The 114,792-nt window shown below is 45.2% G+C and carries 132 protein-coding genes (2 of these 132 cut by a window edge); 16 read left to right on the forward strand and 116 right to left on the reverse strand.

The genetic code is table 11. From position 1 onward, the window contains the following. From OB236_RS37675 to OB236_RS37740, 14 genes are all read right to left on the reverse strand, one after another. Positions 1-722 carry the 5' portion of a hypothetical protein gene (locus tag OB236_RS37675; RefSeq protein ID WP_262688622.1) on the reverse strand. The gene continues 283 nt to the left of window position 1, outside the view, so only the first 722 of its 1,005 coding nucleotides appear in the window; its start codon is at positions 720-722; its stop codon lies off the left edge, out of view. Continuing rightward, positions 712-1,290 carry a sigma-70 family RNA polymerase sigma factor gene (locus tag OB236_RS37680; RefSeq protein ID WP_076228601.1) on the reverse strand — a complete coding sequence of 193 codons (579 nt, stop codon included), beginning with the start codon at positions 1,288-1,290 and terminating at the stop codon, positions 712-714. Before OB236_RS37680 ends, OB236_RS37675 begins: the two co-directional genes overlap by 11 nt. 173 nt (positions 1,291-1,463) lie before the next feature. Continuing rightward, positions 1,464-2,144, reverse strand: a complete 681-nt coding sequence (locus tag OB236_RS37685; RefSeq protein ID WP_262688623.1) for a class I SAM-dependent methyltransferase — start codon at positions 2,142-2,144, stop codon at positions 1,464-1,466. Positions 2,145-2,192: 48 nt separating this feature from the next. Continuing rightward, positions 2,193-2,384 (reverse strand): YqaE/Pmp3 family membrane protein, encoded by a 192-nt coding sequence (locus OB236_RS37690; protein ID WP_262688624.1) that lies wholly within the window; start codon positions 2,382-2,384, stop codon positions 2,193-2,195. A gap of 53 nt (positions 2,385-2,437) precedes the next feature. Beyond that, on the reverse strand, positions 2,438-3,649 hold the full coding sequence (locus OB236_RS37695; RefSeq protein ID WP_262688625.1) for an MFS transporter: 1,212 nt from the start codon (positions 3,647-3,649) through the stop codon (positions 2,438-2,440). Positions 3,650-3,670: 21 nt separating this feature from the next. Further along, positions 3,671-4,849: an FAD-dependent monooxygenase gene (locus OB236_RS37700; RefSeq protein ID WP_262688626.1), complete on the reverse strand. Its 1,179-nt coding sequence runs from the start codon at positions 4,847-4,849 to the stop codon at positions 3,671-3,673. 44 nt (positions 4,850-4,893) lie between these two features. Beyond that, positions 4,894-5,919, reverse strand: coding sequence for a LacI family DNA-binding transcriptional regulator (locus OB236_RS37705; RefSeq protein WP_262688627.1), 1,026 nt, complete (start codon positions 5,917-5,919; stop codon positions 4,894-4,896). Between the two features lie 19 nt (positions 5,920-5,938). After that, entirely contained in the window at positions 5,939-6,703 is a 765-nt protein-coding gene (locus OB236_RS37710; protein WP_262688628.1) for an SDR family NAD(P)-dependent oxidoreductase, read from the reverse strand. 17 nt (positions 6,704-6,720) lie between these two features. After that, positions 6,721-7,569, reverse strand: a complete 849-nt coding sequence (locus OB236_RS37715; RefSeq protein ID WP_262688629.1) for a phytanoyl-CoA dioxygenase family protein — start codon at positions 7,567-7,569, stop codon at positions 6,721-6,723. Between the two features lie 112 nt (positions 7,570-7,681). Then, the gene (locus OB236_RS37720; protein ID WP_262688630.1) at positions 7,682-9,247 is read right to left on the reverse strand and encodes a type 2 periplasmic-binding domain-containing protein; all 1,566 of its coding nucleotides are present in this window, start codon (positions 9,245-9,247) and stop codon (positions 7,682-7,684) included. Between the two features lie 109 nt (positions 9,248-9,356). Continuing rightward, positions 9,357-10,217, reverse strand: a complete 861-nt coding sequence (locus OB236_RS37725) for a carbohydrate ABC transporter permease (protein WP_076228592.1) — start codon at positions 10,215-10,217, stop codon at positions 9,357-9,359. After that, positions 10,211-11,173 (reverse strand): ABC transporter permease, encoded by a 963-nt coding sequence (locus tag OB236_RS37730; protein ID WP_262688631.1) that lies wholly within the window; start codon positions 11,171-11,173, stop codon positions 10,211-10,213. Before OB236_RS37730 ends, OB236_RS37725 begins: the two co-directional genes overlap by 7 nt. A 147-nt stretch (positions 11,174-11,320) precedes the next feature. Beyond that, positions 11,321-13,099, reverse strand: a complete 1,779-nt coding sequence (locus OB236_RS37735; protein WP_262688632.1) for a cache domain-containing sensor histidine kinase — start codon at positions 13,097-13,099, stop codon at positions 11,321-11,323. 35 nt (positions 13,100-13,134) lie between these two features. Further along, entirely contained in the window at positions 13,135-14,709 is a 1,575-nt protein-coding gene (locus OB236_RS37740) for a response regulator transcription factor (protein ID WP_262688633.1), read from the reverse strand. A 249-nt stretch (positions 14,710-14,958) separates the two neighbouring features. Between OB236_RS37740 and OB236_RS37745 the strand changes: the two genes are divergently transcribed. Continuing rightward, positions 14,959-15,459, forward strand: coding sequence for a GyrI-like domain-containing protein (locus OB236_RS37745; RefSeq protein ID WP_262688634.1), 501 nt, complete (start codon positions 14,959-14,961; stop codon positions 15,457-15,459). A gap of 12 nt (positions 15,460-15,471) precedes the next feature. On the opposite strand, the gene OB236_RS37750 is transcribed toward OB236_RS37745, so the two are convergent. The 3 genes from OB236_RS37750 to OB236_RS37760 form a co-directional block, all read right to left on the reverse strand. Then, entirely contained in the window at positions 15,472-16,440 is a 969-nt protein-coding gene (locus OB236_RS37750; RefSeq protein WP_262688635.1) for a helix-turn-helix transcriptional regulator, read from the reverse strand. A gap of 262 nt (positions 16,441-16,702) precedes the next feature. Continuing rightward, the gene (locus OB236_RS37755) at positions 16,703-17,629 is read right to left on the reverse strand and encodes an aldo/keto reductase (protein WP_076228587.1); all 927 of its coding nucleotides are present in this window, start codon (positions 17,627-17,629) and stop codon (positions 16,703-16,705) included. Positions 17,630-17,654: 25 nt separating this feature from the next. Beyond that, positions 17,655-18,656, reverse strand: coding sequence for a Gfo/Idh/MocA family protein (locus OB236_RS37760; protein ID WP_262688636.1), 1,002 nt, complete (start codon positions 18,654-18,656; stop codon positions 17,655-17,657). A 131-nt stretch (positions 18,657-18,787) separates the two neighbouring features. Here OB236_RS37760 and OB236_RS37765 point away from each other — a divergent pair, with 131 nt between their 5' ends. Next, entirely contained in the window at positions 18,788-19,627 is an 840-nt protein-coding gene (locus tag OB236_RS37765) for a helix-turn-helix domain-containing protein (RefSeq protein WP_240418668.1), read from the forward strand. A gap of 166 nt (positions 19,628-19,793) precedes the next feature. Then, positions 19,794-21,953, forward strand: coding sequence for a DNA topoisomerase III (locus OB236_RS37770; protein ID WP_262688637.1), 2,160 nt, complete (start codon positions 19,794-19,796; stop codon positions 21,951-21,953). Positions 21,954-22,035: 82 nt separating this feature from the next. Here the strand turns inward: OB236_RS37770 and OB236_RS37775 are convergent, their stop codons facing one another. From OB236_RS37775 to purT, 13 genes are all read right to left on the reverse strand, one after another. Then, positions 22,036-22,641, reverse strand: a complete 606-nt coding sequence (locus tag OB236_RS37775; protein WP_262688638.1) for an AAA family ATPase — start codon at positions 22,639-22,641, stop codon at positions 22,036-22,038. 24 nt (positions 22,642-22,665) lie between these two features. After that, positions 22,666-22,977 carry a hypothetical protein gene (locus tag OB236_RS37780; protein WP_076228582.1) on the reverse strand — a complete coding sequence of 104 codons (312 nt, stop codon included), beginning with the start codon at positions 22,975-22,977 and terminating at the stop codon, positions 22,666-22,668. Between the two features lie 22 nt (positions 22,978-22,999). After that, entirely contained in the window at positions 23,000-23,899 is a 900-nt protein-coding gene (locus tag OB236_RS37785) for a TIGR01777 family oxidoreductase (RefSeq protein ID WP_262688639.1), read from the reverse strand. Positions 23,900-24,102: 203 nt separating this feature from the next. Further along, on the reverse strand, positions 24,103-24,894 hold the full coding sequence (locus OB236_RS37790) for an alpha/beta hydrolase (RefSeq protein WP_262688640.1): 792 nt from the start codon (positions 24,892-24,894) through the stop codon (positions 24,103-24,105). A gap of 23 nt (positions 24,895-24,917) precedes the next feature. Then, positions 24,918-25,259, reverse strand: coding sequence for a bacillithiol system redox-active protein YtxJ (gene ytxJ, locus OB236_RS37795; protein ID WP_076228579.1), 342 nt, complete (start codon positions 25,257-25,259; stop codon positions 24,918-24,920). Positions 25,260-27,435: 2,176 nt separating this feature from the next. Continuing rightward, entirely contained in the window at positions 27,436-28,452 is a 1,017-nt protein-coding gene (locus tag OB236_RS37800; protein ID WP_262688641.1) for an ABC transporter ATP-binding protein, read from the reverse strand. 2 nt (positions 28,453-28,454) lie between these two features. Then, positions 28,455-31,370, reverse strand: a complete 2,916-nt coding sequence (locus tag OB236_RS37805; RefSeq protein ID WP_262688642.1) for an ABC transporter permease — start codon at positions 31,368-31,370, stop codon at positions 28,455-28,457. A gap of 11 nt (positions 31,371-31,381) precedes the next feature. Then, entirely contained in the window at positions 31,382-32,425 is a 1,044-nt protein-coding gene (locus OB236_RS37810) for an efflux RND transporter periplasmic adaptor subunit (protein WP_262688643.1), read from the reverse strand. After that, positions 32,409-33,119, reverse strand: coding sequence for an ABC transporter ATP-binding protein (locus OB236_RS37815; RefSeq protein ID WP_262688644.1), 711 nt, complete (start codon positions 33,117-33,119; stop codon positions 32,409-32,411). Before OB236_RS37815 ends, OB236_RS37810 begins: the two co-directional genes overlap by 17 nt. A 99-nt stretch (positions 33,120-33,218) precedes the next feature. Further along, positions 33,219-34,775 carry a response regulator gene (locus OB236_RS37820; protein WP_262688645.1) on the reverse strand — a complete coding sequence of 519 codons (1,557 nt, stop codon included), beginning with the start codon at positions 34,773-34,775 and terminating at the stop codon, positions 33,219-33,221. Positions 34,776-34,778: 3 nt separating this feature from the next. After that, entirely contained in the window at positions 34,779-36,485 is a 1,707-nt protein-coding gene (locus tag OB236_RS37825; RefSeq protein ID WP_262688646.1) for a sensor histidine kinase, read from the reverse strand. Between the two features lie 80 nt (positions 36,486-36,565). After that, complete coding sequence (locus tag OB236_RS37830; RefSeq protein ID WP_076228572.1) at positions 36,566-36,838, reverse strand: hypothetical protein; 273 nt, start codon at positions 36,836-36,838, stop codon at positions 36,566-36,568. A gap of 143 nt (positions 36,839-36,981) precedes the next feature. Further along, positions 36,982-38,163 (reverse strand): formate-dependent phosphoribosylglycinamide formyltransferase, encoded by a 1,182-nt coding sequence (purT, locus tag OB236_RS37835; protein ID WP_262688647.1) that lies wholly within the window; start codon positions 38,161-38,163, stop codon positions 36,982-36,984. 177 nt (positions 38,164-38,340) lie between these two features. Between purT and OB236_RS37840 the strand changes: the two genes are divergently transcribed. Further along, positions 38,341-38,652, forward strand: a complete 312-nt coding sequence (locus OB236_RS37840; RefSeq protein WP_076228570.1) for a winged helix-turn-helix transcriptional regulator — start codon at positions 38,341-38,343, stop codon at positions 38,650-38,652. Between the two features lie 142 nt (positions 38,653-38,794). Here OB236_RS37840 and OB236_RS37845 read toward each other — a convergent pair whose 3' ends face one another. Further along, positions 38,795-38,983 carry an aspartyl-phosphate phosphatase Spo0E family protein gene (locus OB236_RS37845; RefSeq protein ID WP_262688648.1) on the reverse strand — a complete coding sequence of 63 codons (189 nt, stop codon included), beginning with the start codon at positions 38,981-38,983 and terminating at the stop codon, positions 38,795-38,797. 218 nt (positions 38,984-39,201) lie between these two features. Here OB236_RS37845 and OB236_RS37850 point away from each other — a divergent pair, with 218 nt between their 5' ends. Beyond that, on the forward strand, positions 39,202-39,903 hold the full coding sequence (locus OB236_RS37850) for a response regulator transcription factor (protein ID WP_262688649.1): 702 nt from the start codon (positions 39,202-39,204) through the stop codon (positions 39,901-39,903). A gap of 100 nt (positions 39,904-40,003) precedes the next feature. On the opposite strand, the gene OB236_RS37855 is transcribed toward OB236_RS37850, so the two are convergent. The 7 genes from OB236_RS37855 to OB236_RS37885 all read right to left on the reverse strand — a co-directional run bounded on the left by OB236_RS37855 (position 40,004) and on the right by OB236_RS37885 (position 44,556). Then, entirely contained in the window at positions 40,004-40,507 is a 504-nt protein-coding gene (locus OB236_RS37855; protein ID WP_262688650.1) for a hypothetical protein, read from the reverse strand. 89 nt (positions 40,508-40,596) lie between these two features. Then, positions 40,597-41,217, reverse strand: a complete 621-nt coding sequence (locus tag OB236_RS37860; protein WP_076228566.1) for a trimeric intracellular cation channel family protein — start codon at positions 41,215-41,217, stop codon at positions 40,597-40,599. Between the two features lies 1 nt (position 41,218). Then, on the reverse strand, positions 41,219-41,872 hold the full coding sequence (locus tag OB236_RS37865) for a response regulator transcription factor (protein ID WP_076228565.1): 654 nt from the start codon (positions 41,870-41,872) through the stop codon (positions 41,219-41,221). Next, complete coding sequence (locus tag OB236_RS37870; protein WP_262688651.1) at positions 41,869-43,320, reverse strand: sensor histidine kinase; 1,452 nt, start codon at positions 43,318-43,320, stop codon at positions 41,869-41,871. Before OB236_RS37870 ends, OB236_RS37865 begins: the two co-directional genes overlap by 4 nt. Beyond that, entirely contained in the window at positions 43,263-43,646 is a 384-nt protein-coding gene (kapB, locus tag OB236_RS37875) for a sporulation phosphorelay system protein KapB (RefSeq protein WP_076228563.1), read from the reverse strand. Before kapB ends, OB236_RS37870 begins: the two co-directional genes overlap by 58 nt. A 14-nt stretch (positions 43,647-43,660) precedes the next feature. Further along, the gene (locus OB236_RS37880; protein WP_179097372.1) at positions 43,661-43,993 is read right to left on the reverse strand and encodes a thioredoxin family protein; all 333 of its coding nucleotides are present in this window, start codon (positions 43,991-43,993) and stop codon (positions 43,661-43,663) included. A gap of 41 nt (positions 43,994-44,034) precedes the next feature. Next, entirely contained in the window at positions 44,035-44,556 is a 522-nt protein-coding gene (locus OB236_RS37885) for a hypothetical protein (protein WP_262688652.1), read from the reverse strand. Between the two features lie 98 nt (positions 44,557-44,654). Between OB236_RS37885 and OB236_RS37890 the strand changes: the two genes are divergently transcribed. Further along, entirely contained in the window at positions 44,655-44,864 is a 210-nt protein-coding gene (locus OB236_RS37890) for a hypothetical protein (RefSeq protein WP_076228561.1), read from the forward strand. Between the two features lie 50 nt (positions 44,865-44,914). On the opposite strand, the gene OB236_RS37895 is transcribed toward OB236_RS37890, so the two are convergent. The 3 genes from OB236_RS37895 to OB236_RS37905 all read right to left on the reverse strand — a co-directional run bounded on the left by OB236_RS37895 (position 44,915) and on the right by OB236_RS37905 (position 49,627). After that, positions 44,915-46,528 (reverse strand): ABC-F family ATP-binding cassette domain-containing protein, encoded by a 1,614-nt coding sequence (locus OB236_RS37895; RefSeq protein ID WP_262688653.1) that lies wholly within the window; start codon positions 46,526-46,528, stop codon positions 44,915-44,917. 87 nt (positions 46,529-46,615) lie between these two features. Beyond that, positions 46,616-48,556, reverse strand: coding sequence for an ABC-F family ATP-binding cassette domain-containing protein (locus OB236_RS37900; protein WP_262688654.1), 1,941 nt, complete (start codon positions 48,554-48,556; stop codon positions 46,616-46,618). 21 nt (positions 48,557-48,577) lie between these two features. Then, positions 48,578-49,627, reverse strand: a complete 1,050-nt coding sequence (locus OB236_RS37905; RefSeq protein WP_262688655.1) for a M42 family metallopeptidase — start codon at positions 49,625-49,627, stop codon at positions 48,578-48,580. Positions 49,628-49,724: 97 nt separating this feature from the next. Between OB236_RS37905 and OB236_RS37910 the strand changes: the two genes are divergently transcribed. Both OB236_RS37910 and OB236_RS37915 read left to right on the forward strand, forming a co-directional pair. Beyond that, the gene (locus OB236_RS37910; protein ID WP_076228557.1) at positions 49,725-50,054 is read left to right on the forward strand and encodes an ASCH domain-containing protein; all 330 of its coding nucleotides are present in this window, start codon (positions 49,725-49,727) and stop codon (positions 50,052-50,054) included. Positions 50,055-50,138: 84 nt separating this feature from the next. Continuing rightward, a complete protein-coding gene (locus OB236_RS37915) occupies positions 50,139-50,573 on the forward strand; it encodes a DUF2269 domain-containing protein (protein WP_262688815.1) in 435 nt (144 codons plus the stop codon). 28 nt (positions 50,574-50,601) lie between these two features. Here the strand turns inward: OB236_RS37915 and OB236_RS37920 are convergent, their stop codons facing one another. The 8 genes from OB236_RS37920 to OB236_RS37955 all read right to left on the reverse strand — a co-directional run bounded on the left by OB236_RS37920 (position 50,602) and on the right by OB236_RS37955 (position 60,067). Continuing rightward, the gene (locus OB236_RS37920) at positions 50,602-50,892 is read right to left on the reverse strand and encodes a Dabb family protein (protein ID WP_262688656.1); all 291 of its coding nucleotides are present in this window, start codon (positions 50,890-50,892) and stop codon (positions 50,602-50,604) included. Positions 50,893-51,294: 402 nt separating this feature from the next. Beyond that, positions 51,295-52,854 carry an ABC-F family ATP-binding cassette domain-containing protein gene (locus OB236_RS37925; protein WP_262688657.1) on the reverse strand — a complete coding sequence of 520 codons (1,560 nt, stop codon included), beginning with the start codon at positions 52,852-52,854 and terminating at the stop codon, positions 51,295-51,297. Between the two features lie 52 nt (positions 52,855-52,906). After that, the gene (locus tag OB236_RS37930) at positions 52,907-53,779 is read right to left on the reverse strand and encodes a PP2C family protein-serine/threonine phosphatase (protein WP_262688658.1); all 873 of its coding nucleotides are present in this window, start codon (positions 53,777-53,779) and stop codon (positions 52,907-52,909) included. Between the two features lie 3 nt (positions 53,780-53,782). Further along, the gene (locus OB236_RS37935) at positions 53,783-55,477 is read right to left on the reverse strand and encodes an FHA domain-containing protein (RefSeq protein WP_262688659.1); all 1,695 of its coding nucleotides are present in this window, start codon (positions 55,475-55,477) and stop codon (positions 53,783-53,785) included. A gap of 19 nt (positions 55,478-55,496) precedes the next feature. Further along, complete coding sequence (locus tag OB236_RS37940; protein WP_083689025.1) at positions 55,497-56,009, reverse strand: A24 family peptidase; 513 nt, start codon at positions 56,007-56,009, stop codon at positions 55,497-55,499. Beyond that, positions 56,010-56,681 carry a hypothetical protein gene (locus OB236_RS37945; RefSeq protein ID WP_076228552.1) on the reverse strand — a complete coding sequence of 224 codons (672 nt, stop codon included), beginning with the start codon at positions 56,679-56,681 and terminating at the stop codon, positions 56,010-56,012. It lies immediately after the preceding gene. Between the two features lie 55 nt (positions 56,682-56,736). Continuing rightward, on the reverse strand, positions 56,737-59,019 hold the full coding sequence (locus OB236_RS37950; RefSeq protein WP_262688660.1) for a hypothetical protein: 2,283 nt from the start codon (positions 59,017-59,019) through the stop codon (positions 56,737-56,739). A gap of 16 nt (positions 59,020-59,035) precedes the next feature. Continuing rightward, positions 59,036-60,067 carry a hypothetical protein gene (locus tag OB236_RS37955; protein ID WP_262688661.1) on the reverse strand — a complete coding sequence of 344 codons (1,032 nt, stop codon included), beginning with the start codon at positions 60,065-60,067 and terminating at the stop codon, positions 59,036-59,038. Between the two features lie 229 nt (positions 60,068-60,296). Here OB236_RS37955 and OB236_RS37960 point away from each other — a divergent pair, with 229 nt between their 5' ends. Beyond that, on the forward strand, positions 60,297-60,491 hold the full coding sequence (locus tag OB236_RS37960; protein ID WP_262688662.1) for a hypothetical protein: 195 nt from the start codon (positions 60,297-60,299) through the stop codon (positions 60,489-60,491). Between the two features lie 73 nt (positions 60,492-60,564). Here the strand turns inward: OB236_RS37960 and OB236_RS37965 are convergent, their stop codons facing one another. The 4 genes from OB236_RS37965 to OB236_RS37975 form a co-directional block, all read right to left on the reverse strand. Then, on the reverse strand, positions 60,565-60,948 hold the full coding sequence (locus tag OB236_RS37965; protein WP_262688663.1) for a hypothetical protein: 384 nt from the start codon (positions 60,946-60,948) through the stop codon (positions 60,565-60,567). Continuing rightward, positions 60,945-61,154 (reverse strand): hypothetical protein, encoded by a 210-nt coding sequence (locus OB236_RS37970; protein WP_262688664.1) that lies wholly within the window; start codon positions 61,152-61,154, stop codon positions 60,945-60,947. Before OB236_RS37970 ends, OB236_RS37965 begins: the two co-directional genes overlap by 4 nt. A 508-nt stretch (positions 61,155-61,662) precedes the next feature. Next, positions 61,663-61,749 (reverse strand): topoisomerase DNA-binding C4 zinc finger domain-containing protein, encoded by an 87-nt coding sequence (locus OB236_RS39905; protein ID WP_317259428.1) that lies wholly within the window; start codon positions 61,747-61,749, stop codon positions 61,663-61,665. A 23-nt stretch (positions 61,750-61,772) separates the two neighbouring features. Continuing rightward, on the reverse strand, positions 61,773-62,396 hold the full coding sequence (locus tag OB236_RS37975; protein ID WP_317259420.1) for a restriction endonuclease: 624 nt from the start codon (positions 62,394-62,396) through the stop codon (positions 61,773-61,775). Between the two features lie 251 nt (positions 62,397-62,647). On the opposite strand from OB236_RS37975, the gene OB236_RS37980 reads away from it, so the two are divergent. Continuing rightward, positions 62,648-63,709, forward strand: a complete 1,062-nt coding sequence (locus OB236_RS37980; RefSeq protein WP_262688665.1) for a three-Cys-motif partner protein TcmP — start codon at positions 62,648-62,650, stop codon at positions 63,707-63,709. A gap of 56 nt (positions 63,710-63,765) precedes the next feature. Continuing rightward, positions 63,766-64,509 (forward strand): DUF5131 family protein, encoded by a 744-nt coding sequence (locus tag OB236_RS37985; RefSeq protein WP_262688666.1) that lies wholly within the window; start codon positions 63,766-63,768, stop codon positions 64,507-64,509. Between the two features lie 44 nt (positions 64,510-64,553). Here OB236_RS37985 and OB236_RS37990 read toward each other — a convergent pair whose 3' ends face one another. The 49 genes from OB236_RS37990 to OB236_RS38230 all read right to left on the reverse strand — a co-directional run bounded on the left by OB236_RS37990 (position 64,554) and on the right by OB236_RS38230 (position 99,557). Then, positions 64,554-65,216, reverse strand: a complete 663-nt coding sequence (locus OB236_RS37990) for a glycoside hydrolase family 73 protein (RefSeq protein WP_262688667.1) — start codon at positions 65,214-65,216, stop codon at positions 64,554-64,556. Beyond that, positions 65,213-65,491: a phage holin family protein gene (locus OB236_RS37995; RefSeq protein ID WP_262688668.1), complete on the reverse strand. Its 279-nt coding sequence runs from the start codon at positions 65,489-65,491 to the stop codon at positions 65,213-65,215. Before OB236_RS37995 ends, OB236_RS37990 begins: the two co-directional genes overlap by 4 nt. 13 nt (positions 65,492-65,504) lie before the next feature. Beyond that, the gene (locus OB236_RS38000) at positions 65,505-65,780 is read right to left on the reverse strand and encodes a hemolysin XhlA family protein (protein ID WP_262688669.1); all 276 of its coding nucleotides are present in this window, start codon (positions 65,778-65,780) and stop codon (positions 65,505-65,507) included. A gap of 59 nt (positions 65,781-65,839) precedes the next feature. Continuing rightward, entirely contained in the window at positions 65,840-66,031 is a 192-nt protein-coding gene (locus tag OB236_RS38005; protein WP_262688670.1) for a hypothetical protein, read from the reverse strand. A gap of 71 nt (positions 66,032-66,102) precedes the next feature. After that, positions 66,103-66,927 carry a copper amine oxidase N-terminal domain-containing protein gene (locus OB236_RS38010; RefSeq protein ID WP_262688671.1) on the reverse strand — a complete coding sequence of 275 codons (825 nt, stop codon included), beginning with the start codon at positions 66,925-66,927 and terminating at the stop codon, positions 66,103-66,105. Between the two features lie 70 nt (positions 66,928-66,997). After that, the gene (locus OB236_RS38015) at positions 66,998-69,433 is read right to left on the reverse strand and encodes a phage tail spike protein (protein WP_262688672.1); all 2,436 of its coding nucleotides are present in this window, start codon (positions 69,431-69,433) and stop codon (positions 66,998-67,000) included. A 1-nt stretch (position 69,434) separates the two neighbouring features. After that, a complete protein-coding gene (locus OB236_RS38020) occupies positions 69,435-69,578 on the reverse strand; it encodes an XkdX family protein (RefSeq protein WP_262688673.1) in 144 nt (47 codons plus the stop codon). A 1-nt stretch (position 69,579) separates the two neighbouring features. Then, entirely contained in the window at positions 69,580-69,984 is a 405-nt protein-coding gene (locus OB236_RS38025; protein WP_262688674.1) for a hypothetical protein, read from the reverse strand. Continuing rightward, the gene (locus tag OB236_RS38030) at positions 69,981-71,996 is read right to left on the reverse strand and encodes a hypothetical protein (RefSeq protein ID WP_262688675.1); all 2,016 of its coding nucleotides are present in this window, start codon (positions 71,994-71,996) and stop codon (positions 69,981-69,983) included. Before OB236_RS38030 ends, OB236_RS38025 begins: the two co-directional genes overlap by 4 nt. A gap of 15 nt (positions 71,997-72,011) precedes the next feature. Continuing rightward, positions 72,012-72,812, reverse strand: coding sequence for a phage tail family protein (locus tag OB236_RS38035; RefSeq protein ID WP_262688676.1), 801 nt, complete (start codon positions 72,810-72,812; stop codon positions 72,012-72,014). Next, positions 72,809-77,761: a transglycosylase gene (locus OB236_RS38040; protein ID WP_262688677.1), complete on the reverse strand. Its 4,953-nt coding sequence runs from the start codon at positions 77,759-77,761 to the stop codon at positions 72,809-72,811. The genes OB236_RS38035 and OB236_RS38040 overlap by 4 nt, the downstream gene beginning before the upstream one ends. Positions 77,762-77,812: 51 nt before the next feature. Further along, positions 77,813-78,142 (reverse strand): hypothetical protein, encoded by a 330-nt coding sequence (locus OB236_RS38045; RefSeq protein ID WP_262688822.1) that lies wholly within the window; start codon positions 78,140-78,142, stop codon positions 77,813-77,815. Beyond that, positions 78,093-78,425 (reverse strand): hypothetical protein, encoded by a 333-nt coding sequence (locus OB236_RS38050; protein WP_262688678.1) that lies wholly within the window; start codon positions 78,423-78,425, stop codon positions 78,093-78,095. The genes OB236_RS38045 and OB236_RS38050 overlap by 50 nt, the downstream gene beginning before the upstream one ends. Before the next feature lie 57 nt (positions 78,426-78,482). Continuing rightward, on the reverse strand, positions 78,483-79,268 hold the full coding sequence (locus OB236_RS38055) for a hypothetical protein (RefSeq protein ID WP_262688679.1): 786 nt from the start codon (positions 79,266-79,268) through the stop codon (positions 78,483-78,485). Positions 79,269-79,484: 216 nt separating this feature from the next. After that, positions 79,485-79,919, reverse strand: coding sequence for a hypothetical protein (locus OB236_RS38060; protein ID WP_262688680.1), 435 nt, complete (start codon positions 79,917-79,919; stop codon positions 79,485-79,487). A 4-nt stretch (positions 79,920-79,923) separates the two neighbouring features. Then, on the reverse strand, positions 79,924-80,508 hold the full coding sequence (locus tag OB236_RS38065) for a hypothetical protein (RefSeq protein ID WP_262688681.1): 585 nt from the start codon (positions 80,506-80,508) through the stop codon (positions 79,924-79,926). Beyond that, a complete protein-coding gene (locus OB236_RS38070) occupies positions 80,505-81,077 on the reverse strand; it encodes a hypothetical protein (RefSeq protein WP_262688682.1) in 573 nt (190 codons plus the stop codon). Before OB236_RS38070 ends, OB236_RS38065 begins: the two co-directional genes overlap by 4 nt. 9 nt (positions 81,078-81,086) lie before the next feature. Next, entirely contained in the window at positions 81,087-81,659 is a 573-nt protein-coding gene (locus OB236_RS38075; RefSeq protein ID WP_262688683.1) for a hypothetical protein, read from the reverse strand. Continuing rightward, the gene (locus OB236_RS38080; RefSeq protein ID WP_262688684.1) at positions 81,656-81,922 is read right to left on the reverse strand and encodes a hypothetical protein; all 267 of its coding nucleotides are present in this window, start codon (positions 81,920-81,922) and stop codon (positions 81,656-81,658) included. Before OB236_RS38080 ends, OB236_RS38075 begins: the two co-directional genes overlap by 4 nt. A gap of 58 nt (positions 81,923-81,980) precedes the next feature. Next, complete coding sequence (locus tag OB236_RS38085) at positions 81,981-82,979, reverse strand: hypothetical protein (RefSeq protein ID WP_262688685.1); 999 nt, start codon at positions 82,977-82,979, stop codon at positions 81,981-81,983. After that, positions 82,980-84,020: a 3-oxoacyl-ACP reductase gene (locus OB236_RS38090; protein WP_262688686.1), complete on the reverse strand. Its 1,041-nt coding sequence runs from the start codon at positions 84,018-84,020 to the stop codon at positions 82,980-82,982. A 46-nt stretch (positions 84,021-84,066) separates the two neighbouring features. Then, entirely contained in the window at positions 84,067-85,392 is a 1,326-nt protein-coding gene (locus OB236_RS38095) for a phage portal protein (protein WP_262688687.1), read from the reverse strand. 15 nt (positions 85,393-85,407) lie between these two features. Then, positions 85,408-86,838 carry a DEAD/DEAH box helicase family protein gene (locus tag OB236_RS38100; protein ID WP_262688688.1) on the reverse strand — a complete coding sequence of 477 codons (1,431 nt, stop codon included), beginning with the start codon at positions 86,836-86,838 and terminating at the stop codon, positions 85,408-85,410. Further along, positions 86,825-87,553, reverse strand: a complete 729-nt coding sequence (gene terS, locus OB236_RS38105) for a phage terminase small subunit (protein WP_262688689.1) — start codon at positions 87,551-87,553, stop codon at positions 86,825-86,827. The genes OB236_RS38100 and terS overlap by 14 nt, the downstream gene beginning before the upstream one ends. Before the next feature lie 259 nt (positions 87,554-87,812). After that, a complete protein-coding gene (locus OB236_RS38110) occupies positions 87,813-88,373 on the reverse strand; it encodes a tyrosine-type recombinase/integrase (RefSeq protein WP_262688690.1) in 561 nt (186 codons plus the stop codon). Between the two features lie 46 nt (positions 88,374-88,419). After that, on the reverse strand, positions 88,420-88,608 hold the full coding sequence (locus tag OB236_RS38115; RefSeq protein ID WP_262688691.1) for a hypothetical protein: 189 nt from the start codon (positions 88,606-88,608) through the stop codon (positions 88,420-88,422). Positions 88,609-88,657: 49 nt separating this feature from the next. After that, positions 88,658-89,476, reverse strand: a complete 819-nt coding sequence (locus tag OB236_RS38120; RefSeq protein WP_262688692.1) for a YecA family protein — start codon at positions 89,474-89,476, stop codon at positions 88,658-88,660. Positions 89,477-90,010: 534 nt separating this feature from the next. After that, positions 90,011-90,382 (reverse strand): hypothetical protein, encoded by a 372-nt coding sequence (locus OB236_RS38125; RefSeq protein WP_262688693.1) that lies wholly within the window; start codon positions 90,380-90,382, stop codon positions 90,011-90,013. Positions 90,383-90,494: 112 nt separating this feature from the next. Next, positions 90,495-90,701 carry a hypothetical protein gene (locus OB236_RS38130; protein ID WP_262688694.1) on the reverse strand — a complete coding sequence of 69 codons (207 nt, stop codon included), beginning with the start codon at positions 90,699-90,701 and terminating at the stop codon, positions 90,495-90,497. After that, positions 90,682-91,032: a hypothetical protein gene (locus tag OB236_RS38135; protein ID WP_262688695.1), complete on the reverse strand. Its 351-nt coding sequence runs from the start codon at positions 91,030-91,032 to the stop codon at positions 90,682-90,684. Before OB236_RS38135 ends, OB236_RS38130 begins: the two co-directional genes overlap by 20 nt. Positions 91,033-91,038: 6 nt before the next feature. Next, a complete protein-coding gene (locus OB236_RS38140) occupies positions 91,039-91,182 on the reverse strand; it encodes a hypothetical protein (RefSeq protein ID WP_262688696.1) in 144 nt (47 codons plus the stop codon). Positions 91,183-91,297: 115 nt separating this feature from the next. After that, positions 91,298-91,582, reverse strand: a complete 285-nt coding sequence (locus OB236_RS38145; RefSeq protein ID WP_262688697.1) for a hypothetical protein — start codon at positions 91,580-91,582, stop codon at positions 91,298-91,300. Positions 91,583-91,727: 145 nt separating this feature from the next. Then, positions 91,728-92,636, reverse strand: a complete 909-nt coding sequence (locus OB236_RS38150) for an adenine nucleotide alpha hydrolase family protein (protein ID WP_262688698.1) — start codon at positions 92,634-92,636, stop codon at positions 91,728-91,730. A 68-nt stretch (positions 92,637-92,704) separates the two neighbouring features. Beyond that, the gene (locus OB236_RS38155) at positions 92,705-93,433 is read right to left on the reverse strand and encodes a hypothetical protein (protein ID WP_262688699.1); all 729 of its coding nucleotides are present in this window, start codon (positions 93,431-93,433) and stop codon (positions 92,705-92,707) included. Continuing rightward, positions 93,423-93,797 carry a hypothetical protein gene (locus OB236_RS38160; protein WP_262688700.1) on the reverse strand — a complete coding sequence of 125 codons (375 nt, stop codon included), beginning with the start codon at positions 93,795-93,797 and terminating at the stop codon, positions 93,423-93,425. The genes OB236_RS38155 and OB236_RS38160 overlap by 11 nt, the downstream gene beginning before the upstream one ends. A 103-nt stretch (positions 93,798-93,900) precedes the next feature. Further along, a complete protein-coding gene (locus tag OB236_RS38165) occupies positions 93,901-94,566 on the reverse strand; it encodes a hypothetical protein (RefSeq protein ID WP_262688701.1) in 666 nt (221 codons plus the stop codon). A gap of 51 nt (positions 94,567-94,617) precedes the next feature. Further along, on the reverse strand, positions 94,618-94,773 hold the full coding sequence (locus tag OB236_RS38170; protein ID WP_262688702.1) for a hypothetical protein: 156 nt from the start codon (positions 94,771-94,773) through the stop codon (positions 94,618-94,620). Positions 94,774-95,112: 339 nt separating this feature from the next. Beyond that, positions 95,113-95,253 (reverse strand): hypothetical protein, encoded by a 141-nt coding sequence (locus OB236_RS38175; RefSeq protein ID WP_262688703.1) that lies wholly within the window; start codon positions 95,251-95,253, stop codon positions 95,113-95,115. 18 nt (positions 95,254-95,271) lie between these two features. Then, the gene (locus tag OB236_RS38180; protein WP_262688704.1) at positions 95,272-95,421 is read right to left on the reverse strand and encodes a hypothetical protein; all 150 of its coding nucleotides are present in this window, start codon (positions 95,419-95,421) and stop codon (positions 95,272-95,274) included. Between the two features lie 61 nt (positions 95,422-95,482). Further along, on the reverse strand, positions 95,483-96,097 hold the full coding sequence (locus tag OB236_RS38185; protein WP_262688705.1) for an HNH endonuclease: 615 nt from the start codon (positions 96,095-96,097) through the stop codon (positions 95,483-95,485). Beyond that, positions 96,097-96,510 carry a hypothetical protein gene (locus tag OB236_RS38190; RefSeq protein WP_262688706.1) on the reverse strand — a complete coding sequence of 138 codons (414 nt, stop codon included), beginning with the start codon at positions 96,508-96,510 and terminating at the stop codon, positions 96,097-96,099. The genes OB236_RS38185 and OB236_RS38190 overlap by 1 nt, the downstream gene beginning before the upstream one ends. A 12-nt stretch (positions 96,511-96,522) precedes the next feature. Continuing rightward, a complete protein-coding gene (locus OB236_RS38195) occupies positions 96,523-96,834 on the reverse strand; it encodes a hypothetical protein (protein WP_262688707.1) in 312 nt (103 codons plus the stop codon). After that, positions 96,831-97,883, reverse strand: coding sequence for a DUF4373 domain-containing protein (locus tag OB236_RS38200; protein WP_262688708.1), 1,053 nt, complete (start codon positions 97,881-97,883; stop codon positions 96,831-96,833). Before OB236_RS38200 ends, OB236_RS38195 begins: the two co-directional genes overlap by 4 nt. Before the next feature lie 38 nt (positions 97,884-97,921). Then, positions 97,922-98,182 (reverse strand): hypothetical protein, encoded by a 261-nt coding sequence (locus tag OB236_RS38205; RefSeq protein ID WP_262688709.1) that lies wholly within the window; start codon positions 98,180-98,182, stop codon positions 97,922-97,924. Positions 98,183-98,207: 25 nt separating this feature from the next. Then, entirely contained in the window at positions 98,208-98,459 is a 252-nt protein-coding gene (locus tag OB236_RS38210) for a hypothetical protein (protein WP_262688710.1), read from the reverse strand. Beyond that, the gene (locus OB236_RS38215; RefSeq protein WP_262688711.1) at positions 98,452-98,754 is read right to left on the reverse strand and encodes a hypothetical protein; all 303 of its coding nucleotides are present in this window, start codon (positions 98,752-98,754) and stop codon (positions 98,452-98,454) included. The genes OB236_RS38210 and OB236_RS38215 overlap by 8 nt, the downstream gene beginning before the upstream one ends. After that, positions 98,747-98,983 (reverse strand): helix-turn-helix domain-containing protein, encoded by a 237-nt coding sequence (locus OB236_RS38220; RefSeq protein WP_262688712.1) that lies wholly within the window; start codon positions 98,981-98,983, stop codon positions 98,747-98,749. The genes OB236_RS38215 and OB236_RS38220 overlap by 8 nt, the downstream gene beginning before the upstream one ends. A gap of 124 nt (positions 98,984-99,107) precedes the next feature. Beyond that, a complete protein-coding gene (locus OB236_RS38225) occupies positions 99,108-99,278 on the reverse strand; it encodes a hypothetical protein (RefSeq protein ID WP_262688713.1) in 171 nt (56 codons plus the stop codon). Between the two features lie 45 nt (positions 99,279-99,323). Then, a complete protein-coding gene (locus OB236_RS38230) occupies positions 99,324-99,557 on the reverse strand; it encodes a helix-turn-helix transcriptional regulator (protein WP_262688714.1) in 234 nt (77 codons plus the stop codon). 165 nt (positions 99,558-99,722) lie between these two features. Here OB236_RS38230 and OB236_RS38235 point away from each other — a divergent pair, with 165 nt between their 5' ends. From OB236_RS38235 to OB236_RS38255, 5 genes are all read left to right on the forward strand, one after another. Then, positions 99,723-100,106 carry a helix-turn-helix domain-containing protein gene (locus OB236_RS38235; RefSeq protein ID WP_262688715.1) on the forward strand — a complete coding sequence of 128 codons (384 nt, stop codon included), beginning with the start codon at positions 99,723-99,725 and terminating at the stop codon, positions 100,104-100,106. A gap of 96 nt (positions 100,107-100,202) precedes the next feature. Beyond that, positions 100,203-100,808 carry an ImmA/IrrE family metallo-endopeptidase gene (locus OB236_RS38240; protein WP_262688716.1) on the forward strand — a complete coding sequence of 202 codons (606 nt, stop codon included), beginning with the start codon at positions 100,203-100,205 and terminating at the stop codon, positions 100,806-100,808. Continuing rightward, positions 100,795-101,217 carry a hypothetical protein gene (locus OB236_RS38245; protein WP_262688717.1) on the forward strand — a complete coding sequence of 141 codons (423 nt, stop codon included), beginning with the start codon at positions 100,795-100,797 and terminating at the stop codon, positions 101,215-101,217. Before OB236_RS38240 ends, OB236_RS38245 begins: the two co-directional genes overlap by 14 nt. A gap of 1 nt (position 101,218) precedes the next feature. After that, positions 101,219-101,530, forward strand: coding sequence for a recombinase family protein (locus OB236_RS38250; RefSeq protein ID WP_262688718.1), 312 nt, complete (start codon positions 101,219-101,221; stop codon positions 101,528-101,530). A 10-nt stretch (positions 101,531-101,540) separates the two neighbouring features. Further along, on the forward strand, positions 101,541-102,959 hold the full coding sequence (locus OB236_RS38255) for a recombinase family protein (protein WP_262688719.1): 1,419 nt from the start codon (positions 101,541-101,543) through the stop codon (positions 102,957-102,959). Between the two features lie 4 nt (positions 102,960-102,963). Here the strand turns inward: OB236_RS38255 and OB236_RS38260 are convergent, their stop codons facing one another. From OB236_RS38260 to OB236_RS38325, 14 genes are all read right to left on the reverse strand, one after another. Then, positions 102,964-103,104, reverse strand: a complete 141-nt coding sequence (locus tag OB236_RS38260; protein ID WP_262688720.1) for a Flp1 family type IVb pilin — start codon at positions 103,102-103,104, stop codon at positions 102,964-102,966. A gap of 57 nt (positions 103,105-103,161) precedes the next feature. Next, positions 103,162-103,977 (reverse strand): type II secretion system protein, encoded by an 816-nt coding sequence (locus tag OB236_RS38265; protein WP_262688721.1) that lies wholly within the window; start codon positions 103,975-103,977, stop codon positions 103,162-103,164. 63 nt (positions 103,978-104,040) lie between these two features. Beyond that, positions 104,041-104,886: a type II secretion system F family protein gene (locus tag OB236_RS38270; RefSeq protein WP_262688722.1), complete on the reverse strand. Its 846-nt coding sequence runs from the start codon at positions 104,884-104,886 to the stop codon at positions 104,041-104,043. Between the two features lie 51 nt (positions 104,887-104,937). Further along, positions 104,938-106,161: a CpaF family protein gene (locus OB236_RS38275; RefSeq protein WP_262688723.1), complete on the reverse strand. Its 1,224-nt coding sequence runs from the start codon at positions 106,159-106,161 to the stop codon at positions 104,938-104,940. Beyond that, positions 106,148-107,284, reverse strand: coding sequence for an AAA family ATPase (locus OB236_RS38280; protein WP_262688724.1), 1,137 nt, complete (start codon positions 107,282-107,284; stop codon positions 106,148-106,150). Before OB236_RS38280 ends, OB236_RS38275 begins: the two co-directional genes overlap by 14 nt. A gap of 282 nt (positions 107,285-107,566) precedes the next feature. Next, positions 107,567-107,968 (reverse strand): hypothetical protein, encoded by a 402-nt coding sequence (locus OB236_RS38285; RefSeq protein WP_262688725.1) that lies wholly within the window; start codon positions 107,966-107,968, stop codon positions 107,567-107,569. A gap of 49 nt (positions 107,969-108,017) precedes the next feature. Beyond that, positions 108,018-108,386: a DUF1304 domain-containing protein gene (locus OB236_RS38290; RefSeq protein ID WP_262688726.1), complete on the reverse strand. Its 369-nt coding sequence runs from the start codon at positions 108,384-108,386 to the stop codon at positions 108,018-108,020. Positions 108,387-108,436: 50 nt separating this feature from the next. Continuing rightward, the gene (gene coaD / locus OB236_RS38295; RefSeq protein WP_262688727.1) at positions 108,437-108,943 is read right to left on the reverse strand and encodes a pantetheine-phosphate adenylyltransferase; all 507 of its coding nucleotides are present in this window, start codon (positions 108,941-108,943) and stop codon (positions 108,437-108,439) included. A 272-nt stretch (positions 108,944-109,215) separates the two neighbouring features. Further along, on the reverse strand, positions 109,216-109,866 hold the full coding sequence (locus tag OB236_RS38300; protein ID WP_262688728.1) for a class I SAM-dependent methyltransferase: 651 nt from the start codon (positions 109,864-109,866) through the stop codon (positions 109,216-109,218). A 60-nt stretch (positions 109,867-109,926) separates the two neighbouring features. Next, a complete protein-coding gene (locus OB236_RS38305; protein ID WP_262688729.1) occupies positions 109,927-110,961 on the reverse strand; it encodes an SAM-dependent methyltransferase in 1,035 nt (344 codons plus the stop codon). After that, positions 110,958-111,737: an ABC transporter ATP-binding protein gene (locus OB236_RS38310; protein ID WP_076228543.1), complete on the reverse strand. Its 780-nt coding sequence runs from the start codon at positions 111,735-111,737 to the stop codon at positions 110,958-110,960. The genes OB236_RS38305 and OB236_RS38310 overlap by 4 nt, the downstream gene beginning before the upstream one ends. Before the next feature lie 9 nt (positions 111,738-111,746). After that, positions 111,747-112,094, reverse strand: a complete 348-nt coding sequence (locus tag OB236_RS38315; protein ID WP_262688816.1) for a cyclic-phosphate processing receiver domain-containing protein — start codon at positions 112,092-112,094, stop codon at positions 111,747-111,749. Between the two features lie 193 nt (positions 112,095-112,287). Beyond that, a complete protein-coding gene (locus OB236_RS38320) occupies positions 112,288-113,721 on the reverse strand; it encodes a ribonuclease H-like domain-containing protein (protein ID WP_262688730.1) in 1,434 nt (477 codons plus the stop codon). Continuing rightward, positions 113,718-114,792: the end of a DEAD/DEAH box helicase gene (locus OB236_RS38325; RefSeq protein ID WP_262688731.1), read on the reverse strand. The gene runs 1,211 nt beyond the window's last position; 1,075 of the gene's 2,286 nt are visible here — the last part of the coding sequence; its start codon lies beyond the right edge, outside the window; it ends in the stop codon at positions 113,718-113,720. The genes OB236_RS38320 and OB236_RS38325 overlap by 4 nt, the downstream gene beginning before the upstream one ends.

The raw sequence follows: 114,792 nt of genomic DNA on the forward strand, positions 1-114,792 counted from the left end.
CCTTTAGTATTTTGATAAATCAAGTTGGGAATTTCTTGCGCGCCAAAGCTTTGTGCGTGAGTTCTGACCGCAGTAAGCTTTTTCCAGGCAATTCCTGCAGCGCCATCCTTGGATTGTTTCTTCAACGTCTCCAGATTGTCGCGTAATGTATCTACGTCGATAGCTCCGATAGGGAGTACTGTTCTCCCTTCAGTATATGCAAAGCCCTCTGGAAGCTTATCCGGTAATTTGTACAAACCCGGACCGCCGACAAGCTGCTTTTGCCAGACTTCTATATTCGTATAGCTTTGCGGCTGATTGACCTTGACAAGCGGTGGCAGCTTAATCTTATTCAACTCAGGCACATAGACCACAGCAGATTCACCAGATTCCAATTGTTGTCGAACCTGATTGATGCGCTCCCGTACGGCTTTTGTCTGCTGAGCATCAAGGGTCTTCTGTGTATTCGAAGAAACCTGAAAGCTGAAGGTTCCGTCATTTAATTGATAAAGCAGGGTTGACGCATAAGCAATTCCCGAGAATAGCAGTAAACACAGTGCAATCATAACAGCTTGAGAATAGCGTCTTGGTCGGGCAAATACCGAAGTTCCATTGCCCTTGGAGTGCTTGCCGGCAAATCTTTGATCAAACAGCTGCTCGGTTCGAATACCGACTGCGGCGGGGCATTGAATGGACTTGCCTTGGCGCTTCAGTTCGTCTGTCAAACGTTGTTCAATGGACATGAATGGTCTCCTCCTTGACGGACAGTGCTAGATCCGTGTTTTTACGAAGCTTTTCTAAACCAAGGCGTAACCTCGACTTGACGGTACTGAGCGGAATATCCAGAACCCGAGCGATTTCCTCCAGACTGTAATCATCGTAATACCGTAGGATAATTACACTTCGGAGCTTGTAAGACAGTTGTAAAACTTGTGCCAACAGCTCTTCGCTCGTCTCATTATGAAGTACCTGCTCTTCTGTCCGGATTGCTGTTTCTTCCCGTCTCAACTCTTTATTGCGGTTGAACAAGCGGTAACGGCGCCACAGCTTCCTGTTCCAGTTGTTCACTTGCCGAACAGCGAGACCGTTCAGCCAGCGGTGGAAGGACTGTCGGGCATCATAATTCGGGATGGACTTCAGCAGCTCCATGTAAACCTCGCTTGTGACATCACCAGCATCCTGCTTATTGTTGAGCAAAAAGTACACGGTACGATAAACCGAATGCTGAGTAAGCTCATACACAGTGCGAAAGGCTTCTTTGTCGCCACTGCTCATCCGGAGGAGCAATGGGTACATTTCTTGGTCTGTCATAGGGCGGCTAGCCTCCTATCTTAATAAATCACCCTATATTGGTTCGTCGCCTGATTAAAGTTCACTAATGGCTTTTTTATTCGAGTTTTTTTGCCGAGTTGCTTCCTAATCATACAAAAAAGGCTGCCATGGCAGCCTCGTGGTTCTTATGAGTTATACAATAAAAGGGTCTGTCATGAAAAAGAAGTGGGCTCCGGAGATGTATCCTGCTCATGCTGCATCTCCTCAATCGGATCGAAAAATAAAATGTGCGGCTTTTTCATTACCCAGGTCGTCATACAGCGCTGATTTGCAACATTGACGGTTTTGAGCGGTTCTAGCAAAATACCTTGCAGCTTCTCGGTCATCTTTAACAACCGCTCTTCGTCCACAAGAAAACGTATGCTCCGGTCAGGCAATCGGTAACGATGCTGTCCAAGCGGTATCACCTTGTCTTCAATACCAATGGACGAAGCCAATCTGACAAACAGCAGGCCCCCTGGACGAAGCACCCTCCACAGCTCATACAGCATACGCTGGAAATGCGCATCATGATCAGCAAAGTGCAGCACGGCATTACTGATCACGACATCAAAGCTTTCATTGAGAAAGCTTATTTTATCGATAGATTGGACCTGGGCATATTCATCCGACCAGTCCGCAGCCAGCTCAGCCCCAAGCCTGCGTACATCTGCTATCGCTTCCTCCGAGTGGTCAATGGCATACACCTCGAACCCGTTGCGCAGAAAATAAACCAGATTACGTCCAGAGCCACAGCCTGCATCCAGGATCCGCATGCCTTTCACAATTCGACCCTTTAACAGCTGATCGAACAAATAAATATCGATATCACCGTACAGCTCGCGAGGGTTCATTCGTATATCAGCCCGATTCCGAGAGTTTTCGTAGAAAGCTTAGTTCGGTTATTTATTTTTCATCGATCTTGCTAATTGTTCCATTCTTTTATTGCTTTTAGCTTCACTGACTACCATGATGGCATGAATGACTCCAGGAAGCCAGAAGCATAAAGTCAATATTAGATTTATCAATGCCTGAAATGGCTTACCGCAGAGCAGCACCGCGAGCGGTGGCAGCAGAATGGCTAATAAATACATGGCTCATCCTCTCCTTATTCGGATATACCTCTATTTCAACGCATTCCTGAAGCTTATGCAAGCACTTTTTTATCCTTTGGTAGTAAAATAGCCAAAATGCCTAACAGAGGTAAATAAGCAACCAGCTTCATGATAAAGGAAATACTTGTAGCATCCGCAACCCAGCCTAATGCCGCCGATCCAAGTCCACCGATACCAAATGCCAGACCGAAGAACAAACCTGAGATCAGACCTACTTTACCGGGCAGCAGTTCCTGCGCATAGACGACAATAATCGAAAATGCCGAAGAGAGTACAAAACCGGCGCATACACACAATACACCTGACCAGAACAGATTCGCATATGGCAGCATAATCGAAAACGGAGCTGTTCCAAATATCGAGAACCAAATAATATTGCGACGACCGTAACGGTCTGCAAGCGGTCCGCCAATGAAGGTCCCCGCTGCTGAAGCGACTAGAAAAGCAAATAAAAACCATTGGGCATTGCTCACGGTAACCCCATAATCCTCAATTAAGAAAAAGGTATAGTAGCTGGTAATACCCGACATATACACATGCTTGGTGAATACGAGGAACACAAGAATGACGATTGCCCAAGAAATTTGTGCAGGTGTCAAGCCTGCCTTGCTGCTTCCAGTCGTGACTGTTTTGGCTTTGGGTCTCGGACGAATGTCCTGTCGACTGTACCATCGAGCCACATTAAATTGAATAATGATCGCAATGATGGCTGCAAAGGTTAGCCAGATCACACCGAATTGACCGATGGAAACAAATACGACAGCCGTCATAATGGGACCCAATGCGCTCCCGATATTGCCGCCAACCTGAAAAATCGACTGCGCCAGTCCTCTTCTAGCTCCTGCAGCCAAATAAGCTACCCTTGAGGATTCGGGGTGAAATATAGCGGAACCAATCCCCATGGCTATTACGGCAAATAAGATAATTGCATAGTAAGGTGCCAGTGCCAAACCAACTACTCCTACTAAGGTAAAACATACGCCTATAGGTAAAATATAAGGACGCGGCCGAATGTCGGCATAATAACCGACAAGCGGTTGAATGAGCGAAGCGGTCACATTCATTGCCAGTGCAATCATCCCGATTTGCGTGTAGCTGAGCTGCAAGGAATCCTTTAGAATCGGGAATAACGCGGATACACTGGATTGCATCGTATCGTTCAATAAATGAACAATACTGATCGCGAATAAAATCGGAAATACGGTAGTCTGGATTGGTGCTGATTGATTTTGTGCTTTTGCCACAGTTGGTACTCTCCTTTTTCTCTAAACCTCATATCCGACCAGCCAGTCAAATCGTTTGACATGCATGCTGGGTGGAATCATACGCAGCAGTCGGTTTCTTACAAAGATCGCTGCTGGAATTTCCGTTTGAACGACTTTTGCCATGAGTCGCGATTGACGCACCACCTTGGTTGCGCGTGCAAGGCGACGTTGTTCATATTGCTGAAGAGCTGCAGGAATGTCAGTGTCCACGGATTGCAAGCATTGTGCCAGCACTAACGCATCCTCCATAGCCTGAGCACCGCCTTGACCTAAATTAGGCAGCATCGGATGTGCCGCATCACCGAGTAAAGCAACTCTTCCCTCTGTCCATCGTCCTATAGGGCTGCAATCATAAATATCGTGAGAAAGAATAGAATCCTCCTCAGCTGCAGCAATAACGGACTCGATTGGTTGATACCAGCCGCAAAATGTCGAAAGTGCCAGCTGCTTTCGTTCTGCTGCCGGATGTGGAATACCTTCACTGGAATTGATCGCTGCAAACCAGTAGATGCGTCCGTTACCAAGATGCGTAAAGCCAAACCGCTTGCCGTACCCCCAGGCTTCAAAACCACCGCCAATGTCTAACGGGTAGCGCTGATCCTCGAACACGGAAATGCCACGTAGCGCCGTGAATCCGGAATAACGAAGCGGTGAGGATTCAGGGAATTGTCTTTTCACCTTGGAACGTATGCCATCAGCACCTATCAAGAGCTCGCCTATTCCTGTACATCCATCTTCAAAAGTCGCCGTTACCCGATCCTGATCCTGTGTCCAGCCGACAAGTTTTTTGTTAAATTGCACATCTGCCGTTGCACCCAAAACATCTAATAAAATGGATTGCAGAGTAACCCGATGAATGATGTAGCTGGACGTCCCATATTTTATGGCTTGTTGAGTGGTAGGCAAATCGACCAGCAGCTTTCCATCCCAGGTGCGAATCTCCGCTTTTCCAATAGGAGCTCCCTGTGCCTGAACCTGATCAGCTGCCCCCAGCTTGCTGAGCGCCTTCATTGCATTAGCTGCCAATACAATTCCGGCGCCAACCTGAGGTATCCCTGGTGATCGCTCATACAGAGTTACCTGCCAGCCCTCGTTCCTTAAAGCAATAGCTGTACATAATCCGCCGATGCCAGCCCCTATAACCATCGCTCTTCTTGGCTTGGAATTGCCAGCTTTCATGGCTGATCCTCCTGAATAGGTATCACTCTCTGTCATATTTCCATTCATTCTACCACAGTATTCTGCAAACGTCTGCCCGTTGAATCGCGAATTACGAGTGCACCCACCAGCATTCGTTCGGTTTCAGATGGTGGTTCTCTTCCCTCCATCCTGGACAGCAGCTGATAAGTTGCCTGCTCAGCCGCCTCCGGTCTGGGAAAATGGATCACCGTTAACGGAGGATACGTCTGTGAGGACATCAAAATATCCTCACAGCCTGCTATCGATAATGTGCCTGGCACCTCGATACCGAGCTCGCGACAAGCAGCCAGGCTGCCGGCAGCCATCAAATCGTTAGCGCATATTAGCGCTTGGAAAGGGAGTCTGCCCTCGGTCTGTTCCAATCGCTGCTTCATCTGTGCGTGTGCCGACTCGAAACGCCCTGGATCCTCCAACTTGTCTCCGGAGTGAAACAGCATTCCCTCGATGGTGAGCGCCTCCAAAAAGGATCGAAATCTGCACTCATAATGATGGTTACCGCTGCCTCCGCTCATAAAAGCGATCCGTTCGTGTCCATATTGCTTCAGATGCCGAACCAGCTGCCTCATAGCATCGATCCAATCAATATCGACAACACCGTCCAGTTGAAGCCTTTTTGCAGGCTCCATTATTGAGACAATAGGGATTCCCATAGCACTAAAATGCTCAATCGTGCTCTCTTTCAGCGATTGCCCGAGCAATAGAATTCCATCCACCCGCCCCATGTACAGCTCCTGCAGCTGCTCTTCCCGCGTTTCCTCATATGTCTGGAAAAAAACAAAATATCCGTTTTCCTTTGCTACAGATTCAATACGCAGTAAAATGCCAGCCTCAAAGGGATTGCCGAGAAATTGAACAAGTACAACGATTTGCTTTGATTTCTTGGTTTTCAGACTGCGTGCTAACAGATTAGGCTTGTAATTCAGCTCAAGCACGGCCTCCAATACTTTTTGCCTGGTCGTTTCCTTAACAATATTTCGATTGTTCAATACGTAAGAAACGACCGCTGCGGATACTCCCGCGCGGTCGGCTACATCTTGTCTTGATACCATATTGTGAACCACCTGACTGCTAAATTCCGAACGTGTTGCCTCCGTTAACAGACAAGCATTGTCCGGTAATAAATTTGGCTTCCTGAGAAGCCAAAAACGATACAGCGGCAGCAATATCAAGCGGCTCCCCCATATGCCCGAGGGGTACCTGCTTCTGATACCCGTCCGTATCGGAATCCTTATGTCGCTCTACAGGAATCCAGCCCGGAGCAACCAGGTTCACCCGAATTCCATATGGAGCCAGCTCGTTAGCCCATGAACGTGTCATGCCGATCATGGCAGCCTTGGCCGTCACATAACTTGAGAAATTCGCGTTGCCAAGCTGTGCAACCTCACTGCCAATGTTGACAATGCTTCCTGAGCCCTGTGACTTCATTCCTGCTAAGACCGCCTTGGTCAGTAAGAGAGGCGCTTTCACGAAAAACTCCAATTGATCCGTATAGATTTGCCAACTGCTTTCCTCGATTGATAACATCGGCTGCGGCCCTGTAGCATTATTGACTAATACATCGACAGAACGACCAAACCACCGAACCGAATCCTCAATAAGACGCTCAACCTCTGATTCCTGCGTAATATCGGCACGAATGGCTTTTGCCGTGCCACCCGCTTCTGTAATGAGACGTACCGTTTCGTCCGCATCTGCGACACTACTAGCGAAATTGACCGCAACTGATGCGCCATGACCTGCCAGCTCGACTGCGATCCATCTGCCCAATCCTCGGGAAGCTCCTGTGACTACCGCCAACTTGCCTTCAAGCTTACCAGGCACCTTATTATTCATAGATGTCTCCTCCATCCCTAATGGGCATATCCGCCTCTACCAGCATCACCCATATACAATTGCTTCAATGGTACCATAGATTCCGACGGAACGTAATTTTTAAATGGATTCTCATCGATGACACCAAGCAGTTGCTTGCGAACAGGGCTCGCATTCTTTAATTGTTCTTCGGTTGCTGTCCGATAATCGATAGGACGCATCCAGATTGGACTGTATCCCAGAAACAGCTGTCTTCGTGTAAACTCTGAATGATTCGGTGCTCCTGCATGCCACAAATTTTGGGCAAACACGAACACATCTCCAGGCTTGCCGCATACCTGCATTTCTCCGGGCAAATCATCGGTCACATTGTGCGTATCCGGCTGGTACGGTCGGTTGTGTGAACCGGGAATAATCTTCGTATTGCCGCGATTCGGCTCTGACATGTCGCTCAGAATGTAGCATGTTTTGATATAATACGTCGGTGTAATCCCATTGATCCGTGGAAACTGTGGATGGGGACCATCCTGATGCCAATTAATAAAGCTGTGCGTTTCTGTGGCTGCGTTATTAGGGTTCGGCTTGCGGATCGTCAGATGAGAAATGTGCAATTGAATGTTATAGCCCAGTAGATTCACGATCAAGGGCAATATCGACGGTTCATCGATTAGTGAAGCAATTTCTTCATGACGCTCCACGCTATTGTATATGTTATAAGCCAGCGTATCCGGCTCCTTGGAAACGACTTCGTCAATAGCTGCGTTCAGGCGATCGACCTTTTCCTGTGAAATCACGTTAGGGAGCAGCAGATACCCCTGCTCATCAAATTGCTTCATCAGCTCGGGTAGGTTCCATTGTGCGGTTTTGGCAGATTGCGTTGAGTCCATGTTTAAACACTCCTTAGGGTTTGTTATATAATTTACTCGTGTAAATATTAAGGATAAAGATAAGGGAGGTTAACCTCCCAGACCTATCGACAGTCAAAAGTTACTGATACAGCTACTTCAAATATCCCAATTCCTTTAGCTGCTTTTGTGCAGCATCCATGTATGCTTTATAATTCATTGAAGTTTCCAGAGTTTTAAGGAAGCTGTCGTACTCGGTGAGAGGACGTTTGCCATATATAAATTTCGATAGCTCCTCCTCAATATAGCGACCCGCATCCGCAGCGTTATAACCAGCAGGGATATCAACAAAACCATTCAGAGCCTGGATACGCGGCTGCTTGTTGGCAAACTCAATGAAAGGTGTTTGTTTGGCAAACTTGACCTGCAGGTAATCCATCTCAGGACGGCCGGTAAACTGATACAGCCAGAAATATCCGCCTTCCTTACCCATCAAATCAGTGGCTACGACTTTGGTTCCCTCCAGATTATAATGCTTGCCTTTCACACCATATTGAACGAGCGGGGAGCCTTCTTTACCGGAAACATAATTCAGCAGGTCAAACACCCTTTGCAGCTTTTCCGGATTTTTCTCCAGCGATTTGGGAATTGCGTATAATCCGGCTGTAACCCCAATATCCCATGAGCTTGCATTTTGCCCGCCTGGTCCTTTAACTGCATCCATTTGCACCCAATTGGCATTGGCATTGACAGCTTTGATCTGTTCTACAAATTGATCCTTCGTCATATTCGGCCAATCGATATAAATGATGCCCGCCTGTCCCTTGATGGCTTTCTGCTGATGCTGCAAGCCACTGTTCGCCAGCAATTCGGGATCAACCGCTCCCGCATCCGTCAGCTTTTTGATAAAACCAAGTGCATCCTTCATACTCGGATCATACAGCGCATTAATCAGCTTGTTATCCTTCACATAAAGACTTGGAGTGTTAGCTGAATATCCGATCCCATAAGCACCAAATACGGTGTTGAAAGCCGATAATTTGCCGCCGGTAATACCGAAGGTGTCCTTTTTACCATTGCCATCAGGGTCCTTATCCGCAAAAGCTTTCGCTACTTCCAGCAATTCATCAGTCGTTTTCGGTACCTGCATGCCCAGCTTATCGAGCCAATCCTTGCGGATGAAGTACGTATCGTAGGGAATAGTCGGCGTTTTGGCGACAGCAAATACCTTGCCGTTCATCGTTCCCTTCTTCAAGCTTTCTTCACCGATGAAATCTTTAACGGGCTTGAGCTTATCCATGTACGGGGTCAGATCAAGCAGCAGACCTTGCTCCGAAAATTGCTTCAACTGCTGACGATCCACAGAGAACAAATCGGGAAAGTTGGCTGAAGCCATACGCACATTCAGCTGATTTTTGTAATCATCCCCTGAAGCGTATACGGTCAAATTCAAATCCGTGTTTATAGCCTTATCAATCTCTTGTTTAATAATATCCTGATCCGGTGAAGGTAGACCGTTACCTGTCTCTATGATGTCAATTTTGATCTTCTTGGCACTTGCTGCTGGAGCAGTTGCTGGTGCTGCTGCGGGTGTCGGTGCTGATTCATTTTTGGGAGCAGCCGCTTCAGGTTTGGCCGCACCGCCTCCGCAGCCCGATAATAGGGTTCCACCCATCATCAGGAACGCCAGCGAAACGACCATTGTTTTCTTTTGGCTCATAGACTAACCCCTTCTTTCTTTCATGGTTGATGATCTGTATGGATCTGTAATGCATCTATATTGAAGCGGTAGCGGCCCCAGCTGCAGTCCGGAGCGGACGAACCGTCGTTCAACCTTTCACAGAGCCGAGCAGCATCCCGTTCGTAAAATGCTTTTGAATAAAGGGATAGATAATAATAATCGGCAAGCTCGCCATCACAACTGAAGCCATCTGAATCGTTTCGGTCGGCATCATGTTCTCCGCATTTTCCATCGGCTGCTGGGTGAGCATCAGGATTTCCCTGATTACGACTTGCAGCGGGAACAACGTACGATCGGTTACATACATGACGGCCTGGAAAAATTCATTCCAATGCCCAACCATATAAAACAATCCTATCGTCAATAGTGAAGGTACTGACAACGGAATCACAATTTGCATGAGAATTCTGAATTCCTTGGCACCATCCATTCGGGCCGATTCGAACAGCTCCTCCGGCAGGTTTTCAAAAAAGCTTTTCATAATAAGCACATTAAAGCTCCATACCGCATTAGGAAGAATCATCGACCAAATCGAATCGATCAAACCCAGTGATTTCACAATCAGATACGTAGGAATTATCCCGCCACTGAACAGCATCGTGAATACGACCATCATTAAAAATATATTTCGCCCCGGAAGCGCCTTACGGCTGAGCGGATATGCCATTAAAGCTGTCAAGATCAGATTGACAATCGTTCCGACCACAGTAATCAATACCGTTACCCAAAAGGCATTGGGAATATTGGATTCAGTAAACAGCTTATGATAAGCGCTGAATGTGATCGACTTGGGGATCAGAATGAAGCCGCCATTTTTTAATACCTCGGTGAACGGTGTGATCGATACGGTTACGACATACATCAGCGGGAAAATCGCCGCCAACCCAGCCAAGCCCAGTATCACAAAAACGATTCCATTAATGAAACGATCCTCCATGCTTTTTACCATATGCCATCACCCCATTTCTTCGATAAATGATTGGCTCCCATGACCAGAACAAGTCCAATCGCTGATTTAAACAGGCCCACGGCTGCCCCAAGACTGAAATTCAACTGCTGCAGACCAGTGCGGAATACCCAGGTATCGAGAATATCGGCGACTTGATATACTTGAATGTTATACAAAATATAAATTTGATCGAAGCCCGCATCCATAATATGACCCAGCTTCAGAATGAGCAGCAGCACAATGACATTACGAATACCTGGAAGTGTAATATGCCATATCATCCGCAAACGTCCTGATCCGTCTACACGAGCAGCCTCATACAGCGTAGGATCGATTGCCGTCATTGCCGCCAAATAAATAATTGCTCCCCACCCCAGATCCTTCCATATTTCCGAACCGACGAGAATAGCACGGAAGTAATCGAGTGAGGTCATAAATCCGATGGAGTGTGCGCCACTTTCTTCAAGCCAACGGTTAAACAACCCAGAGTTTTGCGATAGCAATGCAATCAGAATCCCGTATATGATCACCCAGGATAGAAAATGAGGCATATAGGTCAGCGTTTGAATGATCGTTTTGAACCATTTGACACGGCATTCATTCAGCATCAGCGCCAGCATAATCGGTGGAACCATACCGAATACAAGCTTGTAAAGCGAGATCAATGAGGTATTGACCATCAGCTGCGTGAAATAAGGTGAATTGAAAAAGATTTGAAAATGCTTGTACCAGGGATCTGCCCATGGGCTGCTTACAATCCCCTCCAATAAATTGAAATCCTTGAATGCGATAATAACGCCATACATCGGTACATATCGGAATAAAATATAGTACAGCACACCTGGCAGCAGCATCATATAAAAGGCGCGAAAAGCCCAAATGTTCTTGCCCAGCAGCCTGCCCTTGGCCTGCTTTGATTTGGCATCAACCACATTCCCCACGGTCAACTGATCCATAATGACATCCCCCTGAAAGCTTCATTTGCTGCTAGAGCGTGGTTCCAGGCTCTATAAGCACTCTTTCTATAGTTGTATTATAGCAAGCGCTTTCTTCAGGAAATATACAGTGATCGTGCGAAAGTGTTCGAATTTTTGCAAACGCTTTTATTCCTGTGACACATTCGGAAGCTCTATTCTAATCAAGGTCCCTACCTGGGGTCTGCTGGCTATCCGCAATCCGAATTCAGTGCCAAAGTGAAGCCGGATTCGCTCTTGAACATTCATGATCCCGATCCCTGTAAACCGATGCTTGCTGGGTGCTTTCCGGCGCTCACTGAAGATGCTGCTGAGCTGCTCGGAGTCCATACCCAGCCCATTATCGCGAATAACGACACAAAGCTTTTTGCGGCGTATGCAGGTTCGTATGTGAATGTGGCCCTGGACCTTCTGAGGGGCCAAACCGTGGAATATCGCATTTTCGACCAATGGCTGAAGCGTCAGCTTGAGAATTCTGCAGGTGAGCGTCTCTGGCGCGGCGTCAATCGTCAACACAAACTTCTCTCCATAGCGTACAGTTTGGATATAGGCGTACATCCGCAGGCCCTCAAGCTCCTCCTCCAGTGTCACGAATTCCCCACTCTTATCAAAGCTGAACGACAACAAACCGACAAGCGCACGAATCGTTTCACGCACAGCCTCGATCTTTTGCTGCTTGGCCAAACTGCTTATACAAGCTAACGTATTATACAAAAAATGCGGGGCAATCTGGCTTTGCAGCATTTTCAGCTCATACTGATTTTTGCGCATTTCCATTTCCTTCGTTTCCACGAGCAGGTTATGAATCCGCTCCATCATGGCATTATAACTCTTGGCCAGCTTGCCGATTTCGTCCTCTCGGGTCATAGAGATCGAAGGCAGCACCTCCATATCGCGCACCCTGTCCATCTTGGCCACTAAAGTACGAACCGGATAGGTTATATAACGACTCATCATATAGGAGCTGATTAACAGGATCAGTACCCAAATTACTGCAGCCGTTTTGTAATTGTCATAAAGAATAATGATATTTTGGTAAAAATAGCTGTCCTCAATAAAAGCAATAAAATACCAGCCCAGCTTATTCATCCCCGATTTCACTGCAATCAACTTGTTTGTGGAGCCATGAATTTCAGTGATGCCAATCGGTAGCTCTTGAATCTCGTTAACAAAGTGCTGATTCAGCTCAGGTGGAAATACACTCGTGTTATAAGGCAGCAGCTTATAATAATCCAGCGGCCAGGTTGTATCGAAAGTATTAATGACGTTACCCTTGTTCGTTACAATGGAGAAGGTTTGGTTGCGTGTATTCATGAACTGTGCGAGCATATTGGTCAAACGCACAAGATCAATTTCGACCACCGCAATCCCTTTGATTGCATCGTCGTTCTTGGAGCTGATCGGCAGCACAAACGCTACCGTCTTTCCTGATAAAGGCGATTGATAGGGCTCGGTAATCATAACACCGTAGCTTGACTTGGACATCTCGTACAGCTTAGCCAGATGCGGATTGCCGATGATGTCAAGAAAAACCTGAGTATTGGACATCGCTTTGCCATCAGCGCGTACCATATACAAGGTTTTGTAGAGCGTGCTATTCTTCTCCGCGTATTTACGCAGCACCTTAACCGCTTCTTCCTCCATTCCCTCGTCCAGAAGATCGTCACGCGTCGATAGCAGCAATAAAATATTTTGCACATTGTCCAAATAAGCGTCTAAATACAAATTGGTACGGTCGTTAATGACCGCGGCATCGGAGAGCACCTGCTTGCGAAACAATTGCTCGGCATCCTTCAGATTGTTCCATGCCAGCAACCCGAACAGTACCAGGGTTCCCGCAAAAAGAAACAGAAAATGCTTGAAAACCATGCTGCGACTTCTCATCCAATGGTTGACCCGGCTTAGCATACTGCTCCCCCTTTTTTCTATGATTGTCAAATGGATTAATAGCTTTTCTTAAAATCTGTCGGGGCTACGCCAGTTCGATTGCGGAATAATACCGAAAAATATCGGTAGCTCGGTATCCCAACCTGCTCCGCAACCTCATATACCTTCATATTCGTCGTTTGCAGCAAATGGATCGCTTTATCCATCCGCAAGCTTGTCACGTATTCATTAAAGGATTCCCCGACCTCCTCACGGAACAATCGACTCAGATAATACGAGCTAAGTCCAACAGACTCCGCGATTGAAGTGAGGGTAATCGGCTCCATCAGCTGCTCGGCAATCAGTTGCTTGGCATGCTGTACCTCCTTACGGCATTTGCTCTTCAACCCTACACCCGCTTCCAGCTCGCGGGTGAATGCTGTAGTCAGCTCTGTTAGTGTCCTCGCCTCACTCAGCCTTTGCCTGCTTTTATCCTCTGCCATATAGTCGCCATCCTTGAACAACTCTTTATGTTTGGACAACAGCCATACTTTTAACTCATCAGGATTGGGCCGTTTGGAGCAAGCCCAGACTGTAAACTCTTCTCGGATATACCGGGCCAGATGTTCCTGGGACTTTGCTAATGCCAATCGGAATTGCTCCGCATATACCTGTTTGATCTGATCCTCCATGGAACCTGCGACTGGCTTAGGCAGCAGCGTATGATCATAAATGGTTCCCGAATGATCATAAAAAGGCGCTTCAGGAGCAATCGCCGATTGCCGCAATGCTTGGAACATCACAGATTCATTAGGGACTTCCTCGCTTAAGGTCGCATACAGACGGACTGCCTCGCTCAAAAACGACAATCGCTGCTCCAGGGCAGTTTGCAAGCTATTCATCATCCATCCAGCCTGCTCACGTCTTGAAGGTGCATGTTCAATTGGCCGAGTACTGAATATCACATAGTCAGATTTATCGAGCTGAACCCAACGGCTCAATACCTTCGAGCTCTGCTCCCACTCACTGAATATCGCTTGCAGCTCATGATGCACATACATCTCATCCTCTGCTTTGGCATGAATATGCAGCCTCGTAAAGTGTATCGGGAAATGCAGCTGCCACTCCTTCAAAACGTGCCTTAGCTCATCCATGACCTCCACAGGTACGGCAGCTATGGATAGCTGCTCGTTTGCATATCGATTCCAGATTTTGACCAACTGCCAGCGCTGCTTATCGAGCTCACTTCGCTTGTGACTGTGCTCTCGCTGAATGGTAGTCCGTGCCTTGTCCAAGGCTTGCTCCAGATCGGAATCGAGCAGAGAAACCTTGATCAAATATTCAAGCGCACCCAGTCGCAAGGCATCACGCGCATACTCAAAATCACTATGACAAGTAAGTAAAATGACCTGCGTCAGCGGAAATTCTTTTTTTAATGATCGGAACAACTCGATTCCATCCATCATGGGCATTGTGATATCGGTAATCACCACATCAGGCACCAGCTTGCGGCACAGTTCCAAGGCCTCTTCCCCATTTTCAGCCTCACCAACGAGCTCAGCATGGCAGGATGACCAAGGAAATAGTCGCAGCTCTTCACGAAGCGGCAGCTCATCGTCTACCACCAGAACGGTTAAAGGACTTTCTTGCATATGAATCCCTCCTTTAGAAACCTTTAAAAATTGAGAACACAATTATGCAAACGCTTCCATATCGTATGCTTCATCATAGCATACGAATGTGAGTGCTCCTATACATAAAAACGGTTAAAAAGTACCAATATCGCAAAAGACTATGACAAGAACTGTCATGCTTGAATGTTATTGTTAGGTCGTAAGCCAAACAAATGAACAACGGTCATGAGTTTGTTCATTATCTAATTTAAGAGAGGATGTTGCATTATGCAGCCCACATTTAAGCCATCATTGAATCCCGTTATTGAGAGTAAGCCCGCTTATCATGCCATCGGCCTGCGTCAAACCCATGTATTTAGTGAAGGGGGTATTCCATCGATCGTTGATCAGTGGAGCTTGTTTATGAGTCGGATCGGCGAAATTCAAGGTCAACATGAAGTAACAATAGGCGTTTGCTATGATGTACAACCAGGCAACCCTTTCGAATATGTGACAGCCGCAGTGCTTGCGGAAGCACAACTGGATAACCCCGTACCTGAATCAATGTGTAAAATATTTCTTAAACCGCAAACGTACGCGATCTTCACTCATACCGGTCCTATCTCCGATTTGGGTGCGACCTATAAAGTAATCTCTGAATGGCTTGCCAGTAATGAAACCTATGTGCGTGCACAGGCTCCCGAATTAGAATATTATGACAGCCGCTACACGGGCAATGAAAGAGCGGATAACGAATTTGATATTTACATCCCTGTCGTGAGTCAATAACAGGAGCTGAGTCTATTTGGGTGGCGCATACAATTGCGCCATCCTGACTACCAAGGTTTGCATGAGCTCTACCAATTGTGCAGGCTGGTTCACTTTAACCTCTGGCCCGAACCCAAGAAAATAGGAGGCAAAATAATCAACCTCGTTAGGCCTGATAAACATTCGCACGGTGCCTGTTCCATCCTCATGAACCTCCATATCCGTATGGTTCCACGCCTCCCACTGACACCTGCGTACACCATCGCTTGTTAAGACGGCTTCAATCTGAATATGCTCCTCAGTTATAACAGGCTGTTCCTCAGGTGGTTTAAACCAATCCATAATGGAAAATCCACTCAAATCTACCGTTCTGTGTCCGTCAGTTGCCGCCTCAGCCGAAAGCACACGATCAATCCGAAACAGCAAATAACGCTCTTTCCAGAAGCAATAGCCCGGACAATACCAATACCCATTATAGGAATATACCCCGATGGGTTGAATGGTACGCTGATTGGCCCCATCCTTGGAATCATACACGATCTGCATCGGCTGCTGCTGTAACGCGGCATCAAGCAGAGCTTGCAGATACGGAGTCGGAGCCTGGCGTTTGGGTGTCCAAAATACGACTCTCTGCTTCATTTTATCAATTTTGCTTTTGGTATCGTCGGGTAAATAATAATAAAATTTATTTAGAGCCGTGATGGACTCCTCAGCAAATGGCAAGGCTCCATAATGCTGCAGCGATTGATAGGCAAAAAAGATCGCCACCGCCTCCTGCTCGGAGAATGTAATGGGCGGAAGCTGACGTTCCCTCAGCACTCGATACCCGCCATGAGGTCCATACTCTGTATAGAGTGGAACACCAAGCTCACTTAATACTTGCAGATCACGCATAATCGTCCTGATTGACACCTCGAACTCATCCGCCAGCTCACGAGCCGTAAATTTCTTGCGTTGATTAATGGCTATCATAAGCTCAATCACACGTTTGGACTTGGCCACTCACTCACCACCACCGATGACATTTTTCTCTGATTATATCATATATCTATGACATTTATTGTCATACTTAATAATGATTATGGAACCTCTAGCAGCAGCTTGAAATCCATTAACATGCAAAAATGCCATCGTAGCCCCAGCAGCAGGTTTTTCTGCTACAGGAGTTACGATGGCATAAGTTATGAACGTGCGTGCTCCGAAAGTATGGTCTCAGCACCAGGAAATCAAAGTTGTCATACACAATTCATTTTCTGCTCGCTGCTTATATGTTTTCCAGCCAATGTACTTCGTCCTCTGTTAACTGAATCTGCGCACCTTCCACGCAGGACTCCAGCTCAACCTGGTTCTGTGCTCCGATCAACGCAGCCGTAGGGAACTTTTGATTCAATACATAGGCCAGTGAAATCTGAATCGTGCTAAAGCCTTTTTGTTCAGCCAATTCAGCAGCACGACGCAGACGCTCCCAGTTCGCAGCGCTATAATATACGCGAACCATTTCGGCATTGTCCAATTTGTCGGGTGCAAAATTTCCAGTAAAAAATCCGCCTGCCTGTGAAGACCATGACAATAAAGGCAATTGAGTCTTTTCGTGCCAAGCGCAATCCAGAACATCCGCTGAAACACATCCTGCCCAACGTGGCTCATTTGGCTTGGCAAGACTCAAATTGGGACTGCTAAAGGAAAAACCGACCAATCCATTGGCTGTTGCATAATCGTTGGCTTCCTGCAGGCGTTGGTGAGTCCAGTTAGAAGCACCAATAGCGAGAATTCGTCCTGCCTGGATATGCTCATTCAACGCATCGATAATGACTTTAACCGGAATATTCGTATCATCACGGTGCAAGGCATACAAATCGGTGTAGCTTGTTTGCAGTCTGTCCAGGCTTATTTTTAAATCCGCAGCAATAGCCTGTGGAGTCACACGGGGACCATCGGCATTATGGTGCGCACCCTTCGTCAATATCACAACCTGATCGCGATTATTACGTTCTGTCATCCAGCGACCAATGGTTTCTTCGCTTTGTCCACCGCGGTAAATAAAAGCGGTATCGATCGTATTTCCACCGATTTCCAAATAATTATCAAGCACGCTGCACACTTTATCATAAACCTCATGGGTAAAAAAATCAGAGCCTTGGATCAAGTTCGTAACCGGCTTTTCCAATCCAGCGATTGCTATAGTTTTCATTGTTTTATATTCCTCTCATTTGGATTTAGAGCACTACACGCGCGCGCTCTCTTGCCGATTTCAGGCAGGCGTCGATCACACGCATATTTAACACAGCATCGGACGACTCATATCGAAGAGGTGTTCCATCCAGAATGCTGCGCCCCAGATCATCCGCCTGCAGTGCATATTGATTGACATAAGGTACTTCAACTTCCCTACGCTGACCGCCCACTGTAACAATAAAATGATCGTCTGCATTTCCACGGGTCACATAGGCGCTTGGTACTTCAATACGGCCTTCTGTACCAAGGATTTCAAATACATTACGTCCAGCAGCCCACATGCCGCAATCGAAGGTCAACGCGACACTGTTAGGAAATTCCAAAATACCCGATGCCATCATATCGACATTGTCGTGGTCTGGTGAAAAGAAAGCGTGCACAGTAGCAGCCTCAGGCTCTTGCCCCAATACCATACGAGCTGTACTGATCGGATATACGCCTACATCATACAGCGAACCGCCGCCCATTTCCTGATTGAATCTTACATTGCCCGTGTTTTTGGAGCTATTGAATGTAAAAGCACCATGGAGACCACGAATTTCACCGATTTCACCGGATTGTATAATTTCTTTGATCATCGTATAACGCGGATGGTGACGATGCATAAATGCCTCTACCAGCTTCACACCGGCCTGCTCACAAGCGGCTACCATCTCCGCGGCTTCTGCGGCATCCAGTGCAATCGGCTTTTCACATAATACATGTTTACCCGCCTGAGCAGCTTTGATCGTCCACTCCTTATGCAGGTGATTTGGAAGCGGTATGTAAATGGCATCCAAAGTTTCATCATTTAACAGTGCTTCATAGCTGCCATACGCTGTTGGAATTTGAAATTGTTCCGCTGTTTTCCTCGCATTGTCTTCGTTACGGCTTGCGATTGCAGCGACTTCTCCGGTTTGCGATTGCTGAATTCCCGGAATAACAGCTCTCTTGGCAATACCTGCGCATCCGAGTACTCCCCAGCGCAATTTTTTTTGCGACATGTACAATCCATCTCCTCAACCATTTATGTTAGTAAGACTATATTGCTATTATATTGAATGCTTATTAAAATGAAAATAGAAGATTTTTGCACATATCTAAAACTATATTGCTCTCCAGAAAGGCTTTACTTATGAAAAAACAGCGAATTCTTCCGACATTGTCAGAGCATGTTTATTTTTGTTTACCGGAATCCGTTGGCTGGTACCAGCAGGACCCTTTCCATACTGTGGACCGCCAGGAAGGCGCACTGAACAATTTCAGTATCCATCTCATTATTAGTGGCAAAGGCTACGTCGAAACTGCCTATGAGAAACATATGCTGACCGCTGGCGATGCTTTTCTTTATTTTCCACTTCAGCGGCAGCGCTATTATTCCTCCCAGGAGGATCCGTGGGAAATTCGTTGGGTTCACTTTTACGGCTCCAGGCTTAGTGACTATTTGCTGGAAAGAGGACTGCACCAATCCCATTTGTGGACAGTTCGTCAGGTGAAGCCGCTTGAACGTGCTCTTGATGAACTGCTTCTTGAGGCGGAGCTCAGTACACTGTTTGAAATGACTCGACTCTCAACGCTCACTTATGCGGTAATTGCCGAATTCGTCAATCAAGCTGTGCCTTTGTCTACACAAAGAACTGCGGCGACCTCCGAGTTGATTTTACAGCTGCTCCCTCGCATCCAGCAGGAGGCGTGCAAGCCGTTTGAGCTTGATTATTGGTCTGAGCAGGCTGGCGTCAGCACCTATTACTTTTGCAAGCTTTTTCGTAAGGTTACCCAGATGACCCCAATGACTTACGTGACGCTGTGCCGCCTGCAAAAAGCCAAGCAGTGGCTGCTGGAGAAAAAGGAAATGACCATACGCCAAATCTCATTTGATGCTGGTTATCCCAGCACAAGCTATTTCAACAAACGATTCCTGGAACAGGAAGGTATGACGCCTACAGAATACCGGGAGCTGTATTGGAAGAACTAGCCAATTCCTTCCTCAAACGGAGATAAATTCACACCTATAGGAGCACCTCTCGGTTGACCCACCGCTTGCGTGCAAGCCAAGATAGCTGCATAATGATACAAATTATTGTATGATCAAATAAATACACGACTATGAATGACTACACAGATTTACGGAGGAGCTTGATATGAAATCACTTGTACTTGCAGAAAAACCGAGCGTCGCCAAAGAAATCGCACGCGTTCTCGGCTGCACCCAGAAACAAAAGCATTATATGGAGGGACCTAAGTATGTCGTGACCTGGGCATTGGGTCATCTCGTAACCTTGGCTGAACCGGAGGATTATGATTCCAAATATAAAGCTTGGGAGCTCGATCAGCTGCCGCTGCTGCCTGAACGGATGAAGCTTAAGGTCATTAAGGAAACGACACCACAGTTTCGCGCTATTGCTCAATTAGCCAAGCGTAACGATCTTAACCAGCTTATTATAGCTACCGACGCTGGACGCGAAGGCGAGCTCGTAGCCCGTTGGATTATGGAAGAGATTCACTGGCGCAAGCCTTTTCAACGCTTGTGGATTTCCTCGCAAACCGATAAAGCGATTCTCGATGGTTTTGCCAAGCTAAAGCCGGGTCGTGACTACGACAACCTGTATCAATCGGCAGTATGCCGTGCAGAAGCGGATTGGTTGATAGGACTCAATATTACACGAGCACTTACCTGCAAATACAATGCACAGCTGGCTGCCGGACGTGTACAAACTCCTACCCTATCAATGATGATGGAAAGAGAAAATGAAATACGTGCCTTTCAATCCAAGGATTACTGGCTGCTCAGGACACAGCTGGGTGGTTTTCAGGCAATGTGGAGAGGCAAGCACAATCCGGATGGCCGTTTGTTCGACAAAGCGGCAGCAGATACGTTGTTAAATCGGGTTAAAGGTGCTCAGGCGAAGGTTAGTCAATTGAAAATGACCGAAAAGTCAGAGCCTCATCCGCTAGCCTACGATCTGACCGAGCTGCAGCGAGACGCCAATCGTAAATACGGATTTTCAGCCAAGCAAACTTCAAATCTGCTGCAGCGTCTATATGAACAGTACAAGCTGGTCACCTACCCGCGAACGGACTCCAGATATTTGACATCGGATATGGTTCCGACTCTGAAGGGGCGCTTGGATGCCATTTGTATACAAACCTATGCAGGACTTGTCAGACCGCTGCTTAACAAGCCTCTGAACATAACCAAACGGATCGCAGATGACAGTAAAGTATCCGATCACCATGCCATCATTCCAACGGAGCAAACGCCGCTGCTTCATATTTTAAGCCATGATGAACGTCGATTGTATGATCTGATCGCGCGGCGCTTTATCGCCTTGTTTTATCCTGCATATCGTTATGATGAAACGGCTGTCACCATCGATATAGGCGGTGAGAGCTTTTATGCCAAGGGACGCGTCACGAAGGAGGCCGGATGGAAAAGTGTCTACGGGCAGGAGCTAATCTCGTCCGAGCAGGAAGATGAGGAAATCCGGGATGAAGATTCAGGAGGCTCACAGTCGTTACCCAAATTGCAATCGGGTCAAGTCATCCCGGATCATCGCTGCACTTTGGAAAAGCATGCAACCAAGCCCCCTTCCCGATATACCGAAGCTTCGCTGCTGTCCGTTATGGAGAAGCATAAATTGGGAACGCCTGCGACCCGGGCCGATATTATTGAAAAGCTGCTTTCCTCCGATACGATTGAACGGAAAATGAATGTGCTTCAGCCAACCGGCAAGGGCGCGCAATTAATCGAGCTGGTCGTACCCTCACTGCGTTCACCAGAGCTGACTGCCAAGTGGGAGCTGGAGCTTGAACATATCGCCAAAGGAACGGGCAGCATGAAAACCTTTCTGAAAGCTATCCGTGAGCAAACGACAGCTATGGTTCAAGCCGTCAAACAAAGTACAATCGAATACAAGCCGCATAATCTTACTCATTCCAAATGTCCGGATTGCGGTAAAAATTTGCAGGAGATCAAGAGCAAACGTGGCAAGCTGCTCGTCTGTATCGACAGAGAGTGCGGCTATAAGCGGGCTGGCGAACCTATGCTGTCCAACAAACGTTGTATGCAATGCCATAAGAAAATGGAAATTCACACGGGAAAAGCCGGTAAATATGCACAATGCCGTCATTGCAACGTCATCGAGATGCTGAGTGATGAGCCGCGTGCAGGCGGTAAAGCCGCCAAAAGAAACAGCGCCCAGTTGATCAACCAATTCAGCGATAACGTTGCTGTAGGCTCCAGTCTGGAAGAGGCACTAAAAGCCGCGATGCAAAAGAAGCAGAACCCGGAATCTCCCTGATCCAATTAAACAATCCCCACTCAGCCTTGTATCATTCTTGGCTTGATGGGGATTGTTTGGTTGTGCTCTTGATTTCTTATTTTCACTTCACATCAAGCTCTGAGTCATCATATATAAACCTTGCAACTGAATTAATGCGCTCATCGGTTAATGGAGCTGAGTTATCATAATAAAGAATGGAAGAATCCGGGATACTCCATTTTATGTCACGGACAATAAGCGTTCGGCTGAATTCATCCCAATTTGTCAGCTTCCAATCATCCAGCGATGAGCCCCTTTCCTGAATACGCTCATAATAGCTCGTTTGGTCAGCAAGATGTACAAAAACCACTTTCACTGCGACATCAGCAACAGAAGCACCTATGCCTTCTAGCTCCTTGACCAACCACTCCTTGCTCTCAGTCTCCTTCGTAAAGGGCCCGATCACAAAAGCATCCGATCCAAGCTCTACATTTTCCAGTGCGGCATCCATCGTTATCCGATAGCCCAGATCGCGGCACAATGTCTTGTAGGTTATTGAATCACGATCCTCCGGGTCTTGACCAGCAAGCTTCATTAGCGCTACGGCTGCTGGTCGTAATAAGGTGTCCATATCAAATAAAGCCGCACGGGACCGTTTGGCCAAGGCTTTCGCGATGGTTGTTTTACCCGCCCCGGCAGGACCTAAGAAAAATACAAGTTTTCGCATCCGAAGTGACCGTCCTCCCCCTGTTTAGCTTACCATCGACAACAGCTTCGGCTTGACGTTCTGTTCATAATAATGGATAAGCTGTGCCTTCTCATCAGCTGTAAATTGGTATTCACAGTCTCGTCCTTCATCCTGTGGCACAATTTGCGCAATTTCCCCTGCATATGTACAAAATATCAATGCTGTCAGTTCCGTAAAATCGTCCGGCAGCACCATACCCTCTTCCAACTCCAAATGCAGCTCCACATCGATCCACTGCTTATCGCGAATTTCGACCGTTGCCCGCATCTGATGAAACCGCAATTCTGCATAATCCAAAGAGCCGAATTGAATCATTTTGTTACCTCCATTGTCTTTTTTACGATTGCTTTCTCAAAAGATTGGCACAAGCCATGTCGATCGTAGGATATAGATACGAAAAATCATAGTCAATCGCCAGCAGAGGTATAGCTCGCTGACCCTTTAGCAGCAGGACCGACATCTCCCCAAACATAAGCTTCATCATAAAAGCAGGAACTGGAAACCAATGCCGGGTGCGCAGCGCTTTGGCTATCGCTTTACCCATTTCGTCATTCGTCACAGCCTGCGGCGATGTTGCGTTAATTTGTTCAATAATATCTTCATTTTCGATACAGAAATCAATAAGCCGGCATAAATCGTCGATATGAATCCATGAAATAATCTGCTTGCCGCTGCCAACTCGACCCCCGATGCCAAGCTTATATGGTGTTAACAGCTTGGGGAAAGCGCCGCCATCAAGGCCCAGTACAATGCCCAATCGCAGCTTAACAATTCTTGTATTGCGAATCTCATCCATCGCAGCTTCCCACTTCTCAACAACACCTGAAAGAAAGTCCACTACATTCGGGTCACTGTGCTCCACAAAGCTTCCACGTTCCGAGGTTCCATAAATCGATACGCCTGAAGCGTTGATAACGACCGAAGGCTTTTGCTCCATCCGCTCTATGATATTGGCAATTTGCGCAACAGCGTCAAGTCTGGAATTCAGAATTCTTTCCTTTGCTTCGTCAGTCCAGCGCTGATTGATCGATTCCCCCGCTAAATTCACGATCACATCTGTACCTGTCATAACTTTAATATCATTTTTCAATTCCGACCATGTAGCATGTCGAATTAATGGATTGGTAGAGGTGAGTTTTTTGCGAGAAATCAAGATCAGTGAATATTTACGTTCAAGGAAATATTGGGTCAAATGCTGACCGATAAATCCCGAACTGCCTGCTATGGCAATTTTCATCCGTGGTTTCCCCACCTTCGATTGATATGTGTTACTCATTATATAACAAACAGCTCCAAAGAACCAAAATTCCTGCTGAATGTCAATAAATTAAAAAAGACCGGAATCCCAGTAACTGAAACGTAACACGGATACAAGCACTTTTCATTAAAGTGTTGATAATCCCGGTTACTTCTGCTACTTGCGGACTCTGGTCTTGTGGCTTAATGGGCTAAATAGGATTGAATAAAGCGTAAAGCATCCGGCAGATGCTCCTTCCAATATGTCCAATTGTGCTCGCCTTCAAACTGCTCGTACGTATGCGTGTAGCCAATAGTCTTGAGATGCTGATGAAAATCCTGATTCATCGTGTACAAATAGTCACTGGTCCCACAATTCATATACAAGGCGGGACGTCGACCGTCCTGCATTCGTAAATTAGCGACCAGCTGCGGATCATACGACTCCGCATAAGGTCCATGGAGCGGTCCAATCATCCGACCTACATCAGAACGAGCATACTGTTCTCTCAAATGCTGGCTCGATACCAGACCTCCTGAGAGACTTGCTGCTGCTCCAAACCGTTCAGGATGCCGCAAGGCAAGCGACACAGCCCCAAATCCGCCCATCGACAAGCCGCACAACACCCGCTGATCGCCGCTGTTGATCGTTCGGTAGTGCATGTCAATCTCAGGAACCAGGTCATAAATAAAATATTGCTCGAAGTTACCTGTTCCATCATACCAATCCATATAAAAAGTGCCCTGACCATAACCGCCGTCACTCGGCATAACAACAATACTTGGAATGAGTTCGCCGTTGTTCATCAGTTGATCCAGCGTTTGCTCAGCATTCCCTTTGAGCATCCAACTGGACTCACTTCCGTGCATACCGTGCAGTAAATAAATAACTGGATACCGCTGTTCCGACTGCTCATATCCCGCCGGCACATAAACGAAGCATGACTTCCGAGCGTACAACGCCCCGGAGAAAAAAGAATGCGGTTGTATACTCAAAAGATCGATCCTCCCGGACAAGCTTAATTAAGAACTGCTGTGATGTGCGCCTCGGTTACAGCCCAGTGTGAAGTGTTCCATACCGATTCTTTATCTTTAACATACAAAATTTGCGGAGAAGCATGCTTGACACCTGTATCCTCAGCAATCTGGTTAGAAACCGGACGGGATTCAATTACCTTGACAAGTACATAATCAACCTGTTCGTTCGGTTGTTTGTTCAAATAGTTTTCAAACTCTTGCAGGGCATTAGCACTTACCGGGCAGGTCGTACTGTGCTTAAGCACAACTACCGGCTTTTCGGATGAACCTTCAAATAATTGGTTCCACTCTTCCTGACTATCAATTTCTCTCCACTGACTCATATTCATTCCTCCATATTTCTACATATCATTTTGTATTTAACAACCAATTTACGCTTTTTTGTCGTAAAAGTGAAGGCATCCACAGCTTCATAGCTTGGGGATGCCTAAGGAGTAGCGTGGTCGCCGCCTCTGTTCTATAATCATTTTACCATATTCATGTTTGATAATAAACTATTCCGTTGTACCGAACCAATCCATCGTTTGAGATCCCAGCAGCTTGCGTTTCCCCTGGAACTCATGATAGATGTTCATCTGATATTGCTTCAACGATTCAATTTTGAAAATCAGGCTATCATCCTGCTTGGTAATCCGATAATCAAACTCTCCGAGCTTAAGTCGCTTGTCTTCCTCCTCAGGCGCTGTTTCCAGGTAAAAAACCTCATCGATGTTGACTTTTCCTTTACTGTCTACGAACTGGATAATCAGCTTGCTGCCCTCCGTATTTGTCTCGTAAAAGCTATCCTTGGTCAGCTTGTATTTAAAATTAATCCGCAGCGTATTGCGATCCAGCCACGTATTCATATTACTTAACGAAATCGTATACGGGTAGAACACAAGATCCTTTAAAGTCGGGCTTACTGTGGTATTTTCCAAGGGAAGCTCCATTTGTACGGCATTGATGTAAGCCTCCGCTTTATCATCCGTGCCACTGAGTCGCTGTTCGGTGACCGATTCACCAATGACCAGCCTGAGGCTTTGTACGTCCAAATCCTTGGGAAGCTTGGTTGAAAAGGATAACAGAGCTTTCCCTTGGGGATTCAGTTTTTGCTTGACTTCGCGAACCCTGGTTGGGTACAGCGCATCATCCGCTGTCTTGAAGAACGCTGTTAGCCTGGGAATAATATTCGAGCGCTTCTCAAGATTGGATACCTCCACTTGCACCTCAAAAAGATTGCTTGCACCGTCGGTATAAGTGTTGATTTCTCTGGGTGAAAAGCTGGTTGATCTGCCAGAACCGGTAATAGATTGGGATTGACCAAACGCCAGCAAAGGAAGTACAATCTTTGATTCCGGCAGCTGGAATTGAGCGATTTCCTCGGTTGCGGTTTCACTCTTCTTTTCCTGAACGACCAGCTTCACGGACGCGAACGGATAGGTGTATGGAATTTTGCCAACAAGCTTCACATGAACAGATTCAGAGGGAGGCACACCGACAGATCGGTCAAGTTTAATAACCTTGGCATCTACCTTACTCCCGCCATCAAGCTCAAAGTAAGCCTTCAATTCGGGAAATGGCAATGCGACCGATTTGTTATGGGACAAGGATACTTCAGCGCTCAAAATATCCTGATCCTCCCATGGTAAACGATCAACTTTATCTGCTTTGAATGCATACGTACCATCTGCATTCGTATACGTGACAACTCCACCTAACTCCGGCAAAGCTTTAGGGTCAGTTGATATGCGTAAAGAAGCGATAGGAAAATTGATTTTGGTATCCGTCGCTAGCACCAACTGCTGTGTCATGACCAGATCCCAGGAATCGGTTCCTGCTGACAGTGGCAGCTGATTAGCCCTTAGCTGAAGCTCTAGCGGAACATCCGGCTGCAGTGACTGCTTGTCAGCGTTCAGGACGATATCCAGCGGGTACATCGCACCGTTTGAGGTTCTAAGCGCGTATTGATAGCCGGCGATTCGAATGGAGGTCTTTCCCTTATTGGTCATGCGCAGTGTCAGCTTGGGGGACGTATAGCTATCGCTATCAAGTGCCGACCATGCAGTTACGTTCAGTTCAACAGGCATCGCTGATAGCTGTACCGTCTTTCCTCCTGAGACAGGCGCCCACAATGCTTCGGCTGTGTCCGGGAAGCGAATTTCACCAACTGTTGTTTCCAAATCGGCACTCGTATAATCCCATTTTGTTATGCGGAATCCGAGTTCACCTAGCTGAACCAAGTCATTAACCGCTGCGTAAAAAGAGAACTCCACCTGCTGCCCTGCTGGAATTTCTTTTTTCAGCTTATCCTGAGCGACCAAATCCGCTTTAAATTCAGCACCGGATGTACTGATAACCTTAACCCAGTAATCAAGAAAGGAAAGCTTACTGCTTCCTGCATTCATGACCGTCATCGTAAAAAATAGCATCCTGCCCCCATCTGTAGGCACCACAGCAGCGTTCTTCAATTGTATGGAACTGCTTGATCCTATGGAAACAGCGGGGAGCTGTAAGGACGTATCAAGCTCTTCCCTTTGGTAGCTTTCCCCTTCCGCCATTGCTGGCTGTGTCTGAATTAGCCACATCGCCGCGAGCGCCAGCATGATCAGCAGCAATCCGGTCTTCATGTTTAATCGGCACATGTATACTCTCCTCCTTGGCCTCCGGAGGCAGCAGGACGATTCGCCCGTCCTCCAGTTGGACTCTTACTTTATTTGTCGAATGAATACCTATGGATTTAAGCATATCTCCGGGAATTTGCAGACGGCCTGATTTATCGAGAACCGCATATTCAGTATGGGTCTCGTCCTCATTCTGCCCTATCCCTGACTCAAGCTCTGCCAGCTCATCTGCATAGGTTTTACGCCGGATCATTTCCGATGAGGTTTTACCGTCCCGTATGGCGACTACCCGATCCACTTTTTTGGCGAGCAGCGGGTCATGAGTTACGATGATAACAGTCAAACCGATCCTCCGGTTTAAATCACGAAATAAATCCAGTATTTGATCCGCCATCTTGGAATCGACAGAGCCCGTGGGCTCGTCTGCAAGCAGCAGCTTCGGATTATTCGCCAGAGCAATAGCAATCGCCACTCGCTGCTGCTCACCACCGGACAGCTGATTGAGCCGATTTTTGATCCGATGGCTTAACCCGACTGCATCCAGCAGCTCCAAGGCACGTTCACGCTTGCGCTTACCCTGCAGAAGAATGGGAAGTTCTACATTTTCCTGTGCGGTCAGGTAAGGTATTAAATTGCGTGCATTATTTTGCCAGACGAACCCTACTGTTTCCCGTTTGTAGCGCACAAGATCACGTTCCGTAAACTTTAACAAATCTTTACCAGCAACCTGCAGCTGTCCGGCTGAAGGTCGGTCCAAGCCTCCCAGCATATTCAATAATGTGGATTTGCCACTCCCACTGTTACCGATAATAGCCATCAGCTCTCCTGCTTCTACGTGCAGGTCAAGACCTTGAAGCGCTACGACTTCGAGATCGGCTACCTTATAAATTTTCACGAGGTTATCACAATGGATCATCATTAATCCTCCCCGAGCTTGACTGCCTGATGAATCTTGATCCGTGAGAGCATCGTCCCCAGAATCAGCAAACCCATGGAAAGCATAACCGTCACGATGATATAGAGCTGAATTTGATCCCGGGGATCAAAAGTTACCTGAAATGGCGGAACCTGGCTCGACGTTTGCATGGATAACTGGAACATCGGTACGAATAAGCGGCTGGTCAGTTGACCCGTTAATAGCCCAATGGCTACGGCCGCACCCGATGTGAGAAGCTGCTCCCCAACCAGCATCAATATTAATTGACGGAATGAAACCCCCATGGCCCGCAAAATCCCAAATTGCAGAACACGTCCTGATAAGGACAACACCCAATACAACAAAAATCCGCAGAAACTGATCACTATTGAAATAATGAAGCCAAGTGTCATGACACCATTAATGGCAAGCAGAAATGGATCATTTTTGGAGCGGATCAAGTCCTGCTTGGCATCTACAAGCTTGGTAATCGGAATTTGCTTATCCTCCAGCGTTTGGTAAAGCTCCTGACTTTTCGTTTCAGGCTTCAGCTTTAACCAAACCTCATACGGCTCCAGAGCCATATTGTTCTGAATATAGGACAGATGACCAACAATCAGCATCGGGTCCTTGACCTTTTTATTTTTGGCATTGCTTGACGCACTGCTGCTAGAAGCGGCAGCCCTATCCGTAAAGAGCGGATTGGGATTCCAGGATGGCCAATAATCAACAATTCCAAAAACCTGGAACATCGTGCTTTCCACACCACTCCAGCTCGCATAGATGGGGTCGCCTACCTTCAGGCTGTACTGGTCAGCCATCGTGCGGGACACAAGCACCGCAGCAGGGTTCACGGCTAGCAAATTCAAATAATCATAAAAGTGGTGGTCAAGCAAGCCATTGCGCATCCAGGCCGTTCGACCAAAATCATCGGTATCGATGCCCATCAAGGTAGCTGTACCGCGTTCCTTGCCTACGGTGAACCCCGCTTCCTTTTTAGTAAATACTTTGGCCGCTTGCTCAACACCATTTAGCTGGGTCAGCGGCAAAAAGGGAGGCTCGGAGAATTGCACCTTCTTCTTGGCGGCAGCCAGACTCTCTTCAGCAACGGGTTCACTGCCACCATAATCACCACCCATGCTTGGCGGAGGCGCATCATCCTCCCACTTCATTTGCATCGTAATATCCGCACCATTGCTGTACATGATTTTCTCACCGGCATTTTTATTAATCGTTCTGGCGGCGCTTGCACTGAACAAGCCCGTAGCCAGCGTAACGCTTAAGAACACCATGATCGCCTGATACTGAGTTGTTGAGCGCCCGACCTGCAGCAGCGTAGAGTATAGAGAAGGCGGCCACCAGCGTCTACCGAGCCGATACAGCAATCGAACCAGATACGGATATATCCGCAGCAGCAGAAAGCTCGCTCCCAGTACAAACAGCGCTGGTACCAGAAATAGCAGAGGATCCATCTGCAGATCTGTCGTATCCAGCCCAAGCGCCTGCATATCGGACATACGACGGCGGAATGTATACAGTCCATACATGGAGATAGCGAGCAATACAATATCCACTCCGTACTTATGCCAAAAGGATAATCCCGACTGTCTGGCCATCTGCTGCTTATGTCCTACAATCGTTGCTTTCATCGCAAACAAAACTGGCAGCAGTGTCATGAGGACTGAGCAAAGAACTGCATACAACCCGTATTGAAACGCTTCCTGATTCAGCTTGACATCCAGCGTCGCCCGCTGAACAAATTCAAGAAAACCATTAGAAGCTCCCAGCACCTTGGTCAACGACAGGCCCACGAACGGTCCAAATAGGAGTGCAATAGCACCTAACATAACCCCTTCCACAACATATCCGAGCACAATTTGCAAACGGCTTGCGCCGCGGCTGCGAAGTACGGCAATTTCGGTTTTCTGACGATCAATAATGAGATTGGAAACCATGAATAAATAATAAGCCAGCATAATCATCACAGGCACATTCAATGACCATAGCATCATCCGCAGCTTTTCTTCCTTGGCGTAGTAACCAGTCAATGTTTTCAAGGCAGGAGCCTTAACCGAAATATTCGGAAAATGGTTGCCCAGGTAATTTTCTGTACGCTGGTGTGTCTGAATAAAGCGCTCAATTGAATCCAGCTTCATCCGGCTGTAATCAACAGTCATGTACCAGCTGCTGAAACGAAGCATAAGCTGCTGCTTCTGGGTTATCGTCTGTTCAAACCAATCGTAAGAAACTAATAGACTGGCCTTGTAGCTGGACATTGGATTGTACCAATACACATCATCGTACGTTTTACGGTCAACAACCCCAACAATTTTGAATTTAATCGGAGTTTTGGCGGTGTCATCCTCAATCACATATTCCTGTCCAACGACCATCTTCAATAGTGACAGACCTTGATCCACAACAACCGCTTCTACCACACCATCTACAGGGGCAGCCGATGGCAGCTTTCCGTCCACAATACGAACGTGCTCGTCCATTCCGCTTAGTGCCGTAATATCGGCGCGCCGACTAACTTTATTGTCAATTTTATTGGCATCAATCGGGACCAAATTCCAGCTATCCGTTGACCTTTCCGTGACGAGATTAGGGATCGGCAGCTGAAAAGCGGGAGCAATGGATTGGGACATGTAAGCATCCGCATTAATAATTGCCTGCTTCGACTCCTCAGGTGATATTTCTCCGGTCAAATACACCGAGCTCCAAAAAATCCCCGAATACTGCTGACTGTTCGTCTGAAGCAGCTCCAAATCCTTAACCAGGAGCCGCTGCAAAATTGCACTTGTATAAATCGGCATACTGCTCACAAGTCCGACCGAGATGATCAATCCGAGCAGAAGGCTGAATTCGAGCCATTTGTTTTTGATCATTTTGCGCATGATCATCACAAGTATCGCCACACGGCATCACCTCAATTGTTTAAAATCACCTTTTGACCCTCTTTGATCCCTTTGCGAATCTCTACTTCCGTAGACGATACGATTCCCTTCTCAACATCAAGCTCTTTACGACTTTCCCCTTCAAGCACCTGTACATAATCACGTCCCATGTAAGAGCGGAGTCCAATCTTGGGAATGATCATCACATCCTCCCGATTTTCGGTAACGATCGTAATATCCGCGCTATTGCCAATCTCTATCGTATCAGGCAGCCCTTGGGCTGTGATGACAATCGTTTTCGCATTTTTATCAGCAATAGCTTTCACATCCGATTGAGGTGCGGTTGCGGGAATTTGCGACACGATGCCGGGGTAGACGCCTCCTTTTACCTTAACTTCTGCAGGCATCCCTATCTGGACTCCGACTAAATCATTCGTATTGGTCGTTTCGTATACCAGACGCACCGATTTAGGATCAGATACCGTTAAGATCGCTTTATAGGCTACAACAGGATCTCCTTGCCTGATAGGATCAAGGAACGTTACAATACCGCTGACATCGGAAATCAGCTTCGTCTTGCTCAATTGCTTTCGATACAGATCCAGCTGTATTTCCTCCTTCTGCATATCCAGCAGCTTGATTCGGATGGCAATCGCATCACCGCGTTTCTCATCCTTGGCTTGTTCCAGAGCAAGCCTTGCCTTTTCCACAACAAGCTCCTGCTGAAGGATTTTGCCTTCAATTTCACCTTTATCAAGCTGAGCAACAACATCTCCCTTATTGACAACAGACCCAAGATTGACATTGATGTCAGCAAGCCGCCCTCCGGATTCGGGGTAGAACAAATATTGCATCTTGTCCGCAGCAAAGGTGCCTACTCCGTTGATTTGCTTCTTGATGGTGCCCTTCTTGACCTCATACAGCTCAAAATTTTCCTTGACCGGCTTCACGAGCGGTGGCTTTAACGCCTCCTCCTCTTGAGGCAGCAGACTGCAGCCAGGGATACATGTCATTACGATCGATGCTGTAATTATCCAGGAAGCCATCATAAAGCGCTTGTTAGCTTTCTTCCACAATATGTCCATCCTCCAGTGCATACACTTGATCCACTACTTCCATAATCGCCGGGTCATGTGTCGTCAAAATAATCGTCATTCCTTCAAACTGCACCAAATCCTTGAATACCTTCAACACCTGCAGCCCCATACGACTGTCGAGCTCAGCAGTTGGTTCATCCGCCAACAACAGCTTCGGTCGGTGGGCTATCGCTCTGGCAATAGCGGTGCGCTGCTGCTCACCACCTGACATCTCATAAGGGCGATGTTTCATTCTTGGTCTCAGACCGACAAAATCAAGCGCTTGTTCCGCGTACTCACGACGTTGAGCCGAAGGTATGCCTGCAATACGCAAGCCAAATTCGACATTCTCATAAGCCGACATATAAGGAACCAAAGCAAATGACTGAAATATAAGGCCAAGACGAGTGCGACGCAGCTCATTCCTTTTTTTGTCGGATAATCCTGTCACATCCTGACCTTCAAAATATATCGCTCCTTCTGTAGGTCGATCCAACAATCCAAGCATATTTAAAAGCGTAGTTTTCCCTGAACCCGAACGTCCCCTTAGCGCGATCAGACGACCGGAGGCGATATGAAGCGAAGCACCACGCAGCGCATGCACGGCAGCACCAGCTTTACCGAAGGTTCGGGTCAGACTGACAGCTTGTAATATCGGATCACTCGTTGGGTAGTTATGTATGGGATGCTGCATGGATATTCCTCCAAGGTCTCAATTGTAAGCGAATTCTTTACTTATAATGTAAACCTTTCCAGCACATAAAAATAGACACCAATTTGTTGGAATTGGTGTCTATTTGTTCTGTTCCTCATATTCCTTTGGTGTACAGCCGACAGCTTTTTTAAACGTTTTGGCGAATACCTTGGCATCGGTAAAGCCGACAGCTTCGGCAACCTCATATACTTTTTTGTTATTAGCCAGCAAGAGCTGTTTGGCCGCTTCAAGCCTTATGCGTACCAGCGATTCGATCAACGATTCCCCTGTCTCCTTGCTGTACAAATCGCTCAAATAGCTGCGGCTTAGCTTTACATTTTGCGCAATATCAGTTGTACTGATGGACAAATGGTAATTGTGTTTCATGTACATCTGTGCCTTACGAACAAAAAGATTTCGCGAGGTCGGAACCACGGCCGTGCCTGATTGCAAAATAGCCAGCTCCCGACATGCCTCCGTAAACCACATTCCGAGCGCTTCCAACCGAAAATGCGCTTGCGTTTGGGCAGCCGTGACCTTGCGATCAAAATCATCCAGGTTGCTCGTCCCCTCCTGTCGGGCCAACGCAGCTACAAAGCTTAGCAGCTCATATAGAAAGCTGAAAGCCTGTGTGATCGGAGGCTGGAGACTACCCAGTTGCTTCCAGATTTGCTCAGACCAATAAACGACCGCATCTTCGTTATGCCCTGCTATCGCACGCAGCAGATTTTGCTTCTCGTCCTGAGGGAGCTCCCCTTTCCAGGCCGAATGCAGCTTATCACTTACCACTAGCTCTGAAGCCTGCTGAATGAAAAGCTCCGTTTGAACTCCGTAAAAATACCGCTTTCTGAGCTCATCATGCATATGTACAATACGATACAGCTGTTCGGGTTTGTTGATCCGAATAACAGCCGACAGCCAAAAGCCATGCTCTGTCAAACCTGTATCTGAACCTGCTAAAGATTGCTGCAGCTGAGCCTGACGCTCCTGATGAGTGGCCGCCAGCTGATCCTTATAAATAAGCAGCACTTGATGCTCGTTCACAAGTACATAAGCCCACACATCCGGCCAATTCCATCCGATAAACGATAATCGAACGCCTGGTGCCAAATAAATCATCCAGCTCGACAGCTCTCCGTCAACCGTAAAAAGTTCCTCCTCTAGTTCTTCATCTCGCTGACTGCTAACCCATGCTTTCTTAAGCCTTAATCCCCACTGTGCCTGATTCGACTGCAGCAGCTGCTGTGTGAGCATTAGCTGTTTCTGCTTCTGTTCCCGCAGCTTTTGCAAATCGAGCTTCGCTTCGTTAAGAATAGTGATCAGCTGCTCTGGCTCCATTGTAGGCTTTAATATATAATCGTGTGCGCCAAGCTTCATCGCTTCTTTCACATATTTGAAGTCATCCAGACAGCTCAATACGATGACAGCTGCATCAGATTCCGTCTGCTTCATTCTTCTGACCAGCTCCAGACCATCCATACGCGGCATCAAAATATCTGTCACTACCAGATCAATGCCGCCATCCTCCAGCCTTTCCCATGCTTCGTTACCATCACAGGCTTCACCACCCCACTCGAAGCCGTGCTCCTCCCAGCGGATCATCGTTTTCAGCACCTGCCTAATAATTGGCTCGTCATCGACTACTAATACCTTCATCGTTTATCCTTCCTCATTGTAATGTACCGGCAGCGTCAGACGAATGGTTGTCCCTTGGCTTGGTTTGCTCACCATATTCATATTGTATCCGCTTCCATAGTACAGCCTGATTTTCTCGCGGATGTGGCGCAGTCCGATTCCGCTCATTCTCTCCCGCATCCCCCCGTTTGTGGCGGATTCAACAGCCTTGTCCTCCATGGACATACCGATCCCGTTATCTTCAACCTGACAAATCAGCAGCTCACGCTCTGCTTCTATGCGGATGCCAATACGGATAACTCCCTCCTGCCGGCTCGGCTCAATCCCATGAATAATCGCATTTTCCAATAGCGGCTGCAGGATCATTCGCGGTACCAGACAACCTTCGGACAACGGATCAATGTCATACTCCATACGTATTTTGTCCCCATACCGGAATGCCTGAATATCGATATAAGCATGGATCAGTTCTATTTCTTCACGAACCGTAATAAAATCCCCCTTTTTCCCCAAGCTCGCCTGCAGCAGCCGGACCAAGGAAGTGACAACCTCCGCGATTTGCGGGGTACGGTGCATTTTGGCAACCCATTTGATGGTATTTAACGTATTGTACAAAAAGTGCGGGTTCAGCTGATATTGCAGCGCTTCCATTTCAGCTTCCTTTTTTAGCGATTCCTCACGTTTTACTTGTCTGATCAGCTCTTCCAATCGGTTCAGCATCTGATTATAGCTCTCGCCCAGCTCGTTCCATTCTCTGCTGCTTTTATGCACCCAGTACGCTTTAAAATCACCTAATTCAGCACGATTCATCAGCCCGCGGAGGTGTTTCATCGGACGAGCCGAATAATGCTGGTACACGAATACACTCAACATACAGACTAGCAGCAGCAACACAATGAACATTCCAAGTGTAGATTGAAACGCCTTTGCAAAAGAAGTCTCCAAAGACTGTCGGGCTTCAATCTGTGAAAACCATACCGCTCCCGGAAGCTCCAGCTTTTTCGTTGACACCACGGAGAACTTACCCCATTGAAGTGGCTCCGTCGCTGTCTTCCATCCCTCTTCCTTCTGGAGCATTTCATTATCAGTCTCAGGCAGCGTGCTGTACATAAATACGCCATGACTGTCCATGATCTGGTTACGAAGCAGCGGCAGCCTGCCATAAATATCTTTCATTAGCGGGTCTAATGCTACCGTAATTTGAAAAGAGCCCTTAACTACATTTTTCCGATTCGTGAGTGGGGCCGTATATATAACCTCATAGCCATCCGCAGCTTCTTTCTTTTCACGGGCTTGTAGGGACCGATCAAACTTTCGCAGCATGGGAAGAGTTATGTCTGTAGGAGGAACGGATGTCAATGCCTCGGTGCATAAGTTATAGTTCAACGCATCCAACGACATACACATATTCGTTACAAAAGGAAATTGGGAGCGCTCAGAGCGAAGCAAGTAATCGGCATATTCCCGCAGCGAACGATCCTCGGCAGAATCCGTAATAACCGTTCCCTCACTCAATCGCTGAATGGCATAATCGTTACTGATCCGCTTCAGTGTATGGTCGAGCTCTTCGAATGATTTTTGAATTCTTATCACTGTTTGATCGTGCACCTGCTGCAGCTGCTCACCCGATGCCAGCTGTTTTTGGGAGGCCGCCTGCACCGAATAATATACAATACAGCTGGTTATGAGCACTGAACAACTAAGCACGATATAGATTAACATACGTACCATAAGTAACCCTCACCCGGTTATCCTTAGAATTTGGAAAAAACCCATGAGCTTACAGCCCACGGGTTCAATGGATGATTGGTTTATGGCGTTCCAACTAGCTCCAACGCTTGCTCGGAAATATCTTCCTTGTACTTGGTCATGCAATCGCACAGAAAATCTTTACGGCAAATCGGGCAAGGCTCATTCAACAAACGGTTGATATGCGATGCGAACGGAGTCGCGTTGTCTGCCTTTTTTTCATAAATAAGTCTGCACGATGTGCGGTCCTTCAAGTTAACAACGACCTCGAACAATCCGTTTTTCGGGTTATTACTTACAATCTCTGCTTTGATTACCTTTGGTTGGTATGCCATTATTTCGGTACCTCTCTTTATATAGGTTGTCTTTGATCACCATTATCATGTGTACCTTGAATAATAGCTTGTTTTAGGCGTTCTCGTCAAGCCAGCGGGCATGGGATCAACAAAATAACGATGAATAGCTTCCTTTTTCACGCTTAATGCTCGTAACGAAGCTTCATTTCCCCAGCAGCCAGAGCTGCAACTCTGCGAGCTTCTTCGACATCGTCCGCCGTGCTTAGCGCGACAGCCATTCTTCGCCCAATCTTCGTTTCCGGCTTGCCAAAAATACGCACCTGAGTATTCGGATGACTTAGCGCCCTGTCAATTCCATCAATACTGAATACCTGCTGTTCTTCAGTAGCCTTTAAAGTATGTGAAGCGCCTGGCGTCAGCATGCGGATTGTTGAAATCGGCAGACCCAGTATGGCACGAACATGCAGGGCAAATTCGGATAGATCCTGTGTAACCATAGTCACCATACCCGTATCATGCGGACGTGGAGAGACTTCACTAAAGTACACCTGATCCTTAGCCAAAAACAGTTCCACACCATAAATCCCTGTACCACCCAAAGCGTCAGTAATCGTCTTAGCTATATGCTGCGCCTGTTCGATTTGTAAGGCTGTCATCTCGTGCGGCTGCCACGATTCGATGTAATCGCCTTCCTTCTGCACATGACCAATCGGCTCACAGAACGCAGTGCCTGATACCGAACGTACGGTAAGCAGTGTGATCTCGGATTCAAAATGAATAAATTGCTCCACGATCACCCGCGTTTTCTTTGCTCTGCCGCCCTCCATCGCATACGTCCACGATTTCTCAACATCCGACAATGATTTGCAAACGCTCTGACCTTTGCCTGAAGAGCTCATAATCGGCTTAATGACACACGGTGTACCAATAACAGCAACCGCCTCCTGAAGCTCCTCAAGGCTGTCGGCAAATGCGTAATTGGCTGTCGGGAGATGTAAAATTTCCGAAGCCAAACGACGTATGCCCTCGCGATCCATCGTCAATTGGGCAGCCGTAGCGGTTGGTACCACACGCATCCCTTCACGCTCCAAATCAAGCAGCACTTGAGTGGCGATCGCTTCAATTTCCGGTACGATTAAATCCGGCTGCTCCTTCTTGATGAGCTCGCGAAGTTGATCCTCATCAAGCATATTAATCACATAGGAACGGTGCGCAACCTGCATCGCTGGTGCATTCGCATATCGGTCTACCGCGATGGTTTCAATTCCTAGTCTTTGTGCTTCAATGATAACTTCCTTGCCCAACTCACCTGAACCCAGAAGCATCATTTTTTTGGCTAATCCTGATAGTGGTGATCCGTACATGAACGCAGTTCCCCCTCGATATATACAGTTCAAATTAAAAGGCTCTATCGTTGTTATACTTTACAATGGAACATTTTTCAATCATTCTTGCAAAAAGACATAAAAATTCCTTTTAATGATAGCTTACTTTTATTGAGTAACTTATGCTACAATGATAGTAAGAAGGAGATGATAGCAATGGCTGATCATCAGCTTTGCCCCAAGTTTGAAGCTGCATTTGGCATTTTAGGAAAACGCTGGACCGGCTTGATTATTCAATCCTTGCTTCAGGGCCCAAGGCGGTTTAAGGATATTTCCGAAATGATCCCCGGAATGAGCGACAGAATGTTAGCTGAACGATTTAAAGAATTGGAAACCGAGGGACTCATCCATCGGCATGTATACCCGGAAACTCCCGTACGTATTGAATATGAGCTCTCCGAAAAAGGAAGAGCACTCCGGCCTGTCATGGAGGCTGTACACGATTGGGGAGAACATTGGGTAAAGTGATCTCAGATGCGACCACACCAAAAAGCCGTTTTCTTGGGAACTCCTGCTAGAGCAAGACCTGAACGGGTCTTTCTCACCGGGACCTCCAAACAAATGGCTTTTTTATTCGTTATGGTCTCATGTCTATATAGGTTAGTAGGTACTAAGATGCTTGCATATTCTGAAAACGCTTAGATTGACTGTTCATTGCGCAAATAATTAATTGATCCAATTCCGTACTCTTATTCACAACTTCAGAATGTGTAAGTTCGTAGCCTTTCAGGGTAACCAGCGTATGCAATTCTTGGTTGAGTAGGAGAATTTCTTGTTCAATATGAGCAGCAATGTTCATCTTAGCAGCCTCCCATTAGTGGAATCAATTCTTTTTCTCAATTTTTAACTAATTAGTTCTTCATAAGCTTGTCCTAAACTGACTTTTGAGATACATTAAAAATGCAAGTAATTCCTTTTTGTCACTATATAAAACATTTGTTAAAATAATGTTGTTATTTCTCGTTTTTTATTTGTTAATTTTCTTAACCATTTCCTAACATAGTGAGGAGGGAGCTCATGCCTACCGTCTTACTTATTGAGGACGACCAGAGCATCGCAGATATGATTTCGATTTATTTATCTGAAGAGGATTATAATGTACATTGGGGAGCAGATGGACAACAAGGCACCAAATTGTTTAATACGATAGAACCGGATGTTATTATTTTGGATATCATGCTTCCTGATGCCAACGGCATGGATCTATGTAAAGAGTTTCGAACGGTTTCCAATGTGCCCATTATGGTGATTTCTGCCAAAAGCGAGGTCTCGGAGCGGGTAAAAGCTTTAATTATCGGAGCTGATGATTATTTATGCAAACCGTTTAGCATGCGTGAATTAGCTGCAAGAACGAGTGCCCTCCTGCGTCGATCGGCCATCTCGAATCATAGTGTACAATCAACGCCCCCTGCAGAATCAGGGGAAATAGACCCGCAGTCTATCAAAATCGATATGGAAAAACGCTGTATTTACTTACTTAATCACCCTGTAGAAACAACATTTTCTGAATTTGAAATTATGAAGCTTTTTTGGATGCATCCGGGTAAAGTATTTTCCCGTGAGGAGCTGTTGAACAAAATTCGTGGAATCGATACCTTCGTGACTGAACGTACCGTTGATGTACATATTACCAATCTCCGCAAGAAAGTCGAAATTGATCCCAAGGAACCTAAACATATCAAAACAGTTTGGGGGGTTGGTTATAAATTTGAGCATTAAAAAAGCTCCTGTCAGGCTGTGCAGCTCGCACAACCTGACAGGAGCTTTCAATATAAAATACTATACGATGAGCATCAATAACGTTGCTCGCCCTCAACCCTCATTCAGATTGGTGCCCGTCCCGGGTTCGATCCAAATCCTGCAGCAGCCTGCTCACACCTTCCGGTGTCAACTCCTTGGATTGCTTGAAGCGCAGCAATTGCTCCCTCAGCTCGTTCGCTATGGCCTCGCTGTTCTCCTCATCCTGTGTGTATTCAGGATTAAACCAGACATAATCGCCTTCAGGACCATTTCGTAAAAACGACCTCTTCCAAGCTGCGGGATAAGTAAATTCCTGTTCTCCGAATATGAAAGCGAGCACGTCATCGCTCTCCAAGGACATAAGCTGATGGAAAGTCTCGATGCCGCTGCTTTCAGGTCCCATGGCTGCTACCTGCTTATGAAGATAAGCATAATGCAAATAATGCTCCCCTGTCAGCTTATCCTTGGAAATCTCATACAGCTCCAGATCATCGTTACTTAACTGCTTAACGACCTCCAGACGCTCCTGCAGCAGCTCAGCGGGAATTCTTTTCATGTCTTGCATGGATTGATCCTCGTTCATGGGTAACCCTCCTAAAAGTTTCGCTGTAGCGAAACTCACTTCGTAAGCATCATCCAAGTTTTACTTTAGCAAAACCAGCATCGTAAGCATCATTTCAACCGCAAGCTGCGCCGCGGCAATCTCCATTTAAAGAATACGGACAGCATCCGCAGAAAAACAATGATACCAAACAACGCCAACAGGTGATAGGAGCCTTGAAACCATCCCAGACCTATAAACAAGCCAGCCATCATGCCCCATACCGCATAGATTTCGTCCTGCAGCACAAGCGGCTTGCGTCCGGCCAATACATCACGAATGATACCTCCACCAATCCCGGTCATTACCGCTGCGACGACAACAGCACTGATCGGATGATGCATATTGGTTGCATAAATAGCACCCTGAATCGAGAAAGCGGCAAGTCCGATGGCATCGAACAGCGATTCCCAAGTTTTCCATTTACGTATCCAGCTGCTGGGGACTATAAATACAAGTGCTGCTGCTATCAAGGCAGTTTTCAGATATAAGCTCTGCTCCCATAAAGTCGTTACGGGAATACCAATAAGCAAATTACGCACCACACCGCCACCAAAAGCTGTAACCAACGCTAATACAAACACACCCAATACATCAAAATCCTCTTCCATGGCTACTACGGCCCCACTGACCGCAAAAGCTACTGTACCTATAATACTGAATAATTGTAAATTAATTTCCAATAAGTCCATGTTAAAGTATACCCATATCCTTTGCTTTTTGAGCTGCTTCTTTACTGCTTTTGCCTCCGAGCTTACGCAAAATGTTACCCACATGAACTTTAATCGTTCGAATGGAAACTACAAATTTATCGGCAATTTGCGTTTGTGTATGCCCTTTTTCAATTAAATCCAGAACTTGTACTTCCGTTGGTGTCAGCAGATCACGCAGCTCCTTCACCCTGACCTCATGCTCCATATGCTTCAGGCGGCGAAATTCTTCGCGCATTTTTTCAGCCACACTGGGATGGATGGGACTGCGATTTGCATACGCGTTACGAATAGCCTGCGGGATTTCGGCAAAATTTGATTTGACCATATAATCGACCGCACCGACCTTGAATGCCTCAAAAATCAGCTCTTTATCTTCCATAGAAGTTAGCATAATGACTTTGGCCCCGGTACACTGCACGATTTCTGCTGCTGCCCATATTCCGTCCGGGCTGTCTGACATCATAATATCCATCAGCACCACATCGGCCTCAACCTGCTCCAGCAGCTCGACTCCAGTCTGTCCGGAGGAGGCTTGACCAACAAGCTCAAAATCGGCTTCCTTGCCCAAATAACTCATCAAACCGCGAAGCCAATCCGGATCGTCTTCTACAATGACAATTCGTATTTTGCTCAACCTCTCCCGCCCCCTTTCCTGTTAGGGAAAATGATAAAAACTGCCGTTCCGACGCCAGGCTTGCTATGGATGGACATCGTGCCCTTATGTTTATGAATAATGGAGTGGCAGTAAGATAGGCCGAGCCCGAAGTTAAGCTTCTTGCCTCCTTTTGTTGTGTAAAAGGGATCAAAGGCTTGCCTGAGCTGCGATTTATCCATACCTATACCGGTATCCCTTATTTCAACCGTCAGATTGCGCTTCGTTTCGGTCAATTTTACTAGCAGTTTTCCACCTTGCGGCATCGCTTCCACCGCATTCATCAGTACATTGGTCATGACCTCATCCAGTTGTGCAGGGTCACCCCACAAAGCACCTTCATAGCGCAATTCCCTTAGGACCTCTATTCGATGGAGACTCGGTTCCAGCGCCGTTAGACATCTTTCCAAAAGCTCAGCAAGCCGAACCGGCTCTTCGTGCAGAGCTACATCCTGTGTTTGCCCCTGTATACGATAGATCATATCATAAATATGCTGTGAAGCGTTTAGGATGACATCAACATCATTTTCCAATTGCCCCGGATCGGATTGAGCGGATTCAGATTTGATCTTTTCACCGAACAAACGAATTTTTCCAACATCGTTTTTTATGGCATGGTTCAGAATTGAGGTACCTGAAGTAATAGCCCGCAGCGTATAGTCTAGCTGATGATTGCGAATCGATATTTGCAAGCCCATAAACCCATAACGAAAGCTGGAGAAGAAAATGACTGCAAGCGTAAATCCAATCAGCCAGGCATTGTAACGCCACCATTGATTATTACCGTACAGCGTTGGCAAAATATACAGGGTGAACAAAGCACCGAACATAGTGGGAGCGGCTGCCAACGTCGTCAGCATACGCAGCTTGCGAAGGTATGAATTCAATTCCTTAGCCGTTGCATGTATCAATAATAGTATCCCCGTAATAATGTAAGGAACCGTCCAGCACATCACAAATTGATAGGGAATGGGGTCACTAGGCAATGGCTCGAATGTAAAAGATATCAGTGCAGGCAAAAGAAGTACCCATGAAAGCCACCTTTTCCAAAGCCAACCCCCGCTGTTCGGGTGGTACACGATTGTAAACATCAGGAAGGTGTAGGGCAAGCCATAATAGCAAATAATCGAAGAGAATCGTTCCATATAACCCATGAACTGGGAAAGAGATGCTGTCATCCAGCCTTGTCTGGTCAAATAAGGACCCAACTGCTCATTAATAACAGCGGACAAACCGCCAAAACCGCCTGTGAAGGCAATGCTGGCGATCCACCTTGTCGTAGATCTTCTGGGATCTGTAACTACTAGAAGGAGCCCAATCGTCCATAGGCCTATCAGTACAAACAGCATAAAGATCGGCACATCCGTTCTGGTTATAGCGTATAGTCTTTTTTCAACTGCCCCAGCTCTTGCAGAGAACGAGCTACCCATTGCGCCTGCTCTTCCAGCTTCCGAATCTCGGTATATAAGGCACGCTCTAATGAAATACGGTACTCTTGAACCGTTCCGTTAAAGGGTTTAACGGTATACATGGGCATCAAGGCGATTTCTCCGTCAGACAATGCACGACGCTGATGAAAGAAGGGTACATTAGGATCCATAGGATTATGTAAGTCCCCTTGTGTCGGATGCTTGATTACTGCTTTAATTTTAACTGCAGCCTTGCCGGAGCTCGAGATCTCGACAATTTCACCGACATATTCTCCGGTTTTATAAGCGGCTGTGACTATCGTTCCAATTTCAAATTCATTACTCATCTCGGTTATCCTCCTTAAAGTTCTGCGAAGCTAATAGATTTTTGAAACCATTGGAGTAAATCGTCCACTCCCTGCATCCGATACCTTTTGTCCGCAATACCATGCTGCTTCAGATGTACGATACAAGGTACGCTTTCAATCTTCCAGCTTTGCACAAGCTGCGGGCAGAAGTTCACATTACTTTTCACAATGGGAAGATCAGGCATTAAGGTCATAACGACCTGCAGCATCTTTTCGGTCATTTTACAGGTACCGCACCAAGGGGTATACAAATATACGAATTGACTCTCGGATAATAATGACAGCCTTGTTCGCAGCTGCTGCTCTGTCCATTCCGTCATCTCCATGGTGAACCCCCCTTTCCTGCAAGAAAATGAAAATATGTCACTCATTCGATTATCCGTTCATCCAGACGCTCGAGACAGAGGTGAAAATGCTCTAACAGACTGGGAATATCATCAATATGCCGCTCATCGAGCTTCTTGACAAATTTCACATCCAGCTTCGATTTCATTCTTCTGGGCTGCTCTCCATACTCCATCATGATGCATTGTGACAGTTGCGGCCCGGCCCCCCAGATCTCACCGATCATGGAAACCGATTCGGAGCAATCCCGTTCGATATCAGTAATCGGAAATACAAAGCTAAGCTCCAGGCTGCAGCCTGGCTGCTGTTTGGAATCGGCAAGCAGCTCTGCTGCCAAATCGGCTACGGATGCGGTCAGCATGAAGCTGCCTTCAGCTACACCATCCTCTTTACGAGCCATGGTCATGGAGAAGCTGCGGGACATTGAAGATAGCTCGATACGATCGGTTCTTCCCATAATGACGACGGAATCATTCAAGTCCATATCATATACAGCGCCCTCAAGCACAACCTTTAAATTATCAAAAATCGTTGGGTCAAACATCATGTACGCTCCTGTTTCAAGATAAACCAGCAACTTGTTGGACAAATCCTTACAAAATCAGTACAATTGAATCATCAAGAACAAGGAAGGTGTACCTCATGTCCGACGAAACACAATCAAACGATTCCGTACAAGAGCCAAAAAAAGTCAGCTTGGCTGACGCCATTAAAAACAAGCTTGCCCAAAAGAAGCAAGAGCAAGCCGATGAAAAGGCGAACGGTCAGCTGCGCGGTGGTAACAGTGCCGTTATGAGAAATCAAAACAACAAAAAACCAAATAATCAACGGCGCCGCACCGGAGGCAGTTAAAGAGAAGGATGAGCTATCCAGACAAGCTCATCCTTTTTCTATGTCCTCATTTAAACATACAATAGCTCACGTTGTTTTTTTACATCTTCGTTTTGCAAATACTCATCATACGTCGTCATTTTGTCAATCAAACCATTTGGTGTAATTTCCATGATTCGATTGGCTACCGTTTGGATAAACTGATGGTCATGGGAAACGAATAACATCGTACCGTCAAAATCGACCATACCGTTATTGAGTGCTGTAATCGACTCCAAATCCAAATGGTTCGTCGGCTCATCCAACAGCAGGACGTTCGCTCCGCTCATCATCATTTTGGACAGCATGCAGCGAACCTTTTCTCCCCCGGACAGCACGCTGGCTTTTTTCAACGCCTCTTCACCAGAGAACAACATCCGACCCAGGAATCCGCGAAGATATGATTCGTCCTGCTCCTTGGAATATTGGCGAAGCCAGTCAACCAAATTAATGTCAGTGTCAAAATACGACGCATTATCCTTTGGAAAATACGCTTGAGTTGTTGTGACACCCCATGTATATTCCCCTGAATCTGCCTCTACTTCACCCATCAGAATTTGAAATAGCAGTGACTTGATATTCCCGTTAGGACCTACAAGCGCAACCTTATCGCCCTTGTTCAAAGTAAAGCTGATATTGTTCAGCAGCATCTCACCATCAACCGATTTGGTCAGTTTGTCAACAGCCAACAGCTGTTTACCAGCCTCACGTTCAGGTGAAAATTTGATAAATGGATATTTACGTGTAGAAGGCTTGATATCTTCAAAGGTCAGCTTCTCCAGCTGCTTCTTACGAGAGGTTGCCTGCTTCGACTTGGATGCATTGGCACTAAAGCGTTGAATAAACGCCTCCAGCTCTTTCTTTTTCTCGTCTGTTTTCTTGTTCGACTCGCGGCTTAGCTTCAATGCCAATTGGCTGGATTCGTACCAGAAATCATAGTTGCCGACATAAAGCTGAAGCTTGCTGAAGTCAATGTCGGCAATATGCGTACATACTTGATTCAGGAAATGCCGGTCATGAGATACAACAATGACAGTGCCTTCAAATCGGGAAAGGAAATTTTCCAGCCAGTTGATCGATTCGATGTCCAAATGGTTCGTAGGCTCATCAAGCAGCAAAATATTAGGATTCCCAAAAAGAGCCTGCGCCAATAGCACGCGAACCTTCTCGTTACCGCCTAGATCCTTCATTTTTTGCTCGTGCATATCCTTATGAATGCCTAAGCCGATCAACAGCTCAGCCGCATCCGACTCTGCTTGCCAACCGTCCAGATCCTGAAACTCGCCTTCTAATTCTGCTGCACGCATACCGTCTTCCTCGGAGAAATCGGCTTTACTGTACAATGCATTTTTTTCTTCCGTAATTTGGAACAGTCTTGCATGACCCATAATAACCGTTCTCAGAACCTCGATATCATCGAATTCAAAATGGTCCTGCTTCAGAACTGCCATACGCTCACCTGGAGTAATACTTACCTCACCTTTGTTAGCGTCCAATTCCCCGGATAAAATTTTCAAAAATGTCGATTTGCCTGCTCCATTCGCTCCGATCAATCCGTAGCAATTGCCTGGTGTGAACTTAACGTTAACATCCTCAAACAAAGCCCTTTTACCATATCGTAGTGTTACATTAGAAACCGTAATCATCGTATTCCCTACTCTCTTCAATTTGCGATAAAAATAATACCTTGCCATCAAACATAAATTATACCACAAAAACCCTATGCATTCACGCTATTTACCGTTAGAAATTTGCTCGACCAGCTCGGATAGTTCAGTCCAGCGATCCATAGCCTGCTCCATCTGTGCTGTCAGCTGCTGTTCTTGCTCATAAAGATCCTGAATTTTACCGAAATCACTGCCAGCTTGCTCAATGCTCTGCTTGATCAGAGTAAGTTTTTCTTCAAGCGCAGCAATCTTATCCTCAATCTGATCCCATTCCCGCTGCTCATTGAAGCTCAGCTTACGCGCGCGCGTGCCCTCTTTGCGTTCTGTTCCGGATGTTGTCGATGTATTCGTACTTGCGGCAGGAGCTGCCTTCTGGGATTGCTGCTTACGTTCATTGGCCAGTACCAATTCCTCTTCCTTGACTGATGCCAAATAATCGGAATAATTACCGATAAAGCGATTGATTGCCCCGTCCTCAAATATGAATAAATGATCCGCTGTTCGGTCCAAAAAGTAGCGATCATGGGAAACCGTAATAACGGCTCCGGGGAAATCCTCCAAATATTCTTCGAGGATGGTAAGTGTTTGAATATCCAGATCATTGGTTGGCTCATCCAACAGCAGCACGTTAGGCTCACCCATCAACGTTCGCAATAGGTACAACCTTCTGCGTTCGCCACCTGATAGCCTGCCAATTGGCGTCCATTGCAAAGCTCCAGGGAACAGAAACCGCTCCAGCATTTGTGATGCTGTGATCGATTCACCGCTGGCTGTACGGATAACCTCGGCACCTTCCTTAATGTATTCTATTACCCGCAGCTTCTCATCCATCTCAACACTTTCCTGTGTGTAGTAGGCTAGCTTGACGGTTGTCCCCACTTCAATTGAACCTTCATCCGGCTGCAATCTGCCTGCCAGCATATTAAGCAGTGTCGACTTCCCGCTACCATTAGGACCGATGATACCAAGCCGATCGTCCGGCATCACAATATAGCTGAAATCATGAACCAACTTCCGTCCTTCGAACGATTTGGTTACATTGTCCAGTTCCATTACTTTCTTACCAAGGCGGCTGGCTCCAAGTGCCATATCCATCTGTGCAGATGGTCCATCCACCTTACGATCACGTAATTCTACGGTCCGATCGATACGGGCTTTTTGTTTTGTCGTCCGCGCTTTTGCACCTCTACGCAGCCATGCCAGCTCGCGGCGCAGCAAATTTTGTCGCTTATCCTCTTCAGAAGCTTCCCTGTCAAGTCGCTCTGCCTTTTTCTCCAGAAAGGAAGCATAGTTGCCCTCATAGCTGTATAGCTTGCCTTTGTCTAGCTCAATGATTCGATTCGTCACTCGATCAAGAAAATACCGGTCATGCGTGACCAGCAGCAGCGCGCCCTTCCATTTGGACAAAAACTCCTCCAGCCACTCGACAGTGGAATGATCAATATGGTTCGTAGGCTCATCAAGAATGAGCAGATCTGCAGGTTGAATCAGAACTCTTGCCATGGCTACGCGCTTCCGCTGTCCACCAGAGAGTAGACCGACCTTTTGTGAAAAGTTGACAATACCAAGTCGTGTTAACACGGTTTTGGCCGTCGTGCTGGCCTCCCATGCGTTCAACGTATCCATACGATGCTGAACGGCAAACAATCGTTCCTGCAGCTTTTCATTTTCCGGCTCCACCTGTAAGGCATCAAGAGCCACTTCATATTCACGAAGTGTCTGCATCAGTGGAGTATCGCCATAAAAGACCTGCTCCAGCACTGTAGACTCCTTATCGAACTGCGGATTTTGCGGCAAATATTCGGCTCGAAAATGATTGGAATGCGACATTTTACCCGAATCAACGGGCTCCAGACCTGCAATTGCTTTTAGCAAGGAGGATTTGCCGGTTCCATTAACACCGACTAAGCCAATCCGTTGTCTCTCGTCAATACCGAAGGTCAGGTCATCAAACAGTACCTTTTCTCCGTAGCTTTTATGAAAATGTTCAATAGATAAAATATTCAATTGTTACAGCTCCTTTGATTCTTAAATTACGTTGGGTTCCGTGATGTATGCGGCCAGCAATGCGATCGTACCGATGATGGCCTCGCGGTGGGTTCGTTCCATCCCATGGGAAGCGTGCACACCAGGTCCGATCAACGCCGCCCTTATATTACTTCCGCCGCGCAGTGCAGCCGTTGCATCCGAGCCATATTGCGGGTATATATCCACAGCATGCTTGATACCGTCACGCTTGGCAAGCTCGATCAGCTTCGAGGTCATCTGGTAATCGTAAGGTCCGGATGAATCCTTCGCACATATCGACACATCGAATTCGGTACATGTTAGATCCTCACCCATAGCTCCCATATCAACAGCCAGCAGCTCGTCAATATCCGGAGGCAAATAGGCTGCACCGTGCCCCACCTCTTCATAAGTACTAATCAGTAGCTTCAAGGTATACGCAGGTGTGATCTTGTTTCTGTGAAGCAGCTCCAGCAGCCCGAATAGCGCAGCCACTCCAGCTTTATCGTCCAAATGGCGGGATTTAAAGAAGCCATTATCCATCGATTTCACCCGCGGGTCAAAAGAAATAAAATCTCCCGTTCCGATTCCAAGCTTCTGCACATCCTCAGCACTGCTAACCGGTTCGTCCAATCGTATTTCCATCGCAGCCTCATCACGCTTCAACTCCCGCGCATCCGGATAGACATGAACCGAAGGTTTGGTCGTCAGGATCGTGCCCTCATAGGTTCGCCCATCTCGGGTGTGGATCTGACAATATTCATTTTCGATAGCGTTCATCATATAGCCGCCAACAGGCGTCAAACGCAGCATGCCGCTCGGCTTAATCGATCGTACCATAGCCCCTAATGTATCGACATGTCCCGACAACCCGATCACGCGATCAGGATTAGCTCCCGGTACTGTGATCAAGCCCGCACCTTTTTTCGTATAGCTCATCGCAAATCCCAGCTTCTCTGCTTCCTGTTCGACAAAACTCATAATAGTACCACAATATCCGCTTGGACTCGGTATGTTCAGCAACTGCTCCAGCAGCTGAATGACATAGCTCTGGTTTATTTGCGCCTTCATCCTGTTCCCTCCTGTAATTAATAGTCTTAATAAATTTGCGTCAAATACTGTTTTCATGTAAGCTAACAGTTGTATAAATAAAGGAGGAATAACCCCTATGTCCGAAGTACTAGCTCCAAAAACCTGTACGATTGAACGTCTGGTTACTGTTGAAGAAGATGTGAAGAAAGTAATCAGCGGTGAAAAAACCGCTACCCGCAGAAATGGACGTTATGCCGATATCGGTGAAATTATGGAGCTTCAAGGCCATAAATTTGAGGTTCACAAGGTGTACCAACAAAGTTTGGGTGAATTGACCGATGAAGCCGTTCAAACCGAAGGCTTTGAAAACGTGGAAAGCTACAAAAACCACATTCTAGGCATGCACGCTGGAATGCCTTGGTTACCGCATATGAAAGTATGGGTTCACGAGTTTCGCGCCGTGTAAAGCTGCGAATACCAAAAACAGTGTAGTACTCATCTAAATGAATGCTACACTGTTTAATTTATCTTTTCAAGTTTGGGAGGCTTCATCTTGTATTTATGGCTCATCTTTATCCATGCCGTTAGTGCTATGGTAGCTATCGGTCCCTTTTTTGTGCTCATTCCTATGCTTTCCAAACTTCGGACTGCTGAGGGTGCAGTTTTGAATTCCTATCTGGATTCATTTCATTTTACTGTCCGATTATCCAAGCATACCGGTCATGTTCTTGTTGCCTCAGGGCTTCTCCTGATGTGGCTTGGCGGTTGGCCCTGGAGCACTCCCTGGATTGCAGGTACGTTTATTGTCTTGTTTGCTTCATTGCTTTTTATGGCTCGTGCTTTTTCACCGACAATTCGCAAGCTGCGTCAGCCGGAGCATGACCGACAACTTCTCGTTAACAAGCTCTCCAGAGCTTTGTATATGTATATGTTTGTCCTGTTTGTTATGTTATGGCTGATGATCATGAAGCCGACTCTGTGGTGATGCGGAATCCACCGGAGTCGGTTTTTTGCTATGATTGATAATCGACGCAAACGCTAGTTCCATCCAGCACTTCTTTCATGTGTTTCTTTACTTCCAGATGCAGAGGATGACCGTCATATGCAGATAAATCTTCCAAGGAATCAAATTTCGTGACCAAGGCGATATCATAAGAACGTTCCTGATGCAAAATGTCCAATCCCACTTCAATATGCTTGAGTACCGGAATTTTACCTTCCATGTTGGTAAGTACCTGTGCGGTTGCTTGAATGGAATCAGGACTGCGGTCCTTTAGTTTGAAAAATACGATGTGAGTGATCATTTAAATTCCTCCTATTACCCTGTTTAGGGATTAATTTGTTTACCCTCCCAAACCCTCCCTATAGGGAGGGCTCCAAAGGGCTTTGCCCTCTGGACTCCCTAGCTGGATGCGAGACTGATGTGTTCTCGGGGCGCTTTTCGTCCCTACGGGACACGCTTGGGTTTGGGTGTTATGGGCTGGTGGTACTTTGGTGTTCTCGGGGCGCTTTCGTCCCTATGGGACACGCTTGGGTTTGGGTGTGTTTAATAAACTTAAACCACTTGTTTGGCTCGCTTTGTCCCGTTGGGACATGCTTAGCACTTTGTGTTGTAAAATAGTACACCACTGCAAGTTGAGTGCTTACTTTAAGTAAACTCTCATACTGCCTGTTCCTTACTACATACTACTTACTACTTACTATTGTTACTGAACTAAAGCTTTACTGGACCATTCTTCGACGTCCCAGACTTTGGTTACCCAGTCTTCGTAGAAATCGGGTTCGTGGCAGACCAACAAAACGGTGCCTTTAAAAGCTGTGAGCGCACGTTTCAGTTCATCCTTGGCTGCTACATCCAAATGGTTTGTAGGTTCATCGAATAAGATCCAGTTACTTTCGCGCAGCAGCAGCTTGCATAATCGGACTTTGGCTTGTTCGCCTCCGCTCAGCATGCTCATAGGACGCGTAATATGCTCGTTCTTCAAGCCACAGCGAGCAAGAGCGCCGCGCACTTCATTTTGGTTCATATGGGAAAACTCATTCCACACATCATCAATAGGTGTCATATTGGGCGCTTTAACTTCTTGCTCGAAATAAGCAGGGAACAGAAAATCGCCACGGTAGGTTTTGCCACCAAATGCAGGAACCTTCCCGATGATTGTTTTGAGCAGCGTCGACTTACCAACCCCGTTACAGCCGACAATGGCGATTTTATCACCGCGTTCAATGATCATATTCATTTCAGGCAGCAGTGCTCGATCATAACCGATAACCAGCTTTTCGCCTTCAAATACGACCTTCCCGCTTGATCTGGCATCCTTGAATTGAAATACCGGTTTGGCTGCAGTTTCCGGGCGGTCTATACGATCTACCTTTTGTAACTGCTTCTCGCGGCTCTTGGCTCGACCGGAAGTTGATGCGCGCGCCTTGTTACGTTGAATGAAGTCCTCTTGCTTTTTAATAAATTCTTTTTGCTTTTCATACGCATCGAGATGCTGCTGCTTATTAACATCGGCCATTTGCAAAAACTTCTCATAGTTAGCCGTGTAACGGGTCAGCTTGGAAAACTCCAAATGATACACGATGTTAACAACCTTATTCATAAATTCTGTATCATGTGAAATCAACATAAAGGCGTACGGATAATTTTGCAAATAATTCGTTAACCAATCAATATGCTCAACATCCAGATAGTTCGTAGGCTCATCGAGCAGCAGCGCCGTTGGTTGTTCCAGCAGCAGCTTGGCCAACAGAACCTTTGTCCGTTGCCCACCGCTGAGCTGAGATACATCGCGATCCAATCCGATAGCATCCAGACCCAGACCATTGGCCATTTCTTCAACCTTGGAATCGAGCAAATAAAAACCACTGTTTTCCAAACGGTCCTGAATTTCACCCATTTGCTCCAACAAGATATCCAGCTTATCCGGGTCGGCATCACCCATCTGCTCCGTGATCAGCAGCATTTCTTTTTCCTGCTCATATAACGATAAAAAAGCATCCTTAAGCACATCCCGGATTGTTTTGCCGGGCGTCAGCTTCGTGTGCTGGTCCAAATAGCTGTAATGAACTCGCGGTGTCCATTCCACTTTCCCTTGATCCTTCAGTAATTGTCCGGTCAATATATTCATCAGTGTAGATTTGCCTACACCATTAGCGCCCACAATGCCAACATGCTCTCCTGCAAGTAAACGAAAAGATACTTCTTTAAATAATACCCGATCACCAAAGCTATGGCTTAAATCTTCTACAGTCAACAAACTCATTGCGTTTCGATTGGCTCCTGTCCAGTAATAAAATGTGTGACACTTTATTATATCACTTTCGCCACTGCACAGGGAATAAAATCTGAAAATTTTTCGTTCTATGCCACAATCTCTGCCAAAAAGTGAAGCTGGTGTTCAATGAACGCAGCAGCACCACGCTAATATTGTCATTAGAACGCTTATCCAATGCCCTATCGATCAGCATATCACTCATTTGCTGCAGGTCCTGCTGTTCCTTCTCACCTTCACGAAGAAAGCGTTCTATCCGCGTATCTGACAATCGATCGTAAAAACCATCCGTGCAAAGTAAAAACAAATGCTCCGGAACAAAAAAACCGGTACGTTTAATAAGCTTCAGATTTTTCTGATAGCCAAGACATTGCATAAGCACATGACGTTTGGGATGCTTCCGCGCCTGCTGTCTGGATAGCCTGCCTTTGCGGATCTGCTCGTAGATCCATGACTGGTCCCGTGTAAGCTGTCGAATATGCATTTTGTAGTTGACTTTGTAGATACGACAGTCTCCGATATGACAAAGAAAGTAGGTTTCATTCAGCAGAAAAAGCAGGGACAGAGTCGTGCCAATCTGATTCCCTGCATCCATGCCGATTTGTATGAGCCGATCATTAACCTCATAAAATAACCGCTCGATGGAATTATCCAATTTCCCCCAGATGAGTTTTCGACGCAAAATAGAAGGGAGCTGTTCATCCAACCAATGACGGACTACCTCCGTTGCCACATCGCTGGCTTTCTCCCCATCCCCGCTTCCACCCATGCCATCAGCTATGACGGCAACTGCATAAGGCTCACCACTCTCCGTTGAACCTATTCGGAGCAGCGACCTATCCTCATTAATCATCCGAAACCAACCCGAATGGGTAGCCACTCCATACTGCCAGTTTACGGCAAACGTTGTTTTCAACCCCTACGACCCCATTTTAAATACAAATTCAGTGCTTATGATTCTTACTATATCACCTTCCTGCAGAGAATACATCCGGTATGGCACTAAAATTTCACCATTTATGAGGGTTCCATTGCGTGATCCTAAATCTTTCATCATGTACAAACCATTTTCCAATGTTAATTCGGTATGTAGTCTGGATACACCAGGCTCCTCAAGTCCATAATCAACTCCTGAACCTGATCTCCCCAATACAAAAGGGAATTTCTCGAGCTTGATCACTTTAGTTGTTCCATTCAAGCTCCATTCCAGATAAGGTCGAGCTGCCTTGACGCCAAGCTGTAAGGAGGACGCGCTTAAAAAAACGGTGGCATCCTGCGGAGTTAACAAAGTCGTGTGCTGATCAAGACTTTTATAATAAGAATCTGTTTCCTTGTCCGCGGATGGCTCCTGCTTCAAGCTTTCGAGCCTTGATTCCAAACGTGATCCCGAAAGTCCATCAGCTTCTCGACCTGCGTTATGTACACCGTTATTGTTATTGTGTGAATATTCAGCTGGAATGGGATTGAAAAAAGGCTGTAAGCCTGAAGACGCCTGAAGCTGCTGTCGTTCTTGGGATAGTTCATTATGAATCGAATCCCATGAAGCAGCTTCAGCCACTTTCGCTCCTGGCATCCAGATTTTCAACACAATAAAAACAAGATCAATAACTAGCACAGACAAACCAACGCATATAAAAAGCCAGCCTTCTGACGGATGATCCAAATATAGCTTCCATACCAGACAAAGAACAAGAAACCCGACCAGCAGCGCAGGAATTTGAAACTTCTTTCTTTTATCATCTACCTCCTTCTGGTCGTCCTCTTCAAACCAGGATGGTGAAAAGGCCGGTGGTGTATACGAAGGTAACACAGGGTTTGGATCAGCAGTTGTAGCTGTCGAAGGCGCTGCTGAAATCGGTGCTCCAATCGATGAGGTGAACGATGATTTGGCTTGTTGTGCCGCTGTCGAGCCGATACTGCTATTAGAAGTATTTAAGGAATGCGAAATCGTAGCGTGAGCGGTTGGCTGTGCCTGAACAAAATCCCTTTGTTGTGTGCCCTGTATATGCTCCTTAGGTATGGGTGCTTGTCCAAGACGATTTCGATGCTTCAGCAGCAGTTGTTTAAACACGGGTATGTTAAATGACTCCTCCATCAAGTAATTCATGATTTCCTGATAACCGCTGCCCGACAACTCGGATACTTTATGAATTAAGCGTGACGCCAAATGCTGCAGGTCAACAGACACGGCGTTTTTTTCTGCTAATGTGTCCTTTGGAATGTAGGTCAGGTGAACATCGGTCAAATCTTCCCCACAGTAAATGTAATCCTCTTTAAGCACATACCTGCCTTCCTGAAGCATGTAAATATTACTTTCTCCGACGATATCCACAATTGCATATAACAAGGAAAAAAAATGCTTGATACTCATATTGTCCATGCGCAGCCACTGGGTTAACATTTTTTTGCCTGTAATATTGTAATATAGCTTAATCTGCTGATCCCGTTCCTCCACTTGAAGATCAAGTAAGTGTGGGATTTTATTAGCAAGCAGCATATTCACTTGAAAGTCTGAAAGCTGCTCCCGATTCAATCCGTCATCAGCAGACAGCACCATGTAATGTCCATTGCGGGTTACAAAATCGACCTTTAAACCATATAACAGAGCGTTCAATCGATGCTGACCTCCTTCACTAACTAAATTGCCAAAATACCGTTGCGGCTGCTGGCATAACTGCCCACATAAACGGAAACCGGATATGATGAGCTGATTTACGGTACGTATCCAGCGGTTTGAGACGCTTCCAAATCAGAATCCCCATCAACATCGTATAGATAGGGCCTCCTCGCGACTTCCACTCACCACGCCAGAACAATATCAGACAGCCTATCACAGCGGCATATATTAAAGCATACATTAAGCTTTGCAGTACAAATTCTCCACCGCTCAAAGCTCCAATAGCAGCAAAAAGCTTCACATCCCCCGCTCCAACCGCACGAATCATATATAGAATAAGCAGTGGCGCAAATCCTAGTAGTGCACCAAGCAGCGCATAGCCAATTCCCGCACCACCCGAAATAAAAGCATGAAAACCAATCCCCACCATAAAACCCGCAGCGCAAAGCATATTAGGAATCTTTCTTTTTGTTATGTCCGTAATGAAGGCTGCGGTGAGCAGCCCGCCTGTCAGCAGCATTATCCCCATTCAGCTTCCCCCTACCCAAGCGTGCTCAAAGGCATGCTTGCGAATCACAATTGCTTTTCTGAAAAAAGGGACCGTCAGCGGCACCTCATATTGGGCTTCAATCCCGATAAATGCCTCCTCTTTGTTGTTCAGATCGGGCATGATGACTTTCGTTACCTGCAGCCTTTCGGGCTTTAAGCGGGATTTATTAGCATACGTAACAACCAGTGGCGTCACTGCGCTATTCAGCAGAGGCTTGTAGATAGCTTCGATTTTTTGTTTGGCCTCTTCGGTCCCTGCTTGACTCAATGCTTCGAGCTGTTCTCGCTGAGTTTTCTCCCATTGCATAAGCTTGACGACAGGCTCCGGAATCCATCTTTCGTATTCATCAACAAATTCCTCACCTTGCACAGCCTTCGATTTAACCATATCGATTTTATCCAGCGTTGTATCCATCAGACCCTTGGCTGAGCTTTGGTCCCACTTGGATTTAGCCTCCTGATAGATTAGATCGATTGGATACATATTGGTTGCAACTACCTTGGTCGTATCGGATACAGCCGATTGTAATGCCATTTCTGCCAGCGATACTTGAATAAATGCAATTAATAACAAAATAAAACCTAAAAATAGCGGCAGAACGAGCGAAGCCTCTAATACGATACCGCCCTCTTCCCTATGAATGAACTTCACTTTTCACCTCCTCAAAGTTTACTTAGAAAACTTTCGATATAGCTTTATCCCACCGTTAGTAAGACATTGCACCTGTTCTTATAAGTTGGCACCGATTTCCGGTCACTTCACAAGGGGATAACTGTGTTGATCCGAGCATTTTCATAATTCCCGGTAAAAACCACAGCCTTATCGAGGTAGCGGCAGTGCCTGACACATACGTTGTACTCAATTGCAAATCTTTCCCTGTGTTTAATTGAATCAATGCCTGCATGCGAGACATCAGCACCTTATCTCTACTATGAAGAAGAAGAAAAATCCGCAGATAATCTTTATAAGTCAGTGTAACGAGACTCCCCAGCTTTTTAGCCAACGGAACAGCATCTCCTTGTACCAGCTTGACCATATCCAGCTGTGCTTTCACAGCACCTTCAGCTACTGCTGCCAGCAGCATCAGCAAAGGGGAACCTGCGTTCATCGCTTGAATATGCGGCTCCAATAAAGCTTCCGCTGTACCCACTGCCAAACGAAAGGCGAACATTTCGCCATAGGCCATTGAGTAATTACTCAAGCAGGAGTTACCTCCATACAACAAATATTCAACCTCTTGATTCGTCAACGGATGGCTGCCCGGCTGAGATGCTTCTTTGGATACCTTGATGGATCCGCTCACATCTTTTTCCAGCCCTAGCGTACGGTAATTGAATTTACTTAGTGCATATTCATCTATATAGAACTCATCACGCACATCAGTCAAAATGGATTGGAACGAAGTAATTAAACTCATCGCACTGTTGTTAGCTTTATCCGCATCCTTGAAATCTAAATCAGGTACAGGCTGGGCCATATTGGCTTGCTCATTGGTCATCATATACCCTTGATAATAGCCAACTGAGCCCTTCGACGAATCTCCTTGAAGCCGAATATAGCTCTCTTTATAAGGGTCCGACGTTTGAATCAGACTGCAGCTGCCCATAGCCTTCGTAATCTGATCAAGATAGGGCTGTGCCTTTTTCCTTTGTTCCCGTTTTGAAGTCTTTACACTGTCCCTATTCTTATTCCGAGCCGTTTCCTTGGGACTTTGCTGGGTAAACAAATCATTCGCTTTTTGCCAAAATGATTCATTCGCTCTATCTGCATTCTGGTAGTTTTGTGCGTCAAACAACCAGATACTACCGAGCTGTGCCTGCAAACCAGAAAATAGAGCCACACTAGACGCTGCTTGAGTTCCATAATCATCCAGTTCCTGTCTGCTGATCCTATGTATGTTTTGAAACACCTGATCCGCAGGGTAATCGGGCGTACCGTTAGAACCGGAATCTATAGTGCTCAGCTCTGCGTTTAATGTATCATTCGCCGTTTTGGCTGCATTCAGCGCTGTTTCGAACTTATCAAGAAAGCTTTTTAATGCAGTTAAATCTGATGTCGAACGAAGCTTAAGTACGGTTAGTAAGCTGGCATATTTAATGGTATCTTCCAGCAGCTGCTCCAGATCGCTTACTTTGTAAAACACCTCGTTCAATTGTTCATTCAGCTTGTTTCTGCTTTCAGAAAGTCCTCGAATCGAGTCCGCGGCTCCCGCTCCCGCCTTCACCAAGGAATCAATACTTTTATCAATGCTTTTGATTTGTTCCTCGAGGTTTTTCAAATGCGTCTTGGCTTCATTTAAAGACTGCCTGACTTCATCTACGTTATGAATACCCACCTTTTCGCTTAATTTGTTTAAATCTGATAATTGAGTTTTATAAAATGGATGCATTGTTTGTGCTTTATGGTATATGCTTTCCCATGCATCCCACGCATCGTCCAGCTTATCATCACGATCCTCGATCCATTTTTCTATCGAAATTGCATTTTTTGAAAATTTTTGCGCTTGAGACATTGTGGTGGCAAGGCCCGTCTTTTTAAATTTATCAGCCAGCTCCAAAGCATAAATCATCGGGGCCCGGTATTTCATCTCCTCCAAAACTTGTTTTTTGAACACCTTATGGTTGGCTAGCGTATACATCGAAGTTATACTGGAATCACCTTTATCCAGACGATGGTCAATAAACTGGAAATGTGCCGCCTGGATGGAGCCCGAAAGGTTACCGTCGACAGTTTTAAGAAAAAGAGCTTCCGTTTTTTCCTGCTCCTGATCAAGTGCAAATAAACCATAATTGTGCAGCTGCGGGGAAAAGGCCGACAGTACAGAGCGAACTCCCGTTTTGACCGCATTTTCAGCTTCCTTCTCGGCAACCTTAATTCGCGAGAAATCGATTAGTAATGCACAAAATAAAAACATAGGAACCAATATCAAAATTAAATACAAGGAGACCGCACCCCGCTGTTCCTTTATCAGCCTCCGCAGCCACTTCAAACGACATCCCCCCTTATTACTCATGGATTACTATAACGATGCCTTTGCGCTGAAGCTCTTGTCTAAAGCTGGCCGAGAGCGTCACCGTATCCCTGCTGGATTGCTTAAAGAAGTGCCAGACGACTCCTTTGATCTGGGTGCCCTCTTGCAGCAGATCTGCATCCTTAGGCATTTGAACTTGACGAAGCTGGTTTTCATTAAAGGTGTAAAAGGCTTGATGCGCAACCTGATTGGCATCCAAGGCGTCTACTTGACGCTCCGTTGCAGCATTTACCCTGACTGTCTCCGCCTTCCCGTTAACAAGTATTTGTAAATATTTAACTGCACTCGCATGACTATTGATGACAGCACGTGGTTCTGGCACTGAGGTGGGTTCCGTAAAAGTTTCAACCGCAGCACGTGGTGACAAACGTCCTTTCACTTCACTAATAAATGTTCGTGTCAGATCAATAATACGAATCGATTCTACGGGATCAACCACTTGAGCTTGTGCCGTGGACTGTACTTCATGAAGGAGCAGCTTTTCCGCGTATTTAGGCGAATGAAAAGGCTTATTGAGATATACAGACACCTCTCTAAATATGCCGCTGTTGCGATATTGCATCGTCCCATTCCATTCCTTGGAAATCGCTGCGCCTATACGACGCAACTTCCCCTCAGGACTTCGATCTCCACTAGACGATGCAGTAGGCAGGGTTACCTGTGAAGCCGCATTGGGAATCAGGAATGCAAATAGATCCGAAATGCTGTCACTGTGCAGCCGCCAATATAATCCATCATCCTCACCAATATTATAGGCGCCTGTGATCGTATTCTTCGTACTGTTATCCCATGTAAAAGCGGCACGATCAGCCGCAATTCCTGCAGACTGCTGGGCGGATGAGGACTGAAAGACGAATAACGCCAGGAATAAGAGCGACAACGTGCTGAGCAGAATGAGCGGCATCACAAAGCTGGCTTCGATGGTGAAAGTTCCGCGGGTTTCGCGAAGCAATGGCAGCTTGAAAAATCTAAATATTGGGAATATCCTCCGTTTTTTTGTAATCATTCCACAATAAATGTGTCCCACTTATTTGGGATTAAGCGAATCCGAATCAGATTTGATTGTGTTAGATTGATTTGTTACTTCTGTTCCTGTTGCATTAAACAACTCCAACACCCATTTCATGATCCATTTTCTAAAAATAATATGTTCAAATATATGAACTTTATTTCATATTCACACGAACAAATGTTTGTATTATATTTGAATCATCTGAATTTGGAGGTGGTTCAATTTGAAGAATGAAAAGTTCTCTTCATTAGAAGAAGCACAATCATTTATGGAAGAACGGGGTAAATTGAAATATTGGGGAAGAGAAGGAACTGATTGCTCGGACTATGTATATACACTAACAATAGGTATCGTAGTGTATCATATCCTTTTGCACAAGAATGGAACTCTTCGCGTTATGGACAAGACATACTTGTAAACAAAAAATGCCCTCAATCCCGAAAAGGGAAGAGGGCTTTACTTTAATTCATTGACTTTCAGCTACACATCTTTCACTCCCTCATTTGATGAAGCAGCGTCTTAACGTACTCTCCCATCATGATGCTAATTCTCGACTTTACAACATCCCGCATGACGGAAAATGGATACTCATATCCGCGGCAAATATATTTATAGTGTAGGTCATCATCCATGCGTTTGTTATTTTCGAAGACCTTGATTTGTCTGGACCTGAGCTCATTTTTATTTTTGACCATTTCTGCATGAATACGATTCATAAGGATTTCTGTGGCTGCTATGTAATACCTACGTAGCATGTTAGTGGATAGTTCGAATTCCTTGCCGTTCCTCTCTATCATGGTAAGCATCATGGGTAACAGCAGCGAGTTGAGTATCATTTCCTGTTCTTCTTCGGTTGGTTTTTGTACAGTGGTCACGCTATCACTCTCCCTGCAGCTGGTTGGATAGCCAGAATGTTATCGAGCCTGAATACCCGGGGTGCTTTACGTTGCAAGCAGAGTGCTTTTACAAAGTCTTTGTTCACGGACCTAACTTCGATCTGCCGCTGTGTGATTTGTCCGTCTGCACCTACGTAAATGATCTCAATAGTCTTGCCGATGTGCTTTATGATTTCCTTTTCCAAAGCAAACACCTCCAAATTATACGAACACACATTCCCATTATTCTCATAATAAGCGAACATGCATTCTTATTTCAAGAGGTATTTTTTGCAAAACAAAAAAAACCTCGATCACGAAGGATGAGGGCTATCAATGTTTCCAAAGTGATTGGTATTTATAGTGTGGAAAAGATTTCTTAAAACTTGCTTACGAAGGCCTTGACCCACTCGTAGTGTTCAGTATCTCCTGCAAGGTACATGAAGATATAAATGCATCCGATCATAGCAACCAAGAACATTAGCTTACTGGGTACGAATCGAAGTATCGATTGGTGAGCTATTACTAGAAAGATAATGAAAACAAAACAACATAACAAAATAAACCCAAATGGTTTTACCATACCCTCATTTACAATTTTACTTGCTTCATCAAACAATAATCTCGCCTCCACTAAAATGATTCGACAAGTAGGAAGGGATTTCCTGTTTAAACCAAAAAAACTCGTCCCGAAGGTTAAGGACTCGAATACTTTTACATTGCTTTGGCATGTTTGTGTTTGCACTTAGGGTACGAGCTGCACCCCAAAAACTCACCTTTAGAACCCTTGCGTAAAACCATAGTACTCCCGCATTTGGAACATGTTATTCCTGCAGGTGTTTTTCCTGATCGATTTTCAGATTACTCGGTTTTGGGCCAGCAGCTGGATTCATTTTCAAAATGAACTCAATCAGTTCCTCGCGGCTGATCAGCCTGACGTTGTTAGATTTAGCTAGTTCTCGGGCTGCGTCGGTATAGTCGCTGTTGGTGATAACCCAAGCCTCAGTAGCCCTGTAATGCGCTATAGCACCAACAACTTCTTGCACTGCTTTAATTCCGACATTGCTTTTTAAACGTTTAGCCTGGACAACAATTGTTTTGCCTGCTTTGGCAATTACAAGATCGGCTCCATAATCTCCGCTAGCTTGCGTCACCCTTACTTCATAGTTGTGTTTTTTGAACAGTTCACCAAGGTAAAGTTCAAACTCTCTTCCGTCCATCTTATCGATATCTGCAATACCAGAACGCCTGAGTTTTTCATTATAGTTCTTCTTACTGATAATCATTGCAACTATTACGGCGACAAAAGCTACGGCCGTAACGCCAAAAGAGGTAGATAGCGATTTAGTTAAGTAATATGTTCCGAAAAATGCCCCAAAAGTGAATAACACGAAAACCACATTGATAAATTCTTCCTCTTGTTTTGCTTTACTTTTTCGTCTAGCCATACATTGCTTCCTTTCTTGCTTTAGATATTCCATATTTCGACATTACGGTATAAATTCCCTCCTTATATTTGCCAAGTCTCCGCAAACAAAAAAACCTTCACCACCAGGGCTGTGTAGGTTTTTGTCGTTTACTGTCACGAACATATATTCCATATATCGGAAAATAGGACTTTTGTAGTAAAATGGAATGACTTGCCAACTAGAGCAAATACTCCAGCCGATGGAGATGATTAGACGAGGATGGATAGTAAATGAGTTGGGAAATGAAACCTCATACCAAAGCCAAGCATATTGTTCTTGAAAATTACCTTAAAGCATGGTTTCCGATTATGGCATTCACTTTCGAAAAAATAATCTACATCGATGGTTTTGCAGGACCGGGGAAGTATTCTAGTGGCGAAGATGGGTCGCCCATTAAAGCTTTGAAAATTGCATCAGAAATATATCATTCTCATACTAGTAAACTCTTAAAAAAAGAGTTTATATTCGTATTTATTGAGGAAGACAAGAAATCATTTCAATCGCTATGTTCTGAGATTGAATTATTAAAGCTCCCAGATGAGTTTATAGTCATTACTAGAAATGGAAAGTTTGAAAAAGTGATGAAAGAACTTCTAAAAAGTGTAAAAGTGGCTCTCGCACCTACTTTCGCATTTATTGACCCATTTGGCACTAAGGGAGTACCGTTTGATATCATTAAGAAGATTATGTCCTTTAAATATTGCGAGGTATTTTTCAATTTTATGGTGTCAGGGGTCATTAGATCAACTGACGTAACAGATCACACCGATTTATTTGGCACGTCCGATTGGATCGGATTAGAGAAGTTGATACCAAGCGAAAAACACGAGGCGTACCTTGATTTATATTCTAGTCAGTTAAAATCGGAAGCTAAAGTGAGTTATATTAGAACATTTAATGTAAGAAACAGAAAAAATGCTACTATATTTGATTTAATATATGCTACCAACAGTGAAACTGGCTTAGACAAAATGAAAATCGCTATGTGGAAAGCAGACCCATTGGGGAATTTTACTTTTAGGGATAAAACAGATAAAGGACAGCTTGTGTTATTCGAAGATCAACCCGATCTAGAACCACTAAAAATAAATTTACTTAACCAGTATTCTGAACAAACAGTATCCATTAAGGCTATTTTAAAACATGTTTTAATAAACACGCCATACTTATCTACACATGTGAAAAATAAGACTCTGTTACCTTTGTCTAAAAGTGGAGCTATTCAGGTGTTTAGACCTGATAATAGTAAATCAGGGTTTAAAGATGGAACAAAAATAAAGTTTAATCCTTGAGAACACTTGTTCCCTTTGACGTATATGATATAATGTAGTAATAAGGAGGGATAATAATGGCTACAATGTCAAGTATTGAATGGACAGAGTCAACTTGGAATCCCGTAACCGGCTGTACAAAAATTTCAGATGGATGCCGCCATTGCTACGCGGCGACTATGGCGAAACGACTTCATGCTATGGGAAATCCAAGGTATGCTGATGGTTTTAATATAACACTTCACCACGACTTAATTGATCTTCCTCAGACTTGGAAGAAACCTAGAAGAATATTTGTTAATTCTATGTCTGATCTTTTCCATAAAGATATTCCACTGGAATTTATTCAGAAAGTGTTTGCTTCGATGGAAAAAGCTCACTGGCATACATTTCAAATTCTCACTAAAAGATCTGATCGTTTATTGGAGATATCAGACAAACTGCCTTGGCCTAAAAATGTTTGGCAAGGCGTAAGTGTAGAAGATCAAAGAGTTGTACACCGCATTGATCATTTGCGACAGGTACCGGCTCATGTACGCTTTCTCTCAATCGAACCGCTTATTGGTCCAATTGTGAACTTGAATCTCGAAGGGATACATTGGGCAATTGTTGGTGGAGAATCAGGACACGGGGCACGACCTATGGAGGAACAGTGGGTTCTTGACATTCGCGATCAATGTCTTGAACAGAATGTAGCATTTTTCTTCAAACAATGGGGAGGTGTACAAAAACACCGAACCGGAAGAATCCTTGAAGGCCGAACATGGGATGAGTTCCCTGACGAGCCAGAACAGGTCCAGCCACAATTAGTATTTGGATAGTATTGAATTTGCCCTCTTTCCTGCAGGATCGAGGGCTTTGCTATTTAAACCTCAATTCCCCGATCTATCCTACCATCAAGCACCGTATTCAGAAACGCCAGCTCCGAAGCTGTGAGCGTCTTGTCTACGATCTTTTGCATCCAAACCCAATTGAGCTGCTTTGCGTTATATGCCGTTCCCATTACCTCATAAAGCATATCCCATTGCCATTGTTCCAGTTTCATTGGCATATTCGTTTCATCCTCCTTAATTTGTGTTTCTTTAATATAGTCATACTGCTGTAAAATATTGCTCTCAATGATCGAAATTAACTTCACCGCATAGCTCGGGTCAGTCGCATATCCTGCATCCTGCAGGCAACGTGCAGCTCCGACATAATCCAGCTCCTTGCAGCAATCGAAAAATCCAGCTCGGGCATAACGGCCATTCTCGACCAAGAAATTACTATGATCAATCACCGATCCTTCCCAGCTATCGTAAGTCCTGAACCCATCCACTACGTTTAGCCAGTGGCCATTAATGTATTCCTGTGTCATAAACTCTTGTCCCGTTCCTTTTATGCCGAACAGGTTATTACCGGGGGCCGCTGCTCCCCAGCCGGATTCGATAGCACCCTGGGCAATGGTAATACTGGCCAGAACTCCGGTTCGCCGCTGCTCGGCTACAGCCATAGGTGCGATGATAGCAATAAAGTCTTGTGCTTTCACTGCTTCTCATCCCCCTTACTGGCCTGCTTGACGGCCTTATAAACTTCATAGCCATATACGGCGACAGCTCCAATCAAAATACCTTGCAGTACCGATTGCGGCGAGGGTCCAAGAATTAAAAGTGAGAATATGACCGCGAAGATGGTCACAAAAATAATTACGGTCCAATTTGGAACCTTTGCAGATTGCTTTAGGGCATATCCAATGATCCAGCAAGCAGCAAGAACCAGAAATAATTGCGGGTCGATCAATTGTGCTATTGCGTTCCATTCCATTAACAACAACTCCCTATTTGATATTGAGTCCACCTTTAATAACAAAACCAATCACCGCTAGAATGATTGATCCAATAGCTGTAGTGACCAGCCATGTGTTAACCTTATCGATTTTATCCAAGCGATGATGCGCCGCCTTTGTTGATTCCATCGACTTCTTCGCGAGGTCATCCACCTCATCAAGTTTCCGTGTAATGTCTTTCAGGCTATCCACTTTCGTTGAAAGCTCCCGGAGATCCAGCCGAACGTTGGTCAGTTGATCCGAAACTTTCTGTATGTCATCAGGCATGCTGATCCCCTCCCCGCCCTAAGGCATAAAAATAACCCAACCTATACGGCTGGATTCATTTATTCATTATTATTTTCAATAGCTTTTGCTTCTTCAATTTTACTTAATGTCTCACCTAACCATAGGTCGAGCTGCTTAAGTAATTCGTGTTGTTCAGGTCCATAGGTAGCTAATAAGATAACTTGCTGTAATTCTTCTACCGGGCGCGTAAGGTCAATTACTATATCCGCTTTTGGAGTGTATTGAGCCAAATGTTTCACCTCCCCTCAAATGAAATAGCCCCTCTTTAATTGGAGGGGCTTAATGTCTGATACGAGACCTTCTATTTAGTTATTGTCAACGTTGTCTCTGTTTGATCAACTTTACCGCCAAGCGCCTCTACAATAATACGAACCGGAACTAATGTTACATCTTTAAAAATAACAGGACTTGTTTCCAAATTTATTTGACGATCATTTAGATATCCAGTAGTACTATTCAATGTCAACTTCAAGATGTTCTTGTCTAACTTGAATATCATTTGTTTCGTCGTTTCATCCAATGTAACATCTGCTCCAGTCGCTTCGGCAAGCATTCTAACCGACAGAAGATATGTTGTACCTTTTTTATAAAATGCATCGGGTTTAACTTCCTTACTATTCATTACAAGCTTTAGCGATGCGATTTGATAACTATTTTGTTGCTCTTCCCATGCTTTACGATCAGCTGCTATTTTTGCATCTTGCTCTATGCCGAATTGTTTGCGAGCCTCAAACTCTGCTTGTTCTTGTTTTGATTTTGCTTCAATATCTGCTAGTTTTATTAAATTTTCTTGTTTTTCAGCCTCCGATTTATCTATTTTTATTCGGTCTTCTTCAGAAATGACTCCGCTATTTATATTCATTTTTACATCGCCCTCCTTTTTCTTTAAAATTACCTGTGAGTCGATGAATGAAACGTCATATCCAAATATTTCTGCTGCCGATCTAACTGGAATGTAACTCGTCCCTTCTATCGAAATCGCATCTTTTTCTGCCTTCTGTCCATTAATCTGCAAAGGAAAGCTACCGTCGACAACTTTCCCGAACATATTAACTACTTCTGCATGAGCCGAAAATGCAAAAGCTATTAAAAATCCAAATAGTGCTCCAATAATATACTTTCTCATTAATTTTCAACTCCTTCTTTTGTAAATTACCTCTAGTATAAGCTAATTTACATAATTGGGAAAACAGTAATTAATCCAGTACGCTTGTTGAATCTTTACCAGCAATGTTTTTACTGTTGAACACGATATTGCCACCGTTACGATATGAAAGAATGAATGCATTATTTTCCAAATACTCTAATCTTGTTATTAACGCATTGAGTTGAGTTTGCAAATTGTATATCGCATTGATTGGTATAGATCCTGCGTATACAGTAGCATCTGTAAAATCCCATACTCCTTTAGGTTTTGCTGCTCGACCTGGGTATGGATTGGAACTCGTTACCCTAAGAAAAGAGATTCCACTTTGCCACATTAAGTCAACCCCAGAAATATCATTGTCAATTCTGAAAAACTCGCCTCCGAAATAGTTTAAACTTAAATTACCATATGATCCGCCAATAACTGCGTAATTAGAAGGGCTGCCCGCTTGGTAGATTTTCTCTGCTGCCAGACCTACCGTATTGACCTGATAGGCATCAACGGTTCCTGTGTATACGCCCGTTGAAGTAATCTTCGTAAGCCTGCTTGCTCCAATTGAATCAGTCGTATTATCTGCATTAGATGGTGGCTTGGTCCCGTTAATTTGTGTGTATGAAGGAGCCGTAACACTGGCCCAATTAATGCTCGCATTAGCCCCCAGGACTATGCCGTTTACTGCATTTATTTGTTGTGCTGTTAAGGTCCCTGCGTATACCCAAGTTGATTTTACGGTGTCAGCTGTTATAGTGCCGTCAATGTTTGCACTGGACACATGGAGATCCTTTGCATCAATCTGAGAGGCTACCAGTTTACCTGTTACATTGGCTGCAACTACTTGGAGGTTGGTTGCATCAATCTGCGAGGCAATGATTTTGCCGCCAGTTACATCTATCTGATTAGCCTTGATGCTGTCAATTAATGCTGATGAAATTTTAGCAGATCCAGCTATGAGTTGGTTGGTTGTGAGCGTTCCGGTATAAATTCCGGTAGACAAAAGCAAGGTTGTTTTTTGATTCCATGATGCTCCGCTGGATAAAAGTCCGTCACCGATTGTCTCCCCGGCATCCCCTACTACGATTTGATTGGCCCGGAGTTTTACGAAATCCCCAAGGATACCGACAATAACCTCTGCTACAATACCATTTGCTGTTATAGCAGCTCGTGCGCTCGCTCCGCCGTTCGTTGTAAGGTATAGGCCGTTGGAGCTGAGCACAACCTGATTCTGAGCGTTCGTCTTGTCCTGAAGCACGATACCACGTTCATCGTACTTAACTTCTGTCTTTGAGTTGTTGATATCATAGATGGCGAGCTTTGCAAAATCTTCAAAGACCGTAGTTCGGATCTTGGCCCCGCTGAGCAGGTTGTCTACGACTCGTTTGGACTTGTCCAGATCGGCTATGATGTCCATCTCATCCCGCAGCATGAAGTTGGCAAGTGATACGGACGTATGTTTGTCCATTTCATAGGGATATTCCGTCAATTCGATCACTCGGGCTGAGATCATATTCATTTCCATATCGGGATCAATACACATGACGGTATCGCCCATATCCGGTTGTGGCTCTGTGCCATCGATTTTATGCAAATCAGCCGCGTCTATGGTTACATCAATGATTGGCACCTCTTGCTCTTTGAGCGCTTTACGTGTGGCTTCCAGTAGTTCTAACGGGTCCTCGATATCTTGGTTAATGATTTCCCCATCATAGTAAGCGTTCGTGCTGTTCGCCCAATGGCTTGCATAGGGGGATATCAAGTAGTTAACCTTGATCACTCCGCCCACGATTGCTCCAGGTATCGCATTCAGCAAGGCGTATTCTTCTGCTGTGAGGTTGGATGCTGTAAGTCCTATGAAAGACAGTCCGTCCTTCATCTGGCTATACATTCGCGTTACAAGCGTTCTGGCGTCATCCTTAAAACTGTTGGATATGATGTTCTTTTTGAAACGGTACTGCATACCAGTATCAGCACCGACCTGCTGCTTCAGGTGGATGACGAAATTGTTTGGGATCATTTCGCAGCTGTACTTTTTGATGATGAACTGTAAAGCTTGCAACGCGTTCCCGCGGCCGAAATCTTTGATGTCTTGCAGTTCGAACGTGTTATCGATCACAAAGAGGAATTTGCCACCAGTTGCATTTGTTATCAGGTTAGCAAGGGATAGGATGTTAACCCCAAATCCTTCTTCGATGTAGGACTCATAGGGCATCTTGAAATCTGCCAGTCTTAACATAACGTGCTGACAATCAATCTGTGCCATGAGCTTAAGGCCATCCCTGACACGGCTCCGACTGTCGATGAAATAGTATTGGCCCTTCTCGTCTCGGACATGTCCTTTGAGCGTGATCTTTTCTGTGTAATCTGCGATATTCATTGGCAGCAAAAAAGACAACCCATAATCACTATTGAGTCGTCTTTTTCTGGTTACTTCTGAGGCGCTCGGGAGGACTCCGACAGGCAACATGTTTCTATCAAATACGGTAAGCATGTTAAATCACCTCGTAAGGTTCGCCTGTAATGGTTTCGTATTCCTCCGGTGAGATCTTTCCAAACTGGACATATTTTTTGAGCTGCGCTTTGGTCGCCCATTTCTTTTCGAAATAGGATTTTAGGCGCTCGAAATCTTCACTCATGCTATAACCCTCCTTCCAAGAGTCTTATATCGATACTGACTAATTGGCTGCCGAGAAGTTCGTTTTCGGATCGCAACCCTAACACTTCCAATTCACGATTCACTAATTGTTGCCCGATGATATCCAGTTCATTTGGCAGCTTAATCTCCCCTATCACATACCAACCGTCATCTGCATCCTGTTCCACTTCCTTTTGCTCAATAACAGATCCTTCTGGAATAGGGTTTGTAATTTGATCTTCATAGATCGGTCTATATTCGATGACTGCCGGGATGATTTCACCATCTATCTCGCGCTCTGATTCAAGAATTACTTCCTCTACTCCTACTTGAACAGGTTGAATCCGATAATCCCACGGCCCAATATTAATAACTTTTCCGTTGTGTAATACGCATTCCTTCATCATTTCGCAACCCACCCCGTATTCCCAGAGCCAGATTCTTTAACGTAAAGTGTTGTAATAGCCCCGCCATCCAGCCTCCTATATAGCGAGCCAACGGATGCTGTAATCGCACCTTCCGGGCTACCATTTCCAGAAAAAACAGGAAAGTTTCCACCATGCCAAATCACGTAACCAGAAACTCCACCATCTGGACTATAATGAAGTGCTGAAGCTGATAATAATAAAGTTTTGAAGGCTATACCAAGGTCCGATGACCCGATTACCCCTCTATCCGTCACTGGATCAAATAATATATCCACGGCTTTATTGCCCGTTTTCGCGAAATATCTTGTTGCTGACATCACTCCGCTTCCGTCTCTTTGCGCTAGTGTATAAGCCGATGGGTTTGTATCGTATATTGCTCCGCGTAATGTATCCGCATCAAGTCCGCTACCGTTACCATCTACAGTTTTGATTTTAGCAAGAATGTCTGAAGCTGTGTATTTTGCATCGATAGCCGCCTGTGTAAACGCAGTACTTGCTATCTGAGTAGTGCTCGTAGCAGCTGCTGCAGTAGAGGTAGTCGGTATGCCAGTCAAAGCAGGTGAAGCTAATGGCGCTTTTAACCCTAGTGCGGTTGCAATCGCAGCTATGGTCATGGCTGGAGCTGTAACCCAACTCGCCTCGCCTGTTATTTGACGAATCATTTTCCCGAAGTAGTTGAACAGGTTTGTGATTGTATTAGGACCTGCATTTGGCGTGGCCGTGTCATCCACGGTTCGATTCCCGATTATGGTATCCGTTGCCGCTCCATTCGCAAGACCTGAGCTTGATATTTTTGTTCCCGTGGAGTGATCATGCCCTACCAGTGCGAAATCCGCGTCATGCTTTCCATTCAACATATCAGAATTCAGATTAACCTGAAGAGTTCCATCCCGCTTCACGGATTGATTAATGACTTCAGGAGAATTCTCAAAAAAACGGATAAAGTAACCTTCTCCGCCTGCCGCCGCAGAGAGAAGAGTAAACCTTGTTGCATTAGTTTCCTGGTACTCTTCTTCTGGCACGACTTCGTATTTACCAGTTCCGGCATTCTTTTTGTAAATGGTTACGGCATTGGTATTCACTTCGTACTGGCCCACTGTGATATCGAATACGGTTTGTCCGGGTAAAGCTATCCATTCCTGATCTCGTATCAATGCCCCTTTGCCGGATACATCTACCCATCCCTGTACAGAACCTTTATAGATCATAAGAGCATGATTTGCTGAATCGTACCAAGGCTGCCCCTCTGTTGGACTGGCTGGAGCCGTGTTGGATTTATGGATAACCAAATTCTTAGCCTCGTGCTTATCGAAATTTAAATCAGCATCCAAGGTTCCGCCTTGATTAATTTTCGTGCCCAGCATTGTATCAGTGACACTCTTGATGTAATACCGAGCATCGCCGCGACCATCTGTGTGATACTGTGGGTGGTCGTCGTTGGTTAGGTCTGTGAGTGAACTGTGAGAGGTAAGGCCGTTACCAATTGCTCCGATAGCTCTCCATTTATTGGTTGCGCCGCTGCCGCCATCCCACTCATATACCGTTTCGTCGCCAAGTACAAGGCGTACATCACCGTCAGTATTTCCGGTAAGGGGTAGATTTGCAAAGGTGGCAACTGGAGCTTTCCATCTGGCATCTGCAAAATTGGGCTTATTGGAAAGATTGTCCCAATGTACAACAGCCTGACCGGACGTTTGTAGTTGTGTTTTGGTGTTATACCGGGCATCGTGGTCGCCGCTTGCTTTGTGCGTATCCAGCGCCGCCTGCGCAGCCGTCGCTACCGCTGTGTCCTTTCCGTCGATTTGGGCCTTGGTATAAGTGTTGCCAGACAGTGCCGCCAAGGCATCAGAATTACCTTTGATTGATTCCGTTGTCCGGCCAACTCCCGCCAAACTGGATAATTCATTAGAAATGTCCTGGTAGTTGTCGTTATGTTTTTGCAGGTTTGCCAGATCGAGAAACTTTTCGATCAGCCTCGGTATGAATCCCATGCTGCAGCTCCTTTCTTAATATAAAAATGTATGGCGAAATAAGAACTCGATTTTAAAATTAGGGTTTGTAGAGTTGGATATGAAGGTTGTTAAACCCGGTTTGAGCAAAAAGAAAACGCCATTGCTCTGGGCGAAGGCGTTGAGTCCATTTTTCTTTACGGTAGCCTTGGTATCTCGGCAATCGATCTCCAGTACATCCGTTGGCCCATTCGTTCCGGTGAATATAAATGTACGATCCCCATCGAAAAGCGACAGGTTGGTGAATGCTCCGGTTATTCGTATGATAGGCGCCACTACGTACGTACCATCATGCGTGATCGGGATAGCCTGGCTACTGGATGTGACTTGAACGGCTTGAGTCGAGTATTCATAGCCCTGTCCGTATTCCAACCCTTGCCCATATTCCTTGGCTGCCGTGTCCTGCTCGCTTTCCGGGAAGGGATTAAACATTTTGAATGGGATCGTTAGGTTACCATCAAAAATAATCTTTTCAATAGCCATCGTACCTGCGTACCGGGCGTTGTACCGCCTGCCTTGAAGGTCGCTAAACATCAGGATCAAGTCTTTCTTGGTATTGAAAGCTGCAGCCACCGCCGCTGCTTTAGCCTGATAATCCAGCGTGGGATTATCAGCCATAAGGATACACTCAACATTGAAGCTTCGAGTCCCGTACACACTGCCGAAATCTATTTCTCCGTCCTTTCCAGCTATCTCAACCGTGTAATCCTTGGTTTCCGGCAGAACAGGTATATCGTGTTTTTTAACCCCAAGGCCAAGGGATGAAAAGGTAACTCCATTCACTGTTGCTTCAATCATCGTATTTTCACCCCTGACCTTGATAGCGAACGGTCAACAATGTTTCCGCGCTCCTTATAGAACGACTTGATATCTGCTTGATCCGTCAGGTTTACATTACTGGCCGACATATCGAAATGCTGAGTAATGTTTTGAACTGTGGACCTTGGTATATCAAAACTCGGCATAGAGAAGTTCATTTGCGGCATGCTGAAATTCAGCAGTTTAAACAAATTCGACTGCTGCGCCTCGTTAATATACATTTCCCCAGCGTGGGCAATAACTGGAACTGCCTGCCCTCTACCTCCCCTAACAACCCCGCCATCCTTGAAGTGCTGGAGCTTTCCATTGTCTTCGATTATGCCGTACTTCTTTCGGATCTCCTCATTACGTCGGTTGTAATCAGCCATGCGTGCCTTATCACCATCTGCGTTAGCCTGGTTCCACAAGTCCTTGTTTCGGTTGTATTCTTCCAGATCCATTTCCTTTTGCGTTTTGGTCGGTGCATACTCCTTCGTGCCGCTATCGGTAACGCTCCCGGATGTCGTTGGAATGATTTTGCTCATTTTGGATTGATAATCCGCTATAAAGGTATCCAGATTCTTGAGGATCTCTTGGTTCTTTTCGGATTCCTTAAGGATTTGGATTTGCTTCAGCGTTTCCGCTCGGCCCTCGGCGTCATTGTTGTATAAGTCCAGTGCATCCAATAGGCTTTGGTAGTGCGTTTCTGCTGCTGCCTTTTGATCGTCGAACGCTTTCTCTCGAACCTTCTTTTCTTCCTCAAGCGTTTTTTTCTGATCTTCCAAGCTTCGCTTACGCAAATCCCGACTATGATCGGTTTCCATCTTCTCAATTTCTTTCAAAAGGTCCCGACGTTCCTTCTTGCCTTCTGGACCCACTGCATCCTCAAGAAGCTTGGCCCTTGCTTTTTTTTCGGCAAGCTGCTTTTCATAATCGGAATCGGAGTTGGCTTCCTGATCAGCCGCAATAAGGTCGTTAATAGCCTTGATCTTCGCATCCTGAGCTTCGACATACGCCTTCTTGGCTGCATCGATTCGTTCCAACTCTGCTTTCTTGGCTTCACTAATGTATTTCTTCTCGGCTTTGACTAGCTTATCGAGGCTGTCCAGTTCTTTCTTGTTTTTCTCCTCAATATTCTTCTCTTCATCCTGGAACGCTTGCTTGCGAAGGTTGTAGAGCTGTTCTTCGGCTTTCATGCGTTGTTCTGTACCTTCGAGATAACGCCCTTGCACTCGCTCCCAAGCGGCTATCTCTTTCGCTGGAGTCAACTTGCCGATCCCTTTTTGGTGTGAGATCCACTTTTCAGAGAGTGACATTTCCTCGTTGATAGCTGCTTTTCGGCCAGCATATACCTGCTCGTCAGCCTGCTTGCGAAGCTCCGTACCTTCGGCATACTCGGCCTGCACCCGCTCCCATGCCGCCAACTCTTCGGCAGCTGACATTTCTCGGGTGGCCTTTTCGTGAGCGATCCATTTCTCAGAGAAAGAAAATGAATCTTTAAGCGCCTGTTCTTGCGCTTCTTTAATAGCCTTGGCGTCGTTCCACCAGGCGACGGAATTGGCATCTACTTCTTTAGTGACGGATGCAATCCTGCTCGTTACCGCTTCGGACTGCTGGTTATACTCATCAAGCGTGACTCCGCCCTTTTTATACAAAGAATCCAATTCATTTTGTTTTTGTTCAAGTTGCGTTAGCGATTCCCTCAACGTTACATTGGAATCACGCAGGCTATTTTGTCGATTTTCATAAAGAGCAATACGTTGTGAAGTGTCATCGACGCCCTGTGACAATGCACCTTGCTTGGCTTGGTAAAAGTCGATCAATGAACTTGCCGATTCTTTAAGCATTTGCGCCTGTTTGATTTGGTTATCGATATCATTCATCGGAAATTTAAATGCTGCATCAGCCTTGTCTTTTCCGAATCCTTTTGCATTAAACTCATGCCCCGCATCGGTTCGGGAAATGTCATCAATAAGGTTTTCTATTTTTTCATTTCCTGCAAGCTTATCCTTGTATTCACTCAGGATTTCACTTAATTTCTTTTCTTGATCTGCCGCTGTAATGTAACCCTCAGTTTTTCGATTTACCAAATGAGTGAATTGTGCCCGCTTAGCATCAAAGTCCTTTTCGATATCCTCGATCTCTCGCTGACGCTTGCCTTCTTCGCCTGCGAGTTTGTCGATCAGAGGTTGCGACTCCATCTCCGCAATAGCTGCATTCTTTTCTAACAGCTTTTGTTCCAATTTACTGACTTCTTTAATGCCTGCTTCGACTTGTTCTTTATTCACAGCAATACCCCGGCTTCGAAATGGGTTTAATTTGCTGCTGCCCGCCCACCCGCTTAATTCTTCCTGATCGCCACTAACCTGCTCAGCTTTCGCCTTCATTTGTTTGGCAATTTCATCCCGTTCCGACTTCGCCATTTGAACGTTGGATAACCTCAATTGCTCGCGAGCTTCCTTGATTTTATCCACTTGGATTTTAACGGCCTGTGCGGTATATCCAGCAGCCTGTAGTTGCGCCAAACCCTCTGCTTTAACGGTAGCTGACAAGGCTTGGCTCACCTTTTCGAGTTGACCCTTGATTTCAATTTGTTTCTTCGAGGCTTCTGTATCCGACTTAGCCGATTCGGTTAGTTTGTCGTATTGAGCCTGCAACTTGTTATGAGCATCGACCAACTTGGGTACAAATTCTTCTTGTCGTTGCATTTGACTGATCATTTGTTGTTGAGTGGACATGGTGTCCTTCATGGCTTGTGCCGTTTCTCGCTCGGCCTTTTCAACTTGACCAGAATTGTACACCCACACCATTGCAATGCCCGCCAAAATGGAAAGCCCTGCCGTTGCCAACCCCATAGTTACCGACATAGCTGCCTGCGCTGTGGTCATGCCCACAGTTGCCACCGTTGCAGCTTCCGTAGCCAGGGTAGAACCTGCTGTCGCGACGATAACTCCTTCTGTGGCTACTGTTCTTTGAACTGTTGATATAGTAGCTCCCTGTGAAGACAGGATATTAACCTCGTTGGCAGCCGTGTTTGTGTTGACTGCTATCGTTTCAGTTGTTTTCGCCGCTGTTAACACGCCGACCGCCGTGACGAGATTCATGATAGGTGCACTCAGGACCCGGTAGGCTATGAGCAGTGCACCCAACCCTGCAGTAACCTCATACACACCCTTAGGTACCTTAGTCAGTCCAATCAGAAGTTGATCCAAAACGTCCAGTACGTCCTTGATGGATTTGCGCAGCCCGTCATCACCGGCAGTACTGAATATTTCAAGCAGCGAAGCTCTCGTTGCTGCCGCTTTACGCTCAATCGTGTCCATTTGCACTTTCAAATATTGCATAGTGGACCCACTTGAGTTAATGGAAGCTGATTCACCAAGCAAGATATCGCCCACATTCATCGAAGCAGCAAGTTTGGCGAACTGGAAGACACCGCGCGAAATATCCTGAAACGACTTCGTTAGGTCATAGTTTTTATCAATAACCGCTATGGAAAGATCTAGTAAGATATCCTCTGCTTTTCTCCACTCTTCAGCTCCATCAACGGTTTTTTTTGTCGCAACGCCGAGTCGTTCTAACTCATCCACCGCTTTGTCCGTTCGAATCGTACCCAGGACCGTCTTCCACATGTTGCCGAGGTTTGCTCCGCCCAGCGCTGTATTCCGAATCCCGGAAGAAATCAACCCATTCATGAAATCAAAGGAAACTCCAGTCTCGGATGCAATTTTCCCAGTCCGTTCAAACGCAGCTCCCAGTTCTTTCGCTGGCGCCATCGTGTTATGCGCTACTGAAGACCAACTGTCCAGCACACGATTTCCCTGCATTTGCGCCTCATTGACGGAATGGATTTGAACGCCATATTGCGCCATGACAGCTTCCATCATCTTGGTTGCGTCTTGTAACCCTACGAGGTCCACCGTAGAAAGTTTTGTTGATTGACGAACCATTTCTTGAACCACGCCGACATCCTTGTACATACGGCCCCATAGTCGGGCTGATTCGGTAACATCGAGGATATTCGCGCCCAGGTCATGAGCTGTATGGATGAAGTTGGTCGTTTCTTCGCTTAATCGTTTTGTATCCATGACCATTTCGTTTGTGCCTTCGTTGAACGAGACGAAATAATGTTCGTTCGTTTGCACATAGCCAGCCATGTTGGCTTCGATATCAACAAGCCCTTCTTTTAGAGCTCGTTGGGCTTGATGGATTGCGGCGTACGCTCCTTGATAAAGGGTTGCTCGTAGTAAGGCGTCTCCCATGCGGTTCAACACGGTCGTTGAGTCAGAAGAGGTTTGAGAAGTGTTATTCGCCGTTTGCTCAAGCCTACGCCGAATACGTTGCTCTTCCTGAAGCGCTCGCTCTCTTGCAGCCTCTTCCTTCTGAATATTTCTCAAACGCGTTTGATGGTCCTGCTCTTCTGCATTGGCGATTGCACGCCTAGTCCTCTGTTCATATTGCAGTGCTCTCTCCCTGGCCGCTTCGTCCGTTCCTGTAGCTCGACTAGCTTGCGCTCCAGATGTGTTGGCTCTGTTTTGCAGGGTTTCCAGCCGCTTTAGGTGTTCTTTTTCCTGCTGTTCAATCGCATCCTCACGTTTCTTTTGAATAGCTTGTTGAGCCTGCAGCTTGGATTCAACAATTTGATTAGTTGCGTCCAGTTGACTCTTTTTAGCGGCCAACAATGCTGCCGCAGCTGTTCGCTGTGCCACAAGAGCATTAGATTCATCCAAGATCTTCTTCCGGCGCTCATCCGATGTAAGAGCCAGCTTGTCCATCGCTTTTGCCATCGAGGTATAGCTTTTCTCTGAAACGAGTAGCTCTTTATTAAGAGCTTTGAATGATTCAGCATTCTTGAGCGCGCCGCCATCGATTACTTTGAACGCTGGCAAGATTTTAGAAGTGTCCAGCTGTATTCGCCCGGCTACAACGTCCCTATTGGTATCTGCCATTCTTCACTCCTTACTGATGGCAAGCTAACCACTTTGCCCTCGGGATATGTATCACTTTGGGAAGAATCCAAGATCAGAAAGGTACTTGGCTTTCTTCGGCTTTTTATTCTTAATTTCTCCGCCATGGAGAACGATTTCGAATTCCTGCTGCTTGTTTTTCACTTTCATTAACGCCCGGATCTTGGGTATGGTAAGGTTCTGCCATTCGCTGTCGGATATGCCCACGCTTACACATAATGCCCACATTTCTAACCAATTGGTTTCTTTGCTGCCGCCGTTATCCTCTTCGTCTTCATCAGCGCCCGATTCTTCATCCGGGGGCATGGATTCATTATAGAAATCGTTCCAAGAGCTTATCCAATACCTCGATACCTTGCTCATCCACGTTTTCGTATTCCTCTTCGGTCAAACCCTCAACGAGTACCAGACGGAAGGCTTCTTTGTGAACAGTTTCGACCTTGGGCCAATCTATTTCCTTACGATCTTCTTCCGCATCCCACTTGTCTCGACCGATTGAATAAGAAAACTTGTACTCATTCCCTTTCATGAGCTGCCGGATTTCTCGAATTAACTTGATGCTGCCAATCTTAACGCTCTTCGTGCAGCCTTCAGATAACCTTACTTCTGTCCCGATGTTCATTGATTGATCTAATGTTGTATCCATTATTCATTCCCCTTAGTTGGTATTTCCCTGCCCGTCAAGGCAGGGATGATTGAATTATTAAATGCCGAACGTGATCTCAGCGGCGTGTCCATTTGGATTGTCTGCCGTCTTTTCTGCTTCCATGATCTCCAGTGTCATTGTGCTTACAGTCGGCTTCTTGCGCTCTTGTGATACGTCCGTTGTTCCTCCACCGAGCGCCTTCCATATCGTGAGCTGGCAAGGCACATCCTCGCCTGTTCTGTCGTTAACAAGAGTGAAGCGATGAACGAATTTGAAGGGTTTAGGGCGACGCGTACCAGAGAAACTATTCTTTGTACCTTTTGTTTTCCCCCATTTGAAAACAACGACAATATTCTTGTTATCATTGGCTGTATCAGATGTGATTTTTCCTGATGCGTCGATCATGTATTGAACTGCTGTCGGCGTTGCTACCACACGGGTTAATGGGGTGAGCGCCCCAGTTGCGTCCTTCAGATATACCTTGTCGCTTGCAGCAACGAATGTCCCGCCGAATTTGGTTGGAGCTTTGACCGTATATCCGTCGGTTGGATCAAGAATGCCTTCTTCGTTTTCATCGAAGGTTACTGCACCGGAAACCGTCTCAGACCCTTGGGATAGCTCGGCAAGTGCTGGGGAATACCTTGGCACTTCGATGCTCACCTTGTCTTGCAGATCCTTGGCTGTGTAGTGGAAAGCATATCCGGAATCCCCACCCATGACCTTTTCCCAATCAAACTGCATTTGCATAGTTACTTTGTTGATTTTCTCATCCACATATTTAAGTGTTCCGTCCAGGGCCGTTGCCCATATCGTGCCTACACCATCAAAAACTAATGGTTCCATGAATTGTTGACCTCCTCAGGAATTAAAAAAAGAACCAGTCCTATGATTTGACTAGTTCCCATAATCGTATGTCTATTTCATTGATTCGCTTGTATTGGGGAGTGTTAAGGAAATCGGGTTGATCCTTAACTTCTTCCCATAAGCTTGCTTTTCAGAAGCCAATAATTCAAATTCAGTTGGCTCCTTGTCCTTTTTCAAATTCGGCATGCCATCACCTCAATTTGTCCTTAGATAATCAACATCAAATATCATTTCATAGCCCTTTACCCCTGTTATTCCGGTTGCTAAGTCGCTGTCATAGGCCATGACGCAAAGATATGTGTGTAAGGTTGTGCCGTGTACTCGTTTGTCATGAAATAACTGGAACACTCTGCTCCCTATTTGTTTAGCTTGATAAGATGTCTTGGCGTAGATGTCGAAGCAAAACTTACCCTCAAAAACAAGGGGATTGGAGGCGAAACGCCCAGGCTTGGTGTAGATCAACACCTGTGGTACGTTCGATCCCGTCAGCGTTTGGTCTGGTTCCATGCCGCGAATAAGACGCCCGGTTATTTCGGCCGCAGGGGATGAAGGAGTAAAGCCGAAGAACGCCATGAACTCCGCATCCCGCTTGCATGTACTGTATATGGCATCGATTAAATTTAAGCTCAACTCTTCACTCCTGTCTGAAGTATCTGTGATATGGAAATTCGTCGATCACTTGTCCCAAGCCTTGGAGAATCCGGTTACGATTGGATTGTAAGGCAACTCGAAGGAAGTAGGTTGGTGGTGTTGGGCCGAACTTCCTGTCAATATCCCCTCGCGCCGCTAGCTCTTCCAGATCCACACCAGCAAAGCCGCCGCCTGAATACCGTACCTTGCCATCAATGCTTTTGTAATTGCCCATCGTGCGCCCTACAACTACTCTGCTGCCGCTTGGTCGAAGTCGGTTCCACGCATCTGAACTCATGTACTTGGTCAGTCCGGGGTTTTGTTGGCTATCTGCCATCAAGGAGCCTTTACCGAACTGCTCTAGCCATGCTTGCCAATAGTCCGTGGTTACCTCACCGTTGATCATGTCGTTAGCCAGAACGAATAGATGTCGTTCTAAATGGTTCCTTACATCCGGGTAATGCCGTACATTGGATTTTGCTGTTTCCAGAACCAAACCGATCAATCCGGCAATCTGAACAGCTAGCTTGTTTTCAAGATCCTTTTGCGCTCTTACGGCATCAAACCCAGCAATCATATTTGTGATCATCGTACGTCCTCCGAAAGCTGAATGACATATTGATTAGGCAGCTTGAGATCGTCAATAGCGCCCACTTGATAGGGTAATCCGTTCATCACAATTCTGTCCGGCTGTTTCGCCTCCTGTGGCTTCTTTACGTCCACAATAGACTGAATGTATAGGATGTGGGTTGTCGTGGCTAAAATACCCAAATCCTCCTGTCTCATGCGGGCGTTAACCGCTTGGGCGAACCCAAACACATCCGATTGCACCGCCGGAAACCCTGAATCACCAATTTCATTATCATTCCCATCATATCCCTGCTTGTAACGCTGTACCTCAACCTGTACATTGCATTTCACAGCAGAGCAGTAACGGTCCTTCTCTGTGGTTGGACGCATGGTTTGAATAATTAAGGTGTTTCCCTCAACCTCCAGTAAAGAACCACCTTGCGCCGTTGATGTAGGCGCAAAGGTTGCGTTGTACAGATACTCCTTCGTTACGAACGATGTGCTCTTGCTGTCTCTAGATAGGATTACAGTATCCGGTGTTCCATCGACTGTGCAGGGTGTATGTCGGTGGGAGAAATCATAGAACATGTCGTCACCTCACCTAAATGTCATTAGCTGGTACTCAGCCAATAGATCAGCGATTTCCGGTGTAACCATACCACTTCCGAAATACTCAATACTGAAATCAAAATCCTTCTTGGACTTCACGTTCGAGTCATAATTAGTGGCGAGTTTACCAATCAACAAGCCGCAGGCTACTTTCACTTTATCTGGGATGATATCCCAACCACTTGTATAGGTGATTTCCAATTCAGAATACGGCATACCGAAAGGAGAACCACCGCACCATAGAGATCCTATAGAACGATCGATGTCCAGCAAGGATAAATCAGAAATGCTCTCGAACTCAGGGGGGCCAAAGAAACCGCCTATGATCCCTTGGGCCGCCCTTCCACTGGCTGCTGTCACCTCTATAACAGGATAGAATGTTAAGTGCCCTCTTTGTGCACTTGTCAGTGGTATTCGTTCCGTGTAGGGCTTGGTCTTGATCTCTCGCTTGCAATAAGTATCAATAATTCCGGATGCTCGAATGACCTGGGCGACAGTAGGTGTTATCCCTTCTGGATAGAAATCAGTATCAGTCCCATCCAACGCAAGGTATTGGCTCATTCGATAACGCCTGCCTCACGAAGCCTATCCGCTACCGCATTGGATACAATTGCTTTACCATCAACAAAGTTAACGATTAAACCTTTATCGATGTGGGCGCTATGTTTGCCTATGCGAGCCGCTTCCCATCCTTGCAAGGTAACGCTTTGAATAGTCGCTTCGACTGGCTCTTGTTCCTCAATCGAAGCTTCAGGAGGGGCATCATTAGCAGTTGTTGTCGTTTCCTCTGGAGGTGCCGGGTCAATTACATCTTTCTCTTTCATGTTTGTTCGCTCCTTTCAAGATCAGGCGACGCCAGCCGCCTGTCCGTTAATCATGATTCTAAACTGCAGCGATAGTTGGTCGTTCGATCGTTCCGTAAGCATGCGCGTAGCTCGGGCCTTTCGCTACTGGCGCCCCGTATTTGATGCCGACATATTGTTCCTGTAGATTGCCCGTTGTTCCAAGTTGGAAGAGGTACATGCCTTTCTCGCCTACATAGTGATACTCAATCATTGGCTCTGTTACAATTGCAATACCATAATCCGTATTCTCTGGACGGGTTGCATTTACAACCGAAGTCATGAACGGTTCAGGAATGATCGGCAGCAAGCCAGCTGCTGTCATAACCGCCAACACCTCCATACCAGCTACCGTCGTTTTCCGTAGATTACTGATTTGGGTTTGGTTGTTAGAGGATAAGCGTTCCTCTTCTTCCAAGTAGTGATGACCTATAGGGTGAATATATATGGCTGTCGGCATTAACTCGTATGTTTCGCTTGCGACCATTGCCGCAACCTTAGCCCTTATTGCTGCAACGATGGAGGCTGCAACACTTACGCTAAATGTGTTTGTGATTTGCTTGGAAAGTCCTACATATTGCAGCGTTGTAGGAATAACGAGGTTCGTGTCTGTCCCTCTCCAAAGCATTTTCCCATGATGTAGACCGATACCATTCAACATATCGCTGAGGTCTTTCGCTTTCAATTCAGGGAAATGCGATTGTTGCTGATTTAACACAATGTCGTAATGCCCAAAATTAACTTGATTGGTCATGGCTTTTACTTTTACCCCATGTGGTGTGCGTGGGTTGCTGGTCGCCGTAGCAGATGGGTTACGTGGATCTACTGAAGCTCCACCATTAACCGTGTTTTGTTCGTAATACGTGGAGATGTCACCAGTTGCTGGCACATATCTCATGCGTCCGTCCAGGACTGAGGTTCTACGAAGCGTATCTGTTATTTCCTTTTGAAAATCATCCACAATGATAGCGCCGGGACCTTGGAACTGCATGGCTGCTGCAACATCAATTGAATAAGCCTGTCCAACTGCATTACTCATTTACACATTCTCCTTTGCGCCAAGCTCTGCTCTGGCCTGCATTTTTAATTTTAGGGAATCGCCTGGTGGTAGGTTTAACCGATCTACTGCCGCGCAGAATGTGTGAATATCTGTCGCGTCTTCTGCACTTGTGCCGCCATGCTTTGAAAGTAATTGCGAAGCGCTCAGCGTCTTTCGGACAGGCTCGTTGGGTGTATTGGATTTACTGGCCTTCAAATCCGCCAGTTCCTTTTCAACGGCAGCCGTCTTTTCCTGTGCTGCTTTTAATTCGGCGGCAATTGTTTCTTCAGTTGTCTTTTTCTCCGTGTCAACCTTAGCAGCTTTCACAGATTCAAGATCCGTTTTGATTGCCCCAACCTCGCTGACAACCGTTTGAACACTTGCGGTTATGGTCGCCATCCCTTTTGATAATGCTTCCATGGAGTCTTGCATAGCTTTAATTTGTTCGGGTGTCATTGCGACATCCACCTCTTTCGGTTTATTGTTTTTAGCTGCAAAGCTAGTTGTTTTGTAGGCAGCTGCTTCAGCAAATAAGATTGCCGCGCCAGTACCGCAAAACTCAAGTACCTCTAAGACGCCATCTTCGGCATCTTGAACAGCTGCTTCCATTTCGAGTGATGCACCGAATTGATACTCACTCCAATTATGTTCGGCGGCAAGTCCGTTGTAATAACGTATGGTTGCCACGACATCCGGGAAATCCTTCGCATAAATGTAACCTTCAACCCATGCGTTACCATCCATAGATCGATATGCCTTTTCGATTACTGCGACCTTGAACCTTGGATCGTGATCGGTCATGCCATTTACATAATCGATATTGAGCGCCATACCTACAAACGTATGAAGGTTCTTGTCACACACGCCTGACGATATGCGAATTTTCTTGCCTCCAGCTCCTCCAGGCGGTCCATCGGATGGAACGTCTGTCGCAAATAGAGCGCATTTGAACGGCGCTTTATTGGGATGCGTCCCGGCATCCGATAACTTGAAGTCCTGCACACGCATAGATGATTTGCTAAACTTCAATGTCGCCAACATTTTTTATCCTCACCTCCCTCCGAGGCAAAATAAAAACGCCTGCTTATTACGCGGCGTCATCACCATTGCTGAAATTATCAGGCTGAGGAGGATCTTTCTGATTCGACTTATTTTTCGCCTTTTCAATCTCATCCCTCTTTTTATTGATATCAATTACATCCCTATTCGTTGGTAGCATTATGACTTCGCCATGCCCATTAGGTAGGGCTTTTTTGCCTCTGCTGTCCCTCACCTCATCAATCGTGTCTACGCCTCGATCAAGGTAGATTGCATCAATATCAGCCTTGAGCTTTTGATCTTTAAGGGATGTTGCATAAAGGAATTTGAATTCAATCTTGCCACCCATTTTAAATATGCCATCGATAATGTGATTATTGATGTGCTCGACGATATTTTCCGCTATGGATTGAACGGTTGAGTTTGTGTCCTCATCCTCGCTATCCGCCGTACTTCGGTTGACGTCTTTCGTTTGTCCGAGCTTCTTGGGGGAAATGTCGAAGGCTAGGGCTACGATCTCTATCAAGAAGCGTTGCCATTCGATGTACAAGGCTTTATCGTCCGTTGCTCCGAAGTCTAATACCGACGTACCATCAAATCCACCTACAATGGGAATTTGACCTTGACCCATAACCTCGTTTGCCCAATAACTTCGAAACCTGTCCACCATTTTAGCATCCGAACTCTTCCCGAGGTTTAGTAATTTCCTCAGAAATGGATTACGTGTTTGCTTCCCGGCTGCTCGATGCGTATCAATGAAGTTATTGACCGATTCCCATACTGTTTCAAGAGGTGATAGGCCAAACGGCGTGTTTGTTCTTGGATTCATACGGATATACATCAATTCACCCGAGGTAAGATGAACATATTTGCCGTTTGCGCGCTGGGCGTATCGGTATGAATCTGGTTTCCCGTCCCATTCAGGGTATAGTTCGATTGAAAATGTGTCTGTAGGATACATCCTGAACGGCCTAAGTGAATCCCCAGATTTTAAAACCTCTGTCGATCCAGCGCTACATACAAGCATGTCCTCAACTGTTTGTTCGATCCATGATCGAAATGTATCCGCAGGGTTAGGCTTAAGCAGGGTATTCTCAATGATCTTGCACAATTCCGAATACCTCTCGGTGTCATCCTCATTGATTGCAGTCACGGACCAGTTAAGCCGTGTGATTCCAGTCTTTATCACATTGATCGCTCGTCGGGGGATAGGTGACTCACTGAGAAGGCGTAAATTAGCAGGCGTCCTTTTTGGCGTCGATTGTTTATTGCCCTTGCCACCATACTGATAAGGATATACATCCGTTTGTCGTTCTGGCTCCTTCTTTGTTCTTCCAGCTTCAAGCCAATTAATTACCCATTGTCTAACGCCCAAATTATTTCACCTCCTTCAGTACGATAGTGTGCCAAATGAATAACCTGCATCACCTTCAATCTCAGCAAATGCCAACACAAAAGCGTCGGCTCTGTCCGGCGACTGTAGCCCACGCTTCTTCATGTCCTCTTTACGTTCGAGGTATATCTTGCCATTGCTGCCCATGCGCCATTTCCGTGTTGATAGTTGGGCCACAAGCTTGTCATCGTCTGGCAGCTCCAATACACCCGGATTGCCAAGAATGAAATTGCTCATATTCTCTTCCAGCAGTTCCTTAATATCACCCCATAGCTCTGATCCTAAGTTACCGTAATAATCATCACCTGCTTTAGCGCCGTTATGAACCGGGACAATTGAATAGCCAAGCCTTCGATCCTCGTTGATTTCATTAAGACGATCTGTCACTCCGCCGCCTACGCCGTCATCATCGATTCGAATCTCTACCTCATCAATTTCAAGTATTTTGACTTTGATATCTTCGATCATACGTAATACCCAGCCTGCGGTAACCATCGTATCTTGCTTATGATGATGATGTTGACCTACAACCTTACCGCCGATCCTTCCGTACATGCTAGTTTCATCATCACCGAAACGCGCAACGTCCACGCCAACAACAAGCTTTCTGCCTATTGGTTCGATTCGTATACTGCTCTTGGCAAACTCAGCTGCTTCCAGTGATATGAACGTGTCTGATTCGCCACTTGGGAACTGCCCCTCGACACGAACGCGCCAAACATCACTGCCTTCGCCATATTTCTGCTTGAGCATCTCAATGTTTTCTTTGCTCGTTCGTGGGCTGTCCAGGCATGAAACCTGATGCGTTCGATATATCGACCTATCCCTATTGTGAGAGTCAAAAAAGAACCCGCTCGTTTTGGTTGGGTTCCCGCACATGAAGAGCTTATTGTTGTCTCCTGAGAGTGTACCGAATATTGCTGCCATGATTCGATCTTCAACGCCTGATGCTTCATCAACAATAAATAGCATATTGTCTTCATGGAAGCCCTGCATGTTCTCCGGCTTAGTGGCCGTCCTGGCCGTGGCAAACCATCGTTCTTCGTGCTTCCGCATGTATATCTTGGTTTTTGTCCATTTGAGTATTCGCTTAAGGATCAGGCTCTTGGATTGCCATTTGCTGATCTCAGCCCACAAAACGTCATTTAGCTGCTGTCGTGTTGGAGCAGTACAAACTACACGTGGAAACGGAAAGCAACATAGGAACCACAAGACAACAGCAGCCTCCAGCGCTGTCTTCCCAACGCCTTGCCCTGATCGAACGGAAACAAAGCGATGATTGGCTATATCATTTGATACATTAGCTTGCCATTCATCTGGATTAAAAAGCAGGATTTCCTTAAAAAAGCTGTTCGGACTTTTTCGGTATACTTCAATCCTCTTCTGAAAAGCTGCCAGCCGCTTATTTATACCCTCAACCTTTTTCATTCGTTACCGCCTCAACCCATTCATCGATTAACTGATCATCAGAATCGCCACCGCCAGTAGATTTTTTCTTGATGGCCTCGACTTCTGCCTTTCCCTTATCAATCTGCACTTGCATCAGCTCAAGCTTCAGACGGCGTTCGTCGTTCTCTGGAGCCATAGAAAGGAATTGCTTCACTGCGCTTCTAAACTCCCTTGAGATTGTTGCATAGGCGCTGATGTCTGTAGCTTGCTTGTTATAGGATCGGTGATGCTCGTATTCAACAAAATCATCGCCCTCGCCCTTAATGAGCTTGTCGTGATCCTCCTTCGATTCTACGAACATGATATCCTGCGACCAAAGAAGCTTTGCATAGGCGATCTCAACAGTGTTCCATAGCATATCTATGGGGTCCATTTGCTGGACGGCTTGCAGCAGCTCTTGGAATCTCGGGTTCTGTGGCAAGAACTTGCTATAGGCTCCGTGTTTCAAAGCTTTGTCGTTGCCTTCGGGTCCGCCTGATCCGCCGCTGTTACCTTCTGCATTCTTGTTTCCGGGCTGCGCCCCGCGTGGTCGTTTGTCAGGCTCTTCATCCCAGTTATCTTCAAATTTCCATTTACGTATTTGGGATGGACTCACATTAAATTTGTCTGCCAGCTCGGTGAAAAGCATTTCCCGGCCACTTTCAATCCATGTTTTCATGGCTTTTTTTCTCTTGGCACTTCTCGGCCTCGGCACTACATTTCACCACCTCCAAAAATATTTGAGTTGGACTCGATTTGATTAGTAACGCTCGTCGTTTTGCGTTACTAATGGAATTCACGAAAATGGCGAGGCCAAATTTTTTCATAACCTCTGTTTTACCTAATAACTGGTAATCGAGTTCCTTTCAATACATATGGAAGAGAACTCAAAAACGAGTGAATTTTTATTGCTTATTATAGAAGTAATTTTTAGTGTTTTTTCCGAGTTCTCTTTGCTTTGATTTGAAGGGAACTCACAATTCCCACCTGCGCAAGCCCCGATCTTTTGAGTCTTGATTCTGTCCAATATATCGCAAAGTTATCTCTTCTTTTGAATGATTGAAGATTTCCATTAGTAACGCTATGTGCTTGGTTTCTTCGTAATAATGGTATCCAAAAGATTTACGCATGGAGTGGGTCCCGATAGATTTCAAGCCATACTGCCTGCCTACTCGGCTCAAGAGTTTGTATGCCGTGCTTGTGCAGATCGGTTCTCCAGCCTCACCCGATTTCTTTTTTTTGCTCCTGCCTGTGAATAAATATTCATGATCTTGTTTGCCAATAATGAAATCATCCAAGGCTTTCCTTAAGTTTTCTCTTATTAACACAGAGTTTAATTTTTTTGTCTTGCCTTCTCTGACTTCGATGTGCGTTCCACGAACATCCTTGACGGTTAGCGAGAGGATGTCTGCTATTCGGAATCCCGTGGTGATACCCACCATGAACAAAACGTAGTCGCGTGGGTTCAAATCCTTTAGGTACTGCTTGATCTCATCTATTTTGCGCTGAGAACGGATAGGTTGGACGAATTTCATGGCATATCACTTCATCTCCTTTTTTGTTGATTTTCACCACCTGCATCTAAGTCTTGAGCGTAATCCCCCGTAAGGACAGTGAATGTTTTACAATATCGTTTATCTGATCCGACTCAGAATTAGAAATAATGCCATCCCAGCCACTACCTGTAAAATAAGCATAAAGTTTTGGAGGTTCTAATTCTTGTTTATATTTTTGTTGTGCACTTTTACAAGCGTATCTTCCTTTAGTCATTTGTTTTCACTTCCTTTCAATATAAATAAAAAAGAGCTACAAAGTAGCTCTATACATCGAGTAGAATTAATATATGATTAAAGTTTAAACAGTCCAAAGTTGCTCTAAGCGAAGCTTCCGCTTCACTCGGTGTCTGATAACCATTTGCTTCAACAATACGAAGTAAATCATTACAAACTGGTATTAATTCCGGATAATTTTTCTCGATTAACTTATTAAACCCTACTTCATGCGCTAAAATTTCCGGATATAAATTCTTGTAATCTAAAAACTTTTTCACGTACAGAGTTGCTATCCAAATCATACCTTCTTCGGTTGTATTTGTGATCAGTGCTTTTTCCTGTACTTCATCTCCAGACTGTAAATAATTTAATAGATCAAACCCAAACGTTTTCAATCTACCATTTACAATTGGGTCATAAATCATGTCATTAAAATATTTGTTGAGTCCACTATCTGAATTACTAATATTATCTTTTAAAAAAAGCATTTTATAACCCTCGTCGCATAAAATTAAATGTTGAATTTCATGAGCAATATGAAATGAGGCATCCAAAGGTATTTGAATATTTTTCGTTTGGATATAATGTTGTTCGCGATTGTCTCCGATATGTCCAAACGAAGCTGAAGAGTTCATTGTATTTGATTGAAAAAACAAGACATTTTTCTTAATCTTTTTCCTTTCACTTCTATAAAAATTTAGAAATATTTCATCTCCTGAAAGTAATTCGTTTAAGACGAAAGGTTCATAATAATAATTATACCCACTTCTTTTAAAAAACTCCCATTTTCCAGTTAATCCACAGCATTGTTTATATTTTTTGCTACTCATGCAAGGACATAGATCATTTCTACCTATTTTATCCATCGCTCTATCACCTCCCATCACATATTTCGACAAGAGGCTACTATTTCCTTTTTAATCCAGACATGTATTTAATGAGCTGCAGGCGCAGCTCCTTGGGTTATACGTAAAGGCGTGTTAATTAAAATGAAGGCTTTCACCTCCAGATAATTGTCCGGTGCCATCGGCAGTTACGTATTGGCTTATTATCTCTTCCGCAGCGATACAGAGATTCTGTGTCACTGAGCAAGGGACAAGTCAACCTTACTTTTTTAATAAAATTATTTTGAGTCGCTTTTCAGAGCAAGGTTCCTGAACCTCCGAGATCTCCTCGGATACCGCACCTACATTCCCTGTCTACTTTGTCCTTTTGGACGTTTCGAACGACCTATATCCTCATATTGTGACTGTCATAAGATGTTGAGGTTATCAAGTAACAAATGAAAAGGTACAACAGACGCTTGCAGAGCGTTTTGCTCTGTAGGTCTACTGTACCCTTGAATAACGGACATTTTGTGGACATCATTTGGACTGCTTTTGGACAGGAAATGGACATTTTTATAAGTACAGGATGGTATTGGCTACAGATTCAATACCATCCAAGATTTTTCTGTCTATGGTTTTGTCGCAGCAGTTCCAGCCGCTGAACCTCAGCATGGTTGCTGCCCTAGAGTTACCTTTGATGAATCTATATTCAAGAACCGTTTTGACGTCTGGTTCTAGTATCTGATCGACTGCTGTCTCTATCAGTCGCGTGAACGTGATTAGTTTTGAATAGGCTTCTTGTTGTTGATCATTTTCAGGAGGTTTTTTGTTGAAGTGTTCCAGTTTGTGCTTTTTCTCTTTATATTGTTTTAATAGCGCCTTTGTCCTGGTGATATCCATTTCAGATGCTTCTGGAAATAATTCGCACATTTGCATAACTAGCATAACAATCACCCGTCCCCCATGATATAATGGTTTCAGGATATGTATGTACCTCCAACGGCCCTGAGAAAGCATTGGAGGTACTTGGCCCCGGCTTAATTGCTGGGGCTATTTTTTATGACCAAAGGAGTAACATTGCATATGCTTGAGCGACCTTTTCCTTATACTCTTTGGGTATAGAATCGATATTGCCAAAGCTTTCTATCCACATTTTTTTAAATTGTCTTTGATAAAATAGGAATGTAACGACGTCTTGGCAGGGTTCGATCCGTCTATCCAACCATGCCATCATAGAATCTTCTTCAGATAGTGTTTGTTGCATTTGCTTTTTCCCCCTCCATGATTTCGCCTTTGTATAAAATGTCTGGGAGCAGCTCGCTTGACGTGAAAACGCTCGTCCTATCGTACAATGGGATGTAGCGATGTTTTTTATCATCTGTGCCTATTCCGGCTTTAGCTGAATATTTGAAAGCTGATGGCCTCTCTGCTCCATTTCGGAGGATTGGCATGCCGAGTTCGGCGCACCTGGACTTCGTGAGCAATACAGCGTAAGGGTATGGGGTGCTTGTCCAACGATCTGATGATGGGATGTAGTAGGGCAGAGGTGTTTGTAATACTTCTTCTTTTGTGTACCAACCTATTTGATTAGGCATTCTTGATCACTCCCCCGATTTTTGTTTGTGGTGAATGTGTTTGGTGAAGCTATTAAGGTAAACCATGTCTCCGGTTTCATTTGGCGTTTCCAACTCGCGATCTGCCAACCATCCGTAATAGGCTGCCATGAGCTTGTGGTAGAGTTTCATCCTCTGTACCTCCTTCTGTTCTCCTTGGTATAAGGGGTAACGAAAGGGTGTGTCACCACCCTATTAGATAAAAATAAAAATGCCGCTGTCCAATTGAACAGTGCGGCATTTTTATTTATTGAAATAGATCTCTCAGAAGCCTAGCAAACAAATAAGTCACGCGTGGCTCATCTTCATTAAGACGCTTTTGTTGCAAAATTACAGCCAACTCTTTCGGAGAATCAAGACCAACATACGTACGCCCACCAGGACTGTCTTCAATTTTCCAAGTCACGAAATATGTGCCTTTTTCATACTCATAAGCTTTTGTTAATGGTTTATAATGTTTTTCCCTATCAGAACATTGCTTGCAATTTTTCGTAGGGATCAAACTATCATTCCCGCAGCCAGGACACTCCATATAAAAACCTCCTCTTATGGGCTAGTGGTAAAATCATACAGTAACATGCCGCACTATTCAATTATCAAAGATCATTTAGAAGAGAGATAAAATAGCCTTTGGCGGCTGGGGCTGTTCGGTCGGACCGAGGGCGCAAGCGCAAGACCTAAACACCGCATGATCCACTACATTCATTAACGAAATTATCTATTAGCATCTGATTTTCGTTGAAATCTACCTCTGCTAAGGGTTTGCAGGATCGATGCAAGAATGCTTTACCTTTGAATCTCGGAAGCTGCTTGATTACGTTGTCAACCAAAACCGCATCGTTCCAGGACTCCGGATCATTCGTTTTCATGTCCAACCACATCGCATCATTGTGAAACGGGCACCCAATGCAGCTTGATTTTGGTGGTGCTGGGTAGCCTTTTGCTTCCATCCAGTCCAAGCATGCTTGTCTGCTCATATCCTGTTCAATCAACGGATACCGGAACTCGATCCATCTATCACGAGACATATCCATACGTTGAATTTCGTCGGTGCTAATCCCTTTCCACATGTGAACCAGCTCTTTCACGCGCTGACCTTTCTCATATCCTAAATGCCTTCTTACTCCCTGCTGAACACCGTGTATTTTATATTCTCTCGTACACTGGCGCCGGACCATTCCTTTCTGCTCTTTATATCCAATGGCTTTCTTATCTACCGTTTCAAATTCTAAGTCATCAAACATCAATACCTGATCTTCGTCGAACTCATCTTCCTCTTCGTATTCGTAAATGGGAACGGTTGAAAGTGTGAAAAATGGTAGAGAGGCAAACCGAGTGGAATCATTTACAGCGTTGAAAATGTCCTCCCTGATGTTTCCATTTGTGACGGTTATGATCTCTACTCCAAACTTTTTAACCTCTGCTTTAAGCCACTCCAAATGCCTGTATACATTCCTTGGCTCCCATCCAGTGTCTGAGAAGATAACGAGATCAGGTTTAGGTGTTATCTCTCCGTGGCATGCCATAAGCAGCATGGTTGTCGATTGAACGCCTGCGCCCAACGATAGAACGTGTAGTTCTTTCATGACCTTCCTCCTTTGACCTTATGCCCTGCATCGACCCGAACGAATAGGCCCGGGCCGCTAGAGATTACTTAAATTACTCTCACGTAACCACTGGAAAAGTTGCAGCAAAGTTCCTTTGGATCGTCCCACTCAACACCTTCGTAGAAATCAAAAATCCAGCATCCGTCCGACTCTCTTTTAACTATAGCTTTAGCCCATCCATCGTTAGGCGGTTCTCCGTCAATGTACACTTCGCATCTAGTACCCTCATACACCTCAGTTCCGTTCATATCGAGCATGACGAACTTTAAGCGGCGTAACTCCTTATCCTGTTCAGCTATGCGCCCAGCTTGTTGATTCATCATTTCCGTTGGCGACAATACTCCGTTTACCTTTTGAATATTGATCGCGAAATGTTCTTCGCCACGTTTCATATCGAATGAGAAGAAGTTTTTCCCACCATTATCTTCAAAGAATCGAACAAGAATTGATGCAAATGCCATGCCAGCCTCGCCGCTGATGTGAAAATTAATCGCTCCGTCCTCTACTTCCATTCGGTGTAGCTGCAGGTTTGATAACCGTTCGATTGCCGCCTTATCCTGTTCTCTTTCCTCTATGAGTAGCCTATTGGCTTCACTTTCAAATTTTCCGTCCATAATGTCCGACCTTAAACCAAACAATTCATGTCTACGCTCATCGAAGTCTGCACCAAGTTCTTTATATGTTCGTAATTCATTTTCGATATGACCTAACAGCTTCGTTTTATCAATTACTGGCCTTCTTACTACTTCATCCATATTAGGCAAGCTATCCTTCATTGGGTTCATTCCCTCCCTGCACGCTTGATATGATGTAACGTGCTCGTCTTCCGTTATCGTTCAATAACTCAGTTGGCATGTAGTAGCGTAATTCATTACCGTACCATTCAAGACCTGACAGCAGCTTCTTGTTGGCTTCCCGTTCCTTGGTGAGTTCAGCCTCTATGCGGTCAATCTCTTCAAATAGCTCATCTATGACGCTGTGATATCCCTGAACAACATTGGGTATTCCTCGCAAGATCCAAACCATGTCTTTTGTGGATTTGTTTTTCAATGTGGCAGTAATGCTTTTTAGGAATTTTTCCATTTCAGGACTGGACATTTCATGCAGCTTCTTTAATTCCTCAATTCGTTCTTGGCTCATTCGGTTGATCCTCCATCCTAATAATTAATTCTTCCAGCGGCCTCCACTTTGTTAAGCGGATTCAGTCGATTGGAGGCCTCCGGCCAATTAAGTAACTTTTTATTCACACCGCACTCTTAACTGCAGGCTTTTTTAGATAGCCAAGTTCAATCGCTATTTCCCTTATGGCCTCAATGTCTTCAGCAGGGTAGCCCCAGTGCTGGCAGTACAACCCACCATATCCGTTGTTATGGTTTGCGTCATCATCGCCGAAGATATAATCCCTAAAGTCGTTGACTAAGCCCCATAACGTACCGCCGTGAGAAAATGCGTGCTTTTGTTCACGAGTCTTACCTTCCTTACCTTCTTCCATCAGCATTGGTGTGCCGGTATAATCATCCGTGTACCAAAGCCGACCGTTTGCCCAGTGGAACGCTGCATACCTTTCATGCTTTTTGGAATACAGGAATTGGCGTCCACGGTCACCGATCTCACGGATCAATCGGTTTACAAGTTCAATGCGTTCAGGAGACCTGAATGGAGCTGAATTTGGTAGTGGTGCAGATTGTCCGATCTTACGGACCCTAATACATTTGCAGAAATCCATGAATGAAATATCCCAACAATCCGTCACATCAATGTATTCGTCATACTTAGCTTTCCCGGCTGTCTCAGCCGTTTTTAGAATGGTGTAAGCCGGATGGTCGCCGAACATCTCCGCCGGGTAACTTACCTCGTACAAATTTATAGATACGGGGGCCGTATAGGGTATATCCTTTATGTTATCCATGGGGAGCCTCCAATGATTTCAACCTTTCCATTTCATCTTTGAACCTGGATTTTATAAACAGTTCATGCCGGACGCTTCGAACATTTGGGTGCCGATGCCGTTGGGGTAAATATTCAGGTCCCACGTGATCGATAGATGATGGAGGACTGCTCCACCAAGAATCTGTGAAATTCCCTTTTCCGTCTGTAAAGCGAGACACGTAACCATTAACTTCTCCTGGCTTGGGTTGGTATACCCACATTTCGAATTTAAGCCTGGTCATTATTTGTTTCCTCCTTAAAATGAAATGAATTAATCTGTCGGCCCCCGCTGGCGCTGGGATTATTCTGTCGGGATGGGGGCCTAACGGCAAGTTCTAAGATCGAAGTTCGTCTGTCTTAAACACCATCATTATGTTATGCCCGAACGGTATCTTGTTTTGATCCTGCCAACTATAGAAATCACCCTTACCTGTAACGAATCCGCAGGGTGCTTTGCATTTTTTAACCGCGAATTCCTCCCAAGCGTTTTTGCCTCCGTCTCGAAAGTCGCCCCCCCACGATCTCCTTACTTTTTGCGGCAACTCTTCCCAACTGGGATATAAATGATCACTGCCACCTTCAATATCGCAAATCCGCTGCCAACCCGGGTTATCTTGGCACCACTTAATAGCATGTTGCGCTGCCTGTTCAGGGCTATAAAATTCATTGGTAGCTATCACCGACCTCAGTCCCTATCATCGAATTTTTCATAAAAACATTCGTTTACATCCCATTCACGCTTTTTTATTTCCTCCATCGCAGCTGTTCGGGCTTCTTGAATTGTCTCGCCTTCCACAATGAAATTTTCAGCATCTTTGCCGACCTTAAATCTCATATTTACCTCCAAATTTCGACATTTGACCAAACAAAAGGGAACCTAAGCAGATTCCCGTTTTTTAGTTTGCAAGAAATTCCTCTATGCGTGTTTGATTTTCGTCGTGATGTTCTTCGATTGGAGCTTTGATATCAAATAGGTTCTTGATTAGGTCCATTTCGCGTTCGCCAGCAAGCAGCTTCTCGATCAACTTGACCTCTTTCTTCTTGAGTTCCCTGCCTTGCCACATGGTTACGATGCTGATGAAGGAGTGTTTTATGGACTCTCTACGCTGCTCCTGGATGACAATCTTTGCTGCAGCTGCTTCGCGCCTATGAAACTCGTCCCAATCTTTTTCATCAAGCCAAAAATTAGTGCCGTACATATCCATATGCTTAGAGATCCATACCTGAAGGTTCTCTTCATCAGCGTGAAGCCAGTCATGGCAATCGGTGCAGACTCGTAAGCCATTTTCGTAGACGCCTCGTCCATTCCTTGCCCGCGGCATAACGTGGTGAGAATGTGCATCCCTTCTTTGGTCGCAGCACTGGCAAACTCCGTTAGCTTCAACGATGAGCCTTTCTGCTACATCACCAGGGAAATCGTTACGATCAGCTGCGCTCGGGTTCTTCTTGTAATTCCTGAACAACTCCAGTTTCTGGGGTGACAACTCTTTTTTCTTCCTGCGAAGTGCCATTAACTGCCCACCCCTCGATCTAACAGAATGGCGTTGACAACTAATTTGCTGATATTGTTGTCCTTGGCGATTTTGTTTCTTTGATCCGGATATTCAGCATACTGCCTTAAAACATTATCGATCAGTTCAGGTGGAATGCCTTTAATTAAGGTGTGGTGCTGGGGTTGTGATGTAATCAAAACCTTGTCGTTTATTGGTTTACCTGGTTCGATCTCGTAACGAAAATCAGGATCAACCTCAAATTTTCCTGTGGCACGGTTATAAAGACCGACGGCCTTGTGTTTCCTGAGTCTTTCGATGGATACTTCGATTTTCGACCTGCTCATTGAGGTGGTCTGTATCATGTATGTGTAATTCTTTCCTTGCTTCAAAAGCTCGAATATATTAGCCTCACGGATTTTTAATTTATTCATTCCAATCGCCTCCTATGGCAATTTATCCAGCAAGTATTTGATTTCTTTCCAGTAGGGCTTAAGACAAGCACTTTTGATCTCCCTGAATTGCTCCTCACTATCCCAGCAGCCTATTGGTTTTATTAATGGCTCTAACGTAGTTGCTTGATGTGTGCGTTTGATCATCGTGCCCAAGTCTCTTGCTGTCCAAAGAGCACATGCGATGTCGTAAGCCCTACGAGTCGGGAATCCCGACAGAAATATTGATGGCAGCAGCGCGTTCCACAAGTGGTTGTCCGTTAGTTCTGGACGAGGATCTTCAACAAGGAAATGCAAGTCACTCATATTGCGCCTACCATCTTAGCGACACGTTCATTCCACTTGGACTCAAACTCATCATCGCTGATCGGTGCTTGTCCAGATCCTGCACGCGCTCGGTCAAGCGCTAAGCGATATTCATCGCGGCCTTTGTTGTTATCAGGTTTTTGGTATGAGGGAACCACTTGTAACTCCCGTTTTTGATTTTGATACCTGGTTGGGTTCCTGCTTTGATTGCGTGGTCGGCTACCCTTCGCCATTTCAACCAGCAGTTTTGCGTATTGCAATCTGAGTTTGCCAGCCGATAGAATATTGCCCTGCCAAAACTCGTCCGCTGTCGCCCAATCAATCACCTTACGTATTTCATCTTCAGGCGCTTTATTAATCTCGACTAGCTTCCGCATATCTGAAGCCCACGTCTGTATGTTTGTATTAGCAAGTGCATGTTGCACGTTAAGGGCTTCAGTCCATTTTTTTATTTTCAAAAAAAGATATTGAGCAAGTTGATAATAAGGGCTGTCCTCGGCATATTTTAATTGCCGAGAAGGAGTATCTTTAGGTTTTAATTCTTTACTTTTATTTTCTTTACTTTTATTTTCTTTACTTTCTTTTACTTTACTTTCCTTTATAGCATCGTTTTTTGATGCGTTCGCATCCCCATCGCATTGCGTTTCATTGATTCCATCAGGAGAACCCTTATTCGACGCGGCATTTTTCCCCCATCGCGCCTCGGCTGACTTGCGCGCCTTTTCGGATTTTTCTTCCTTTCTGGTCATTCTCCGCAGTAACGATTCGCTCCAAAAGTGTGATTCGTCTGACTTGAATAGCGAAAACTCATTGATGCAATCTTTAATGAATTGTTCCGATATTTGTGGTTCGCATTGCATTTGTGATGCGAACGCATGAAATGCGTATTTCGATTGCATCCCAAGCTTATGCGTTCCTTCATCACGCATCATTTCAATAAGAATCCAATACCATCCATACCCCGCAGCGCCGTACACGCCGCGCATGGCTAATATTTTAGGGTCTACGCGCGCGTTACTGTCGTGCGAGAAGTAATACGCATCTTTCAAGTTTTGCACCGCCTTTACTAAGCAGCTCCGCTGCCTGCCTATATCGCTTGTCCAAGCTCGAAATTCAGGGCTTCCTGATCCTCTCGGGCTTGGACTTCTTCCATGTATTTCATGTGACCTAAAGCAGCCTGCATGACTTCCGGTATGTCCATATACACGAACTCGGCACCTCTGCAATAACGGTAAAATTCAATGAGATATCCGCTGACTATCCGATAGGCGTGATAGTGTGCTTCGTCATACTCTTTTATGACAACATACTCATGCCCTTGGAACCATATCGTTCTATGAATCTCCAATCACCTCCTTGATAAGATCAAGCTGTTAAACTGGTATAGTTGCAAGGATTGCCTTTGTATCAACAGGCTTTGTCATTCGAACTTCACAAGCCTCGACGTACTCCGCGTATTGAGTGGGGTAGTGTTTTTCCATGTATTTAAGCTGATCGGAGCGCCCACCTGGTACATCCGTTCTAATAACAGATCTCCCTTTTCCAAGCGCATACTCTGTTTCTGCCAGCGATTGGCAAAGTTGCTTATATGTCCATTCCATCGAGCGTTTTTTTGTTTTAGCCATCTGTATGTACCCCCTTGTCAGGTTGCCTAAACTTTGGTATGCTCGGTGTAGTCATATTTTCTAATTCATTAACATTTAGGCCGCCCTTGCCAGCGGCCTTTTTGCCGTCTATATAACAATTGTTTTCTTTCAGAATCCTTGCCGTCATTTCTTGTATGGACTCCTGGGATTTAAAATCCGCTGCCCTTGTAGCGATAGATCCGGCTTTGATGATCCCAGAAGCATATACCGTGCCAGAGCTTAATCCTTCTTCACGAAGCATGTCCATAAAAAATGTTTGGATGTTTTCAGGCATGCAGCCCTTGTCTCCCTTCGTAGTAAATTTCGAATCGTTTTGGTGGATGGATACAGATGTACACCCAGTTCTCATATGTAAGAGCATCTGGAACGCGATGACCGTTTTCGATCTTACTGATCGTCGCAGCCGCGATGCCAAGATAATCCGCCAACTGTTCCTGCGTGTACTTAGCTCGTTCTCTTAACGCTCGAAGCGTTACAGATAAATCCTTGGCTGTGATAACCATTTGTGACAACCTCCTTTCCATATTGGAATGGTATATCTTGGATAAAGGAGGTATGATATTTTCATAAGTTACTTTCTTCTCTCCGATACTCTCCTTGAAATCAACCCCCGTATAGCCGACTCGCTTATGCCTCTGCCCGCTGCCGCTCGGCGGTGGGCGTTTCTTCCCTTGGCTTATTCTTTCGTATATCCATCGCCATCCGTTCAAGTACGTTCTGAGGTATCTTTAGAGACGACACTACAAGCAATTTCTTCTCCAGCGGAATTTCATCACTAAAAGTGATGTAGTTTGGCATACAATCCTCTCCTTTGGTCTGATATTTGATTTCATTCAACCACGATTAACCTGCAGAATGTTCATTTTCATGTAACGAATCGTTACTATCAATGGCAAAAAAAATTATCCATTCAAAACCAAGGACAATCGCAATTTTTTTTGCAACATCAACACTTGGCCTTCGCTTACCAGTCTCTATCATTGTATAATATGGCCTCTTGATTTCGCATAAGTCCGCTACTTGCTCCTGGGTATATTCCTTAATATTACGAATCTCTACAAGCCAGTTTCTTTCCATTCCCCCTACCCCTCCTTTCATCCATGTAGCGAAACGTTACTACACAATTTTATTATATGTATCATTTCGTTACATGTCAATAACAAAAGTATCGAAACGTTACATTTATTTTTATGTAACGCATTGATACAATGGGAATAATATTGTCAGTGATCGGTGGTGCTTATGAAACCTGATAGGTTGACCAAGATGCGGAATAATTTAAATAAAACACAACAAGATATGGCAAATTACTTAGGCATAACACGGCCTGCTTATACGGCGTATGAAAGTGGGAATAGAAAGCCTGATTATGCAACGCTAGAAAAAATTGCGGATTTTTTCGATACCAGCACAGACTATCTATTGGGTAGGACAGACGAACCAACACCTTACAACTCAAAGAGAAAACTTCCCGACATGAGCGGTATTAACTACGCAGCTTATGGGGGAGCTAAAAGGCTAGAAGATTTAACAGATGAGGAAATCGAGCATTTGGAAGAGGAACTTGAAATGTTCCGTGCATTGAAAGAAAAAAGAATGAGGGAAAAAGAAGGAAACAAAGACTAAAAGTACAACAAATTTGAGCCCCTCTAGGGCTTTTCTTTCGCGCATAGATAGAACATATGATCCCATAATTTATACATAAATTTAAGGATGTGTTATATGAACCTTACTTTGTATAACTCTACCAATCTGGAATTACGGATTAATAATATTTATCAAATAAATGGTATCTATCATGTCACCGATCTCGATATTGGACATATAGCAGAAATATTTAATGCTGAGTTACGTTTTCATTCAAGGAAAACTAAAGTATATTGGGACGACGATTTCTGTTTAGTTTACCTCGAATTAGATCAAAGTGAGGATGAAATACGAAAAGACTTTTTCCATGAACTCGGTCATATAGCGATGCATGTAGGAAATCAAAACAAATTGCCTAAAACTTTTGTTCAATATCAAGAGGAGCAAGCATCTCATTTCCAACTTTACGCCTCCATGCCTATTTATATGATTGAAAAATTTATCTATGAAGCACATACCATTGCTATTTTTGAGAAGGTACTTGTTGAAGCTTTTTGTTTGCCGATTTTGCTTGTTCGTAAGCGCATTGGACAGATACAGAACAGGATATACCAAAATCAGTTGGACAGAGAATGGCGAAAACGTAAGAAGCCTGATACCAGCTATATTACTGCTGAATACATAAAGAACCTACAAGCAGAACTTGGCCGTAAATGGGATGATAGATATGGAGGGGGTTGATAGTAGTGGAATATTTTACTTGCATTATAAGGAACGTCAAGGACTAGACGGATTGATTTTGGAACCTTTTAGATTGGCAATTCACTTCGGTGACAAACAAATTAAGTGGCATAAAGCGTTTCTTTATTTTCCATTAGACACGCCTCATAAGCAGTTACATGTTGAAGACCATTACGAGGACGTAGGGAGCATAGTAATTTTTCTGGATGAATTATATATTGACCCAATAAAACCTAATCAATTCAGTATCTACTTGCCGCTTGTTCTTGCGCGTATTGAGAAACTGGCAAAAGGAAGTAAGCACACACATAATTATATCGATGAAATTGAGCAATTTATTGTGAGTCTAAACGATCTGGAAATTCTATTAAAAACTAATTTAAGACGAATTTACGAATGGAGAGATTAATATGAAAGTTGCTATTTATGCACGAACATCTACTGAACTTCAAAGCACAGCCTCACAAATTGAATTATGTAGAGAGTACGCTATGGAACAAGGCTGGACTATAACAGGTATTTACGATGATCCCGGTATCTCAGAAGACACTAAGGAGCGCGATGGCCTCAAATTGTTCGCTACTGAATGCATGAAATACGATATATTGATGATCACAGGTGCAGATCGGCTTTTCCAAGATCCTGCCTTAACTGAAAAATTCCTAAATGACCTCGGGAACCCATTCATTCAGATCGTCATCGTCAAACAGCTTACAAAATAGGAGGTCAGTTATGAAAGCAGTTGTTTACACACGTGTATCTACCGCCAGCCAAGCCGAAGAAGGTTTCTCCTTGCAAGCTCAATACGAAAATCTAATTCAGTACGTCCGGTTGCAGAGCTGGGATCTTTTGCGTATCTATACAGATCCCGGTGTATCTGCAAAAGATTTAAACCGCCCAGGTGTAAAGGAAATGCTAGAAGACTTGAAGTCCGGAAAGTTTGATGCAATTGTAGTCCATAAACTGGATCGACTGACCCGCAACATATCTGACCTATACGATTTGGTAGAGTTGGTAAACAAAAAAAACATCAAGCTTGTATCCACAAGCGAAAACATAGATACTTCCACACCGATGGGGCGTATGTTCGTATACCTGCTCGGGATATTCGCCCAGATGTTTAGGGAGAACTTGAGTGAAGAAGTAAAAAAGGGATTGACTGAGCGAGCTGAACAAGGATTCCGTAACGCCTTCGCGCCCTATGGATACGAAATGAATGAAAAAGGCGAGCTTGATATTGTGCCTGATCAAGCAGAATTTATCCGCGAAGTGTTTCAATTGCTCATTGAGAAAAAGAATGGATACCACACCATTGCTAAAATACTAAATAAAAAGAATGTACCCGGTCTCCGCGGTGGTATTTTTCACGGGTCGACAATAGAACAAATTCTTAAAAATCATACGTACACCGGAAAGAATCATTGGAAGTTAAAAGATAAACCTGAGTCCGAAAGAATTATTAGGGATGCATCCCATGATGCCATCATTGATCAAGAAACATTTGATAAAGCACAAGACATTATAGGGCGTCGATCACGTGGAGAGTTGTCTCGGTCTAGTTACGACTATCCATTTTCCACAATCATTCGGTGTGATAGGTGTGGGGGGCCGTACCACGGCTTGATGATGCCAAAGATCGGGAATAAATACTATTACTATCGCTGCTTCAACAAACTACGTGGGAAGTGTGATCAGAGTGATCTGTCTGAATTAAAATTCGAACGAATGTTCTTTGCTCATTTTTCAATTGGTGATTTGGGAATAGATTACAAAGAGGTGGCCGTGACAAAGGATGATCCCGTTGCTGAACGAAAAAAGATTGAAAGGGACTTGGATCGGAGTGAGCAACGCAGAAAGAATTGGCAGTACGCGTTTGGCGATGGCAAACTTCCTTACGATGATTATGTAAAACTAATTGATGAGGAAATGGTACGCGTTCAAGAACTGCAAGTCCAATTGGAAGGAATACGCGAGGTGCCACAGGCCGTTTTATCTCGGGTTGAATTATGGGAGTCCGTTAAGCAGTTGCAGGAAAATTGGGGCTATCTGGAACGCGAGACGAAGAAGGATTTCATAAGTGCTTTGTTCAAATCAATTACAATTCTTAAAGTAGATAAGGTGTGGTCGATTACCGGAGTTGATTGGGTATAACTGTTCATACTTTTGTACACTTCGGTAAAGCTATTGCTATAATCACAAGCACCGCTACGATCAGCAAAATCTCCAACGTCCCGAGCCCATCCTCATCGCTCCAGAAATTCTGAATTCCTTTATTCACAACACTTATTTTCGTCATACAAACACTCTCCATCCTCATAGTAGTTGAACCATCGTATTTATAATTCATTTGCCTTTATTGCTCCATCATCAGGATTGCCGGTGCCGCTACCACAATCATGACGACCAGGAATATGAACACCATCGGAAACACCATTTTGGACGATGCCTCTTCTCCAAGTGTCTTGGCAATGGATTTTCGTTTTTCCCATAAAGTAAAAGACAGCTCCTTGAGTGACATCACCAGCTCATCACCACCTCTTTTGTAATTGAGCAGCAGTGTAGTTGTGAATAAGGATACCTCCTGAACCCCGCATCGCTTGTTAAAATCTTCCATTGATTTAGTGAAAGAGGCGTTCATACCGATTTCATAAGCAGCTATTGAAAGCTCCGTTAACAACGGACTTTTCTGTACATTTGGATTTCGCTCAATGCAGCGCATCAACGCCTTTTGCACAGTTTCTCCTGCATTTACAAGCAGTACAATTTGATTCACCATTTCCGGCAGATCAAGCAGCATTTGTCTTTTCTTCTTGAGAAGCTGACTTGCCAGATTTTTGTACAGGAGAAACGGTAAAAACAGTAAAAGCCCACTTCCATAAGCAAGCATTTCCGCTCCTACATCCGAAGCCCATCCAAGAAAAGTACTTCCTATGACGATCAGAATCGAATACGAAAGGATTCTGACAATAAAACATTTGGTACGAATCATAGCCGTCTTACTTCCGTATAAGCCAAACATCATATGGTGTATCTTCGAGATACTTTCAGGCAACCGATCGGCTACCCTCAGCTTGTCCATCAGCCACAACGACACAGGAGCAACAATAGTAGGCTTTAACAACACTTGGTGCTCCTTGACAAATCCCTTATACAGCGGGTTTGCCAGCATTAAAATCACTCCAGTGATTACAAGCTCTACACACAGCAAGGCCAGCATGTACATAGTCGATCATCACACCTTAATATTCATAATCATCTTTGTAATGCCAAAGCAGCCAAGAAGTATCAGTAATGCTGCGCTCATGATTAAATATCCCGTTATCCCTTTGTACATCGGTTCCATGTAGTCCGGAGAACTGAAGCTAAGCACGGCGATTACGATGACGGGTGCAAAAGCAAGTACTCTCGATTCAAAACGTTTTTGCGCCATCATGACCGCAATTTCCTGCTGAATATCCAGCTTTTCCTGAATGATGGAAGCCGTACGCCGGATGACATGAACCAGGTTGCCTCCCGTTCGCTTGCAGGTTGCAAATACTTCTGTAAATTGCTGAATATCATCAATCTGTGTCCGTTCACTTAAATCCTTCAGGGCCATTTCAATCGTTTCTCCATTTTCAATTCGCCGATTAATCGTCTCTAGCTCCTTCACAATGAGTGCCCGTGGATCCGGATACAGCAATCTTAAATCAACCAATGCTTCCTGGAATGCATTTTCAACCGATTTACCTGCCCCCAAGGCTGACGACAACGAAGCCAGTGCTTGCTTGAATTGCAATTGAAGCAGCGCCTTGCGTTTACGGATAAGATCTTTTCTACGGATTTTGGGATAGTAGAGTCCGACCAATGAGATCAATAATGCAGCAATCATATGCTGATAAAATACATAACCAATCCCACCCAAAATTCCCATAGCTATTACCACTGTAACGATTAATTCTGCCGAGGTCATCTCGTACACATTGTACTGGAGCAGTTGAGGACCCGTTGATACCTGTTTGGGTTTATTCGAGCGTCTGGAAGTGAAAAATATCCAAAGGCCACCGCCCAGCAATACTGCCACCACAATAAAATACAAGCCACTGCCTCCTTTCCATTGCAACCTTTTGCTTTGTTGCCTTGACTCGGTTTACAGAGCATAGCCCGACATAGCCAGCTTGTCCTGCCTAGTCAGCACATTACCGGTCGGCCTAAGCTCACCGATCACACGACCTTCCTTGTCATCTCCCCTTTCTACAAATTCAAACAACCGATTCAACTTGACCTCGCCCCCTTCCATGCCAATGATCTCACTGATCTCAGTCACTCTGCGCGAACGGTCACGAAGCCGCTGAAGATGAATCATAATATCAATGGCTGAACAGATCTGTTTGCGCACAACTTCAACGGGCAGCGCTGCACCGCTTAACACCATCGTTTCCAGTCGGCTGAGCATATCCGTGCTTGAATTCGCGTGGCCGGTTGAAAGAGAGCCATCATGCCCGGTATTCATTGCCTGCAGCATATCCAGGGCCTCTGCGCCGCGTACTTCTCCAACTATGATTCGATTGGGTCTCATCCGCAGCGAGGAACGGATCAAATCACGTATCGTGATCTCGCCTTTTCCTTCCGTATTGGCATTTCGAGTTTCCATGCGCACCAGATTTGGTACCGTTCGGATTTGCAGCTCGGCTGAATCCTCGATTGTAATGATCCTTTCATCGTCTGGGATATACTGCGACAAAGCATTAAGAAAGGTTGTTTTCCCTGAGCCTGTACCACCACCAATGAACAGATTGTATTTGGCTTTCACCAAATTTATCAGAAAATCAGCCGCTTCCTGGGTTAATGCACCTCTGGCTATCAAATTATCCAGTGTCAGAGGAGATTCTGGGAATTTACGGATTGTCATGGCAGGCCCTTCAAGTGCTACAGGCGAGAGCACCACATTGACACGTGAACCGTCCAACAGCCTGGCGTCCACGATAGGATTAGCCTCATTGACCGCACGATTTACCTTGGCAACAATCGCTTGAATGACGTCCTCCAGCTTCTCCTTGCTTTCGAATTTCACTTCTGTTAATCGGACACGACCCTCCTGCTCAATAAATATTTGATCGTGACGGTTAATCATGATCTCCGTAACCGCTGGATTATCAACCAAGGGCTGCAAAACATCCAAACCTCGAAATGAGTTAAAAAGTCTCAGTACCAAAGCGTGTTTTTGCCCGGCGGTCTGGTAGTGGTCAAAGGATAGCGCAAATACCTCCTGCTCCACCATATCCATAAGCTGCTGGTCCGTCACGGAATAAGTTAAATCGAGCTTTTCTTTGATCGTTTGTTTTAAGCCAGCGAAATCTTCATCCGACAGCATAGGTGTGTGCCTCCGCCCGGAATGAGGATAGTAAGGACAACTTGGAAAGCCCTTCACTGAAAACCCCTCTTACTTGCAAGGCTTCAACAGCAGCATGTGCTTTCCATTCCGGAATATAGGGCAAATACCCAGCAATCGCAACAGGCAAGGCTGAGCGGTCATTCAATAAATTTCCATTGAATTTATTCACGACTACATAAAGCTTACGTCCCCAATCCGCCTCATGATCATCTGGACATGAACGCAGCAGATTCATTAATACTTGTGTTTTGTCCCAATGAACTCGATCATCAAGCACTAACCATAGGACCTGGTCACTAATCCGCAAAGCAGCTTTGGTTCTGGGTTGAAGCGCTGAATCCAAATCAAGGATAATGTAATCGTAGGCTCCTGTTGCAAGCACCGAACGTATCAACGATTGTGTATCCTTATCTGTAATTTCCTCCATTTCTGCTGGCTCGCACATACCCGGAAAATAATCAAAACCCATAACCGGATGCCGTCTCTTATACAGCTCTACCTTTGCCGTCTGTAATTGTTCACTCGTTTTCCCATAGTACAAAATGCGCGATAAATTGTTTTCTTCCTGTTTCAAGCCGGCCTCCAGCCATGATAAAGAGGGCAGCTGTTCCAGGTTCAAATAAAATATCCGCTTCCCCTGATAGACCAGCTCTCGTGCCAAATGAGTCGCTGTGACCGTTTTGCCGCTGCCGCCAACTGTGGAGTACACGGAAATGATCTCTGCCGAATGATTGCCTCTTAATCTTGGGCTCGACGTATACTCATTAAAGTGTGAAATAATATGAGAAACAAACTGATTCAGCGGCTGGTATTTGCACAAGATTGGATATTCCATCACATCCGCAGCCACAGGAACATCGCTTAGAATGATCAAACAACCATGCTGTTGTTGAAAAACCCTTTCTGGAAGTGGCATAAAGCTTTCATGCACCAATAAAATATAGGGTTCTTTAGACCGCTCGATATAATCAAAGCCTTGTTCCTTGTTCGAAAACGTCGTAAACATAAACTTCTCCGCATGCTCAGAGGTACGAATATAGGAAGAACACATATCGACGAAATAATGATCTTCCTCCAACAAAACGAGTCTCATCTTTCCCATCCCTACATCTCCCCCTTTACTTGCATGATCCCACTGGCCACAAGGATAACCGCTACAATCGCCAGCACGATGGCAGCCTTCACCTTATTGTTAATGTGTGCCCCTCCTTATCCAAATACGAACGCAAAAAAAGCACTCGCTAAACAAGAAACTTCTTGTTTAGCGGTGCTTCCGCATTTGTTTTTCATATTTATGTTGATTATAGCACAATAAATGGTTTTTTCAACCCTTATATTGTAAATTTCATTTTTTACAGAATAGAGTCCAAGACCAAAAAATCCATCATTCAATAATTTGAATCAGCATTCCAAATAAATACTCCAATTCCTGGATCGAGATATCGAGAGCTTCGGCTTGCTGAGAAAAGCTCAGATTAGGACTTTCCTTGAACAATATTAACAAATCTATTAAACAATTTAAAGAAGGGTTCTCTGCTTCAGAGCTCTTTCTTCTGTAAGCTTTATGAGAACCGACCTGCTCAATAATTCCAAAGTCGATAAGTTTATCGATCCATTTAACAATGTCCGTGTGCGTTACATCAAGAAAATTAGCCATCACCTTATGAGGAAGCGTACAACTGCCATCCTCCAGGCTTTTGAGGTCTATGAGTTTAAGCAGCCTATTGTAATTTTCAATACGTACAATAAGAGGATCTACAATATCTGCAGTAAATAAAGTATGCATACATTCTCCATGATTTCGTAATTAATGACCTTTTTGAGCTCCTGCCAGTTCATGTTAGCCAAACAAAAAGCAGTGCCACAAGAGCTGGAAGTCCCTGAACAAGCAGAATCGACTTTTTGGCAGTCATTCCGCCGAAGATCGCTGCTACAATAACACATAAAAGAAAAAAGATTTGAAGTTCTTTTGCTACCTCTGCATGAGGGTGGAATAAGCTCCAAATCAAACCTGCTGCCAAAAAACCATTATACAGTCCTTGATTAGCCGCAAGTGACTTGGAAGCTTCCGCTACTGCCGGTGTCATGCCAAAAGCTTTTAAGCCCTTTGGTTTGGTCCACATAAACATTTCCAAATATAAAATATACAGATGCTCTATTGCGACTAATGCTACTAAAATTTTAGCAAAAATGATGACAGTCATCCCCCTTCCCACATTGTTAACCAGATAAGTCGTTTATCGGACCCGGAATCTTATTTGAACGGAGGTTGATTCGTTTCCTGCATGTAGCATATCGCTTGATCGTAAGCATCAGGAGTCATATAGTTAAGGGCGAGCGTATACTTATTGGATTGGAAAAACATCCGAACTAATGAACTGCTAGTTTGCATGTAAGGTGTGTACGGCGATAAATAAATCGTATCGGCTTCTGTTGAATTACGAACAAATTGCTCCAATTGGAGCTCATAGTCCAAATCAGTCGCATTGCGAATTCCCCGTATCACAACATCAATCTTGTGCTCATTAATATAATTGGCCACGATGCCTTCAAAAGGTACAATATGCGATCGCATATTATATTCCGCAGGAATCGAGAGTCTGACTAATTCCGTTCTTTGCTGTAGTGTAAAATAATGCGACTTGGCCCGATTGTTGGCAATAATAATATGTACTTCGTCAAATAAATTAAAAGCACGTTCAATAACAGACACATGTCCAAGGGTAATGGGGTCGAAGCTTCCTGCATAGACAGCTTTCATGAGTAGTCACTCCTTAGCACCTACAAGTCTTTTATTCTTTGTTTTAGCCCGAAGTCATCCGTCCTATTTTCCCATCTCTAATAAGGCAATGCCAAGCGCGTATGTAGTATCCATTTCTGTTTGTCAGGTCTGCGGCACGTATAAGAGGGCAAGTATGGAGATCGCCAATAAAATCGCGAAGGGCACGAGCAGTCTTGTTAACAAAAAATTTCCCATTATTCGCTCCTTACTTATAACTCCTCAAGACTTTCTTATCAAAAGTGAAGATGTACTTATTTCATATTTGTCACAGCCAGCTCCCATAGAAACTTAGGTTTACCATAACGATGCAGGACAGCTTCTTCTATGTAGGTGAGTTTCCATTGTTGAAACAGTTGTTCGAGTCGATCCTTATCAAAAAAACGTTTGCGGTGTCCCTCATGCTCATAGTAACCAGCTTCGATTTCCTTCCCCGTACCAGCACCAAAATTGACGTCTTTTATAGAATTCACTCTGCAAAGTAAATAACCATCTGATTGCAAAACACGCTGCAGTTCATTGATAATAGCTATCGTCGCTTCCCATGAGAAATAGTGCAGACTCAAATCGGCGATAATCACAATTGCACTATTATCAGCAAATGGCAGCGGCTCCAGCAAATTCACCGCCCGTGTATCCGCAAGCGGAACATGCTGCCGCACTCGCAGCAGCGCTTCCTCCGACCAATCACAGGAAATGACGTCAAATCCACGTTCAGATAGAAACAAGCTGTCACACCCATTTCCACAGCCAAGGTCAAGAACAGCCGTCTGTCGGGAGGCTTCCAGCAAATCCATATGCTTCACAAGCCAATCGTCATATACTGGAGGCTTATCTTCATCTTTGATGTTATAAATAGAGTTCCAGTTCGATAATTCGCCACTTCCTGCATACTCGTTTGCCATTCCGGGCCTGGCCCCCTTTATCCAGTTCGATAATCGTGCTCCAAACTTTTCATAAACCTGCTAAGCTTTGATGAAGAACAAAGTGAGCTCCTCACGGTTATGAAATAATTGCTTGGCCTTTTGCACAGTGAGATCCGGGGATAAATCGCCTACAAGCTCCCGAACCGTTTGAAAAGCTTTTTTGTGCATCAATTTTACCGTAATGATCGCCGTTCCACCTGTAATCAGTGCAGGTAGAAGACCTTTAATAAGCTTACCCATTTGTCTTGGACTCCAGCTCATATCACAAACAATCAACTCAAAGGAAGCATCCTGCAGCTTAACATCGGCAGCATTTTTTTGATGAAAGGTCAGATTCTTGTTTTTTAGCAAATCCTTATCCAGCTTGGCCGGATCGATTGCTGTCACCTTGATTCCGCGTTCCAGCAGCAGCGATGTCCAGCCACCAGGGGCAGCTCCGACGTCCAGTGCCGTCTTGTACTGTGTTAAATCGAGACCGAATACCTGCTCTGCCTCCAGCAGCTTGAACTTGGCACGTGATAGCTGACCCTCTTCTTTGCGATAGCGTATAGCACCGCCTGACCAATCAGACAAGTTGTGTTCCGGCTTGGAGACACCAATATAGGCAATGCCCGGAACCAAATAGAGAGACACGATAAATTCCGATCCTTTGGCAACAGGAACTGTTGCGTAGGTTTCCGTCAATATATGGTCAAGTGCCTGCTTATATTCACCTTGTGAAATGCCCGTCGTAAGCTCCTCGGTTTTACGAACCTGCACCGCAACCTTGCTCTGTGCGTCTAACTGAACAGAACGGATAGCCCACGACTGCAGCGAAGCCAATTCACCATCCCAATCAAACTCCGCGTCCACAGGCTGAATATGGCGAAGAAACATCGGCTCTTGCGTTGTCAACTTGAGAATAACTTCAGATTTGCTCACTGGAAGCTGGAAAAGAAAGATTTCGTTAGGAACGAGATGCGTAAACTTGATAGGCGATCCAAATAACCTCAGAATTTCCTCCTGTGCCTGCTGTCCATAGCCGCGATTGGCTGTACCGATAAAAGCGCTGCTTTGCAGCTCATCCACACTCATTCCCCAAGCACCTTAATCCAGGGACGGCCCTGAAACCATTCAAGAGTAACCGGAACCTGAAATGCGCTCAATAAATTCTCTTCATTCAATACGTCTTCCTTACGGCCAGAAGCCACGAGCTTGCCATCATCAATCAAGGCAACATGCGTGAACATCGGCATAATTTCCTCGATATGATGCGTGACGTACAATACGGTAATATTTTGCTTGCCAAGCTGATTAACGGTTTCAAGCAACCGCTCACGCTCAAACAGATCCAATCCCGAGCAAGGCTCGTCCATGATCAGAATGGAGGGGCTTGTCATTAATGCCCGGGCCAGCATCACCTTTTTGCGTTCCCCTTGAGAAAGTGTGCCCAGTGGCTGTTCAGCTAGATGTGAAAGACGAATCTCATCCAACATCCCTAGTGCCTTCGTACGTACTTCAGGCGATATTTCCTGATAAAAACGCAAAAAAGCATACTCGCCGGTAGCAATGACCTCCCATACGGGATCAGCTGGATTCAGCTTCTCATATAGAGATTGACTGATGTATCCGATTTGTTTACGTACTTCTCTTACATCACATTGACCATAAAGCTGATCCAGAACCTGGACCTGCCCAATGCTTGGGAATTGATATCCGTTAATCATCTCCAGAATCGTCGTTTTGCCTGATCCGTTTTTCCCGAGAATGACCCAATGTTCACCTGCATGTACCTGAAGCTCAATATTCGATAAAATCGCCCGCTCCTCGCGGATAAAATGTACATTACTTAATGATATCACGTGCTGCATAATACAAGATCACAACCTATTCTTTGCTGTATTGGCAATGGTTTGAAGCGTATCGTGAAGCATCGGTCCGTTAACCAGCTTAACGCTTTCCGGCTTGCTCCGGTATAAAAGCTGATGCATCGCCTGTTTACCGCTCCAACTGGAGGTATGTAAATAAATTTCACGAGGAAACCGCTGAGAAGAAGCCAGAAAACTGGCTACCTGCAGTCCGGTTGGTTGGCCCCATCCCAGATCAAAATCAAGAGACAGGACGCCAACCTCACATTCCTGGAGCAGCAATATACATTCCTCGGCATTGTGGGCAGCTACAAAACCGGTAGGGCACAGACGTACGTCGTCCAAAAAAACATGAATGATAGCAATCACCCTCCATAGAATCTCTATGAGCAGCATGGTATGGCATGACCGTGTTCCTCCGAAACTACCTCATGCAAACATTGTATAATATTTTCGCAGCCTTGTAACGCTCCCAGGTGAAAATACACGAATCCGTAGTCTATATATTTCCAAATAAAGTCTATGTTATGCCAAGAATAGAGCTTATCCTCGTTTAAATCAAATTATCCATCGTCAGATCAAGATTTGATTCTGATCCAACCTGACTTCGGATAATTGTCCTTTTCTTATCCTTTGTCAACTGATTGTTAGCTCTAGCGGACTTTTGTCGTAATCGTTGGATGCGCTTCTCCAAATCTGCGATACCACTTTCTTGCCCATGTTCGAGTGATTTTGTTGATTGACGTTTTCCAGTTGACCTAGCACCTCCGCCCCCATAGGAACGCTTCAAAGAATGCTGCCGCCATGCTTTGTCTAGTGCTTGCTCGGCGTAGGACAGAGCCAGCTCATACTGCTTCTCTCGATGCTCATAATACATGGACAATTCGACATAAGCATCCAATGAAGCGGTCGTACGTTCTTTTCTGCGCTCCACATACAATTCCCACAAATCTCGTGCTGCTGTATAACGGTGTTGCTGCTTATACACCTGGGCTAGCGGCAGTAAATAATCGTCAGCTCCTTGCTCTACTACTGTTTCTGAGACTGTAATCCGCTCGGCCAGACACTCCAGTGCTTGCTCTGACATCCATTGCTGGTTCAGCTTGTCCAGCCATACACCAAGCCGATACAGCTCTTCCAAGCCCATATCCTTAAAATTGCTTTTCCCGCTCAAAATCCTTGCAAAATGAATCGATAAACCCGCCAACGATAAAATATCGAGTTCATTATGAATAAATACGCCCTCGACAATAGAAACCTTTCGTTCTGCCAAATATTGAAAATACAGCACAGGAGCGAGGGCGCCTGACACATCATCCTTACGCACAACGCCAAGCCGTTCCTCCTCTACCTTACCCAACCGACATGATGGCAGTGTATGCTTCCACAAACTGCGCGATGGATATAAAAAGTCAAAGTGTCCAGCAATCGGGGTATCAAGCTGCATACGGTTCAATATATAGCGATTCTTAATGATCGGCCAATCAAAAGTTTTGCCGTTATACGTTACCAAATAAGGATGCTTGGCTATTTTCTCATGCAGATGATGGAGCATACCCAGTTCCTCACCCGGATCACGAATAAACATCTGCTCTACAACAAACTGCTCTTCCTCATAAAAACCGATACCGATCATAAAAGCCACGTTCCCCGTACCAATCCCAAGACCGGTTGTCTCCGTATCTAGATAAAGCAGTTTCTCATGAGTAAGGCCATCCTGCTCCTCTGAAGTCTCTGACTCAGCTCCCAGCAGATGTAGCAGCTTATCGGACTGTCCCAACAGCTCGCTCAACGCGTAACGCCCATGTTTGGCCTGCTGGTCATAGCGACGCCGTCTCATCACAAACGAGCCCCATTCATTGTGTTCCATATGAGCGTCAATTTCCGACCATTCCGATGTCGGGGCAGAAGCATCCGATGCAGCAGCGAGCTTCGCTTGGCTTCCCGATGATTTGTGGCGCAGCAGTCTATCACGAAGTCCACTCATTGAGATACCTCCAACCGCCGCAGCAAGCTGAGTGAAAGCTGCTTACCCATCAATCCAACCTCTTCAATGGGTCCGACACAGGCAGGACAGCCGCTAAGACATTGGCAGTTTGAAATAAGCCGCTTCGCTTCAGCTATTAATTCACCATGGACGTCATATAGTCGTTCACTCAAGCCCACACCCCCAGGATAACTATCATAGAAAAATATCGTTGGCAGCTTATTGTGAATAGCACGTACCTGCGGCACTACGCGAATATCCCGTGGATCACACATCAAATAAAGCGGTGCGATATGCACCAGTACATTGGATAAGCCGAGCAGCGCAAACTGCATATCATTAACCGAGGTTTCCGCTGAGGCTTGTTCCGAAAAGGTAAACCAATATGAGCTGGTGTGCAGCTCCTCCTCGGGCAAATGAATCGGTCCTGAGCCAATATTCTCGTGTGTCCGCAATCTGATTTTTTTGAAAATAGTTGGTTTCGCATTCAAAGTCACTTCGCCATAATTACGATGCAGTCCATGCTCCTCCACTTCGCGGTGTACATGAAGCACCTTTAGCTGGACGGCCATACTTGCGTCTGTAAAATAATCTACATTAACCTGGCGTACGAACGCTTTTTTCTCTTCATAGTCAAGCTTTTCTACCTGGAACTGAATGCCCTCATGGATATATATAGCTTCTTCATGAATCATAGTCGGTGCACTGAATCGATCCACTTCTCCAATAACCCGCGTACCATTAGTCATGTCTACAATGACAAAGTTTTCCTGAGCTGCGGAGCGTAATGAAATATCGTGTGCGGGAAACGACTGATCCATCCAATACCAACGATTTTTCACAAGATGCAGGATATGCTCCTCTGTCAAAAATTCCAAAACATCCTTTAAAGATTCACCGCCAAATTGCTCTCCCTCTTCAAAAGGAAGCTCATACGCCGCACATTTGACATGGTCAACCAAAATGATCAAGTTATCGGGATGTATTCGCGCCTGCTCTGGTGGACGTTCAATAAAGTATCGCGGATTCTGAATCATATATTGATCGAGGGGATTACTGCTTGCGACCAGA

This window comes from Paenibacillus baimaensis (assembly GCF_025567575.1).

Excerpts from the sequence above, each read along its gene's own strand:
- OB236_RS37680 (WP_076228601.1), bottom strand. The coding sequence starts at position 1,290 with ATGACAGACCAAGAAATGTACCCATTGCTCCTCCGGATGAGCAGTGGC.
- OB236_RS37685 (WP_262688623.1), bottom strand. The coding sequence starts at position 2,144 with ATGAACCCTCGCGAGCTGTACGGTGATATCGATATTTATTTGTTCGAT.
- OB236_RS37690 (WP_262688624.1), bottom strand. The coding sequence starts at position 2,384 with ATGTATTTATTAGCCATTCTGCTGCCACCGCTCGCGGTGCTGCTCTGC.
- OB236_RS37700 (WP_262688626.1), bottom strand. The coding sequence starts at position 4,849 with ATGAAAGCTGGCAATTCCAAGCCAAGAAGAGCGATGGTTATAGGGGCT.
- OB236_RS37705 (WP_262688627.1), bottom strand. The coding sequence starts at position 5,919 with ATGGTATCAAGACAAGATGTAGCCGACCGCGCGGGAGTATCCGCAGCG.
- OB236_RS37710 (WP_262688628.1), bottom strand. The coding sequence starts at position 6,703 with ATGAATAATAAGGTGCCTGGTAAGCTTGAAGGCAAGTTGGCGGTAGTC.
- OB236_RS37715 (WP_262688629.1), bottom strand. The coding sequence starts at position 7,569 with ATGGACTCAACGCAATCTGCCAAAACCGCACAATGGAACCTACCCGAG.
- OB236_RS37720 (WP_262688630.1), bottom strand. The coding sequence starts at position 9,247 with ATGAGCCAAAAGAAAACAATGGTCGTTTCGCTGGCGTTCCTGATGATG.
- OB236_RS37725 (WP_076228592.1), bottom strand. The coding sequence starts at position 10,217 with ATGGTAAAAAGCATGGAGGATCGTTTCATTAATGGAATCGTTTTTGTG.
- OB236_RS37730 (WP_262688631.1), bottom strand. The coding sequence starts at position 11,173 with ATGGATCAGTTGACCGTGGGGAATGTGGTTGATGCCAAATCAAAGCAG.
- OB236_RS37735 (WP_262688632.1), bottom strand. The coding sequence starts at position 13,099 with ATGCTAAGCCGGGTCAACCATTGGATGAGAAGTCGCAGCATGGTTTTC.
- OB236_RS37740 (WP_262688633.1), bottom strand. The coding sequence starts at position 14,709 with ATGCAAGAAAGTCCTTTAACCGTTCTGGTGGTAGACGATGAGCTGCCG.
- OB236_RS37745 (WP_262688634.1), top strand. The coding sequence starts at position 14,959 with ATGCAGCCCACATTTAAGCCATCATTGAATCCCGTTATTGAGAGTAAG.
- OB236_RS37755 (WP_076228587.1), bottom strand. The coding sequence starts at position 17,629 with ATGAAAACTATAGCAATCGCTGGATTGGAAAAGCCGGTTACGAACTTG.
- OB236_RS37760 (WP_262688636.1), bottom strand. The coding sequence starts at position 18,656 with ATGTCGCAAAAAAAATTGCGCTGGGGAGTACTCGGATGCGCAGGTATT.
- OB236_RS37765 (WP_240418668.1), top strand. The coding sequence starts at position 18,788 with ATGAAAAAACAGCGAATTCTTCCGACATTGTCAGAGCATGTTTATTTT.
- OB236_RS37770 (WP_262688637.1), top strand. The coding sequence starts at position 19,794 with ATGAAATCACTTGTACTTGCAGAAAAACCGAGCGTCGCCAAAGAAATC.
- OB236_RS37775 (WP_262688638.1), bottom strand. The coding sequence starts at position 22,641 with ATGCGAAAACTTGTATTTTTCTTAGGTCCTGCCGGGGCGGGTAAAACA.
- OB236_RS37780 (WP_076228582.1), bottom strand. The coding sequence starts at position 22,977 with ATGATTCAATTCGGCTCTTTGGATTATGCAGAATTGCGGTTTCATCAG.
- OB236_RS37785 (WP_262688639.1), bottom strand. The coding sequence starts at position 23,899 with ATGAAAATTGCCATAGCAGGCAGTTCGGGATTTATCGGTCAGCATTTG.
- ytxJ (WP_076228579.1), bottom strand. The coding sequence starts at position 25,259 with ATGAGTCAGTGGAGAGAAATTGATAGTCAGGAAGAGTGGAACCAATTA.
- OB236_RS37800 (WP_262688641.1), bottom strand. The coding sequence starts at position 28,452 with ATGATCCATTGTGATAACCTCGTGAAAATTTATAAGGTAGCCGATCTC.
- OB236_RS37815 (WP_262688644.1), bottom strand. The coding sequence starts at position 33,119 with ATGCAGCATCCCATACATAACTACCCAACGAGTGATCCGATATTACAA.
- OB236_RS37820 (WP_262688645.1), bottom strand. The coding sequence starts at position 34,775 with ATGAAGGTATTAGTAGTCGATGACGAGCCAATTATTAGGCAGGTGCTG.
- OB236_RS37825 (WP_262688646.1), bottom strand. The coding sequence starts at position 36,485 with ATGGTACGTATGTTAATCTATATCGTGCTTAGTTGTTCAGTGCTCATA.
- OB236_RS37830 (WP_076228572.1), bottom strand. The coding sequence starts at position 36,838 with ATGGCATACCAACCAAAGGTAATCAAAGCAGAGATTGTAAGTAATAAC.
- purT (WP_262688647.1), bottom strand. The coding sequence starts at position 38,163 with ATGTACGGATCACCACTATCAGGATTAGCCAAAAAAATGATGCTTCTG.
- OB236_RS37840 (WP_076228570.1), top strand. The coding sequence starts at position 38,341 with ATGGCTGATCATCAGCTTTGCCCCAAGTTTGAAGCTGCATTTGGCATT.
- OB236_RS37845 (WP_262688648.1), bottom strand. The coding sequence starts at position 38,983 with ATGAACATTGCTGCTCATATTGAACAAGAAATTCTCCTACTCAACCAA.
- OB236_RS37850 (WP_262688649.1), top strand. The coding sequence starts at position 39,202 with ATGCCTACCGTCTTACTTATTGAGGACGACCAGAGCATCGCAGATATG.
- OB236_RS37855 (WP_262688650.1), bottom strand. The coding sequence starts at position 40,507 with ATGAACGAGGATCAATCCATGCAAGACATGAAAAGAATTCCCGCTGAG.
- OB236_RS37860 (WP_076228566.1), bottom strand. The coding sequence starts at position 41,217 with ATGGACTTATTGGAAATTAATTTACAATTATTCAGTATTATAGGTACA.
- OB236_RS37870 (WP_262688651.1), bottom strand. The coding sequence starts at position 43,320 with ATGGGTAGCTCGTTCTCTGCAAGAGCTGGGGCAGTTGAAAAAAGACTA.
- kapB (WP_076228563.1), bottom strand. The coding sequence starts at position 43,646 with ATGAGTAATGAATTTGAAATTGGAACGATAGTCACAGCCGCTTATAAA.
- OB236_RS37880 (WP_179097372.1), bottom strand. The coding sequence starts at position 43,993 with ATGGAGATGACGGAATGGACAGAGCAGCAGCTGCGAACAAGGCTGTCA.
- OB236_RS37885 (WP_262688652.1), bottom strand. The coding sequence starts at position 44,556 with ATGTTTGACCCAACGATTTTTGATAATTTAAAGGTTGTGCTTGAGGGC.
- OB236_RS37890 (WP_076228561.1), top strand. The coding sequence starts at position 44,655 with ATGTCCGACGAAACACAATCAAACGATTCCGTACAAGAGCCAAAAAAA.
- OB236_RS37895 (WP_262688653.1), bottom strand. The coding sequence starts at position 46,528 with ATGATTACGGTTTCTAATGTAACACTACGATATGGTAAAAGGGCTTTG.
- OB236_RS37905 (WP_262688655.1), bottom strand. The coding sequence starts at position 49,627 with ATGAAGGCGCAAATAAACCAGAGCTATGTCATTCAGCTGCTGGAGCAG.
- OB236_RS37910 (WP_076228557.1), top strand. The coding sequence starts at position 49,725 with ATGTCCGAAGTACTAGCTCCAAAAACCTGTACGATTGAACGTCTGGTT.
- OB236_RS37920 (WP_262688656.1), bottom strand. The coding sequence starts at position 50,892 with ATGATCACTCACATCGTATTTTTCAAACTAAAGGACCGCAGTCCTGAT.
- OB236_RS37925 (WP_262688657.1), bottom strand. The coding sequence starts at position 52,854 with ATGAGTTTGTTGACTGTAGAAGATTTAAGCCATAGCTTTGGTGATCGG.
- OB236_RS37940 (WP_083689025.1), bottom strand. The coding sequence starts at position 56,009 with ATGGGGATAATGCTGCTGACAGGCGGGCTGCTCACCGCAGCCTTCATT.
- OB236_RS37955 (WP_262688661.1), bottom strand. The coding sequence starts at position 60,067 with ATGATTACAAAAAAACGGAGGATATTCCCAATATTTAGATTTTTCAAG.
- OB236_RS39905 (WP_317259428.1), bottom strand. The coding sequence starts at position 61,749 with ATGGTTTTACGCAAGGGTTCTAAAGGTGAGTTTTTGGGGTGCAGCTCG.
- OB236_RS37975 (WP_317259420.1), bottom strand. The coding sequence starts at position 62,396 with ATGGCTAGACGAAAAAGTAAAGCAAAACAAGAGGAAGAATTTATCAAT.
- OB236_RS37980 (WP_262688665.1), top strand. The coding sequence starts at position 62,648 with ATGAGTTGGGAAATGAAACCTCATACCAAAGCCAAGCATATTGTTCTT.
- OB236_RS37985 (WP_262688666.1), top strand. The coding sequence starts at position 63,766 with ATGGCTACAATGTCAAGTATTGAATGGACAGAGTCAACTTGGAATCCC.
- OB236_RS37995 (WP_262688668.1), bottom strand. The coding sequence starts at position 65,491 with ATGGAATGGAACGCAATAGCACAATTGATCGACCCGCAATTATTTCTG.
- OB236_RS38000 (WP_262688669.1), bottom strand. The coding sequence starts at position 65,780 with ATGCCTGATGACATACAGAAAGTTTCGGATCAACTGACCAACGTTCGG.
- OB236_RS38010 (WP_262688671.1), bottom strand. The coding sequence starts at position 66,927 with ATGAGAAAGTATATTATTGGAGCACTATTTGGATTTTTAATAGCTTTT.
- OB236_RS38015 (WP_262688672.1), bottom strand. The coding sequence starts at position 69,433 with ATGCTTACCGTATTTGATAGAAACATGTTGCCTGTCGGAGTCCTCCCG.
- OB236_RS38020 (WP_262688673.1), bottom strand. The coding sequence starts at position 69,578 with ATGAGTGAAGATTTCGAGCGCCTAAAATCCTATTTCGAAAAGAAATGG.
- OB236_RS38025 (WP_262688674.1), bottom strand. The coding sequence starts at position 69,984 with ATGATGAAGGAATGCGTATTACACAACGGAAAAGTTATTAATATTGGG.
- OB236_RS38030 (WP_262688675.1), bottom strand. The coding sequence starts at position 71,996 with ATGGGATTCATACCGAGGCTGATCGAAAAGTTTCTCGATCTGGCAAAC.
- OB236_RS38035 (WP_262688676.1), bottom strand. The coding sequence starts at position 72,812 with ATGATTGAAGCAACAGTGAATGGAGTTACCTTTTCATCCCTTGGCCTT.
- OB236_RS38040 (WP_262688677.1), bottom strand. The coding sequence starts at position 77,761 with ATGGCAGATACCAATAGGGACGTTGTAGCCGGGCGAATACAGCTGGAC.
- OB236_RS38045 (WP_262688822.1), bottom strand. The coding sequence starts at position 78,142 with ATGAGCAAGGTATCGAGGTATTGGATAAGCTCTTGGAACGATTTCTAT.
- OB236_RS38050 (WP_262688678.1), bottom strand. The coding sequence starts at position 78,425 with ATGGATACAACATTAGATCAATCAATGAACATCGGGACAGAAGTAAGG.
- OB236_RS38055 (WP_262688679.1), bottom strand. The coding sequence starts at position 79,268 with ATGGAACCATTAGTTTTTGATGGTGTAGGCACGATATGGGCAACGGCC.
- OB236_RS38065 (WP_262688681.1), bottom strand. The coding sequence starts at position 80,508 with ATGATCACAAATATGATTGCTGGGTTTGATGCCGTAAGAGCGCAAAAG.
- OB236_RS38070 (WP_262688682.1), bottom strand. The coding sequence starts at position 81,077 with ATGTTCTATGATTTCTCCCACCGACATACACCCTGCACAGTCGATGGA.
- OB236_RS38075 (WP_262688683.1), bottom strand. The coding sequence starts at position 81,659 with ATGAGCCAATACCTTGCGTTGGATGGGACTGATACTGATTTCTATCCA.
- OB236_RS38080 (WP_262688684.1), bottom strand. The coding sequence starts at position 81,922 with ATGAAAGAGAAAGATGTAATTGACCCGGCACCTCCAGAGGAAACGACA.
- OB236_RS38085 (WP_262688685.1), bottom strand. The coding sequence starts at position 82,979 with ATGAGTAATGCAGTTGGACAGGCTTATTCAATTGATGTTGCAGCAGCC.
- OB236_RS38090 (WP_262688686.1), bottom strand. The coding sequence starts at position 84,020 with ATGTTGGCGACATTGAAGTTTAGCAAATCATCTATGCGTGTGCAGGAC.
- OB236_RS38100 (WP_262688688.1), bottom strand. The coding sequence starts at position 86,838 with ATGAAAAAGGTTGAGGGTATAAATAAGCGGCTGGCAGCTTTTCAGAAG.
- OB236_RS38110 (WP_262688690.1), bottom strand. The coding sequence starts at position 88,373 with ATGAAATTCGTCCAACCTATCCGTTCTCAGCGCAAAATAGATGAGATC.
- OB236_RS38115 (WP_262688691.1), bottom strand. The coding sequence starts at position 88,608 with ATGACTAAAGGAAGATACGCTTGTAAAAGTGCACAACAAAAATATAAA.
- OB236_RS38120 (WP_262688692.1), bottom strand. The coding sequence starts at position 89,476 with ATGGATAAAATAGGTAGAAATGATCTATGTCCTTGCATGAGTAGCAAA.
- OB236_RS38125 (WP_262688693.1), bottom strand. The coding sequence starts at position 90,382 with ATGCTAGTTATGCAAATGTGCGAATTATTTCCAGAAGCATCTGAAATG.
- OB236_RS38130 (WP_262688694.1), bottom strand. The coding sequence starts at position 90,701 with ATGCAACAAACACTATCTGAAGAAGATTCTATGATGGCATGGTTGGAT.
- OB236_RS38135 (WP_262688695.1), bottom strand. The coding sequence starts at position 91,032 with ATGCCTAATCAAATAGGTTGGTACACAAAAGAAGAAGTATTACAAACA.
- OB236_RS38140 (WP_262688696.1), bottom strand. The coding sequence starts at position 91,182 with ATGAAACTCTACCACAAGCTCATGGCAGCCTATTACGGATGGTTGGCA.
- OB236_RS38145 (WP_262688697.1), bottom strand. The coding sequence starts at position 91,582 with ATGGAGTGTCCTGGCTGCGGGAATGATAGTTTGATCCCTACGAAAAAT.
- OB236_RS38150 (WP_262688698.1), bottom strand. The coding sequence starts at position 92,636 with ATGAAAGAACTACACGTTCTATCGTTGGGCGCAGGCGTTCAATCGACA.
- OB236_RS38155 (WP_262688699.1), bottom strand. The coding sequence starts at position 93,433 with ATGAAGGATAGCTTGCCTAATATGGATGAAGTAGTAAGAAGGCCAGTA.
- OB236_RS38160 (WP_262688700.1), bottom strand. The coding sequence starts at position 93,797 with ATGAGCCAAGAACGAATTGAGGAATTAAAGAAGCTGCATGAAATGTCC.
- OB236_RS38165 (WP_262688701.1), bottom strand. The coding sequence starts at position 94,566 with ATGGATAACATAAAGGATATACCCTATACGGCCCCCGTATCTATAAAT.
- OB236_RS38170 (WP_262688702.1), bottom strand. The coding sequence starts at position 94,773 with ATGGTTACGTGTCTCGCTTTACAGACGGAAAAGGGAATTTCACAGATT.
- OB236_RS38175 (WP_262688703.1), bottom strand. The coding sequence starts at position 95,253 with ATGAATTTTATAGCCCTGAACAGGCAGCGCAACATGCTATTAAGTGGT.
- OB236_RS38180 (WP_262688704.1), bottom strand. The coding sequence starts at position 95,421 with ATGAGATTTAAGGTCGGCAAAGATGCTGAAAATTTCATTGTGGAAGGC.
- OB236_RS38185 (WP_262688705.1), bottom strand. The coding sequence starts at position 96,097 with ATGGCACTTCGCAGGAAGAAAAAAGAGTTGTCACCCCAGAAACTGGAG.
- OB236_RS38190 (WP_262688706.1), bottom strand. The coding sequence starts at position 96,510 with ATGAATAAATTAAAAATCCGTGAGGCTAATATATTCGAGCTTTTGAAG.
- OB236_RS38195 (WP_262688707.1), bottom strand. The coding sequence starts at position 96,834 with ATGAGTGACTTGCATTTCCTTGTTGAAGATCCTCGTCCAGAACTAACG.
- OB236_RS38210 (WP_262688710.1), bottom strand. The coding sequence starts at position 98,459 with ATGGCTAAAACAAAAAAACGCTCGATGGAATGGACATATAAGCAACTT.
- OB236_RS38215 (WP_262688711.1), bottom strand. The coding sequence starts at position 98,754 with ATGCCTGAAAACATCCAAACATTTTTTATGGACATGCTTCGTGAAGAA.
- OB236_RS38220 (WP_262688712.1), bottom strand. The coding sequence starts at position 98,983 with ATGGTTATCACAGCCAAGGATTTATCTGTAACGCTTCGAGCGTTAAGA.
- OB236_RS38225 (WP_262688713.1), bottom strand. The coding sequence starts at position 99,278 with ATGCCAAACTACATCACTTTTAGTGATGAAATTCCGCTGGAGAAGAAA.
- OB236_RS38230 (WP_262688714.1), bottom strand. The coding sequence starts at position 99,557 with ATGGAAAGAAACTGGCTTGTAGAGATTCGTAATATTAAGGAATATACC.
- OB236_RS38235 (WP_262688715.1), top strand. The coding sequence starts at position 99,723 with ATGAAACCTGATAGGTTGACCAAGATGCGGAATAATTTAAATAAAACA.
- OB236_RS38240 (WP_262688716.1), top strand. The coding sequence starts at position 100,203 with ATGAACCTTACTTTGTATAACTCTACCAATCTGGAATTACGGATTAAT.
- OB236_RS38245 (WP_262688717.1), top strand. The coding sequence starts at position 100,795 with ATGGAGGGGGTTGATAGTAGTGGAATATTTTACTTGCATTATAAGGAA.
- OB236_RS38250 (WP_262688718.1), top strand. The coding sequence starts at position 101,219 with ATGAAAGTTGCTATTTATGCACGAACATCTACTGAACTTCAAAGCACA.
- OB236_RS38255 (WP_262688719.1), top strand. The coding sequence starts at position 101,541 with ATGAAAGCAGTTGTTTACACACGTGTATCTACCGCCAGCCAAGCCGAA.
- OB236_RS38260 (WP_262688720.1), bottom strand. The coding sequence starts at position 103,104 with ATGACGAAAATAAGTGTTGTGAATAAAGGAATTCAGAATTTCTGGAGC.
- OB236_RS38265 (WP_262688721.1), bottom strand. The coding sequence starts at position 103,977 with ATGCTGGCAAACCCGCTGTATAAGGGATTTGTCAAGGAGCACCAAGTG.
- OB236_RS38275 (WP_262688723.1), bottom strand. The coding sequence starts at position 106,161 with ATGCTGTCGGATGAAGATTTCGCTGGCTTAAAACAAACGATCAAAGAA.
- OB236_RS38280 (WP_262688724.1), bottom strand. The coding sequence starts at position 107,284 with ATGGGAAAGATGAGACTCGTTTTGTTGGAGGAAGATCATTATTTCGTC.
- OB236_RS38285 (WP_262688725.1), bottom strand. The coding sequence starts at position 107,968 with ATGCATACTTTATTTACTGCAGATATTGTAGATCCTCTTATTGTACGT.
- OB236_RS38290 (WP_262688726.1), bottom strand. The coding sequence starts at position 108,386 with ATGACTGTCATCATTTTTGCTAAAATTTTAGTAGCATTAGTCGCAATA.
- coaD (WP_262688727.1), bottom strand. The coding sequence starts at position 108,943 with ATGAAAGCTGTCTATGCAGGAAGCTTCGACCCCATTACCCTTGGACAT.
- OB236_RS38300 (WP_262688728.1), bottom strand. The coding sequence starts at position 109,866 with ATGGCAAACGAGTATGCAGGAAGTGGCGAATTATCGAACTGGAACTCT.
- OB236_RS38305 (WP_262688729.1), bottom strand. The coding sequence starts at position 110,961 with ATGAGTGTGGATGAGCTGCAAAGCAGCGCTTTTATCGGTACAGCCAAT.
- OB236_RS38310 (WP_076228543.1), bottom strand. The coding sequence starts at position 111,737 with ATGCAGCACGTGATATCATTAAGTAATGTACATTTTATCCGCGAGGAG.
- OB236_RS38320 (WP_262688730.1), bottom strand. The coding sequence starts at position 113,721 with ATGAGTGGACTTCGTGATAGACTGCTGCGCCACAAATCATCGGGAAGC.